108 protein-coding genes and 1 pseudogene (2 of these 109 running past the window's edge) are annotated in these 115343 nt (G+C 33.0%); 57 read left to right on the top strand and 52 right to left on the bottom strand.

Features of this window, described 5'->3' with window-relative positions:
* The 6 genes from B0I10_RS05345 to B0I10_RS05370 all read left to right on the top strand — a co-directional run.
* Window positions 1-270, top strand: the 3' end of a protein-coding gene (locus tag B0I10_RS05345; RefSeq protein ID WP_112085462.1) for a Gfo/Idh/MocA family protein. Its footprint begins 708 nt before the window's first position; 270 of the gene's 978 nt are visible here — the last part of the coding sequence; the start codon falls outside the window, past its left edge; its stop codon occupies window positions 268-270.
* A 282-nt stretch (window positions 271-552) separates the two neighbouring features.
* Window positions 553-1530 carry a c-type heme family protein gene (locus B0I10_RS05350; protein ID WP_112085463.1) on the top strand — a complete coding sequence of 326 codons (978 nt, stop codon included), beginning with the start codon at window positions 553-555 and terminating at the stop codon, window positions 1528-1530.
* A 15-nt stretch (window positions 1531-1545) separates the two neighbouring features.
* Window positions 1546-1806 carry a heavy-metal-associated domain-containing protein gene (locus B0I10_RS05355; protein WP_112085464.1) on the top strand — a complete coding sequence of 87 codons (261 nt, stop codon included), beginning with the start codon at window positions 1546-1548 and terminating at the stop codon, window positions 1804-1806.
* Entirely contained in the window at window positions 1799-1999 is a 201-nt protein-coding gene (locus tag B0I10_RS05360) for a DUF6132 family protein (RefSeq protein WP_112085465.1), read from the top strand. Before B0I10_RS05355 ends, B0I10_RS05360 begins: the two co-directional genes overlap by 8 nt.
* The gene (locus B0I10_RS05365; RefSeq protein ID WP_220086189.1) at window positions 1996-2607 is read left to right on the top strand and encodes a class I SAM-dependent methyltransferase; all 612 of its coding nucleotides are present in this window, start codon (window positions 1996-1998) and stop codon (window positions 2605-2607) included. Before B0I10_RS05360 ends, B0I10_RS05365 begins: the two co-directional genes overlap by 4 nt.
* A complete protein-coding gene (locus B0I10_RS05370) occupies window positions 2591-3043 on the top strand; it encodes a methyltransferase family protein (protein ID WP_112085466.1) in 453 nt (150 codons plus the stop codon). The genes B0I10_RS05365 and B0I10_RS05370 overlap by 17 nt, the downstream gene beginning before the upstream one ends.
* Window positions 3044-3077: 34 nt before the next feature.
* On the opposite strand, the gene B0I10_RS05375 is transcribed toward B0I10_RS05370, so the two are convergent.
* Both B0I10_RS05375 and B0I10_RS05380 read right to left on the bottom strand, forming a co-directional pair.
* A complete protein-coding gene (locus tag B0I10_RS05375) occupies window positions 3078-5192 on the bottom strand; it encodes a TonB-dependent receptor domain-containing protein (protein ID WP_112085467.1) in 2115 nt (704 codons plus the stop codon).
* Window positions 5193-5214: 22 nt separating this feature from the next.
* Complete coding sequence (locus B0I10_RS05380; protein ID WP_112085468.1) at window positions 5215-5616, bottom strand: hypothetical protein; 402 nt, start codon at window positions 5614-5616, stop codon at window positions 5215-5217.
* Window positions 5617-5752: 136 nt separating this feature from the next.
* Here B0I10_RS05380 and B0I10_RS05385 point away from each other — a divergent pair, with 136 nt between their 5' ends.
* The 7 genes from B0I10_RS05385 (at window position 5753) to B0I10_RS05415 (ending at window position 14236) form a co-directional block, all read left to right on the top strand.
* Window positions 5753-5941: a hypothetical protein gene (locus tag B0I10_RS05385; protein ID WP_112085469.1), complete on the top strand. Its 189-nt coding sequence runs from the start codon at window positions 5753-5755 to the stop codon at window positions 5939-5941.
* Between the two features lie 123 nt (window positions 5942-6064).
* The gene (locus B0I10_RS05390; RefSeq protein ID WP_112085470.1) at window positions 6065-7525 is read left to right on the top strand and encodes an NAD(P)/FAD-dependent oxidoreductase; all 1461 of its coding nucleotides are present in this window, start codon (window positions 6065-6067) and stop codon (window positions 7523-7525) included.
* 311 nt (window positions 7526-7836) lie between these two features.
* A complete protein-coding gene (locus B0I10_RS05395) occupies window positions 7837-9150 on the top strand; it encodes a TolC family protein (RefSeq protein WP_112085471.1) in 1314 nt (437 codons plus the stop codon).
* A gap of 97 nt (window positions 9151-9247) precedes the next feature.
* Window positions 9248-10327 carry an efflux RND transporter periplasmic adaptor subunit gene (locus B0I10_RS05400; RefSeq protein ID WP_112085472.1) on the top strand — a complete coding sequence of 360 codons (1080 nt, stop codon included), beginning with the start codon at window positions 9248-9250 and terminating at the stop codon, window positions 10325-10327.
* Window positions 10328-10407: 80 nt separating this feature from the next.
* Entirely contained in the window at window positions 10408-13608 is a 3201-nt protein-coding gene (locus B0I10_RS05405; RefSeq protein WP_112085579.1) for an efflux RND transporter permease subunit, read from the top strand.
* Between the two features lie 38 nt (window positions 13609-13646).
* Window positions 13647-13952 (top strand): hypothetical protein, encoded by a 306-nt coding sequence (locus B0I10_RS05410; RefSeq protein WP_112085473.1) that lies wholly within the window; start codon window positions 13647-13649, stop codon window positions 13950-13952.
* Between the two features lie 95 nt (window positions 13953-14047).
* Window positions 14048-14236, top strand: a complete 189-nt coding sequence (locus B0I10_RS05415) for a YgaP family membrane protein (RefSeq protein WP_112085474.1) — start codon at window positions 14048-14050, stop codon at window positions 14234-14236.
* Window positions 14237-14417: 181 nt separating this feature from the next.
* Here B0I10_RS05415 and B0I10_RS05420 read toward each other — a convergent pair whose 3' ends face one another.
* From B0I10_RS05420 to B0I10_RS05430, 3 genes are all read right to left on the bottom strand, one after another.
* Window positions 14418-16082, bottom strand: a complete 1665-nt coding sequence (locus B0I10_RS05420) for a GLPGLI family protein (protein WP_112085475.1) — start codon at window positions 16080-16082, stop codon at window positions 14418-14420.
* Window positions 16083-16160: 78 nt separating this feature from the next.
* Window positions 16161-16547 (bottom strand): response regulator, encoded by a 387-nt coding sequence (locus B0I10_RS05425; RefSeq protein WP_112085476.1) that lies wholly within the window; start codon window positions 16545-16547, stop codon window positions 16161-16163.
* The gene (locus tag B0I10_RS05430) at window positions 16544-19381 is read right to left on the bottom strand and encodes a PAS domain S-box protein (protein ID WP_112085477.1); all 2838 of its coding nucleotides are present in this window, start codon (window positions 19379-19381) and stop codon (window positions 16544-16546) included. Before B0I10_RS05430 ends, B0I10_RS05425 begins: the two co-directional genes overlap by 4 nt.
* Before the next feature lie 923 nt (window positions 19382-20304).
* Here B0I10_RS05430 and B0I10_RS05440 point away from each other — a divergent pair.
* Genes B0I10_RS05440 through B0I10_RS05455 form a run of 4 tightly spaced genes read left to right on the top strand, consistent with a single transcriptional unit; the run spans window position 20305 to window position 25507 of the window.
* The gene (locus B0I10_RS05440) at window positions 20305-20844 is read left to right on the top strand and encodes an NADPH-dependent FMN reductase (protein WP_112085479.1); all 540 of its coding nucleotides are present in this window, start codon (window positions 20305-20307) and stop codon (window positions 20842-20844) included.
* A gap of 11 nt (window positions 20845-20855) precedes the next feature.
* A complete protein-coding gene (locus tag B0I10_RS05445) occupies window positions 20856-22151 on the top strand; it encodes an anthranilate synthase component I family protein (RefSeq protein WP_112085480.1) in 1296 nt (431 codons plus the stop codon).
* A 48-nt stretch (window positions 22152-22199) separates the two neighbouring features.
* Complete coding sequence (gene tilS / locus B0I10_RS05450; RefSeq protein ID WP_112085481.1) at window positions 22200-23504, top strand: tRNA lysidine(34) synthetase TilS; 1305 nt, start codon at window positions 22200-22202, stop codon at window positions 23502-23504.
* Window positions 23504-25507 carry a protein-disulfide reductase DsbD family protein gene (locus B0I10_RS05455; RefSeq protein WP_112085482.1) on the top strand — a complete coding sequence of 668 codons (2004 nt, stop codon included), beginning with the start codon at window positions 23504-23506 and terminating at the stop codon, window positions 25505-25507. Before tilS ends, B0I10_RS05455 begins: the two co-directional genes overlap by 1 nt.
* Window positions 25508-25535: 28 nt before the next feature.
* Here the strand turns inward: B0I10_RS05455 and B0I10_RS05460 are convergent, their stop codons facing one another.
* The 6 genes from B0I10_RS05460 to B0I10_RS05490 form a co-directional block, all read right to left on the bottom strand.
* Window positions 25536-26609 carry an alanine/ornithine racemase family PLP-dependent enzyme gene (locus B0I10_RS05460; protein WP_112085483.1) on the bottom strand — a complete coding sequence of 358 codons (1074 nt, stop codon included), beginning with the start codon at window positions 26607-26609 and terminating at the stop codon, window positions 25536-25538.
* Window positions 26609-27760, bottom strand: coding sequence for an alanine racemase (gene alr, locus B0I10_RS05465; protein WP_112085484.1), 1152 nt, complete (start codon window positions 27758-27760; stop codon window positions 26609-26611). The genes B0I10_RS05460 and alr overlap by 1 nt, the downstream gene beginning before the upstream one ends.
* A complete protein-coding gene (locus B0I10_RS05470) occupies window positions 27750-28904 on the bottom strand; it encodes an amidohydrolase (protein WP_112085485.1) in 1155 nt (384 codons plus the stop codon). The genes alr and B0I10_RS05470 overlap by 11 nt, the downstream gene beginning before the upstream one ends.
* A gap of 5 nt (window positions 28905-28909) precedes the next feature.
* On the bottom strand, window positions 28910-29344 hold the full coding sequence (locus tag B0I10_RS05475; protein WP_112085486.1) for a GNAT family N-acetyltransferase: 435 nt from the start codon (window positions 29342-29344) through the stop codon (window positions 28910-28912).
* A 295-nt stretch (window positions 29345-29639) separates the two neighbouring features.
* Window positions 29640-30845 carry a sensor histidine kinase gene (locus B0I10_RS05485; RefSeq protein ID WP_112085488.1) on the bottom strand — a complete coding sequence of 402 codons (1206 nt, stop codon included), beginning with the start codon at window positions 30843-30845 and terminating at the stop codon, window positions 29640-29642.
* 67 nt (window positions 30846-30912) lie between these two features.
* On the bottom strand, window positions 30913-31644 hold the full coding sequence (locus B0I10_RS05490; protein ID WP_112085489.1) for a DUF2490 domain-containing protein: 732 nt from the start codon (window positions 31642-31644) through the stop codon (window positions 30913-30915).
* An 80-nt stretch (window positions 31645-31724) separates the two neighbouring features.
* Between B0I10_RS05490 and B0I10_RS05495 the strand changes: the two genes are divergently transcribed.
* Window positions 31725-33260: a YifB family Mg chelatase-like AAA ATPase gene (locus tag B0I10_RS05495; protein WP_112085490.1), complete on the top strand. Its 1536-nt coding sequence runs from the start codon at window positions 31725-31727 to the stop codon at window positions 33258-33260.
* 136 nt (window positions 33261-33396) lie between these two features.
* Window positions 33397-33837 (top strand): annotated as a pseudogene (gene tnpA, locus B0I10_RS15920) (IS200/IS605 family transposase).
* 37 nt (window positions 33838-33874) lie between these two features.
* Here the strand turns inward: tnpA and B0I10_RS05505 are convergent.
* From B0I10_RS05505 to B0I10_RS05515, 3 genes are all read right to left on the bottom strand, one after another.
* Entirely contained in the window at window positions 33875-35230 is a 1356-nt protein-coding gene (locus tag B0I10_RS05505) for a hydroxymethylglutaryl-CoA synthase family protein (protein ID WP_112085491.1), read from the bottom strand.
* A gap of 154 nt (window positions 35231-35384) precedes the next feature.
* Entirely contained in the window at window positions 35385-36236 is an 852-nt protein-coding gene (gene ypfJ, locus B0I10_RS05510) for a KPN_02809 family neutral zinc metallopeptidase (RefSeq protein WP_112085492.1), read from the bottom strand.
* A gap of 45 nt (window positions 36237-36281) precedes the next feature.
* Window positions 36282-40340 carry a PAS domain S-box protein gene (locus B0I10_RS05515; protein WP_112085493.1) on the bottom strand — a complete coding sequence of 1353 codons (4059 nt, stop codon included), beginning with the start codon at window positions 40338-40340 and terminating at the stop codon, window positions 36282-36284.
* A 144-nt stretch (window positions 40341-40484) separates the two neighbouring features.
* Here B0I10_RS05515 and B0I10_RS05520 point away from each other — a divergent pair, with 144 nt between their 5' ends.
* From B0I10_RS05520 to B0I10_RS05555, 8 genes are all read left to right on the top strand, one after another.
* Entirely contained in the window at window positions 40485-41732 is a 1248-nt protein-coding gene (locus B0I10_RS05520; RefSeq protein ID WP_112085494.1) for a voltage-gated chloride channel family protein, read from the top strand.
* Window positions 41733-41782: 50 nt separating this feature from the next.
* Complete coding sequence (locus tag B0I10_RS05525) at window positions 41783-42796, top strand: DHH family phosphoesterase (protein ID WP_112085495.1); 1014 nt, start codon at window positions 41783-41785, stop codon at window positions 42794-42796.
* Window positions 42796-43374, top strand: a complete 579-nt coding sequence (gene gldI / locus B0I10_RS05530) for a gliding motility-associated peptidyl-prolyl isomerase GldI (RefSeq protein WP_112085496.1) — start codon at window positions 42796-42798, stop codon at window positions 43372-43374. The genes B0I10_RS05525 and gldI overlap by 1 nt, the downstream gene beginning before the upstream one ends.
* 17 nt (window positions 43375-43391) lie before the next feature.
* The gene (locus B0I10_RS05535; protein ID WP_112085497.1) at window positions 43392-44522 is read left to right on the top strand and encodes a peptidylprolyl isomerase; all 1131 of its coding nucleotides are present in this window, start codon (window positions 43392-43394) and stop codon (window positions 44520-44522) included.
* Window positions 44523-44531: 9 nt separating this feature from the next.
* On the top strand, window positions 44532-45542 hold the full coding sequence (locus B0I10_RS05540) for a peptidylprolyl isomerase (RefSeq protein WP_112085498.1): 1011 nt from the start codon (window positions 44532-44534) through the stop codon (window positions 45540-45542).
* A 134-nt stretch (window positions 45543-45676) separates the two neighbouring features.
* Window positions 45677-46339 carry a lysoplasmalogenase family protein gene (locus tag B0I10_RS05545; RefSeq protein ID WP_112085499.1) on the top strand — a complete coding sequence of 221 codons (663 nt, stop codon included), beginning with the start codon at window positions 45677-45679 and terminating at the stop codon, window positions 46337-46339.
* Between the two features lie 30 nt (window positions 46340-46369).
* On the top strand, window positions 46370-47053 hold the full coding sequence (locus tag B0I10_RS05550) for a hypothetical protein (protein WP_112085500.1): 684 nt from the start codon (window positions 46370-46372) through the stop codon (window positions 47051-47053).
* An 11-nt stretch (window positions 47054-47064) separates the two neighbouring features.
* Window positions 47065-47781 carry a hypothetical protein gene (locus tag B0I10_RS05555; RefSeq protein WP_112085501.1) on the top strand — a complete coding sequence of 239 codons (717 nt, stop codon included), beginning with the start codon at window positions 47065-47067 and terminating at the stop codon, window positions 47779-47781.
* Here B0I10_RS05555 and B0I10_RS05560 read toward each other — a convergent pair.
* Both B0I10_RS05560 and B0I10_RS05565 read right to left on the bottom strand, forming a co-directional pair.
* Window positions 47727-48641 carry a bifunctional metallophosphatase/5'-nucleotidase gene (locus tag B0I10_RS05560; RefSeq protein WP_112085580.1) on the bottom strand — a complete coding sequence of 305 codons (915 nt, stop codon included), beginning with the start codon at window positions 48639-48641 and terminating at the stop codon, window positions 47727-47729. The two genes, B0I10_RS05555 and B0I10_RS05560, sit on opposite strands and share 55 nt — an antisense overlap.
* 4 nt (window positions 48642-48645) lie before the next feature.
* Window positions 48646-49431 (bottom strand): 5'-nucleotidase C-terminal domain-containing protein, encoded by a 786-nt coding sequence (locus tag B0I10_RS05565; protein WP_112085502.1) that lies wholly within the window; start codon window positions 49429-49431, stop codon window positions 48646-48648.
* Window positions 49432-49479: 48 nt separating this feature from the next.
* On the opposite strand from B0I10_RS05565, the gene B0I10_RS05570 reads away from it, so the two are divergent.
* From B0I10_RS05570 to B0I10_RS05635, 14 genes are all read left to right on the top strand, one after another.
* A complete protein-coding gene (locus B0I10_RS05570) occupies window positions 49480-49998 on the top strand; it encodes a DUF6913 domain-containing protein (RefSeq protein ID WP_112085503.1) in 519 nt (172 codons plus the stop codon).
* A 2-nt stretch (window positions 49999-50000) separates the two neighbouring features.
* Window positions 50001-50882: a 4-hydroxy-tetrahydrodipicolinate synthase gene (gene dapA, locus B0I10_RS05575; protein WP_112085504.1), complete on the top strand. Its 882-nt coding sequence runs from the start codon at window positions 50001-50003 to the stop codon at window positions 50880-50882.
* 36 nt (window positions 50883-50918) lie between these two features.
* Window positions 50919-51428 carry a ferritin gene (locus B0I10_RS05580; protein ID WP_112085505.1) on the top strand — a complete coding sequence of 170 codons (510 nt, stop codon included), beginning with the start codon at window positions 50919-50921 and terminating at the stop codon, window positions 51426-51428.
* A 171-nt stretch (window positions 51429-51599) separates the two neighbouring features.
* The gene (locus B0I10_RS05585; RefSeq protein WP_112085506.1) at window positions 51600-52406 is read left to right on the top strand and encodes an outer membrane protein assembly factor BamD; all 807 of its coding nucleotides are present in this window, start codon (window positions 51600-51602) and stop codon (window positions 52404-52406) included.
* A gap of 9 nt (window positions 52407-52415) precedes the next feature.
* A complete protein-coding gene (locus tag B0I10_RS05590) occupies window positions 52416-52733 on the top strand; it encodes a DNA-directed RNA polymerase subunit omega (protein ID WP_112085507.1) in 318 nt (105 codons plus the stop codon).
* Between the two features lie 7 nt (window positions 52734-52740).
* On the top strand, window positions 52741-53952 hold the full coding sequence (coaBC, locus tag B0I10_RS05595; protein WP_112085508.1) for a bifunctional phosphopantothenoylcysteine decarboxylase/phosphopantothenate--cysteine ligase CoaBC: 1212 nt from the start codon (window positions 52741-52743) through the stop codon (window positions 53950-53952).
* Window positions 53945-54829 carry a type IX secretion system protein PorD gene (gene porD, locus B0I10_RS05600; RefSeq protein WP_112085509.1) on the top strand — a complete coding sequence of 295 codons (885 nt, stop codon included), beginning with the start codon at window positions 53945-53947 and terminating at the stop codon, window positions 54827-54829. Before coaBC ends, porD begins: the two co-directional genes overlap by 8 nt.
* Window positions 54830-54918: 89 nt before the next feature.
* Window positions 54919-56571 carry a DNA repair protein RecN gene (gene recN / locus B0I10_RS05605; RefSeq protein WP_112085510.1) on the top strand — a complete coding sequence of 551 codons (1653 nt, stop codon included), beginning with the start codon at window positions 54919-54921 and terminating at the stop codon, window positions 56569-56571.
* A 47-nt stretch (window positions 56572-56618) separates the two neighbouring features.
* The gene (locus B0I10_RS05610; RefSeq protein ID WP_112085511.1) at window positions 56619-57431 is read left to right on the top strand and encodes an enoyl-ACP reductase FabI; all 813 of its coding nucleotides are present in this window, start codon (window positions 56619-56621) and stop codon (window positions 57429-57431) included.
* Between the two features lie 89 nt (window positions 57432-57520).
* Window positions 57521-59776 (top strand): T9SS-dependent choice-of-anchor J family protein, encoded by a 2256-nt coding sequence (locus B0I10_RS05615; protein WP_181456900.1) that lies wholly within the window; start codon window positions 57521-57523, stop codon window positions 59774-59776.
* Between the two features lie 82 nt (window positions 59777-59858).
* Entirely contained in the window at window positions 59859-60872 is a 1014-nt protein-coding gene (locus B0I10_RS05620; RefSeq protein ID WP_112085513.1) for a glycosyltransferase, read from the top strand.
* The gene (gene coaE, locus B0I10_RS05625) at window positions 60865-61449 is read left to right on the top strand and encodes a dephospho-CoA kinase (RefSeq protein ID WP_112085514.1); all 585 of its coding nucleotides are present in this window, start codon (window positions 60865-60867) and stop codon (window positions 61447-61449) included. The genes B0I10_RS05620 and coaE overlap by 8 nt, the downstream gene beginning before the upstream one ends.
* Window positions 61450-61520: 71 nt before the next feature.
* A complete protein-coding gene (locus B0I10_RS05630) occupies window positions 61521-63101 on the top strand; it encodes a sensor histidine kinase (RefSeq protein WP_112085515.1) in 1581 nt (526 codons plus the stop codon).
* A gap of 25 nt (window positions 63102-63126) precedes the next feature.
* Window positions 63127-63843: a response regulator transcription factor gene (locus B0I10_RS05635; protein WP_112085516.1), complete on the top strand. Its 717-nt coding sequence runs from the start codon at window positions 63127-63129 to the stop codon at window positions 63841-63843.
* A 180-nt stretch (window positions 63844-64023) separates the two neighbouring features.
* Here the strand turns inward: B0I10_RS05635 and B0I10_RS05640 are convergent, their stop codons facing one another.
* The 14 genes from B0I10_RS05640 to B0I10_RS05705 all read right to left on the bottom strand — a co-directional run bounded on the left by B0I10_RS05640 (window position 64024) and on the right by B0I10_RS05705 (window position 76150).
* The gene (locus B0I10_RS05640) at window positions 64024-64767 is read right to left on the bottom strand and encodes an acyl-[acyl-carrier-protein] thioesterase (protein ID WP_112085517.1); all 744 of its coding nucleotides are present in this window, start codon (window positions 64765-64767) and stop codon (window positions 64024-64026) included.
* A 21-nt stretch (window positions 64768-64788) separates the two neighbouring features.
* The gene (locus tag B0I10_RS05645; RefSeq protein WP_112085518.1) at window positions 64789-65334 is read right to left on the bottom strand and encodes a hypothetical protein; all 546 of its coding nucleotides are present in this window, start codon (window positions 65332-65334) and stop codon (window positions 64789-64791) included.
* 6 nt (window positions 65335-65340) lie between these two features.
* Complete coding sequence (locus tag B0I10_RS05650; RefSeq protein ID WP_112085519.1) at window positions 65341-65937, bottom strand: hypothetical protein; 597 nt, start codon at window positions 65935-65937, stop codon at window positions 65341-65343.
* A 1-nt stretch (window position 65938) separates the two neighbouring features.
* The gene (locus tag B0I10_RS05655; RefSeq protein ID WP_112085520.1) at window positions 65939-66619 is read right to left on the bottom strand and encodes a hypothetical protein; all 681 of its coding nucleotides are present in this window, start codon (window positions 66617-66619) and stop codon (window positions 65939-65941) included.
* A 28-nt stretch (window positions 66620-66647) separates the two neighbouring features.
* Complete coding sequence (miaA, locus tag B0I10_RS05660) at window positions 66648-67586, bottom strand: tRNA (adenosine(37)-N6)-dimethylallyltransferase MiaA (protein ID WP_112085521.1); 939 nt, start codon at window positions 67584-67586, stop codon at window positions 66648-66650.
* A 10-nt stretch (window positions 67587-67596) separates the two neighbouring features.
* On the bottom strand, window positions 67597-68439 hold the full coding sequence (locus tag B0I10_RS05665; RefSeq protein WP_112085522.1) for an ion transporter: 843 nt from the start codon (window positions 68437-68439) through the stop codon (window positions 67597-67599).
* A gap of 31 nt (window positions 68440-68470) precedes the next feature.
* Complete coding sequence (locus tag B0I10_RS05670) at window positions 68471-69832, bottom strand: exonuclease domain-containing protein (protein ID WP_112085523.1); 1362 nt, start codon at window positions 69830-69832, stop codon at window positions 68471-68473.
* Between the two features lie 36 nt (window positions 69833-69868).
* Window positions 69869-70528, bottom strand: coding sequence for a YggS family pyridoxal phosphate-dependent enzyme (locus B0I10_RS05675; protein ID WP_112085524.1), 660 nt, complete (start codon window positions 70526-70528; stop codon window positions 69869-69871).
* An 88-nt stretch (window positions 70529-70616) separates the two neighbouring features.
* Window positions 70617-71834 (bottom strand): DUF1015 domain-containing protein, encoded by a 1218-nt coding sequence (locus tag B0I10_RS05680; RefSeq protein ID WP_112085525.1) that lies wholly within the window; start codon window positions 71832-71834, stop codon window positions 70617-70619.
* A gap of 102 nt (window positions 71835-71936) precedes the next feature.
* Window positions 71937-72557 (bottom strand): outer membrane beta-barrel protein, encoded by a 621-nt coding sequence (locus B0I10_RS05685; RefSeq protein WP_112085526.1) that lies wholly within the window; start codon window positions 72555-72557, stop codon window positions 71937-71939.
* A 45-nt stretch (window positions 72558-72602) separates the two neighbouring features.
* Window positions 72603-73127, bottom strand: a complete 525-nt coding sequence (locus B0I10_RS05690; RefSeq protein ID WP_112085527.1) for a GRAM domain-containing protein — start codon at window positions 73125-73127, stop codon at window positions 72603-72605.
* A gap of 75 nt (window positions 73128-73202) precedes the next feature.
* The gene (locus B0I10_RS05695; RefSeq protein WP_181456901.1) at window positions 73203-74063 is read right to left on the bottom strand and encodes a helix-turn-helix domain-containing protein; all 861 of its coding nucleotides are present in this window, start codon (window positions 74061-74063) and stop codon (window positions 73203-73205) included.
* Between the two features lie 129 nt (window positions 74064-74192).
* Window positions 74193-75080, bottom strand: coding sequence for a 3-hydroxyacyl-CoA dehydrogenase family protein (locus tag B0I10_RS05700; protein WP_112085529.1), 888 nt, complete (start codon window positions 75078-75080; stop codon window positions 74193-74195).
* Window positions 75081-75181: 101 nt separating this feature from the next.
* Window positions 75182-76150 (bottom strand): Gfo/Idh/MocA family protein, encoded by a 969-nt coding sequence (locus tag B0I10_RS05705; protein ID WP_112085530.1) that lies wholly within the window; start codon window positions 76148-76150, stop codon window positions 75182-75184.
* Window positions 76151-76381: 231 nt separating this feature from the next.
* On the opposite strand from B0I10_RS05705, the gene B0I10_RS05710 reads away from it, so the two are divergent.
* Window positions 76382-77224 (top strand): universal stress protein, encoded by an 843-nt coding sequence (locus tag B0I10_RS05710; protein ID WP_112085531.1) that lies wholly within the window; start codon window positions 76382-76384, stop codon window positions 77222-77224.
* A gap of 433 nt (window positions 77225-77657) precedes the next feature.
* Entirely contained in the window at window positions 77658-79205 is a 1548-nt protein-coding gene (locus B0I10_RS05720; protein WP_112085533.1) for an AbgT family transporter, read from the top strand.
* A 247-nt stretch (window positions 79206-79452) separates the two neighbouring features.
* On the opposite strand, the gene dnaN is transcribed toward B0I10_RS05720, so the two are convergent.
* The 5 genes from dnaN to B0I10_RS05745 form a co-directional block, all read right to left on the bottom strand.
* Window positions 79453-80571, bottom strand: coding sequence for a DNA polymerase III subunit beta (gene dnaN / locus B0I10_RS05725; RefSeq protein WP_112085534.1), 1119 nt, complete (start codon window positions 80569-80571; stop codon window positions 79453-79455).
* 72 nt (window positions 80572-80643) lie between these two features.
* Window positions 80644-82308 carry a gliding motility-associated ABC transporter substrate-binding protein GldG gene (gldG, locus tag B0I10_RS05730; protein ID WP_112085535.1) on the bottom strand — a complete coding sequence of 555 codons (1665 nt, stop codon included), beginning with the start codon at window positions 82306-82308 and terminating at the stop codon, window positions 80644-80646.
* Window positions 82308-83033, bottom strand: coding sequence for a gliding motility-associated ABC transporter permease subunit GldF (gene gldF / locus B0I10_RS05735; protein WP_112085536.1), 726 nt, complete (start codon window positions 83031-83033; stop codon window positions 82308-82310). Before gldF ends, gldG begins: the two co-directional genes overlap by 1 nt.
* 80 nt (window positions 83034-83113) lie before the next feature.
* Window positions 83114-83410: a putative quinol monooxygenase gene (locus tag B0I10_RS05740; RefSeq protein ID WP_112085537.1), complete on the bottom strand. Its 297-nt coding sequence runs from the start codon at window positions 83408-83410 to the stop codon at window positions 83114-83116.
* A gap of 10 nt (window positions 83411-83420) precedes the next feature.
* Entirely contained in the window at window positions 83421-84248 is an 828-nt protein-coding gene (locus B0I10_RS05745; protein WP_112085538.1) for an SAM hydrolase/SAM-dependent halogenase family protein, read from the bottom strand.
* A gap of 106 nt (window positions 84249-84354) precedes the next feature.
* Here B0I10_RS05745 and B0I10_RS05750 point away from each other — a divergent pair, with 106 nt between their 5' ends.
* The 4 genes from B0I10_RS05750 (at window position 84355) to B0I10_RS05765 (ending at window position 87686) form a co-directional block, all read left to right on the top strand.
* Entirely contained in the window at window positions 84355-85305 is a 951-nt protein-coding gene (locus B0I10_RS05750) for a PhoH family protein (RefSeq protein WP_112085581.1), read from the top strand.
* 178 nt (window positions 85306-85483) lie between these two features.
* Window positions 85484-85993, top strand: a complete 510-nt coding sequence (locus B0I10_RS05755; RefSeq protein ID WP_112085582.1) for a hypothetical protein — start codon at window positions 85484-85486, stop codon at window positions 85991-85993.
* A 128-nt stretch (window positions 85994-86121) separates the two neighbouring features.
* Window positions 86122-87066 (top strand): phosphoribosylaminoimidazolesuccinocarboxamide synthase, encoded by a 945-nt coding sequence (locus B0I10_RS05760; RefSeq protein ID WP_112085539.1) that lies wholly within the window; start codon window positions 86122-86124, stop codon window positions 87064-87066.
* 230 nt (window positions 87067-87296) lie between these two features.
* Window positions 87297-87686: an ankyrin repeat domain-containing protein gene (locus tag B0I10_RS05765; protein ID WP_112085540.1), complete on the top strand. Its 390-nt coding sequence runs from the start codon at window positions 87297-87299 to the stop codon at window positions 87684-87686.
* A gap of 63 nt (window positions 87687-87749) precedes the next feature.
* On the opposite strand, the gene B0I10_RS05770 is transcribed toward B0I10_RS05765, so the two are convergent.
* The 11 genes from B0I10_RS05770 to B0I10_RS05820 all read right to left on the bottom strand — a co-directional run bounded on the left by B0I10_RS05770 (window position 87750) and on the right by B0I10_RS05820 (window position 99961).
* Entirely contained in the window at window positions 87750-89021 is a 1272-nt protein-coding gene (locus B0I10_RS05770; protein ID WP_112085541.1) for an adenylosuccinate synthase, read from the bottom strand.
* 56 nt (window positions 89022-89077) lie between these two features.
* Window positions 89078-89548 carry a Fur family transcriptional regulator gene (locus B0I10_RS05775; protein ID WP_112085583.1) on the bottom strand — a complete coding sequence of 157 codons (471 nt, stop codon included), beginning with the start codon at window positions 89546-89548 and terminating at the stop codon, window positions 89078-89080.
* Window positions 89549-89644: 96 nt separating this feature from the next.
* On the bottom strand, window positions 89645-91870 hold the full coding sequence (locus tag B0I10_RS05780) for a RelA/SpoT family protein (protein ID WP_112085542.1): 2226 nt from the start codon (window positions 91868-91870) through the stop codon (window positions 89645-89647).
* A gap of 119 nt (window positions 91871-91989) precedes the next feature.
* Window positions 91990-92772 carry a TrmH family RNA methyltransferase gene (locus B0I10_RS05785; protein ID WP_112085584.1) on the bottom strand — a complete coding sequence of 261 codons (783 nt, stop codon included), beginning with the start codon at window positions 92770-92772 and terminating at the stop codon, window positions 91990-91992.
* Between the two features lie 320 nt (window positions 92773-93092).
* On the bottom strand, window positions 93093-94427 hold the full coding sequence (locus B0I10_RS05790) for a DUF58 domain-containing protein (protein WP_220086190.1): 1335 nt from the start codon (window positions 94425-94427) through the stop codon (window positions 93093-93095).
* Window positions 94428-94438: 11 nt separating this feature from the next.
* Window positions 94439-95446, bottom strand: coding sequence for an AAA family ATPase (locus tag B0I10_RS05795; protein WP_112085544.1), 1008 nt, complete (start codon window positions 95444-95446; stop codon window positions 94439-94441).
* A 115-nt stretch (window positions 95447-95561) separates the two neighbouring features.
* The gene (locus B0I10_RS05800; protein WP_112085545.1) at window positions 95562-95954 is read right to left on the bottom strand and encodes a GxxExxY protein; all 393 of its coding nucleotides are present in this window, start codon (window positions 95952-95954) and stop codon (window positions 95562-95564) included.
* 130 nt (window positions 95955-96084) lie between these two features.
* Window positions 96085-97287: a DUF4350 domain-containing protein gene (locus B0I10_RS05805; protein WP_112085546.1), complete on the bottom strand. Its 1203-nt coding sequence runs from the start codon at window positions 97285-97287 to the stop codon at window positions 96085-96087.
* Window positions 97287-98045: a DUF4129 domain-containing protein gene (locus B0I10_RS05810; RefSeq protein WP_112085547.1), complete on the bottom strand. Its 759-nt coding sequence runs from the start codon at window positions 98043-98045 to the stop codon at window positions 97287-97289. The genes B0I10_RS05805 and B0I10_RS05810 overlap by 1 nt, the downstream gene beginning before the upstream one ends.
* Window positions 98038-98979, bottom strand: a complete 942-nt coding sequence (locus tag B0I10_RS05815) for a hypothetical protein (protein ID WP_112085548.1) — start codon at window positions 98977-98979, stop codon at window positions 98038-98040. Before B0I10_RS05815 ends, B0I10_RS05810 begins: the two co-directional genes overlap by 8 nt.
* A gap of 4 nt (window positions 98980-98983) precedes the next feature.
* Window positions 98984-99961: a stage II sporulation protein M gene (locus B0I10_RS05820; protein ID WP_112085549.1), complete on the bottom strand. Its 978-nt coding sequence runs from the start codon at window positions 99959-99961 to the stop codon at window positions 98984-98986.
* A gap of 20 nt (window positions 99962-99981) precedes the next feature.
* On the opposite strand from B0I10_RS05820, the gene B0I10_RS05825 reads away from it, so the two are divergent.
* Window positions 99982-100725 carry an RDD family protein gene (locus B0I10_RS05825; RefSeq protein ID WP_112085550.1) on the top strand — a complete coding sequence of 248 codons (744 nt, stop codon included), beginning with the start codon at window positions 99982-99984 and terminating at the stop codon, window positions 100723-100725.
* A 2-nt stretch (window positions 100726-100727) separates the two neighbouring features.
* Here B0I10_RS05825 and B0I10_RS05830 read toward each other — a convergent pair whose 3' ends face one another.
* Window positions 100728-101303 (bottom strand): hypothetical protein, encoded by a 576-nt coding sequence (locus B0I10_RS05830; RefSeq protein WP_112085551.1) that lies wholly within the window; start codon window positions 101301-101303, stop codon window positions 100728-100730.
* A gap of 93 nt (window positions 101304-101396) precedes the next feature.
* Between B0I10_RS05830 and B0I10_RS05835 the strand changes: the two genes are divergently transcribed.
* Entirely contained in the window at window positions 101397-101999 is a 603-nt protein-coding gene (locus B0I10_RS05835; RefSeq protein WP_112085552.1) for a trimeric intracellular cation channel family protein, read from the top strand.
* Here the strand turns inward: B0I10_RS05835 and B0I10_RS05840 are convergent.
* Complete coding sequence (locus B0I10_RS05840) at window positions 101996-103804, bottom strand: gliding motility-associated C-terminal domain-containing protein (protein WP_245942952.1); 1809 nt, start codon at window positions 103802-103804, stop codon at window positions 101996-101998. The genes B0I10_RS05835 and B0I10_RS05840 overlap by 4 nt on opposite strands.
* 73 nt (window positions 103805-103877) lie before the next feature.
* Between B0I10_RS05840 and B0I10_RS05845 the strand changes: the two genes are divergently transcribed.
* The 4 genes from B0I10_RS05845 to B0I10_RS05860 are packed head-to-tail and all read left to right on the top strand — an operon-like array spanning window position 103878 to window position 108234.
* Window positions 103878-104855, top strand: coding sequence for a GNAT family N-acetyltransferase (locus B0I10_RS05845; RefSeq protein ID WP_112085553.1), 978 nt, complete (start codon window positions 103878-103880; stop codon window positions 104853-104855).
* Window positions 104852-105940, top strand: coding sequence for a DegT/DnrJ/EryC1/StrS family aminotransferase (locus tag B0I10_RS05850; protein WP_112085554.1), 1089 nt, complete (start codon window positions 104852-104854; stop codon window positions 105938-105940). Before B0I10_RS05845 ends, B0I10_RS05850 begins: the two co-directional genes overlap by 4 nt.
* On the top strand, window positions 105941-107212 hold the full coding sequence (locus B0I10_RS05855) for an O-antigen translocase (protein WP_245942953.1): 1272 nt from the start codon (window positions 105941-105943) through the stop codon (window positions 107210-107212).
* A complete protein-coding gene (locus B0I10_RS05860) occupies window positions 107212-108234 on the top strand; it encodes an acyltransferase family protein (protein WP_112085555.1) in 1023 nt (340 codons plus the stop codon). The genes B0I10_RS05855 and B0I10_RS05860 overlap by 1 nt, the downstream gene beginning before the upstream one ends.
* Before the next feature lie 6 nt (window positions 108235-108240).
* On the opposite strand, the gene B0I10_RS05865 is transcribed toward B0I10_RS05860, so the two are convergent.
* Window positions 108241-109374, bottom strand: coding sequence for a glycosyltransferase (locus B0I10_RS05865; RefSeq protein WP_112085556.1), 1134 nt, complete (start codon window positions 109372-109374; stop codon window positions 108241-108243).
* A 17-nt stretch (window positions 109375-109391) separates the two neighbouring features.
* On the opposite strand from B0I10_RS05865, the gene B0I10_RS05870 reads away from it, so the two are divergent.
* The gene (locus tag B0I10_RS05870) at window positions 109392-110501 is read left to right on the top strand and encodes a glycosyltransferase (RefSeq protein ID WP_112085557.1); all 1110 of its coding nucleotides are present in this window, start codon (window positions 109392-109394) and stop codon (window positions 110499-110501) included.
* A 3-nt stretch (window positions 110502-110504) separates the two neighbouring features.
* Window positions 110505-110897 carry a sugar 3,4-ketoisomerase gene (locus B0I10_RS05875; protein ID WP_112085558.1) on the top strand — a complete coding sequence of 131 codons (393 nt, stop codon included), beginning with the start codon at window positions 110505-110507 and terminating at the stop codon, window positions 110895-110897.
* Here the strand turns inward: B0I10_RS05875 and B0I10_RS05880 are convergent.
* Window positions 110894-111841, bottom strand: a complete 948-nt coding sequence (locus B0I10_RS05880) for a glycosyltransferase family 2 protein (protein ID WP_112085559.1) — start codon at window positions 111839-111841, stop codon at window positions 110894-110896. The genes B0I10_RS05875 and B0I10_RS05880 overlap by 4 nt on opposite strands.
* Complete coding sequence (locus B0I10_RS05885; RefSeq protein ID WP_112085560.1) at window positions 111841-112704, bottom strand: hypothetical protein; 864 nt, start codon at window positions 112702-112704, stop codon at window positions 111841-111843. The genes B0I10_RS05880 and B0I10_RS05885 overlap by 1 nt, the downstream gene beginning before the upstream one ends.
* 204 nt (window positions 112705-112908) lie before the next feature.
* Here B0I10_RS05885 and B0I10_RS05890 point away from each other — a divergent pair, with 204 nt between their 5' ends.
* Window positions 112909-113901, top strand: a complete 993-nt coding sequence (locus B0I10_RS05890) for a hypothetical protein (protein ID WP_146740313.1) — start codon at window positions 112909-112911, stop codon at window positions 113899-113901.
* Here the strand turns inward: B0I10_RS05890 and B0I10_RS05895 are convergent.
* Window positions 113896-114630, bottom strand: coding sequence for a glycosyltransferase family 2 protein (locus B0I10_RS05895; RefSeq protein ID WP_112085562.1), 735 nt, complete (start codon window positions 114628-114630; stop codon window positions 113896-113898). The two genes, B0I10_RS05890 and B0I10_RS05895, sit on opposite strands and share 6 nt — an antisense overlap.
* Window positions 114631-114722: 92 nt before the next feature.
* Between B0I10_RS05895 and B0I10_RS05900 the strand changes: the two genes are divergently transcribed.
* Window positions 114723-115343, top strand: partial view of a glycosyltransferase family 39 protein gene (locus tag B0I10_RS05900; RefSeq protein ID WP_146740314.1) — the 5' portion only. It continues 627 nt past the right edge of the window; the window shows 621 of its 1248 coding nt (coding positions 1-621); its start codon is at window positions 114723-114725; its stop codon lies off the right edge, out of view.

Genomic DNA, 115343 nt, shown 5'->3' on the forward strand with positions numbered 1-115343 from the left:
ACTTGGAATTTTGGCAGTTTTGAACGAAAAGATAAAGTAGAAATTATCGGTAGTAAAGGTAAAATTGAATTTGCAGTTTTTGATGAGGTTCCACTTTTACTTACTAATCAAAATGGCACAAAAGAAGTTTTTATCAATCATCCTGAAAATATCCAGTTGTATCACGTTCAAAATATGCGTGATCATCTTTTGGGAATTTCTGTTCATCCTTCTCTCGGAAAATCTGCCGCTCATACCAATTGGGTGATGGATAAAATTTTAGGGCTATAATAATTTTTAGACGTTATTAAATTTCAAATACAACGTAAATAACACTTAAAAACGGTTTTTCCACATTTTTACTACTAATAATTTATTGTATCAAGCACTAACTTTTTTGTAAAAATTGCAGAAGTTTTAGTTGATTGATTTATAATAAATATTGCTTTGAGTTCTTAAATAAAATATTTTTTAGTAGTTTATTATAGTTGAAACAGTCTATTTCACTTTTATGTAACATACGTTACAACTTTTATTATGTGGATGACCTACTTTTGAAAAAACTATTACTTTATGAAAGTTCTTAAGTTCATATTATTCGTATTATTTTTGACTAGTTGCCAAAATGGTAAAAAGGAATATCAAACAGTAGAAGAACAAAATGCTATTGCTCCTCCTTTTGATCCACTTGAAGCGAAAAAACTCATGGAAACCCATTGTTATCTATGCCATAGTCCCTCAGCTAATGAAAATCAAGGTAGAATTGCTCCGCCAATGGTGGCCATCAAAGCCAGGTATATTGATCGAGAAGGGTATAATAAAGCCGAATTTATTGAAAATGTGAAAGCGTTTGTAGCCAATCCAACAGAAGACAAAGCCTTAATGTATGGTGCGGTAAAAAAACACGGACTAATGCCCAAACAATCTTTTCCTGAAGGTAGTATTGAAAAAATTGCTGCTTTTATGTATGACTATCATATTGAAGAACCTGGATGGTTTGAAGCCCATTGGGAAGGTCACGGTAATAAAAATTGGATACAATCCGGTAAAAAATATGAAGAAGGTGAAATTGAAAAAACTTATGCTGATATCGGATTGGAATATGCTTTGAGCACCAAAAAAATATTGGGTAAAAATTTAATGGAAGCGATTCAACAAAAGGGAACAATGGAAGCCTTGACCTTTTGTAACATTCAAGCGATCCCTTTAACGGATAGTATGTCTACACAGTTTAATGCTACCATAAAAAGGGTTTCTGACAAGAATCGAAACCCTAATAACAAAGCTAATGCAGAAGAATTACACTATATTGCTCAATTTAAAAAAGATTTGGTTGACAAAAAAGACATCAAACCTATTGTTCTTGAAAAAGGAGATAATATTCAATTTTATTATCCGATTGAAACCAACACATTGTGTTTGCAATGCCATGGAAAACAAATCAAACCGGAAGTGCGACGTCAAATTTTGAAATTATATCCCAGGGATTTAGCGGTTGGATATGATGAAAATGAAGTGCGTGGGATTTGGAGTATTTCTTTTAAAAAATAATTTAAAAAGTTAAAAATGAACGTATTTATTGAGGTCGAAAATATTAAATGTGGTGGTTGTGTGAATAGCATAAAATCAAATTTATTAAAGATTGATCAAGTGGATGATGTAGAAATTAGTATTGAAGAAAACACCATTTTTGTAACGGGTTTAGTTCAAAAATCTGCTATATTGTCTAAATTAAATGAATTAGGTTACCCTGAAAAAGGAACTAATTCTGTCTTAAAAAAAGCTAAATCATATGTAAATTGCGCTATTGGTAAACTAAATGAATAAAAAAGGAATAATTATCACGGGAATTGGGGTTGTAATCGGACTGATTTTGGGTTATGCCTATTATCATTATATTGGTTGTTTGAGTGGAACTTGTGCCATCACCTCCAAACCATTAAACAGCACTTTATATGGAGGTTTAATGGGTGGTTTATTGTTTAATTTGTTTGTAACTTCCCCCAAGAAAAAAGAATGATGAAACAATTTTGGGACGAACGTTATGCTGAAAAGGAGTTTGCTTACGGTAAAGAACCAAACCAATTTCTAAAAGAAAATCTTCACAAATTACCCAAAGGTAAAATTTTATTTGTGGACGAAGGAGAGGGGAGAAATGCTGTTTTTGCAGCTCAAAATGGATACGAAGTTGTTGCCTTTGATTATAGTGAATCGGCTAAAAATAAGGCCTTAACTCTTGCAAAAGAGCAAAATGTTCGGCTCGATTATTTGGTTTCTGATGTGATGGATGTACCTTTTGAAACTGAAAGTTTTGATGCGATGGTATTCATTTTTGCCCATTTTCCGACAATTATTCGCAAACAAGCTCATCAAAAGTTAGTCTCTTTTCTCAAACCCAATGGCAAAATTTTGTTTGAAGCTTTTGAAAAAAGTCAACTGCAATTTACTTCCGGAGGACCAAAAGAACTAGCCATGCTATTCTCCGAAGAAGAAGTAAAAGAGGAATTTTCGTTCGTTGGTTTCGATTTTCTAAAAACAGCAATTATTGATTTAACCGAAGGTCCGTATCACCAAGGAAAAGGTGTGGTCATTCGGTTTATTGGAACAAAACATGAAAAAAACGAGTAAAGATTACATTTTTGTTTTTATCCAATTTCTTCTTTTTGGAGCTTATACGTTTGATTTTTTTCAACCATTAGTAATTCCAAAACAGTTAGCAACATTAGGAATGGTGATTGCTTTTATCGGTTTTATGATTGCACTGTTGACTGTTTTTGAATTGAAAACCAACTTAACTGTTTTTCCAACTCCAACCCAAAAAGCGGTTTTACTAACGCATGGCTTTTTTCGATACAGTCGTCATCCCATTTACTCCGGAATTTTAATGGTAGCGTTTGGTTATGCACTTTATAAGTATTCAATTTATAAACTTTTAATTGCTGGTTTGTTATTCATTTGGTTTTATTTGAAATCAAGTTATGAAGAAAAACAACTTGCTGAAAAATTCAATACGTATAAGGAATATCAGGAGAACGTAGGACGGTTTTTTCCTAAGATAAAATAACCTCAAGTTTTTATGCTTGAGGTTATTTTTTTGACTAAAACTTATAATTCACAAATAATGTGAAATTTCTTCCGGGTTCAGTAATTGGACTTCTGCCAAAACCACTCAAGTTATTAAATGCAAATGTCAAGTGGTTGTTATAAAATTGGTCAAAAGCATTTAAAACTCCGACTCCAATATTCAATTTTTTAAATACTTTAAATCCTGCTTTTACATCCAAAATTTCGTAACCTCTCGTTTCGATTTCGTCAAAACTTTGTGATGTTTTTGGCTGTCTAGCGGTTAAGTTATAATGAATGCTAAACCAATATTTTTCTCTTTCATAGCCAATTTTAAATCGTGTAACCAATGGAGGTGTCAACGGTAAACTTTCGTTAAAATCTTTATTCTCGGTATATACATAAGCAACTTCCGTCAACAAATTAAAATAGTTGTGAAATTTTACATCTAGATATGCTTCAAATCCGGTTTTCATTGCATGGTCAATATTTCTAAAGACTTTTGGATGTATGGGAGGTGAAGTAGGATTGTACTTTCTAACAAGACTTTCATCAACAACGCCTAAAATATAATTTTCATAAATTGAATAATAAACCGAAGTTCCATAGTTGATTTGATTTAAAGTTTTGTTTTCAAATTCTTTTTTACCATTATAACTAATTTCCATTTGGTTGTTTACTTCTGCTTTTAAATTCGGATTTCCAATGTATTCATAAGGGTCTCGTCCAATGTTAAAAAAAGCAATAAAACGTTCTTCTATTGAAGCAGAACGAGTTCCTCTTCCTAATGAAACTTCAACTGATTTTGAATTGGATAGGTTGTGTTTATATGAAATATTTCCACTGTAATTGGTTTCATTACGTTTGTCAACTAACGGATATAATTCGGCAAAATCATCATCTAAATCTCTAGCTTCAGAGTTGACAAAGTCTAACCGAGAACCCAACGTTAAAGTAGATTTATCTGATATATAATATTTACTTTCAGCAAATAGACCAAATGTATTGGTGTAACTATCTTGCCAAATTTTGTCATAAAATGAGAGTGGACTTGGAAGAGGATTTCCCATCATGTTTGTTTTTACTAAACGATTTCTTCCACCATCTCGGCTCAAATTCACTACATCAAGTCCACTAAATAATTTCCATTTTGTGCCTAGATCCCACTCGGTTTCCACTTTTCCGCCAATAGTTGTGGCTTCAACCAAGGCTATTGCTTCACTATTTGCAAACGAAGGTCTTCGGTAATTACTCATGATATGATCAACAAATGAGTAGTAGACCTTGGTGTCAATTGCTTTAAAATACTTGTTTGATGCATTTAATTTATAATCTAAACTTACGATAGAACTATTATCTTCATCAGTATCCATTGGTAATCCGGCATGTAAAACATCACGACCGAAGTTTTGTCTTACGCTAATTTGTACAACTTGATTTTCTGCGATATCATAACCAATTTTAAACCCGTAACCTAAACTTTTAAATGAAGATGGTATTTCATTTTGATTTCCGTCTTCATAATTGCCATAATCACGATAGCTCACATTTCCTAAAAAATGAAATTTATTTACTTTACTCATTAAAGAGAGCATGTTGACAACAGAGTTTCCGTTACTTTCATAACCGGATGAGAGGTTTCCCGCTAATTTTGATTCACATTTGTTTGCCGAATTGGTAACCATATTGATAACGCCTCCAAAGTTTGTCCCATATCTTACCGAAAAAGGACCTTTTATAATTTCAATTCGTGATACTTCTTCAGGATTTATGAGTGTGGTAATGGGGTCCATTCGGTTCGGACAGGCATGGTAGGCTTTTATACCGCCATCATATTGAATATTCAATTGCTCATATTGTGTGGCTCTAAAAGAAGGGTCAACAGCATAGTTCCCGCGTTTTATTAATGAAAATCCATTTATATCTTGAAACAATTCCCCTGTGTTTTTAGGTTGAACTACTTTTTCTTGATAATCTGATTTTACTACCACTTGAGAGGGATCTTTTTTGCCATCTCCGGTTACAATTACTTCTTTCAAAGGAATCGTTTTTTTACTAACAGTATCGATTGTTTGGGTTGTAGCGTTTTCATTTTGTTGTGCAATGCACAGTGTGGTGCTAAAAAAAATAGCACCAATTATATTTCGCATGATAATTTGGTTTAAAAGTTACTTAAAAATCTTTTTTTTTTTTAAACAAATAACTTTTGGGTGGGGGGTAATCTGTTAGTTGAAAACTAGAATTAAAGTTTTTTTCTAAACTAAATATCAATTTTTGTTTTTCTGAAAAAGAAAAAAAACAAATTTCTTGCTCATTTATTTGATTGAAAATTATTTCTCTATCCAATAAATTAGTGATGGGAATCTTGTTTTTGGAATCTTCTTTAACTATTTTAGATAAGTGACATTTACCGTTACATTCTAGTAAAGGCTTGTCTTTGTTAGTACAATATTTTTCTGTAAATGACTTGTTATCTATGCTATATTCAATAACATAAAATGAAAGGCGAAATTGATAAATCAACACCGAAATAACAATCAAGGGTAAAAGGATATTTTGAAAATAATTTTTCACTAAAATATTTTGGTAAAGGTATTCCTCCTCATTTTGGAAATCAATGACAAATATCAGGGAGATTTTTAAAGAACTTGGTAACAAAGGTTACCTAAAGATAAGATGAACACCAGTACTTTTACCAAAAAGTTTTACTATGAAAAAATTACTTTTCACTAACTGGCATCTAATGCGGTGGATTCGATTGATTATCGCTATCGGAATTGCTTACCATGCCATAACCACACAACAGTATTTTTTCTTATTCTTTGCGGCTTTTTTTCTTTTTCAAGCCTTGTTTAATACGTGTAGTAGTGGAAATTGTCAACTACCTAAGTCTAAATAAAGAAGAATCATTAAATCAACAATAAGTTATGATAAGCTTATTGTATTAAAATTAGACTAATGTAACATTTGTTGCTTTTTATCTTCTTGATTCAGTTTACTTTAGTAAAATATTTCAGAAAAAATGACAAAAATTGTAGTTTTAGGAGCAGGAATTGCCGGACATACGGCAGCGGCTCATTTACGTAGAAAATTATCTAAAGAACACGAAGTTTTAGTGGTTTCTCCCAATCGAAATTACCAATGGGTTCCTTCTAATATTTGGGTGGGAATTGGACGAATGAAGTCAAAAGAAGTAATCTTTCCTTTGGAACCTTTATATAAGCGAAAAGGAATTGGTTACAAACAAGCCAAAGCAGTTTCTTTTCATCCTGAAGGCGATGCAACAGAAAATAAATCGTTTATTTTAGTTGAAGGAGTGTATGGAGAAAGTCTCGGTAAACAAGAAAAAGTGACGTATGATTATCTAATTAATGCAACCGGCCCAAAATTAGCATTTGATTTAACAGAAGGTTTACTTCCGGCAACCAATAAAGTATATTCGGTTTGTACTTATGATCATGCGGAACATGCTTCTGACGCTCTTCATAAATTAATAAATCAATTAAAAAAATCCGATAAAAAATCAAAAATTCTTATCGGAACCGGACATGGAAAAGCAACCTGTCAAGGTGCTGCCTTTGAATATATTTTGAATGTAGAAAAAGAACTGCAAAAATTTGGTGTTCGCGATAAAGCAGAAATTACGTGGATTTCCAACGAATATGAATTGGGCGATTTTGGAATGGATGGAATGTTGATGGAATACAACGGATTCAACATGAAATCGAAAGACATGATCGAAATGATTTTTGAAGACCGTGGAATAAAATGGATTTTAGGGGCAGCTGTTCAAAAAGTGGAAGACGGAAATGTACATTACGAAAATTTAGAGGGAGAATTTAAAACAGAAACCTTTGATTTTGCGATGCTGATTCCTGCATTTTCCGGTCATGGATTTCAAGCGTATGACAAAACCGGACAAAACATTACCGAAAAATTATTCAAAGGATTTATGGTTGTTGATGCTGATTATACTTCAAAACCTTATGAAGAATGGTCGGTTCAAGATTGGCCGGAAACCTATCAAAACCCGAGCTACAAAAATATTTTTGCACCCGGAATTGCTTTTGCACCGCCACATTCCATTTCAAAACCCAGAAAAAGCAAAAACGGCACTGAAATTTTTCCTTCTCCACCCAGAACCGGAATGCCTTCCGGAATTACAGCCAAACTAGTAGCCGATAATATTATTGATTCTATTAAACTCGGAAAAGAATCGTTACACCACAAAGGGTCATTAGGAAATATGGGAGCAGCTTGTATTGCTTCTGCCGGTTATGGACTAACACAAGGAAGTGGCGTAAGTATAACTACTTATCCCATTGTACCCGATTATAAAAAATATGGCGAAACAGGCGGTCGCGATATAAAGAAAACATTTGGTGATATTGGTTTGGCCGGACATTGGGTAAAACTATCACTGCACTACGCTTTTCTCTATAAAGCAAAAATGAAACCTTTTTGGTGGTTGATTCCTGAATAAATTAATACCGTAATAAAAAATATTAATATGCAAAGAATATCTATTTCCCAAAAAAGAAAAATGCAAAATCCATTTTTACAGTTTTTTAAGTTTTTCTATTTAAATATCAGAATATTAAAAATTGTCGCCGGAGGTCATGGTGGCACACGAACGTAAATTGTTTCGAGAGGTTGAAATAATGTTTATTAGTTGACTAAGCAAGTGTTTTTTTTTAGACACTTGCTTTTTATATTTATCGTATCACTGTAACAAATGTTACTGCGCATCTTTTCTCGTTGATTTAATTTTGCTTCGTTAATAAGAAATAATAAATGAAACAATTAATAAATAGTCTACCATTCGGTATAATGATAGTTGTTGTGTCTGCTTTTGGTCAAGATACCTTAAAACTATCCAGAACCGATTTATCAACCAAACTGGCAGAGCAAAATCTTCAACTCAAAATCTCAAATCAAACTTTTGAATCGGCTCGTTCGGATTATCGCCAATCCAATGCTCTTTTTTTACCGAGTATTTCTGCTTCGCATACGGCAATCACAACTACAAATCCATTGATGGCATTTGGTTCAAAATTGAATCAGGAAATTTTAACGCAAGCTGATTTTAATCCTGCTTTGTTGAATGATCCTTCTCAAGTGCAAAATTATGCTACCCGAATTGAAGTGCTTCAACCGATTTTTAATGCCGATGGTTTATACGAAAGAAGAGCTGCCAAATCAAAAATGGAAGCCTATCAATTGCAAACCGAACGTACTAAAGAATACTTGGAATTGGAGGTAAACAAAGCGTTTATGCAATTGCAATTGGCCTACAAAGCCGTTGGTGTTGTAGAAAAAGCGAATTCTACTGCACAAGCTAACTTGAATTTGGTCAACAATTATTTCAAACAAGGCATGCTTCAAAAAACAGATTTATTGGATGTGCAAGTACGTGTGAATGAAATCACCAATCAATTATCGTATGCCAAAAGTAATGTGCGAAATGCATCAGATTATTTAGCTTTCTTATTAAACGAAGATACCAAAGGCGGCATTTATAAACCGGTTGAAAATTTAGAAAACGAAATTAATCCTTCTTTGGAAATGGCTCAATTGTCCGCATCAAGAAAAGATTTTTTAGCCATGGAAAAATCAACTGAAGCGTATAGAAATATGATGACTTCCGGAAGAATGAGTTTTTTACCTCGTTTGAATGCTTTTGGAACGTATGAATTATACGATACCGAAATCTTTCAATTTGGAGCAAATGGTTATACAGTAGGAGCTCAATTGTCTTGGAATTTATTTGACGGTTACAAATCCATCGGAAAATTTGAAAAATCGAAAGTTGAATTTCAAAAGGCCGAAACTGAAGCGGAACAATACAAAAAACAAAGTCAACTAGAACTCAACAAAACGAATCGCCAATTGGCTGATGCTCAAAATAAAGTAGCACTTTCTAAATTGGCCTTTGAACAAACGCAAGAAAGTTTCAGAATTCGCCAAAATAGATTTACACAAGGGTTGGAAAAAACAACTGATTTATTGATGACTGAAACGCAAACAGCTCAAAAAGAATTGGAATATTTACAAGCGGTTTTTGAATACAATTTCACCAAAATGTATATAGAATTTTTAACAAAATAATCATAGAAGGAACACGGATAAAATAAATTTTAAAAATTTTAAAAATTTCTTAGATCTGTGTTCAAGAAAAAAAATATTAAAAAATAAATTCAACCTTATGAAAATCAAAATAGCAATCTTATCCTTTGTGTCAGCAGCATTCCTTTTTTCCTGCGGAAGCGATCAAAAAGAAGTCAAAACATTACCTGCTATTGCAGTAAAAGTAAATGGTTCAATAGAAAATTCATCCAGTCCATTTGTGACGGCAAGTGGTAAAATTGAAGCCGAAAACAGTGCCAACGTGAGTACCCGAATGATGGGCTACGTAACCAAAGTACATGTGAAAGTGGGACAAAAAGTTGGAGCCGGACAATTGTTAGTAAGCATTAACAATACCGATTTACAAGCCAAAAAAGCACAAGTGGATGCTTCTATTTTACAAGCAACTGCCGGGTATAACAATGCCAAAAAAGATTACGATCGTTTTGTAAACTTGTTTGCTCAGCAAAGTGCTTCTCAAAAAGAATTAGATGACATGACCGCTCGTTTTGAAATGGCAAAAGCCGGTTTAGAAGGTGCCAAACAAATGCGTAATGAGGTCATGGCTCAATTTAATTATGCTAATATCACTGCTCCTTTTGGCGGAATAATTACCAATACATTCATCAAAGAAGGCGACATGGCTAATCCGGGAATGCCGTTAGTGAGTGTGGAAGGTTCCGGGAAATTACAAGTGACCACTATGGTTTCTGAAAGTGATATTTCAAAAATTAAACAAGGAATGCCGGTTTCCATCATTATCAAATCAATGAATAAAAAAGTTTCGGGAAAAGTTTCGGAAGTGAGTCTATCAGCCAAAAACACAGGCGGACAATATTTAGTGAAAGTGAATTTAGATGAAATGGATAAAACCATTCTTTCCGGAATGTTTGTCAACGTGCAATTTCCAATTGAAAAAATAGCAGATGCAAATGAAGGTTCAGAACAAGTATTAGTTCCCGAATCGGCATTAGTAAAACAAGGTCAGCTCACCGGAATTTATACCGTTGCTAACAATACAGCTATTTTGCGATGGTTGCGAATTGGAAAAACCTACGGCGACAAAGTAGAGGTCCTTTCCGGATTATCCTCCAAAGAACCGTATATCGTTTCGGCAGAAGGGAAATTGTTTAACGGGGCGAAAGTGAGTGTTCAGTAAATAGTAAACAGTTTTCAGTCGCAGTTTTCAGTTTACAATAACTTGAAACCTGAAACTTGAAACTTCAAACAAATAAAAACATGCAAGAAGGTATCTCAGGCAAAATTGCCAATTTCTTTATCAATTCCAAACTAACCATTTTGTTAATGGTGGCTTTGATGGTGATTGGCGTATATAGTTCGTTCTTAATTCCAAGAGAAGAAGAACCACAAATTAATGTTCCCATGGCCGATGTACTGATTGGTTATCCCGGAGCAACACCGGCAGAAGTAGAAAGTCGTGTCATCAAACCGTTAGAAAAAGTTTTATCAAACATCAAAGGTGTTGAACATTTGCACAGCATGGCGATGAATGGACAAGCGATGATTATTGTTCAATTTTATGTAGGCGAAGACATTGAACGTTCCTACGTTAAATTGTATGATGAATTAGCCAAACACGAACATATTTTTCCGCAAGGCGTTTATAAACCCATGGTGAAAACGCGTTCAATCGATGATGTTCCGATGTTAGGATTAACATTATGGAGTGAAAAATACGATGATTTTGAAATTCGACAATTGGCAGAAGAAGTCACTTCGGAAATTGAAAAAGTAAAAGATGTTGCGATTACCAAAGAAATTGGCGGACGAACCCGCGAGTTGAAAGTGGTTTTGGACAAAGATAAAATGGCCGAAAACAAAGTCGATGCGTTGGGAATTATGCAAATGATTCAAGCCAATAACGGTTCTTCGCAGTCGGGAAGCTTTGTGCAAAACGACACGGAATATTTAATCACTACCGGACGATTTTTAGAATCTGCCGAGGATGTAGAAAATTTGGTAATTGGTGTTAACCAAAACATGCCGGTGTATTTGAAACAAGTAGCAACGGTAAAAGACGGACCGGGAACTGCCAAAAGTTATGTGTCGTTTGGCTATGGAAAAGCAAATGAAAAATTTACTTCTAATCCTTCCGAATATTCAGCCGTTACTATTTCTGTTGGAAAAGTAAAAGGGGCCGATGCAATGAAAATTTCGGATAAGATTTTAGAAAAAGTAGAACAACTCAAAACCAATTTGATTCCCGATGATGTGCATGTGGAAGTTACCCGAAATTATGGGGAAACGGCTTCGCACAAAGTAGGAGAGTTGTTGTTGCATTTAGGAGTTGCCATCTTGGCCGTAACAATTTTAGTGATGTTAGCCATGGGCTGGAGAGGCGGATTAGTGGTTTTCTTTTCTGTTCCGTTGACGTTTGCGTTGACTTTATTCAGTTATTATTTATTAGGTTATACGCTGAATAGAATTACGCTTTTTGCCCTAGTTTTTGTGGTGGGAATTGTGGTTGACGACAGTATCATCATCGCCGAAAACATGCACCGGCATTTCAAAATGAAGCGATTGCCGTTTAAGCAAGCGGCTATTTATGCGATAAATGAAGTAGGAAACCCAACCATTTTAGCCACATTCACCGTCATTGCGGCGATTCTTCCGATGGCTTTCGTATCCGGAATGATGGGCCCTTACATGAGTCCGATGCCAATTGGAGCTTCCATTGCCATGATTTTATCGTTGTTTGTTGCGTTAACCGTGACGCCTTATTTGGGTTATCATTTATTAAGAGAAAAAGACGAACAAGAACACAAAGAAGAACAAGGTTTAGAAACTTCTCGTATTTATAGAATTTACAACAAATTAGAACGACCGTTTTTAGAAAGCTCTAAGAAAAGAATGGTCATGTTGGGAATTACCACGGTATTGCTTATTGGTTCGGTTTTGATGTTCTTTACCAAATCGGTCGCAGTAAAAATGCTTCCTTTTGATAATAAAAATGAATTTCAGGTAGTGATTGATATGCCGGAAGGTACAACGTTAGAACGAACGGCAGCCGTTACCAAAGAAATTGCACAATATCTTTCAACAGTTCCCGAAGTAGTAGATTATCAAAATTATATTGGAGCTTCTGCACCGATAACCTTTAACGGCTTAGTGCGTCATTACGATTTGCGTGGTGGTAGCAATATGGCAGACATTCAAGTGAATTTATTACACAAAGAAGACCGTGATTTACAAAGTCATGACATTGCCAAAATCGTTCGTCCGGAAGTACAAAAAATTGCCAAAAAATATGGTGCGAATGTAAAAATCATTGAAGTTCCACCCGGACCTCCTGTGCTTTCTACTTTGGTTGCAGAAATTTACGGCCCCAATTATGAGGAGCAAATTAAAGTGGCTAAACAAGTGAAAACAATTTTGGAAACTACTCCGGACATTGTGGATATCGATTGGATGGTGGAAGATGCTCAAACAGAATACCGTTTGGAAGTAGACAAAGAAAAAGCCATGTTGAACGGCATTGCTCCGCAGCAAGTGGTGGGTAATTTGACGTATTTGTTGCGAGAGATGCCCGTTTCCAATTTGTATGACGAACGTTCTAATAACCCGGTGGGTATTGTGTTATCGCTTGACGATCAAGATAAAACGTCTTTGCAAGATATTCAAAACTTGAAAATTAAAGGGGCACAAGGCAATGTGGTTCCGGTGAGTGATTTGGTGAAAGTAGAGGAGAGTACCTTACAAAACACTATCTATCGCAAAGATCAAAAACGGGTTGTTTATGTCACCGCAGACATGGCCGGTGATTTAGAAAGTCCCGTGTATGCCATTTTGGGAATGGAAGAAAAACTTCAAAAAATGAATCTACCAAAAGGCTATTCCATCAATGAATTATATATGGAGCAACCTTCCGATGAAAGCAATTTCACTGTAAAATGGGATGGAGAATGGCAAATTACCTTAGAAGTTTTCCGTGATTTAGGCGTGGCTTTCTTAGTTGTAATTTTGGTGATTTATATGTTGATTGTAGGTTGGTTCCAAAACTTTAAAACGCCTATTGTGATGATGTTAGCCATTCCGCTTTCGTTGGTAGGAATTGTGTTAGGTCACTGGTTGTTGGGAGCTTTCTTCACGGCAACTTCATTCATCGGAATGATTGCTTTAGCTGGAGTAATGGTTCGAAACTCTGTTTTATTAATCGACTTTATCGAAATCAGATTAAACGACGGAATCGAATTAAAACAAGCCATCATCGAAGCCGGAGCCGTGCGAACTACGCCCATTTTATTAACCACCGGAGCCGTTGTAATTGGAGCATCTATAATTTTATTTGACCCTATTTTCCAAGGTTTAGCCATCTCGTTAGTAGCCGGAGCGATTGTATCGACGTTGTTGACTTTAATTGTAGTTCCGTTGATTTATTACATGACAGAACGCAAAAAATGGGAGAAGAATAGTGATTAGTCCTTAGTGAAACCTCAGAACCTTAGCACCTTAAAAAAATGAAACTAGTCTTATTAACCGCTGTCCATTCTTTCAAACGAGAGATACAGCATTTGCTCAAACAATCCGGTGTAAAAACCTATTCGTATCGTGAGGTAACCGGATTTAAAGATGTGTCAGAAGAAGCCTTGGCATCCAATTGGTTTGGAAGTGAAATCAACGAAAACGAATCCATTGCTTTTTATGCTTTTGTGCCGGTTGAAAATTTGGAAAAATTATATGAATTAATCCTAATATTCAATCAAGAATTAGAAACCAAATCAAAAGTGCATTTGGCAACATTTAGTATAGAAAAATTTATATAAAAGGTAGTAAGGTGCTGAGGAATTGAGGGTCTAAGTTAAAAATAGTCCTCAACCTCAGAACCTTAGAGCCTCAGAACCTTAGAACCTTAAAAAAAATGAAAAACAGAATCGTACGCGGCATCGCAGGAACATTTATTATCATTAGTTTATTATTAGCAATTTATGTCAACCAAAATTGGTTGTGGTTTACCGCTTTTGTGGGAGCCAATTTATTGCAATCTTCCTTAACCAAATGGTGTTTAATGGATGACATTTTAACTAAAATATTCAAGGTAAAAGATTAAGTACCTGTTGTCTTTTATCGAATAGAACCCTATGCAATGTATAGGGTTTTTTTAGGTCAATTTTTTTTGTAATGACTTCAATTTGGGGCTAAATACTCAAAAATAAACTATTAAATAATTTCAATTTTTGAAAAAGCTAGAGTTTACGTAAATTAAGAAATAAAATTAATATACAAAATGTTTATTTTGTCAATTCTCCCAACAATATCCCCGAAACATTCCAAGCACTAAAACTACTGCCTTCCGGCAATCCTTGCGGAATTTGAACGCGAATCGTATGTATACCGGCAGATAAATTGCCCAATTCAATCAACATTGGATTTGTAACTGTGCCCGGACACCAATTAGAGCGGCTATAATCGGAGGATGATAAACCATTGCCAAAATTTCCAGAAGCAGGATTAAACAATCGATACGAACCGCAATCTTGTCGCCAAGGGATAAACGAAAAAGCAAGTTGTTCGTCTAAGTAAATACTATTTTTCTTAGGTACAAATTCGTCGCCGTTTTCCCAGCCGCCATGTCCGGTGGTAATGTATCGCAATTGTGCATTTTTAATCGGTTTTTCTAAATTGAAAATAACCTCTAAACCTTTCTCAACCGAAAACATGGTGGCATATTCTTGTCCGCCCATTTCCATTACATTAGTTGTATTAAAAAGTGGCAAAGCGAATGTTGTTTTTTTAGTTTCGTTTTCTTGCGGATGAATTGTAATTTCTACTGAAACCCGATGTCCGCCTTGATCATAATTACCAATAAAAGCTCCGACCCACATTTCTTGATTACTTAAAATTGGTTGTAATTCTGAAATATCCTGACGATAAGGAACTTCATTGAACCATGTTTTATCTTTTAATGAAATATGATTGTATTGCTTAATTCCAAAAGGCGTAAAAAACCGCATTAACTCTGTTAAGGGTTGATAATCATCTTGTAACACAACACCTTGATAGGTTTTTCCGTTTCCGTTTTGATAAATGGGTAAAGTATTCATACCGTTTTTTAAACCATTAAAAAAAGTATTTTCATCTTTTACAGGAATTACAAAAAGCGACCCAGTTCTGTCATAAGCATCACCGGTAGAATTTGTTTTTAGTTCCGCAAAAATAGGAGTTCCGTTTGTTATAATAGGAAATTTCACTTTACGTAAGATGATCGTTCCATTAGCGAATCGTAAAATGCTGTCGTTTGATTTTGATTGATTTGAAAAATTGATGGTTTCGTTTTCAAAGACAGAGAGCGTTACAAAACGGCTTTTCCAAAGTAAATCACGGTAGGTTAATCCGTCGGAAAAATTTGTTTTAGGTAAATCAATTTCAGCTGGTAATTTTTTTAGTTTTTCAATTTTGGTTGCAGTAATAACGAAGTTATTATTCCGGTTCATTTCTAAAACCAATCCTAAATTCTGACCTAAAACAGTTGGAGCACCTTGCACCTTGAGGTCTTTGGTGTACCACAATTCAATGGTATTAGAATTAATAATAGTTTTGGCTTTTTGACATTTATAGCCTAAAATGGTTTTTGTTTCGTTCAACAATTCAAACGATTGTTTTGCTAAAGCTAATGAATCTTGTGTTGCAATGAATTTATTCTCCGCCAAATAGGCCAATTGAATTAAGCTTTGCTTATTTCTATCAATAAACGTTTGCTCAAAAGGAAATTCATTTTTACCCGAAAAAGTTCCAACCGAACTCACCATCGTTACGGTTGAATTGGTGAAAACTAGAATAGGATCTTGGTTGTCATTTTTGGTGCCGTTGCTCCATTTTTCATACGTTATTTTATAGGATTGGCCACTTGCCGGAAGAAAATTTAAAAGAAGTAAACAAAACAATAATTTTTTCATGTAGCAGTTTTCGATTTGAATTATACGATATCAAAAGTAGCATTATAAATTAATTTATGCAGAAAATTACATGAACAATTATCCCAAAATAGTTTTTAAATTTTCAATTGTTAACGGCTTAGAAATAAAATCTTTAATTTCAGAATAGCTTTTTGCTTTGTCTTTATCTACCTGAGAAATAGATGAACTCACAATATAAATTTCAATACCCGTGAGCAATGTGTTTTCAATTTTGCAGTATTCGTCCATAAATTCCCAGCCATTCATCACGGGCATTTCGATATCTAAAAAAATAATTTCCGGAAGCTTACTTTTAGTTGCAAGAACGTTGATTATAAAATCGATGGCAGTATAACCGTTTTTTTCTACAAAAATTGTTTCGGCTAAATCAAGTTTTTCAATAATTTTTTGAGAAATTGTTCGGTATATCGGATCGTTATCAATAATTAAAACTGATTTTTTCATTTGAAATAAATTTTAAAAGTAGTTTCATTTTTTGAATTTTCCACTTGAACTTTTCCATTCAACGCTTCAATTTGTGATTTAGCAATAAACAAACCAAAACCATGATTAATATCGGTGTCGTTTTCGGGAGTTTGAAAAAGACTGAAAATTTTATCGCTAGTTTTTTCAATATTTAGTCCATCTCCTATATCTTTAATTTCCAAAACAACATAATTATTTTCTAAATAGGAAGTGACTTCAATAGTTGGAATTGTTTTTAAATCTTTGTTTTTCAAGATATAATAAAAGAAATTCATAATTATATTATCTAAATACAATTTGTTGTGATGGATAATAAGGTTGTTGGACAATAAGTTTTTAACTTTTGCTTTTCGCAAAGTAATGATGTTGTTTAGGTTAAATAGAACACTTTCTACAGCCAATTTAAGTTGAATTTTTTGTTTTTCAATACTACTATTGGTGTAGATATTGGTGATTTCATTTAAATGATGAACCGAATCGTCTAAATCGCTCGAAACCAGTTTAAGCATGTCTAAAAGTTCTTCTCTTTCTTTTGGTTTTTCAGTTATTTCTAATAAGTTAATAATCGATTGAATATTACTGGTATGTGTTCGCAAATTATGTGAAACTATATGCGAAAAATTAAAAATTCTTCGGTTTTGTTCTGTTACAATATCTAACGATTGATAAAGATTGGTTTCAATTTGTTTGGCTTGATTGATGTTGATAATAACACCTCGAATTAATTTATTTTTTGTTCTTTTATTTTTAAAATAGTTAATGATTCCTCGTACCCAAATAATTTTTCCTTTTGAAGAAATCATGCGGTATTCAAGATCTAAATAGTTATTCTTACTATTTAATGCTTTCATTTTAGTGATAACAGCCGCTTGGTCATCTGGGTAAATATGTTCTTCCCAAAATGAATTATTGCTCATGATTTCATTTTTAGAATAGCCTAAAAGATGATCAACTTTATCGCTAATAAAACTAAACTTTCCGTTTTCCTGATTAAATTCCCATACGATTCCATCAATAGAATTAATCAGTTCATTCAATTTTTTTTCAGACTCTTCCAATTTACTCAGAGTAATAACGCGTTCCGTGATATCGTCTGTTGTTATAATAATTCGTTCTAAAGATTCTTCATAACCAGAAATTGCATTCCATTGCAAATGAATGTATTTTTCTGTTCCTTTCAAGGTTTTAATTTGAGTTGTAGTTTTAAAGGAAGATTTATTTTTACAAATCATAATAATTTGTTTTTTAACGGTTTGCAACGATTCGTTAGTGAGCATTGATTGAAAGTTTTCTATCAATTCCAGTGGTGTTTTGGCTTCGTGAAGAATAAGCGATTGCTGATTCATGGTGATAATTCGGATTCTATTCACGCAGTCGGTAACAACTTCCGGATTTTCGTTGATATAGTCTTCTACTTCTTTTTTAGATTTACCAATCAAATTAAGTGAAGTTAAGTAGTTTTTTACTTCCGAATAATCTTCTTCCCAAAGCGGAATTGGCGAATCTTCAAATAAACTTTTTAAACGTTTATTTGTTTCAATAATTAAATGTTCTGCTTCCTTTTTTTCTGTAATATCTTCAATAATTGCCATGTTTATCGAAGATGAAACAGTGGAAACAATCAAATTGACCCAAATTTCACGCTTGTCTTTGGCTTGTAACCTTATTTCAATAGTATAATCTTCAATTTTACCCGATTTAAGTAATTGTTCTTTTTCCTGAACCAAAATATAATCACATTTTTGTGTTATTTCAGTCAATGTTTTAGATTTCAGCTCATTTGTCGTATATCCTAACATGTTGGCAAAATGCTGATTAACTGTGACAAATTCTTGATGTTGCCCGCAAATTTGAACTATTCCAACTGCGGCTTTATCAAAGATTGTTTTAAAAAGACTTTCGGTTTTTATAATCTCTTTAGCTTGTAAATTAACCAGTCGAATCAGTTCTGCCGGACGTTTAAAAATAAAATAAGCAAATAAACCGGATACAATAGACAATAAAAAAGCAAGTAGGAGTGAAGGAAGTAATTCGGCCAATAGCTGATTTTTTTGCTTTTCAATAATGTACAACTTCCAATCTTCATCATTAATTTTTACAACTTTATAATTAGAAGCACTAATTTCGGCTTTATTGTCAAAAAAGAATTCCTCTTTTTTCGTAATAGGATTAATTTTAGATAATTGAAAATAAAATTGTTTCGACTTTATATTTTTAATTCCAGACGATTTTATTAAACTTTCTATTCTAATAATCACCGCCGAAAAACCCCAAAATTTATTGTTATTGTATACGGGAAGACGACCAATAATTCCAATTCCTCCTTGTTTCAACTCAATTGGTCCAGCAAAAAACATCTTGCGGCTACCAATCATTTTTAAGGCTTCGTTTCGAACAATAGGGTTTGTGGAAGAATCCAAAATATTATAGCCAATAACACTTTCATTTCCTTCCAGCGGATAAACATATCTTATCACACCATCCGGTACCAATTGAACCAAATCGATCGCTGGGTTTTGTCGGATAATTTCCTGAGAGACTTTTTCAAAGTTTTGTGGCTTCCCTTCACTATCTAGTGTTAAGGCTAAGGTTAGATTAGCAGTATAAGAATTATTTAACGATTGTTGAATGTTTTTTTGAGCAATTGAAAGTAAACTACTCATTTCATTTTGTCTGTTTTTCGCAATAATTTCAGACCGAAGGTAAACGATAAACAATCCAAAACATAAGACAAGAAAATAAATCAGTAAACCTCCGAGTTTTGGCTTTATTTTAACCCTCGAAACAAGTTTATTTGAAGTGTAGGTATTCATTTAATTTATTTTTATACGTTTTTAGGAAAGCTTTGGGGGCTTTTTTAAATTTGACAAAATTAAGTCAATTAAACAGTTTTATTGTTGTAATTCAATTAGTTGTGATAATTTTAGTATTAGTTAAAACAACTTTTTTCTTGTAGAAGGAGAAGTTTTTTTGTACTATAATTAATTCAGGTATCATCATGAAAAGCAATTTTTGAATGTTATAGAAAAGGGGTTAAAATCAATAGATAACGTTTTTGCATTCGTTTTTTTTGTACAACATCAACACCAAAATCTTCTTTAAAACCAATGAGGCTAAAAGATAGAGAACGAAATATCTTTATTAGATTGAGATTTAACCTAAAAAAAGAAATCTTTAGGTTAGTGAAAAGAAATATAAAAGCATAGTTATGCTCTTTTTTAGTAATTGAGGTCAAGTTTCAGTTGTTTTGGGTTGTGCAAACCTAACCATTTTTAACAGAATTTTAAACAAAAAAGCATAATAAAATGTTAAATAAAATGTCGTTGTGTGTCGTTCTTCGATAATGTAGGTGTATTCATCGGCATTTGTTGTGTTTTGAATGGCTAATATTAAAATCAAATAAAATTATAACAACCAGCGATTCTGAAACTTTTTTTGTTTCATCTATTTTTTTTAAATGATGTATGATTTTTTATATTTTTAAAAATATAAATTGAGAAGCCGACACAACAATGAGTAATCGAGACAAATTATATGCCTTACCTATTTATCAAAAAGCGTACGATATTTTGAAAATGATAAACAGTTTATGAGAAAATATGCTAGAGGACCGTGATTTTTTTTAAACATGATTGCGATCAAAAGGAGCAGATTTATTTCTAAAAATGAACTAATCATTCAACATTTTAATTTGAATTGAATTTATTTCTTCCTTACCTTTACCAAAAGATTTTTTATGTCAACTATTTTAGCTTTTGCAGGAAGTAATTCTTCCACTTCAATCAATCATGCACTTGTAGCTTATTTAACAACACAATTAAAAAGCACTTCATTTGAATTATTCAAATTAGCCGATATGGACTTGATTGTTTATAGCGAAGATGAACAACGCGATAATGGATTTCCATCGTCAATCAACCAAATTTACAAACATATTCAGGCTTCTAAAGGAATTATCATTTCGGTAAATGAACACAATAGCAATCCATCCGCTTTCTTTAAAAATGTTTTGGATTGGTTATCGCGATTAGATAGAAAGTTTTTAGAAGATAAGAAAGTATTTTTATTGAGTGCTTCAACAGGTGCCCGTGGTGGAATAGGTGCATTGGAAATAGTAGAAAAAATGATTCCTCGCTTTGGTGGAGAGGTTTTTGGCACTTATGCATTTCCTTCATTTAAAGAAAACTTTTCTATTGAAGAAACGAAAATTATTAATGATGAAATTAAAAATGAAATTTTAGAGAAACTACATCAATTGGAAGTATCTTTAAAGTAATTTTATCTAAAATGCTGAGAACAGTAAAAGTTTTTGCTTTAGAAAATCCTGAAGTCTTCAAACAAAAGTTGTTGGTTTGGTCTAATCAATTTCGAGAAGTAGTTTTTTTAGATAGCAACAATTATCAACAGAACTATTCCAATTATGATGTTGTTTTGGCAGTTGAAGCTTTTACATCTATTAAAACCGATTCTTTTAACGCTTTTGAAGATCTACATCAATACCAAACGCATACCAAAGACTGGTTGTTTGGCTATTTGTCGTATGATTTAAAAAACGATACCGAAGCGTTAAATTCTAACAATTTTGACGGTTTAGCATTCCCTGATTTATATTTCTTTCAACCTAAAAAGCTATTTTTTTTAAAAGATAACGAAGTTGAGCTGCAGTACTTGAGACTTTGTGATGATGAAATGGATAATGATTTTATGGAAATAAATTATATTCAAAACTTACAACCTATAACTTACAACCTACAACCTATTCCTATCCAGCAACGTATTTCAAAAGAAGATTATCTTCAAAAAGTATCAAAAATGCTCGAACACATTCATCATGGCGACATTTATGAAGCGAATTTTTGTATGGAATTTTTTGCCAAAGATGCCACAATTAATCCGATAGAAATTTACCAAAAGCTCAACGCCATTTCGCAACCTCCTTTTGCTGTTTTTTTTAAAAATAATTATCAGTTTTTACTTTCTGCTTCTCCGGAACGCTATTTAAAAAAAGAAGGAACAAAAGTTATTTCGCAACCCATCAAAGGAACAGCTCGACGTGTTTTTGATAGTGAATTAGACGAACAATCCAAAGCCGACTTAGCTGTAAATCCGAAAGAGCGTGCCGAAAATATTATGATTGTTGATTTGGTGCGTAATGATTTGTCCAAAACAGCTGCAAAAGGTGCTGTTGCGGTGGAAGAGTTGTGTCAAGTTTATACGTTCAAACAAGTGCATCAACTGATTTCTACGGTAGTTTCGCAAGTAGAAAATACGACTGCTCCAGTTGAAATTATCAAAACTACTTTTCCGATGGGTAGCATGACCGGTGCTCCCAAAATTTCTGCCATGAAAATTATCGAAGAATTGGAAGAAACCAAACGAGGATTATACAGTGGAGCTATCGGCTATATTTCTCCGGAAGGCGATTTCGATTTCAATGTTGTGATTCGCAGTATTTTGTACAATTCAAAAAATCAATATTTGTCTTTTTCTGTGGGAAGTGCCATCACTTCCGAAGCCACTCCCGAAGGCGAATATGAAGAATGTTTATTGAAAGCGAAGGCAATGTTTGAAGTGTTGAATTAGTTTTTGTGTTCATTATTCCATTCTCACAAAATTCCTTACTTTTGAAAAATGCTTTTGAAATTCAAAAACCACATTTTATTTCATTTTCCTTTTCTTCAAAAGGCGAAAATTCTCATCGCGGTTAGTGGTGGTTTGGATAGTATGGTTTTACTCCACTTAATTGCCCAATTAAATTTAGAGTTTGCTGTAGCTCATTGCAATTTTCAACTTCGCAAAGATGAAAGTGATGAGGACGAAGATTTTGTAAAATCCTATTGTAAAGAAAATTCTATTCAAGGTTTTTTTCAAAAATTTAATACGAATCAATTTTCCGAAGATGAAAAAGTATCGATTCAAGTCGCTGCCAGAAAGTTGCGTTACGAATGGTTTTATGAATTGTTAGCTACTGAAAATTATGATTTTGTGCTAACAGCTCACCATTTAGACGATCAATTAGAAACATTTTTAATCAATTTTTCTCGTGGAACAGGTTTGGATGGGTTATGCGGAATTCCATCACAAAACGATAAAATTATCCGACCATTATTAATTTTTTCTAGAGACGAAATTACAACGTTTGCTAACGAGAATAAGCTGAAATGGCGAGATGATTCGAGTAATGCCTCCGATACATATCTGCGAAATAAAATTCGTCATCACGTTGTTCCAATTTTGAAAGAATTAAATCCGAGTTTTTTAAATTCTTTTGAAAACACCATTCAACATCTCAATCAAGCTCAAAGTTTAGTGGATGATGCTTCGCGAATTGTGTATCGGAAAGTAGTGCAAGATGTTGATAATCAAAAGATAATCGATTTAAACGAATTACTTCAATTACCCAATTATCAAGCGTATTTATTTCAATGGTTATCGCCTTTCGGATTTTTGGCTTGGCAAGATATTTATGATTTGGTGGAAGCCCAATCCGGAAAACAAATTTTTTCGGAGCATTTCAGATTAGTTAAAGATAGAGAAACACTGATTATTGAAACAAGATCTGATAAAATTTCCGACGAATATTTTATTCATAAAAACCAATCGGAACTTAATTTTCCCTTAAAGTTGACGTTTTGTAACGTAAGTGACATTACTATATCTAATTCAAAAACTATCTTTGTTGATGTATATGCGTTAAAGTTTCCTTTAAAACTTCGAAAATGGCAAGAAGGTGATTATTTTTACCCTTTTGGAATGAGCGGAAAAAAGAAGTTAAGTAAATTTTTTAAAGACGAAAAATTTTCCATCATTGATAAAGAAAATGCTTGGCTATTATGCTCTGAAAATCAAATTATTTGGCTCGTTGGGAAACGCTTAGACGACCGATTTAAAGTAACCGAAAACACACAAACTATCATAAAAATTCAATTAGTATAATGAAGAATTTATTTTTTACACTACTTTCCTTTTTTGTAATTTCCATTGCGCAAGCACAAATTTTAGATCCGGTTAAATGGAAAACATCCATTGAACAAAAATCCGACACCGAATTTCTATTAAAATTTGATGCAACTATTCAAAAAGATTGGCATATTTTTTCACAATTTACGCCGGATGGTGGTTCATTGCCATCGGTTTTCATTTATGAAGATTCTAAAAATAATTACCAACTAATTGGCAAAACAACAGAAAGTAAATACAAAAAAGTTTACAGTGATGTTTTTGAAGTAGATGAGTATATGTTTGAAAATTCAGCTCAATTTCAGCAATTGGTAAAAGTGACAAATCCAGCCTTAAAATCAATAAAAGTTGAGGTGGAATACCAAGCTTGTTTGGAACAATGTATTCAGCAATTTAAGAATTTTGAATTTCTATTGCCGTTAAAAGAAGGTGCTGCTGTGGAAGGAAATATTCTAGAGATGAATGATTCTTTAAATGCCGACTCTCGCTTAATTGTGAAAGATGAAGGGGCTCCAATGTCTGAATTGATTAATCCAAAACAGCAAAAACAAGAGGAAAAGAAAGGACTTTGGACGATTTTTATCATCGCTTTCTTCTCTGGATTTGCAGCATTGTTGACGCCTTGCGTGTTTCCGATGATTCCAATGACCGTAAGTTATTTTACCAAACAAAGTAAAGACAGAGCTAAAGGAATTAAAAATGCCATTATTTATGGTCTTTCCATCATTATAATTTATGTAACATTAGGTTCAGCAATTACAGCAATTTTTGGGGCAGATTCTCTGAACGAATTGTCAACCAGTGTTGCTTTTAATGTCATTTTCTTTGCATTATTAATTTTCTTCGCAGCTTCATTTTTAGGAGCTTTTGAAATTGTTTTGCCTAATTCTTGGGCTAATAAAGTAGACCGTCAAGCGGATAGAGGAGGAATTATCGGTATCTTTTTTATGGCATTGGCTTTAGCCATTGTTTCCTTTTCATGTACGGGTCCAATTGTGGGAACATTGATTGTTGAAGCTGCCTCCAAAGGTGGAATTGCTCCGATTGTTGGTATGTTAGGGTTTTCATCAGCTATCGCTTTACCTTTTATGTTGTTCGCTTTATTTCCGGGATGGATGAATTCCTTGCCAAAATCAGGCGGATGGTTAAATACAGTAAAAGTTTCACTTGGATTTTTAGAATTGGCTTTTGCGTTCAAATTTTTATCCAATGCCGATTTAGTTTTACAATTACACTGGTTTGAAAGAGAAACCTTTTTAGCGATTTGGATAGCCGTTTTTGGCGTATGGGCGTTGTACTTATTTGGAAAGATTTCGTTGCCACACGACAGTCCGTCGCCGCATATTTCCGTTGGGCGATTGTTCGTGGGATTGTTTGTGTTGAGTTTTACAATTTATATGATTCCCGGACTTTGGGGAGCACCGTTGAAAATAATTTCCGGTTTTCCGCCGCCGTTGAATTACAGCGAGAGTCCAAATGGAGTTGGTGGGAACGGATCCACATCAGAATTAGGAGCTTTGCCAAAAGGAGCTCATTTCGGACCGCACGGAATTGTTGCTTTTCACGAATATGAAGACGGTTTAGCTTATGCCAAACAAATAGACAAACCCATTTTACTTGACTTTACAGGATATGCTTGTGTGAATTGCCGTAAAATGGAAGATTATGTTTGGTCTGATACAAAAATTCTTTCTATACTAAAAAATGACGTGGTTTTAATTTCATTATATGTAGATGACAAAAAGGAATTAGCCGAAGATGAGAAGTATGTTTCTAAAGAAACCGGCAAAAAAATAAAAACAATTGGTAATAAATGGAGTGATTTTCAAATCACGAAATACAAATCTAATGCTCAGCCGTATTATTTGATTTTGGATACGGATGGAAATACCATTTCAGATGAACCGGCAAGTTATGACCCTGACATCAATTTATATGAAAAATGGTTACGAAACGGAATTGACAAGTTTGTAAAATAACAGAAAGGAGCCTAAAAAGCTCCTTTTTTTATACCACAAATTTTTCAATATAATCGGAGCTTAATAAATGCAATGCGCCCATGTATTTCAGTTTAAATGAAATTAAATCGCCAACGTTATAGTTGTTTTCAGAATTGGTAATATCAACCACCAACATATCTGAACTAGCATCTACAATCGTGATGTTTTCATCTTCAACTTCCAAATATTGTGGTTGCATGTCCAACAAACCAATGTCTAAAATCGCTCGAAGTGATGTTCCACTTAAATCATCAATATTTGCAATTGAAAAGGAATTTCCGGCTACATTTTCGCCTAATTCACCATCGGGAACATTTGGTTTTTGAGTAATTTCGATGATTTCGGCATACAATTTAAAAACATCATTATGCATATTTTCAATGGTTTCACCGGTAAATAAATCTTTCCCAAAAAACAATGCTTCGCCTATTCTAAAATGATTTACTGCCATCGGTCTGGCATTCTTTAAAATCAATGGAATTGCTACCGAAGTTCCACCCGAAACCCAAGGAATCTGAACATTGAATTTGGCTTCAATCAATTGTTTATACAAACTCAACTGAATCAATTTGTCCTGCGTCGGCATGACACCACTTAAACAATTTAGATTGGTTCCAATACCGCGGACTTCAATGTTTGGTTGCTCTAAAACTTCGCCGTAAAATTGGATTAGTTCTTCGCCCATCACACCTTCACGCAAATCACCCATTTCGATCATGATGATGATTTTATGGATTTTATTTTGTTTGGAAGCTTCTTCCGAAAGCAATTTGATGGTATAGATTTCGGTATTAAAACTTACATCGGCAAATTCAACAATTCGTTTAATACTTAATTTTGCCGGCGGTTTGATGTAAACGGTTTGGATTGAAGGATTTAGTTTTTTAATTTTCTTTAAATTACTAATTCTCGAATCGTGAATTTCGGTTGTTCCCAAAGCAATTAATTCTTTCAAATAAATTATATTTCCACATAATAATTTGGAAACAACACCCCATTCGATATTTCTGGTTTTGAATAAATCATCTAAAAAATGATAGTTTTCTTGCAGTTTTGTTCGATATAATTTGATAAATGCCATTATTTTAAAGTTTTTCTAGGAATTGATTTTGAAATTCGTGTGAGTAATTCATAATTTAATTGATTACTGTTTTCGCTAAACGAAGCCACAGAAACATCCATTTTTTCTTGGCTTCCAATCAGGATTACTTCATCACCAATTTGTATTGTTGGTATATCTGAAACATCCACTAGCATCATATTCATGTTCACCGTACCAACCACCATACATCGATGTTGATTGATGATAACTCGACCTTTATTGCTAAGCGAACGACTGTAACCGTGAGCATAACCAATGGGAATCGTGGCAATTTTCATTTTTTCTTTCGCCATAAAACTCGTTCCGTAACCAATGAATTCGCAAGCATCAATTTTTTTGATACTCATCACCTGACTTTTCCAAGATATTACTCTTTTTAACGGATCAATTTTTTTCTTTTTGGAAGAAATATAACTGGCAAAAACTTCCGGACTTGGCCATAATCCATATTGCATAATTCCGATGCGAACCATATCCATTCTCGTTTCAGGAAACATAATTGAAGCGGCTGAACAAGCAGAATGTTTTATTTTCGGGATTAAATTACTTACACAGAAATAAGCATATATTTTTTCAAATCGTTCAATTTGTTGTTTTACTCTAAAGTAGTTTGACATACTTTCAGCTCCCGCAAAATGCGTACATAATCCTTTAAATTCGATATGATTTTCTTCTTTTTTTAGTAAAGAAATTAAGCTGTTTAATTCATTTTGAACAAAACCGGTTCGATTCATTCCGGTCTCCACTTCAATGTGAATAATCGCTTTTTTTTCTAGTTTTTTACTGATTTTAAGAGCCAGTTCTAATCGTTTTTTTTCAAAAATAAAGAATTCTATATCATTTTGAATGACCCATTCCATCAGTTCATCTGTAACAAATCCCATAATTAAAATGGTGACTTTTCTGGGAAGTTGTTTTTTGACCAATTGAGCTTCGGCGACATCAAACACAGAAAAATGAGCAACGCCGCTTTTGTTTGCCATTGTTACAAATTCTTCGATGCCATGACCGTATGCATTTCCTTTTACGACTGAAGATAAAATTACGTTTTTACCGTACATTTTCTTTAGAAAAAGTAAGTTATTCCGATAGGAATCTGAATTAAGTTCGATGATGGAATTAGTATGCATGATTGATTTCCTTACTAATTTGATGGAATAATTTTATGCCGGTTAAGATAATTTCATCCGGAAAATCGTAATCGGAATGATGCAAAGCAGGTGTTTCTTGTCCTGCTCCTAGTCCAAACATGGCTCCGGGATAATGTTGTGTGAACAATCCAAAATCTTCGCCCCAACTAAACGGAGTATCTTTTTCAACTACATCTAAAACTAAAATTTTTGAAGCATTTTTAATATAGTGATTGGCTTCTGAATTATTTTCATTGGCATGAAACGAGTCTGTCCATTTTATTTTAAATTCCAATTGGTTGATTTTTGCAATTTCTTCCGTCAAATTTTCCAATTCTTTCGAAAGCCTTTCCATTTCATCATTGGTTTGACAACGAATAGTAAAATGTACTTCGCCTTTTCCGGCAGAAACGCCGTAGGCTTTTTGACCAAAAGAACTGTAAACAGGCGTAATTACCGCGAAGTCTTTTTTTGATTTATTATACTGATTTTTTAAATCAAATTGCTGAATCATTGTGGCGATTGCCATCGCTGGATTGATTCCGTTTTCAGGTTCGGCAGCGTGTGCAACTTTTCCTTTCAACCGAATAATTATACTTTTTACGGCACATGAAAATGTACCATCTTTCACTACAATTTGATTTTTTGCAAATTCGGGTAAATTGTGCAAGGCAAAAACATAATCGAGTTTTAGTACTTTGAATTTTTCATCGTAAGCCACTTTTTTGGCACCGGAACCATTTTCTTCAGCAGGTTGAAACAATATGACTACGTTTCCTTTTTCCGGTTGCTGATGATATAATTCACTTGCCAATCCGCACAAAATAGCCATATGGCCATCGTGTCCGCATTTATGTGAAATAGTATTTTTTATCGATTTATGTTCAAATGAATTGGTTTCTTTAATGGGCAATGCATCCAGTTCGCATCGAAATAAAATTGATTTTCCTTCTTCAGCTCCTTTGTAGATGGCAATAATTCCTGTTCCACCAACATTTGTTTGCATTTCATCCGGTGGATATTGTTCTAAAAAGGAAATAATTCGTTTGGCTGTTTCAGTTTCTTTGCCTGATAATTCAGGGTTTTTATGTAATTCTTTTCGAAGACGAATGAGTGATTCCAGTCGATTGTTTAAATTTTCCATACCGATTATTTAGTCAACCTCATTTCTAAATATTTGTTGGTAAAACCTAACTTTTTGTACAAATGAAAAGCTGGATTATCGGGTTCAACATGAAGAGCGATAGAACCTGTAGTAGAATCAATTGCTTTTTGCATGAGTTTTTTGCCATAGCCTTTTCCGCGTTGTGAATTATCCACTGCGATGTAAACCAAAATATTTTCTGGGATGTAATCTTTCATGCCGGTATTGTTGAGAATCACCACACCAACGATTTTATCTTCATCGGTTCCAACGATAATTGTTCCACCTTTGGAGGGAGTCATCACATAATCGATGCATTTTAAAATAGCTGCGGTTTTATCGCCATATTGTTCTAAATGAGTGAACAAAAATTCAGCAATAACAGTTGGTGAATAAGTTGAATGCGTTCCGGTTTGAGTGGTAATTAAATTAAATTCCATAATTCATTTTTATAAAAATAGCAAAGCCATTACGCTTTTTCTCTTTTTGCTAAATTTGATTATTTATGCCGTATTTGGGATTTTCCCTTGGCAAATGAACAGTAAACTGTTTCTTGATTTTAAGAAGATTTCGCTAAATGGAAATCAAAAATTTGGATTAGTAGAATGAAAAAAAATTCAAGAAGGTAAACCAAACAAATCAATTTGATGAGTGCAAAGGTACAAAATAAAAAATTAAAGCCTTTTGCGGCAGATTGCAAGAGGCTTTTATACTAGCTAAAACGGATTAACTTGTTTATTTTTTAAAATATAATTTAAAGGAAGAACCAAGGCCAATTTCTGATTCTAATTCTATTCTTCCATCTAATTTCTGAACCATATTCTGAACAGTTGAAAGCCCGATTCCGGTTCCGTTATTATTAAAACGATCTCTTTTTCCTAATGTAGTAAAGAATGAAAAAACTTTTTCATAATCAGTTTTTGCAATTCCGATTCCGTTATCTTTTATTGAAAGTAAAATTTCTGTTGGTAAATCAATCAATTCAATTTCAACTTTCACCTTTTCTTTATCGTTATATTTGATGCTGTTGCTAATTAAATTTGATAGAATTTGTTCTATTGCCATTTTATTAGAATGAAAAGAAAGAGAACTGTTTTTGGGAAAAATAATATCATATTCATTTTTAGAATCGAGTATAGAAATTATTTTGTTAAACAAACTATTCCAGTCAATTGCTTCTTTTTCGGTTGTATTAATTGTATCACTTTTATAATAGACCAAAATGGCATCCACAAAATTTTTCAATTCCAACGATGCTTTTGAAATGTATTCTAAATATTCGTTTCCGGCATCATCTATCTGTTTTCCATATTCATCTTGAAACAAATGTGTTAACGATATAATATTGTTTAAAGGTGATTTAATATCATGCGAAACCACTCTGGCAAATTGCTCTAATTCATTATATTTTGACAATAAACCGGCATTATTTTTTTCTAAAAGTTCATTCTTTTTTCGAAGTTCTAATAATTGAATAACTTGGTTTGCTAATTTTTCTAACGCACTTAGCTGAAAATGGGTTAGTTTTTTTGGTTCAGTATCATATACACAGAGGCTTCCCAGTGTATGTCCGTTTGGATCAATAAGTAGAACACCGGCATAAAATGAAATTTTCGGATTACCAACAACATATCGATTATTTGCAAAATAATAATGTTCATTCATATTTTGAATTTCAATGGATTTCAAACCATTATCCATCATGTATGTACAAAAAGCATCTTGTCGAGGGACATCAATATTGTCGAAACCTATTTTTGACTTAAACCATTGTCTGTCAATGTCCATTAAGGTTACGGCAGAAATAGGAACTTGACAAATTTGTGAAGCTAATTCAGCCAAGTCATCAAAATCTTTCTCGGGTTGTGTCTCTAAGATGGAATAGCTTTTCAAGGCCGCTACCCGCAGATTTTCATCTGCTTGTAAAGTTTGTTCATTCATATAGTGTGTTTTTTAAGTCTAATTGGTAGTACCATTTACGTAAAAACACAAGGTATGGTTTTAAAAATTAATCAGAGGATGATTTTTTTCTTAAATCAAAATTATGGAAAACTAGAATTTGTAGGTTATGATTCATTCTGAATGTGAAGTTAGTATTTGATTCAACCAGTTGATTCATATAAGCTATTTGAAAAGTCATTTTTTTTATTTGATAACCAATACCTAGCGAAATTCTATTTTGATCCAGTCGGAAATTGTCTTTTATTTCTTGTCCGGCATTAAACAAAATCTCGTCGGATGCCATAAGATAGAATTTTCCTTTTTCTTGATTTTTAAAATAATATCTCGCTTGCAGTAAATAACGAAAGCGATAATTGAAGTTAAATTCGTTTTGAAGATAATCGTCTACAATCAAACCTCTAAATCTGGCTTCGTAGCGAAGTCGGTGAAAAAAACGTATTGAATTAAATTGATGACTTAGCGTTGTTTGGCCCCAAGGCCGGTGTTCCGGTCTAAAAGTAGAACTTCCTTCAGGTGGATAAATCCAAGTATGACCATACCCTAGGGTTGATGTCATTTTATATTTTTCACCAAAATGATACGTTAATCCCGTACGAACAATCAAAAAGCTTTCGGGCACCCAATGCGTATCATTCCACCAAGAGAATGATTCTGAAAATTTTGATTCTGTGATATATCCAAGCCAAAGTTGTTGATTCTCAGTAATTTTATTTTGAGAAAATGATGCTGTGATTGCCAAAAAAAGAGGTAAATAGATTGAAATTCTGAGAAATTTCATAACTGTTAAATAATTTTCCTCAAAATTACTTCATTTTTGAGAATGAATTTGTGATATTTGTCATAATAAATTTATACGCCATGTTAGTTAAAGTATTTGGAAGTGCCGTTTTCGGTGTTGAAGCCACCACTATTACCGTAGAAGTAAACATCGATAAAGGAGTGGGTTACCACTTGGTCGGACTGCCCGACAATGCCATCAAGGAAAGTAGCTACCGCATTGCTGCCGCCTTAAAGAATAATGGGTATTCTTTACCGGTTAAAAAAATCACCATCAACATGGCTCCGGCCGATTTGCGAAAAGAAGGTTCTGCCTATGATTTAACATTGGCGGTAGGTATTTTGGTAGCTACTGGTCAAATAAAAGCAGAAGAGCTAAGTCAGTATGTGATTATGGGAGAACTTTCACTGGATGGAGGTCTGCAACCGATTAAAGGAGCTTTGTCTATTGCTATCAAAGCAAAAGAAGAAGGTTTTAAAGGATTTATCCTTCCCATTCATAATGTAAAAGAAGCGGCCATTGTGGAAGGTTTAGATGTGTATGGAGTTGAAAATGTGCTACAAGTCATCGATTTTTTTGAAGGAAGAGGCGATTTACAACCAACACTCATTGATACACAAACTGAATTTTCTCGTACATTAGAATTTCCTGAATTTGATTTTTCTGATGTAAAAGGGCAGGAGGGAATCAAACGCTGCATGGAAATTGCCGCCTCTGGAGGTCATAATATCATTTTAATTGGTCCGCCCGGTTCAGGAAAAACGATGCTTGCTAAACGATTGCCAAGTATTTTACCACCGATGACCATGAAAGAGGCCTTAGAAACTACTAAAATTCATTCCGTTGCCGGTAAAACAAAAGAAGCCGGATTGATGAGTCAGCGACCGTTTCGGAGTCCGCATCACACAGCTTCAAGTGTTTCCTTAGTTGGCGGGGGAAGTTATCCGCAGCCGGGTGAAATTTCGTTAGCTCATAACGGAGTTTTATTTCTGGATGAATTACCTGAATTTAAACGAGAAGTTTTGGAAGTGATGCGTCAACCCTTGGAAGATCGTGAAGTGACGATTTCACGGGCAAAGTTTACAATTACTTACCCTTCTTCATTTATGTTGGTGGCAAGTATGAACCCCAGTCCTGGTGGCTATTTTAATGACCCAAATGCTCCTGTCAGTTCTTCGCCGGCCGAAATGCAACGGTATTTGAGTAAAATTTCGGGTCCGCTTTTGGATAGAATTGATATTCATATTGAAGTAAATCCCGTTCCGTTTGAAAAACTAACCGAAACCCGAAAAGCAGAAAGTAGTGTGGAAATCAGAAAGCGAGTGACACAAGCGAGAGAAATTCAGTCGAAACGTTTTGAAAATTTTGACAATCTCCATTACAATGCCCAGATGGGAAGCAAACATATTCGTGAATATTGTGCGTTAGATGAGGCTTCGTTGAGTTTGCTTAAAACAGCAATGGAACGGTTGAATCTATCGGCTAGAGCTTATGACCGAATTTTGAAAGTAGCCAGAACCATTGCTGATTTGGAAGCTTTAGAAAACATCAAACCCAATCATATTGCCGAGGCGATTCAATATAGGAGTTTGGATCGAGAGGGTTGGCTGGGGTAAGCAAAAATCAATATCAATGTCAAAAATCAATTGCAATAGCATAATCAATATTCTCTGTGCTTCAGCACTAACTTGTCTCCGACTTCAGTCGGAGGATTAAAAAATCAAAATCATAATTATATTCCCTATTTAAAAAATATACATCCATTTTGTCTGGTGCACAAAAAACAGATATCCATTTTTAAGCACAATTGAATCGAGACAGTTGGTTTGGAATCATATTAAAGAAAATGCAAAACAAAAAGGAATTCATGTTGATTTTGTCAATGGTTATGAAGATCATTGCCATTGTTTAATTTCATTAGGAATAAATCAAAATGTTGAAAAAATTATGCAATTAATTAAAGGGGAATCTTCGTAATGGATTAATCAAAACCCTGATTTATTTCCGAATTTAAAAGGGAAAAAATTTGAATGGCAAAGTGAGTTTTTTGCATTATCAGTTTCTGAATCTATTCTGAAGCGAGTGCGAAATAATATCAAAAACCAAGAAAATCATCATCGGAAAAAATCATTTAATGAGGAGTTTGATAAGATAAAAGAGGTTTTTGAGAAAGGAGAAGTATCATCCGACTGAAGTCGGACGAAATTTAGTGCTGCCGCACAGAGATGATTTATTCAACAAACTCATAATACCTCGCTCCAACCAAAACCGGATTTTCTTTTTCAATCGAAGCCAAGACAAATTCATTTTTTGGTTCTAAAACTGAATGTTGTAATTCTTTTTTATGTAATTTTTCATAGGTTTCAAAATCGATTGGATGATTATGTGCTAAGTCATCAAAAAGATTGATTTGATTGATAACTGTTTTCCAATTTTCACAAACGGTAGCTTCAAACACTTTTGATTTCGATCCGCTTCCGTAAGCAATAAAGCCAACTTTTTTATTTTCTAAAGCAGTGTTTTGTTGAGCGTGGTAACATAACGACGAGAGCAATCCGAGGAAGATGGAACCCGTATAAATATTTCCAATTTGGCCTGATGCAATTTCGGATGGATAAATTTTTTGGTTGATGAGTTCTACATATTCTCCACTTTTGGTCAAAGCTTTTAATTTATCTTTTTCACTTTCGCCTATTTGATTGGCTAACAATTCCGGATTTTCATCGGCAAAGATTTCAATAAATGTTCTTCTCCCTTGAAAACAGTAGGGGAGATGCATCAAAATGGAAGTCCAATTTTCATAGACTTTTCCGGTTTGCTGACTTTCTTTTTTAAAGTGATTATAGGCTTCGGTGATTCGGTTGATGTAGCATTGGTTGGAATAATGTCCGTCAAAAACAGGTTGTTCTTTATAAACAGAAATTTCATTTTCTAACACACCAAACCATTCTTTATTTTCGGATGAATTTGTTATATCTGATTTGGAAAAAGTTCTTCTCGGTTTAAAAAAGTCAAAAACACCTTCTGTTGAAACGCCAACTTCACTAGAAAAACGCAATATTCTTGGATTAGAAGTAATTAACATCGCAATAGCACCGGCACCTTGTGTATATTCACCACCGGATTCCAAATCATATTTGGCATTATCAGAAGCAATAACAATTGCTTTTTTGGTTGGGTTTAATCGAATATAATCTAAGCAATTTTGTAAGGCATCCACACCGCCAATGCATGCAAAAGTTAAATCTACTACATCACAATTTCTTAAAGAACTTTCGCCTAATTTGCTTTCTAGTAGAGATAAAACATAGGAGGCAATTGGTTTTGAACTATCTACACCACTTTCTGAACCAATGTATATTCGAGCAATTTCGGCAGGATTAATGTTTTCTTGTTTAATCAATTTCAATCCCGCATTAGCAGCAAAAGTCACTACATCCTGATGTTTGTCAGGAAAACTCATTTTGTGCAAACCCAACCCTTTAATCAGTTTGTCCGGTTCAATATTTCGCTTGAGTGCGAGGGTTGAAATGGGTAAATGTATCTTAGGAATATCAAAGGAAATACTATCGATGCCAACGTTCATTTTTTGTGCTTTTTGCAAGCAAATTTATAAAAGTGCTATTCATATTTGAGGAGAACATTTCATAAAAAATCCCTAATTTAAAACGATTTACGAATGTTTTAAAAAAGGGAGCTTATATTTTGCAAAAAGAAGATTATTTGTTCAATTATTGAATTTAATTCAACGCAGCAAATGTATCACCTTGTTTGATGTCGCCGGTTTTAAAACCTTTACCAAACCATTTAGCTCTTTGTTCAGAAGTTCCGTGCGTAAAAGAATCGGGAACCACATGACCTTGCATTTTCTTTTGAATCGCATCGTCACCCACTGCTTGTGCGGCACTCAACGCTTCTTCGATATCACCTTCATCTAGGTATTTACTGTTATAGTGCGTCCAAAGGCCGGCATAAAAATCAGCTTGTAATTCCAACGAAACCGATAATTTATTAGCATCAGTTTTATTCATGTTTTGCTGCAATTGTCTCACTTTTCTTGAAGTTCCTAACAAAGTTTGCACATGATGCCCCACTTCGTGAGCAATCACATACGCAATGGCATAATCGCCGCCTTTTGCTCCAAATCGGGTTTGAAGCTCATCAAAAAAGTCTAAATCCATATAAATTTTTTGGTCTGCGGGGCAATAAAATGGACCCGATGCAGAAGTTGCTCCACCACAAGCTGATTGCACAGAACTGCGAAATAGAACCATGCCGGGTTCCTTATAAGTCATTCCATTTTCTCGAAATATTTTGTGCCAAACATCTTCGGTGTCAGCTAGTACAGTTGATACAAACCGTCCCATTTTTTCATCCTCCGGACTAAGTGGTTCTGCAGGAGCTTCGGTTGCTTGTTGCTGTTGTAATTGTTCCAATATTGGAGTTAAATTTTGAGCACCTTCACCGCCAAAAAGATTTATAAGTAACAGTATAATTCCTATTAGACCACCACCGGCCACTACTTTTCCGCCGGTTCCCATTCCTCTTCGGTCTTCCACATTTTTACTTTGTCTTCTACCTTCCCATTTCATATCAATTTTTTATTGGTTTATAGTAGTATAAAAATATAAAATAAATTACTTCTTTAACCACTTAGAAACAATTTCTTCTAAACTACCTTTTATAATTGGTTTAGAGATGTAATCATTCATTCCGATTTCGAGACATTTCTCTTTTTCACCGATAACAGTTCCAGCAGTTAGAGCAATAATCGGCATTTTTTTGCCATTCTCTAATTTACGGATTTCAGCAGTAGCTTCGTAACCGTTCATCACCGGCATTTGGATGTCCATAAAAATAATATCGATGTCAGTTTCTTGAACTTTTTCCAGTGCTTCTAAACCATTTGAAACTGTTAAGATCTTTGCGTTTGGAAGAATTTTTTTCAACAATGTTTTGGCTAAGAGCGAATTGATGTTGTTATCTTCTACCACTAAAACGGTTGCTTCGGCTAAATTTTCATACACAAATTCACCATTTACAGCTATGTTTTTTGGGAATTCGATAGATTCTTTGCTGGAAGTTTGCAAATCGATATCAAAATAGAATGTACTCCCTTTTTCAGGAATACTCTCCAATTCTAACTTACTGTTCATTAACTCTAAAAGTTTGTTAGAAATACTCAATCCTAATCCGGTACCTCCATATTGTCTGGTGGTGGAACTGTCTTCTTGCGAAAAAGCTTCAAAAATTTTAGATTGATTTTCACGTCTAATTCCAATTCCGGTATCAACCACTGCAAAGCGAAGTCGGGTTTGATGGGTATCAATTTTATCGACAACAGCAATTTTTAGCTTCACTTTTCCTTTGGACGTAAACTTAACGGCATTACCCAATAAATTGATCAAAATTTGTTTCAGTCTGATTGGATCTAACCAAACGGTAACAGGAACATCTGAATTAATGTGTAAATCAACATCTAATTGTTTCTGAATAGCATCAAATTTAACTGTATCAATTACTTCGGAAGCAATGTCGGCTATTTTTGTTTCTTCAATTACTAGTTCTAAATTACCGGATTCAATCTTCGAGAAATCAAGAATATCATTGATGACTCCCATCAGTGATTTTGCCGATTGATTAACCGTTTTCATGTATTTAGCCTGAGCTTTTTCTAAGTTGGAATTCATCAATAAATCTGTAAAACCGATAATTCCATTCAAAGGTGTCCGGATTTCGTGACTCATGTTGGCTAAAAACTCTGATTTAGCTTTATTGGCTGCAACAGCCATTTCTTTTTCTTTGATTGCTGCTTCTTGTAGTTTTCTCTCAGTTATGTCGATAAAAATACCTTCAATGTATTTAATTTGATTGTCTTTAATAATCACATCGCCAAATTCTTCCACCCAAACGATAGAACCATTTTTATGAATTACCCTATAAATAAAATGAATTTTCTGACGATTTTCTAAAGCATATTTCTGATCCTTTACAACTCTGGCTCTGTCCTCTGGGTGAACGATGTCTATGTAATTAATTGTTTCATTCAGAAATTCTTCTTTAGCGTAGCCTGTTAAATTTTCAATTTCATTATTGAGGTAGATTTTAGTAAACTTGGTATCGTATTTAGACAAATAAATAGTTCCCGGTATGTTATCTGCTAAAAGTCGGAATCGTTCTTCGCTGTTATAAATAATACTTTCGTTCAAGTTTCTATCGATAGCAGATGAAATAGTATTCATTAGCGATTGTAGTATATTTATTTCGTCATCTGTCCAAATTCTCTCACTAGTGCAGGCATCAAATCCAATTGCTCCGACCAATATATTTTTTACATGAATTGGAAAAATTAATACAGATAGGATATCCTGTGATTTCATAATTTCCTTGAAATCACTTTCAAACATATCTCGGACTAATTTATGATAAACCTTGCTTGATTTTAATGGGATAACAATGTCCAAAAATACTTCATATGGAACATTTTGCAGTTCAGGGTTTTCAATTTGAGGTTCAATTTGTCCTATTACCCATTCATATTTTTGCGATATTGTTCTGTTTTCTTCAATGGCTTCAAAATAGTATGTTCTATCTGCCTTTGTTACATTTCCTAACGTTGCAAGAATATCGTCAAAATTATTAAAAGTGTCCTTAGAAAGTAATATTTTTTCTGAAATTTTTGTAACGGCTGTTAACAATTCACTTTTATAAATTAAGTTGTTTTCTATAAGTTTTCGTTTATTTGTTTCAATAGCCAAGGTGATAATTTCTGAAACGGATCTTGTGAAATTGATATCTTCATTATCCCAATACAGGTTGCTATCTGTTACCTCAAAACAGATAATTCCATATAATTTTCCGTCTATAAAAACCGGATAATCTACTAATGATTTTATATTATTTTCTTTAAAATAATTATCAATAAATTCGGAAGTTTCCTTTTGTCGTTTTACATCAGAAGCAATAATTATTTGTTCTTTTTCGATAGATTCAAAATAAATTGGGAATTTATCTTTGTAAATTATAAAGTCTTTAGCGTGTTTGTTTTCTTTCAATTCATACAAATTCTGACATTCAATTCTGTCAGAAAAGTAATTCCAAAAACTAATTCTTTGTATTCCAGAAACATGAGCTACCTTTTCAAAAATTATTTTTAATATTGGCGTGATGTTTTCATAATTGGCAAAATTTGTTGTGGATAATGTTGTCAAGACATGATTGTGTTTTTTTATTTTTTCTTGGCGTTGATTTCTTTCAATTTCCAGATTTCTAATCAAGGTAATATCACGAGCAATGCCAGAATATCCGATAGTATCGCCCGATGCATTTTTTTTGATAGTGATTTTTTGAGAAATCCATACTTCTTCTCCAGATTTTTTCATAATTGGAAATTCTAATAGTCTTGGAATTCCCGATCGTCTTAGTTCTTCGGTATAATATTTTGTTAGTTGTTCGCGATAATCGTAGCTAATTAATTGCGTAAAATACAGTTTCATTAATTCATTTAAATCATATTCAAGTAACTCGCACGAAAATGAATTGATGTAGGTAAACTTACCATTTTCATCCGTTTCAAAAATAAGATCAGTAGCTGATTCAACTAGATTTTTATATTGATTTTCAATATTTATCTGTTCGGTTACATCAATTCCGATACCTACGAATAGATCTTCACCAAATTCTTTATCAACCCATTGAATGTATTTATAATTTCCTTCTTTACATTTTAATTTTCGTTTATAAACCCGATCTTTTTGATAGTCTTGATGGTAATCTTCACCCACAAATTCAATGTCTTCTGTCAATTTCCAGAAACCCATTCCCAACACATCATCAACCGTGTATCCTAAAATTTCATTTACATTTTCGCTACAGTAAGTTAATTCACCATTTTTTTTAGTAGCGATGACTAATGAGTTTCCTTTGTTAACGATTTCATTAGCAAATAAAAATTTGTCTTTTGTATTTAAGATTGAGTTGTGTCGAACATAGTTTAAAATTACAATTAATAAAAAACTGATGATACAAATTACACCAACCCCAAATGCCAATTTTTCTGTGATTATTAACGTAAGAAAAATCAGAAACAATAAACCTACAAAAATCCAATAATTCTTAATTTTTTTAAAAACGTTGTAAGAAAAAAAGATTAAAATTAGTAGAGCTGAAAAAGTTATCAATTCCATTGGTTCATAAACAACTAAATTTCTTAGTACAATGGATAAATAAGTAAGATAGAAAAAAATGAAAAGCTCCGGTAGAAAGTTAAATAAAAGACTACTTTTTTTACTTAGAAAATAAATTCCTAAAAAAATTGCTCCAAAAATTAAATTTGATTTCACCATCGGTTGATTTCGCAAATCAAACACAGAAAGTACAATTTCGATGAGAGGAATAATGATAGAAAGAGCCAGAAAATATTTTTGATATTCTACTTTTGAAAATTCAATTTCTGAGAAATCTTTAACAAAAGAGTTGTTATAAACTGCATTTCTTCTGAATAATTGATAGGTTATTGTTAACAAAAGCAGCACAAAAATAATGACAAACAACCAATCTCTGGTCGAATTAGAAAAAAATGAGAGATTTTGAAAATAGGTCGGTTGAATTGAAAAATGAGAGGGTATCAAATCATTCAAACAATAACATTTATTAAAAAAAAAGGTTTGGAACCATGCTTCTGTTCTTTGGGGCATTTTGTGGTATTTGGATGATATTTATTTAATAATCGCATAAAAATAACAATATTATTTAATTCTCAAAATACTTTACTTTTAAATCGTGCAATTTGACTCTTTTGTTGAATCAAAATGTTTATTTTTGAGAAGTAAAAAATTCAAATGTATTCAGATATAGCATCAAAATTTCTTATTAAATGGTTAGTTTTAGCTTTTTTTATTGGAGCTTTATCCGGATTAGCTTCTGGTTTTTTTTTATATTCTTTAGAATTTGTTACTAATTTTAGGGAAGGTAACAACTGGATTATTTGGCTATTACCTTTTGGTGGACTCATAATTGGTTATGGTTATCACGTTTACGGAAAAGAGGTTGTAAAAGGAAATAACCTGATTTTTGAAGAATACGCTGAACCTAAAAAGTGCATTCCCTTTAAAATGATGCCTTTGGTTTTATTCGGAACGTTGATTACACATCTTTTTGGAGGGTCGGCCGGACGTGAAGGTACGGCGGTTCAAATGGGAGCAACCATCGCCGATCAGTTTACCAAATGGTTTCCGTTGTCTAATGAAGACCGAAAAATTATTTTAATCTGCGGAATTAGTGCCGGTTTTGCCTCTGTGTTTGGAACTCCGTTAGCGGGAGCTATTTTTGCTATTGAAGTACTTTTTTTTAGCAAAATCAATTACAAAAGCATCTATCCATCTTTTTTAGTTGCCTATATTGCTTATTTTACGGTTGAATTTTTGCCTGTTCATCATACATATTACACTATTTCTTTCGTGCCAAACATATCTTTACAAAATTTATTTTGGGCTTTTTTGGTTGGAATTCCTTTTGGATTAACAGCGATGCTATTTTCAAGAACTACGCATTGGTGGGGGGAAATATTTTCAAAATATATTGTTTTCCCACCGCTTCGTCCTTTTTTGGGTGGAATTATAATAGCAGTGGCTGTTTTTTTTATGGGAACTACAAAATTCATTGGTTTGGGTATTCCAACCATTTTAGATTCATTTGAAACGAAACAATTGGTTTATGTTTTTTTGCTTAAGATTTTATTCACAGGTTTTACTTTAGGTGCCGGTTTTAAAGGCGGCGAAGTTACCCCACTTTTTTTTGTCGGAGCAACGTTAGGCAGTTTTCTTTCACTCTATATTCCATTACCAACAGCACTTTTAGCTGGAATGGGATTTGTAGCTGTTTTTTCAGGAGCTACACATACGCCCATTGCTTGCACAGTAATGGGAATGGAATTATTTGGATTAGAATGTGGATTGTTTATAGGTATTGCTTGCTTGGTTTCCTATCTGTTTTCGGGTACAATTGGCATTTATTCTACTCAAATTATCGGAGGTGTAAAAGGAGATATTTATAAAAAATTCAAAAAAACTACATTTGAAAACTTATAATTTCCACCTATTTTTTCGTTATTAACAGAAAAAAAGTAACTTCGCATCCTATGGAAGAAAATCAAATTATCGAAGCCAAAAAACTGCTTCAAGGATCCAAAAAAATTGCCATTATTCCGCATCGAAATCCTGATGGTGACGCCATGGGTTCAACATTGGCTTTGTTTCACTTTTTAAAAAAAATGAACCATCACCCCGTTGTCATTGCACCCAATGAATTTCCAGATTTTCTAGCTTGGTTACCGGGTTCTGCTGATGTCTTAATTTATGAAAAAGATCGAAATGGTGTAAAAAATATCCTCGAACAAGCTGAATTAATTTTTACTTTAGATTTTAATGCGTTGCATCGAACCGGTGAAATGGAAAATGTTTTAAAAACACTCCAGGCACCTTTTATAATGATTGACCATCACCAAGCACCGGATTTGTATGCCAAAGCAACTTTTTCAGATACCAGTTATGGTTCAACCTGTGAAATGATTTATGATTTTATTGATGCAGTAAGTGACGTGAAAATGATAGATAAAACAATTGCAACTTGCATTTATACGGGGATTGTTACAGATTCAGGGTCGTTTAAATTTCCTAAAACAACCGGAAAAACACATCGAATTGTTGCTGCTTTAATCGATTTGGGTGTAGAAAATACTGAAATTCACAATTTTCTTTTCAGCAATACTACTTATGAGAGTTTGCAATTGTTAGGAAAAGCTCTTCAGAACATGAAAATTATTAAAGACCGTAAAACGTCCTATATCACTTTAACACAAGAAGAGTTAGATCGTTTTCATTATAAAAAAGGCGATACGGAAGGAATTGTAAATTACGGATTATCCGTCAAAGATGTTATCTTTACAGCCATTTTTATTGAAAATAAAGAAGAAGGAATTATTAAAATATCACTGCGTTCTATTGGTGATTTTGATGTAAATCAATTAGCAAGAGAACATTTTGAAGGTGGCGGACACAACAATGCTGCCGGAGGAAAATCAATGCTGTCAATGCAGGAAACAATTAGAAAATTTGAAAATATTGTAAACGTTCATCCCAAATTAAAATTTTAATGAAAGCAAGAATTTTTATAATTTTATTTGGCATATTATTCGCTATCGGTTGTCAGGATCCGGAGGCTAGAAGACCAATTCAAAAATCTTCCGGAAGTTTTATGAAAGAATCGGTAACACGCAATAAAAAATTAATTGCCAGCGAAGAAAAATTGATAGATTCTATCATGAAAAGTAATCCTGATAAAGAATATTTAGCTTCAAAAAAAGGCTATTGGTACACGTATGAAATTAAAAATCAAGCTGATACGCTCCGACCTAAAACAGGCGATGTTGCTTTTTTTGATTATGAAATTAATGATTTGAAAGGAAATATAATTTATACGGCTCTTGAACTTCGTCCGCAAGATTATTTAGTGGATAAACAAGAAATTATGATGGGGTTGAGAGACGGAATAAAACTAATGCGAAAAAACGAAAAAGTTACGTTCTTATTTCCGTCGCATATTGCTTATGGGTATTTAGGCGACAAAAATAGAATTGGTCCAAATATTCCAATCATGTGCACCGTGACCTTAACCGATTTTGGAAAAGAAAGTGAGTTAAAAAAAGTTAAAAATAGTTCAAACAATCAATAAACCAGTAAAATAAGAAAATGAAAAATTTAAGATTTCTGTTTTTAAGTATAACATCTTCGATACTTTTGGTATCCTGCGGAGGCGATTACGATCATTTAGGCGATGGAATTTTTGCCGTAATTAAAACCTCAAAAGGGGAGATTATTACACAATTAGAATACGATAAAACGCCAATTACGGTTGCCAATTTTATTTCGTTGGCCGAAGGAACAAATGAACATGTAACAGATGAAGCAAAAAAAGACAAACCATTTTATGATGGCTTAACGTTTCATCGAGTGGAAGCTAACTTTATGATTCAAGGTGGCGATCCTGCTGGAAACGGAAGTGGTGGTCCAGGTTATAATTTTATGGATGAAATTACCGATTTATCTCATGATGGTCCCGGAATTTTATCGATGGCAAATGCCGGTCCGGGAACAAATGGTTCACAATTTTTTATCACACACGTAGAAACTAAATTTTTAGATGGAAGACATACCGTGTTTGGAAAAGTGAAAGAAGGTCAAGAAGTTGTGAATGCTATTGCAGCTTCCGATGTAATTGAGTCTGTAAAAATTGTGAGAAATGGTGAAGCGGCCAAAAAGTTTGATGCTGTAAAAGTTTTTAACGACAGATTGAAAGTGGAAGCCGAAAATAGAAAAATAGCAGAAGAAAAAGCAGCAGCTGAAAAAGCAGAATTTTTAGCTCAGTTTAAAGATGTGATTGATACCAAATTAGCCTTTTTTGAAATTCAGAAAAAAGCTACACAAAAAACTTCTACAGGTTTAGCATATACCATTTATCAAAAAGGAACGGGAAAGAAACCGGCAGCTGGCTCAACGGTTTATGTTCACTATGCCGGTTTTTTTGAAAGTGGCGAATTATTTGATTCAAGCTACGAAGATGTTTCAAAAGCATTTGGCAAATTTAATCAACAAAAAGCAGATGCTCAGGCCTATGTTCCTTTTCCTTTTCAATACGGCAATAAAACCGGTTTAATTCCTGGGTTTTTAGAAGGTTTGGAAAAAATGAATATTGGCGACAAAGCAGTCATTTTTATTCCTTCTCATTTAGGCTATGGAGAGGCCGGTGCCGGTGGTGTAATTCCACCAAATACCAACTTAATTTTTGAATTAGAACTTTTAGAAAATTCACCAAATCAATAATTATAGAACATGAAAAAGATAGTTTCCATTTTACTACTTACCATTTCAATGACCACCTTTGCTCAAAAGGAAAACGGACTTTATGCTGAAATTCAAACCTTGAAAGGGAAAATTCTATTAAAGTTAGAATTTGAAAAAACACCAATCACAGTTGCCAATTTTGTTTCGTTAGCCGAAGGCAAGAACAACGAGGTTTCTGCCGATTTAAAAGGAAAACCTTATTTTGACGGATTAAAATTTCATCGAGTAATTCCTAATTTTATGATTCAAGGTGGTGATCCAACCGGCACAGGTTCAAGTGGTCCTGGTTATAAATTTGCCGATGAAATTACTGATTTAAAACATGATAAACCCGGAGTTCTATCAATGGCAAATGCTGGAAAAGGAACAAATGGTTCGCAGTTTTTTATTACGCATGTTCCAACACCACATTTAGATGGAAAACATACCGTTTTTGGCAATGTAATTGAGGGACAAGATGTTGTGAATGCCATTGCACAAAATGATGTAATGGATAGAGTAACCATTATTAGAGTAGGTGACGCAGCCAAGAAATTTGATGCTCCAAAAGTTTTTGCCGGCAGACTTGCTGCTGAAGAAGCTATGAATAAAAAGAAAGAAGAAGCTTTGAAATTGGAGAAAGTTAAATTTAATGATTATGTAAAAAAGACTTTCCCTAAAGCAATAATTCTTCCTTCCGGATTGGCTTATGTGATGGAAAGTGAAGGAGTTGGAGCTAAGGCTACTGCCGGAAATAATGTTTCTGTGCATTATATTGGCGAATTATCAGACGGAAAGAAATTTGATAGCTCTTATGATCGTAACCAACCCATCGATTTTAAATTAGGACAAAAAATGGTTATTCCGGGGTGGGAAGAAGGTATTGCCCTTCTAAACAAAGGCGGAAAAGCCAAGTTAATTATTCCTTATTGGTTAGCGTATGGTGAAGATGGAAGACCTCCTGTGATTCCTGCGAAAGCCACATTAATTTTTATAACTGAATTGGTTGATATTAAATAGATGATCAAATAAAGTATAGTTGAATCCCAAAGGTTAAGCAAATCTTTGGGATTTTTGCATAATAAATTTTAATATTTTTATATTCTGTTAAATTTTTAGTAACTTTATTCGGAATTTGATAATTATTTATCGGTATGAATAAAGTGAAAGTACTAACTGTTGTTTTGTTCATCATTGCTTTCATAGAAGTAATAGCCGAATATTTTAGAATTATACCTCTAATTTATGTATTTAAACCGCTCATTTCAATTGTATTGATGCTTTTGTATTGGCTTAGTTCAACCAAAAAGGAAACTCTTTTTTTTCTAACAATCACAACGTCATTAATCACTAATGTTTTATTTATACCCAATGATCTTAAATTTATTTTTGTAGGATTAATCATTTTTGTTTTTCACCGATTAATCAATATTTATTACATTCTTAAAGTCATGAAAACAAAAGATTTTATTCCGGTTGTTCTTGCCTCGGTTCCTTTTTTAATTGTCTTTTTCTATATCTTTTTTGACACCGATTTGCTTACAAAAGAAGTATATTACATCATGATTATTCACAACAGTTTAATTTCATTACTGGGAGGAATTGCCTTATCACACTATATTATGAATGACAGTAGCAGAAGTTCTTGGTTATTAATATGTGTTTTGTCCTTTGTAACGTTGCATTTTATCATTTTTATTGAAAAATTTTATATTGAATTACAAATTTTTAGACCTATTGCAATGAGCCTGAACGCTTTTGCCTATTATGCCTTTTACAGATTTATTTTGATCATTGAAAGATCAAATTCTAATTAGTTTCTTTGTCTTTTTTTAATAATATACTTTATGAAGGAATATTTAAATAATTGGAGTTTTAAAGTTGTATCGTCTATTTATTTAGTTGTGGTGCTGCTATTGGTATTCGTTGTCTTCTTTGATTTTAAAACAATCGAATTTATTTTAAAATCGATTAGTATTCCGGTTTTACTATTACTTTATGTAATTACATCTGTGAGAAAAAATAAATTATATTTATTTGCCCTTTTTAGTGCAGCAGTATCCAATATTTTATTTATTTCAACAGATTCTGATTGGTTAAATTATGGCTTATTTGCGTTTTTAATTTATAGAATTATTACGATAATTCTAGTGATAAAGGCTTCAACAAAACTCTCCTTTTTTACTGTTGGAATTGGGAGTGTCTTTTTTCTATTTCCGCTGCTTTATTTTATTGTACTCACTCAAGATTCGTTAGGACAAAGTTTTCTGGTTGCTATTATAAATGTAGTTTTAGTTTCAATTTTAGGCGGATTGTCATTGTCCAATTATTTAATGGAAGAAGGTTTCAAGCATACTTGGCTTTTAATTAGCACTTTTCTTTATACTATTATTGTTTTTTTATTTGTTATTCAAAAGTATTACGTGTTTATTCCTATTTTTCAACCAATTCGTGTTTTGGTTTTGATGTCGGCTCACTATTTTTTTTATCTTTATATTTTAATGACTGAGCAACAACTAGATAAACCATAAAACAAATTTTTTTGAAAACAGCTAGCAAACTAATTTCATCTTTAACGGGCTTATTTTTTTTAGTTGTAGGTGTTTTGGCCTATGGTGTTTATTTTGACATGGAAAGTGTTATTCTTTATGCCAGAGTAATGGCTATTTTACTAGTTTTTTTTATTTATTTTTTAAGTTCATTCAGAAAAAATAAACGTTATTTAATTTCACTATTGTTTTCATTGCTTTCTATTTTATTTTTATTTTTAAAATCAGACATAGGTGTTTTAGCAGCAACTCTTTTCTTTTTAATATTTATAGTGTTAATCACTCAAATCGTCATTAAAAACACAAATAAAATTAGTTTTATTCCTGTAATACTTGGGTTTCTGCCGTTTTTATCCATTTTGTTCTATTTGATATTTTTAACCTATTCATCCTTAGGATTAAATTATGTTCCATCTATTATTAACGCTCTGATCATTTCTTTTCTTGGAGGATTAGCGGTTTCGAATTTTGTTTTAGAAGAAGATAACATGAAGAACATTTGGCTATTGATAAGTACTTTATTATTCATCTTACTGATTTTTGTTTTTATGATCGAAAAATATTACTTATCCGTTCAAGTGTTTAAACCAATTAGAACCATTAGCTTTTTTGGAGGACACTATCTTTTTATGCGGTATTTATTGCTTTGCGAATATCAAACAATAATCGCTTTACCTTTCGAAACAACTGAAGAATCGGTATCAAAATAAAAATCTATCCGTCCTAAATTAATACCATAACATCCAACCTGATTCACCAAAACATCCTTATTTTCTGAGTTTTTAAGAATTGTAGGTTTGTCCAAAAATGTGTGTGTATGACCACCAATAATCAAATCGATATCTTTTGTTAGCGTAGCTAATTTTGCATCGCTAATTTTATCCGGATCATTTTTATAAGCATATCCCAAATGCGAAAGACAGATAATTAGGTCGCATTTCTCTTCTAATTTTAATTTTTTTACACTATCTGCCGCAATTTCTACCGGATCGTTATAAATTGTTTCTTTATACATTTTTTTATCAACCAAACCGGCTAGTTCAACTCCCAATCCGAAAACACCAACTTTAATGCCATTTTTGTGAAATACTTTGTATGGTTTTACAAATGGTAGCATCACAGTATTTTTAAAATCATAATTTGCCGAAAGTACTTCAAATTGTGCATGCTGCATTTGAGCGGCCAAACCGTCAATGCCATTATCAAATTCATGGTTGCCAATTGTGGTGGCATCATAACCCAGTTTCGACATCAATTTGAATTCTAATTCGCCGCCGTAATAATTAAAATAAGGCGTTCCTTGAAAGCTATCACCGGCATCCAACAGCAAAACATTCGGATTTTCTTGTCTAATTTTTTCAATGAGAACAGCGCGTTTCACAATTCCGCCCATATTCGGGTTTTTAGGATGATCCGCCGGAAATGGGTCAATATGACTGTGCACGTCGTTCGTGTGCAAAATAGTTAACTGTTTTGTTTTTGGCTGACTAAAACCAGTTAACGGCAATCCTCCTAAACCAACTAACGTTGAGCCAGCGACTGTGTTTTTTATAAAATCTCTTCTTTTCATACCCTTAGTTTTGATCAACAATAATTCGTTGAGTTGGCGAAGCTTCCACCACATCAACCGCTTTAAAATAATCAATAAGCAAGTTTCTGATTTTATAATCTAAATCAAAAAGGCGCGTATTTTTTTGAAAGAAATTCATATTATCGCCACCATTAACCAAATAATCGGAGGTGGCAACATAATAATTTTTATCTAGATCTAAAGCCTCACCATTAATTGTTGCCGATTTAAACGAATTATTATTATTCAATAAAATTTGAATTCCGCTCAAAGGGTGCGGTTTTTTTTCAATAATTAAATACGTAATCATTTCTAGAACCTGACTTCCTTTTAAAGCCGCCACAACCATGTTGTTTTCAAACGGCATTATTTCAAAAGCAGTTCGTGTTGTTACATTCCCTTTTGGAATGATTGAACGAATTCCGCCGTGATTCAACAAACAAATATCGATGGTTTTACCATATCGTTTATTGAAAATTTTGTTGCTTTCGCTCAAGCAAACATCAGCCATAAAATTACCAATATTCGTTTGCCATTCGCCTTTGCTTTTATCCAACGTTTCCGGACAAAAAGCCAAAATACTGTCTAAGTCTTTATTGATATAATCGCGATAAGGTTTGATAAAGTTTTCAATTTCAGGGTTTTCGGAAGATGTATCAGAAATAGGAATTTGTTTTCCTTCAATTTTAACAACATCATAATTGGATTTACATCCGGAAAGCAGTAATAAAAATGTTATAAATAACACAAAATGTGTTATTGTAATAGGATAGTTTTTTAGTTTTAGCATCAAAAAACAACTTTAATTCTATAATTTTGTAAACCAAGTAAAGGTACAATGTTTTTAAAATATTTTAGAACTTTTTCTGCTAAAAGAGTATTAAAAAAAAGTTCACTTCATATAAATTCTCCTGTTTCAAACAAGCCAATTCAAACTGTTGGTGTCTTGGTTGATGAAACTGTTTTTGATAAAAAAGAAGCTTTACTTCAACTTTTGGTTGAAAAAGGATTCAAACCCGAAAATATTTCGGTATTGGCCTATAAAACAAAGTACAAAAAAAAAGAAAAAATAGGTTATCCGCATTACAGCAAAAAAGACGTAACTTGGTTGGGGACCATTGAAAATAAACAGGCAAAAGATTTCAAGTCGAATCAGTTTGATTTATTAATCAGTTATTACGATGAAAAGAAAACACCATTGCAAATTGTGACACATAAATCAATGGCCGATTTTAAAGTTGGATTTGCTTCTTCAGACAAGCGATTAAATCATTTTATGATTGATACACAAGTTGAAAAGCACACTGTTTTTGTGGAAGAATTATTCAAATACCTAAGAATACTAAACAAACTATAACTATGCAATCACTTATTGGAACCGGCGTTGCTTTAATTACACCGTTCAAAAAAGATTTATCTGTAGACACGGAGGCTTTATCAAAAATCGTTCATTATCAAATTGATAATGGAATTGATTATTTAGTGGTTTTGGGAACAACAGCAGAAACCGCTACATTAACGCAAGAAGAAAAGGAATTGGTAATCAACACGGTTATCCAAGCGAATAATAAAAAATTACCACTTGTTTTAGGCGTTGGTGGAAACAACACGCAGCAAGTAGTTGAAGAACTTCAAACAAGAGATTTGTCTGATTTTACAGCTGTTCTTTCAGTTTCACCTTATTACAATAAACCCACACAAGAAGGAATATATCAACATTTTAAAGCTATTGCAGAAGCTTCTCCAGTTCCAATCATTTTATATAATGTTCCGGGTAGAACGGCCAGCAACATGCTTCCATCAACGGTTTTACGTTTGGCAAATGACTTTAAAAATATTGTTGCCATCAAAGAAGCAGCGGGAGATATTGTTCAGGCTATGAAATTAATTCAGCAAAAACCGAACGAATTTTTAGTAATTTCAGGTGACGATATGGTCACTTTGCCAATGGTTTTAGCTGGTGGAGCAGGAGTGATTTCGGTTATTGGTGAAGGTTTCCCAAAACAATTTTCAACCATGGTGCGATTAGGATTAGAAAGAAAAGTGGATGAAGCCTATCAAATTCATTATCAAGTAGCTGATGCAATTGATATGATTTTTGAGCAAGGAAATCCAGCCGGAATTAAAGAAGTCTTTAAAATTTTAGGGTTGTGTGAAAACACATTAAGACTTCCTTTGGTTAATGTTAACGAAGACTTAGCAAACAGAATTCAGCAAATTGTCAAAAAAATTGTAAATTAGCAGTAAATTAATTAAATTAAGAAAAACTAGAAAATTATGTTATCAGCAAACGTATTAGCAGCATTAAATAGTCAGATTAAAATGGAAGGTGATTCTTCTCAAGTATATTTAGCCATGGCTTCATGGGCAGAAGTGCAAGGTTTTGAAGGAATTTCAACCTTCATGTATAGTCAATCAGACGAAGAAAGAATGCATATGCTCAAATTAATAAAATATGTAAACCAACGTGGTGGAGAAGCCAACGTTGGAGCAACTTTAGAACCAAACCTTGATTTGTCAAATTATAAAGCTCTTTTTAAACAATTATTACAACATGAAATTAAAGTTTCAGAAAGTATTAATAATTTGGTAGGCATAACATTAGACGAAAGAGATTTTGCAACACACAACTTCTTACAATGGTATGTGGCAGAGCAAATTGAAGAAGAAGCAACTGCTCGTTATATCTTAGATAAAATCAATTTAATTGGCGATGACAAGGGAGGTTTGTATCTTTTTGATAATGAAATGAAAAATTTTGTGAGCCCAATGGCCCCGGCAAAATAATAACTATGTTAATCAAACTATAAAAGATGCGATTTGTAACGCATCTTTTTGTTTTTTTACACGTTTTTAAGACTATAAAAAAAATGTTTTGTAGTCTGCAATTATTAACTAAATTTGCAGTTCGGTTTTCGTGATTTAATTTAACGAAAATTTGCATATAAAATACGCCTAATGAATAAATTATATTTTGTTTTTCTTATTGCTGTTGTGTTAAGTTCTTGCACTCCCTATCAAAAAGCATTGAAAAGTGAAGATATTGCCGTTAAGTACGCTGCCGCAGAAGAAAAATATAATGCTGGAAAATACCAAAAAGCGATTCGATTGTTTGAACAGATAGCTGCATCATACAGAGGAAAGCCTCAAGCTGAAAAAATGTTTTATATGTATGCACAAAGTTTATACAAAACAAAACAGTTTTATACAGCAGGTTATCAGTTTGAAAGTTTTGCTTCGGGTTATCCTAAAAGTGAAAAAGTAGAAGAAGCAGCTTTTTTAGGAGCGTTATGTTATTCTCAATTATCGCCAAAATACTCATTAGATCAGATTGATACAGATAAATCGATTGAAAAAATGCAAGCTTTCATTGATTTATACCCTGATTCACAGTATCTCCCAGAGGCAAATAAAATTGCAAAGGAGTTGAGAGAAAAACTGGAATTTAAAGCATTTGAAATTGCAAAGCAATACCATACAATATCAGAAGCCATTAGAGACTTTAGAGCTCCAATTGTAGCATTAGATAATTTTATTGCAGATTACCCGGGAACTCCCTATCGAGAAGATGCTTTTTACTATAAAATAGAAGCAAGTTATAAATATGCCGTTAATAGTGTGGAATCAAAGGTTAAAATTAGACTAGATGAAACATTAGAAAATTATGATAAATTTTTAAAGCAATTTCCTGAATCAAAATACAGAGAAAAAGCAGATAAAATTAAAGAAAACGTTAATAAACTTTTACCACAATATTCAAAATAAATACTAGTCATGGATTTAAAAAAGACGAATGCTCCGGTTAACACGATTACTTATGATAAGAGAGCGATTGAGCAAACTACAGGAAACGTGTACGAAGCGATAACGATTATCGCTAAAAGAGCAAATCAAATTAATTCTGAAATTAAAAAAGAATTGATTGAAAAATTGGAAGAGTTTGCTACCTACAACGATAGTTTAGAAGAGATTTTTGAAAACAAAGAGCAAATCGAAGTGTCAAAATTCTATGAAAAATTACCTAAGCCACACGCTCTAGCTGTGCAAGAGTGGTTAGAAGGAAAAATTTACCACAGAGATACTACTAAATAAGAACCACATGTCAGTTTTAAACGGGAAAAAAATACTACTGGGCGTTACCGGTGGAATTGCTGCCTATAAAACTGCTTCATTGGTTAGACTTTTTATAAAAGCAGGTGCTCAAGTGCAAGTTGTTATGACACCTGCTTCTAAAGATTTTGTTACTCCTTTAACATTATCTACACTTTCTAAGAATCCCGTTTTTTCCGAATTTTATAATGATGAAGATGAAAATGCGTTGTGGAATAATCATGTTGAATTAGGCCTTTGGGCAGATTTAATGATTATTGCTCCGGCAACAGCGAATACACTTGCTAAAATGGCAAATGGTAATTGCGATAACTTGCTCATGGCAACCTATTTATCTGCAAAATGTCCAGTCTATTTTGCTCCGGCAATGGATTTAGATATGTATAAGCACCCAACTTCTATCGATAATTTTCACAAACTTCATTTGTTTGGAAATATTATGATTCCGGCAGAATCCGGTGAATTAGCCAGCGGCCTTTCAGGAGAAGGTAGAATGGCTGAACCTGAGAATATTATCTCCTTTTTAGAAAATGATATTTTACAAAAATTACCACTCAAAGGAAAAAAAATACTGATTACTGCCGGTCCAACATACGAAGCAATAGACCCTGTGCGTTTTATAGGAAATCATTCTTCCGGGAAAATGGGTTTTGATCTTGCTAACGAAGCAGTTCAATTGGGTGCAGAAGTAATTTTAATTTCCGGACCAACGCATTTGAATGTAGATAATTCAAGAATTAAGTTAATTCGCGTGCAATCGGCAGAAGAGATGTATCAGCAATGCCATTTGTGTTTTAATGAAGTTGATGTTGCTATTGCAGCAGCAGCTGTAGCCGATTACAAACCAAAAGTGGTTGCCAATCATAAGATTAAAAAGTCGGATAGTGATTTTTCAATTGAATTGGAAAAGACAAAGGATATTTTAGCCTCATTAGGAGAAATAAAAAAAGAACAGTTTTTAATTGGTTTTGCATTGGAAACAGAAAATGAAATTGAGCATGCAAAGTTGAAAATTCAGAAAAAAAACTTAAATTTGATTGTCCTAAATTCGCTCAATGATGAAGGAGCCGGTTTTGGAAAAGCAACAAACAAGGTAACATTTATCGATAAATCATTTCATATTGAACCGATGCCACTCAAATCAAAAGAAGAAGTTGCAAAAGATATTTTGAATAAAATAATACAATTCTATCATGCGTAAAATAGTCGTTTTTGTTTTTCTAATTACCTTGAGTTTGACCCAAGCACAAGAATTAAATTGTAGCGTAAAAGTTAATTCTGAACGAATTACTTCTGCCAATCAACAAATTTTTAAAACGCTTGAAACATCATTAAATGAGTTTGTAAATAAGAGCAAATGGAGCACACGCGATTTTAAAAACAACGAGCGAATCGATTGCTCTATGTTTATCAATGTATCGGAGTTTAATAACAATGTTTTCACGGCAACCATTCAAGTACAAGCAGCAAGACCGGTATATAATTCAACCTACAGCACACCAATTTTAAATATAAACGACAAAGACTTTACATTTCGATATGTTGAATTTGAAAATTTGTTTTTCAATCCAAATAGCTTTGATTCCAATTTAGTATCGGTTGTGGCTTTTTATGCCTATATGATTTTGGCAATGGATGCTGATTCATTTGAATACCAAGGCGGAAATGAGTATTTAGAAATCGCTCAAAATATTGTAGCTGTTTCACAATCAGGAGGAAAAGGTTGGTCGCAATCGGATGGACTACAAAATAGATTTTTTTTAGTTAATGATATGTTATCCAATACATTTGATCCAATTCGTTTAGGTTTTTACGATTACCACAAACTAGGATTAGATGTTATGGCAGATGATTTGCCAGCAGGAAAAGAAGGTGTAAAAAACGCTGTTTTGGCTCTTTCTAAGATTAATTCTGTTAGACCAAATGCTTATTTGACCCGAGTTTTTTTTGATACAAAAGCAGACGAAATACTATCAATATTTACTGGAGGACCAAAAGTTGATATCACCGATTTAGTTGATAATTTAAACCGTGTTTCACCTTTAAACGCATCAAATTGGTCTAAGATAAAGTTTTAATAACTTTGTCGATATTATCTAAAACTTCAGTAAAAAAAGTTCTGATAAATTGAGTACATTGCCATAGTATTTTAGTTTATAATCCGGAAATGCTAACATCATTATCTATAAAGAATTACGCCTTGATCGAAAAATTATCCATTGATTTTTCGAATGGTTTTTCTATAATCACAGGTGAAACGGGCGCCGGTAAATCCATACTTCTGGGAGCATTGGGTTTAGTTTTAGGAAAAAGAGCCGACTTATCTTCGTTAAAAAATAAAGAAGAAAAGTGTGTAATCGAAGCTCATTTTTCTATTTCAAATTATAATTTAAAAGCCTTTTTTGAAGTAAACGACTTGGATTATGAAGAGCAAACCATCATAAGAAGAGAAATTCTCCCATCCGGAAAATCAAGAGCTTTTATAAACGATAGTCCGGTTAATTTAAACGAGTTGATGGAATTAGGTGAGTTTTTATTAGATATTCATTCGCAACATCAAACTAGAGAATTAACGGAAGAGTTGTATCAATTTCAAATTATTGACGCCGTTTCGTCTAATTTATCACTTCTTGACGATTATGCAAATAGATTAAAGAGGTATAAAAATTTAAAGGTTCAATTAGACGAGAAAAAGCAACTTTATGCCAGTGCGTTGAAAGAACAGGACTATAATTCTTTTTTATACACTGAATTAGCAGAAGCAAAATTAATTCAAAATGAACAAAGTGAGTTAGAATCTCAACTAGAAAAATTGAGCAACGTAGAATTAATTAAAGAACAACTTGAAAAAAGTTTAGCATTAGCTGATAGTGAGCAGTTTGGTTTGTTGGTTAATTTGAAAGAATTTAAAAGTACCATCCAAAGAATAAGCACATTTTCTGCGGATTATGCTCAGCTTTTTGAACGTATTGAAAGTCTTTCCATCGAATTAAAAGATGTTGTAAACGAATTAAATCTTCTTTCGGAATCGGTTATCAACGACCCTGAACAACTACTTTTGGTGAATCAAAAATTGCAAACAATTTATAATTTACAAAAGAAACATCAAGTAAATTCAGTTGAAGAGTTATTACAGATTCAATCTGAGCTGGAAGGAAAAGTAATTTCTGTAACATCGTTAGAAAACGAAATTGCTGAAATTCAACAGCAATTAGATAAAAACGAAGCAGAATTAAATCATTTTGCTCAAAAAATTCATACCAACCGTGAAAAAAGTATTCCAAAATTAAGCGAAATGTTGGTTTCTATTTTAAATCAACTCGGCATGCCTAATGTGCAATTTAATATAGAAGTAAGTCTTTCAGAATCATTTTATTCCAATGGAAAAGATACGATACAATTTTTAATTTCAACTAACAAAGGTTCCGATTTTGGGCTGTTGAAAAAAGTGGCCTCTGGAGGAGAAATGTCTAGAATAATGTTAGCAGTAAAAGCGATTTTAGCTAATTATTCCAATTTACCAACCCTCATTTTTGATGAAATTGACACGGGAGTTTCAGGTGAAATTGCAAATAAAATGGGCGATATTATGAAAGAAATGAGTTCAAAAATGCAAATTTTTGCCATCACACATTTACCACAAATTGCGGCCAAAGGAAAATCGCATTATAAAGTTTATAAAACCGATTTCGGTACACAAACCAGTTCAGAAATAAAGCTATTAAACAGAGAAGATAGAGTTGTGGAAATTGCCCAAATGCTATCCGGTTCAACTGTCTCAGATTCTGCTTTAAATCACGCAAAAGCTTTATTGAACTAAAATTTTAATTATATTTGAAATATCATACAAACTAAAAGAAGACCACTATGTATAATTTATTAAAAGGAAAAAGAGGAATAATTTTTGGAGCTTTAGACGAAAATTCTATTGCATGGAAAACAGCAGAACGTGTTCATGAAGAAGGTGGAACTTTTGTGTTGACAAACGCTCCAATTGCTATGCGAATGGGGACAATTAGCCAATTAGCAGAAAAAACCGGTTCGCAAATTATTCCGGCAGATGCTACTTCAATTGCTGATTTAGAAAATTTAGTAGAAAAAGCAATAGAAATCCTTGGTGGAAAATTAGATTTTGTTTTACATTCAATCGGTATGTCGGTGAATGTTAGAAAAGGAAATCATTACACGAATCAGAATTATGATTTTACACACAAAGGTTGGGATGTCTCAGCTGTTTCTTTTCATAAAGTAATGCAGGTCCTCTATCAAAAAGATGCCATGAATGAGTGGGGTAGTGTGGTTGCTTTGACTTACATGGCTGCTCAAAGAGTATTTCCTGACTATAATGATATGGCGGATAATAAAGCGTATTTAGAATCAATTGCCAGGAGCTTTGGTTATTTCTTTGGAAAGGATAAAAAAGTACGTGTAAATACTATTTCACAATCACCAACGCCAACCACAGCAGGACAAGGAGTGAAGGGTTTTGATGGGTTTATAACGTATGCCGATAAAATGTCGCCTCTAGGAAATGCTACTGCTTTAGATTGTGCAAACTATACCGTAGCAATGTTTTCAGATTTGACAAAACGAGTTACTTTACAAAATTTATACAATGACGGAGGTTTTTCAAATATGGGGGTAAGCCAAGATGTAATGGAATATTTTACCAAAGAGTAATTGTTAAAAAGCAAAAATATCTCCTATTAACAGAAGTTAATAGGAGATTTTTTTTTACTTTTATAACTTAAATGTTAAATAAACAAAATATGAAAAAAATTACTTTATTCTTTTTATTGTTTTTTGGTTTTGTAGCTTCGGCACAATTTTCAGAAAATTTTGATGCTGCTACAACAGCTCCACCGGGATGGACTGTTATTAATGGCGGTGGAGCAAATGGTTTTATATTTGGTGTTGGGGCTCCTGGGTCTGCATTTTCTGCACCAAATGCAGCACAAATTAACTTTAACGCAACAGCTCATGATGATTATTTGGTTACACCAGCTATTACAGTGACTGCTGGTCTAAATGATAGATTAACGTATTATGTTAAAAATCAGGACCCGCTTTTTGTTGAAAGTTATGAAGTGAAATTATCTTCTACAACTCCAACGGCCGATGCGTTTACTGTGACAGTAACGCCAGTTGCTGAGGCACCTAATGTTTGGACTCAATTCACCATTGATTTGACACCCTATTTAGGTCAAACCATTTATATTGGATTTCACGCAGTTTCTGCCGATCAGTTCAGGTTGCTGTTTGATGATGTGGTAAATGACACGCCTCCAGCATTAGCTCCAAACTGTGCTACACTAACAACTCCGGCAAACGGTGCTGTTGATGCTCCATATTTATCTTTAAATTTAGCATGGTCTGCACCTGCAGCAGGTGCACCTGCTGCAAGCTATGATGTGTATTTAGATACAAACATAGATCCTACAACTTTATTGGGTAACCAAACTGCTTTGACAAGAACTGTTACAGACTTATTGCCTGAAACAACATATTACTGGAAAGTAGTTGCTAAAAATAGTGCGGGTGATGCTGTTGGATGTTCTGTTTTTAGTTTTACAACAATGACTATTCCTGGCTATTGCCTTAATGCACCTTTTGGACAATGGCCAACGGCGACATTCACGACAGCTAATTGTGATGGTGTTACAGTGAATACGGTTACAACTGCTGGTTACGCTGGTGAATATTCTTCTGTTCAAGTGGTTTCTGGAACTACTTATTTTTTTAGTAGCGGAACAACAGATTTAATTACGATTAGCACTGATGGAGGTGTAACAGCAGCAGCATTTGGTACAACTCCGTTGACATGGGTATCTAACTATACTGGGGCTATTAGATTTTATTCTCATTTAAGTGAGTTATGTGAAGGGGAAGATGTTAATAGAACCAGAAGTTTTGTTTGTGGAATTCTATCAGAAGAAACTCCAGATTACGCTAACCTTCAATTTCCATCATCAGCAACAGTTTCTCAAGGCGAGTCAACTATAGTTTATGCTCAAATATACCATGCAGGTTTAACCGATGTTGAGCCAGGATTATCAGGTCAAGCTGCTGGTATTCAGGCGTGGATTGGAATTAGCCCTGTAGGAGCAAATACAAATCCGAATACTTGGTCAAATTGGGTTTTAGCAACTCATAATGCAGGGCAGGTTTCTAATAATGACGAGTATCAAGCTTCGATTGGAGATAATTTAACACCAGGAACATACTATTATGCTTCTAGATTTAGATTAAACGATGGACAATTTGTATATGGGGGTATTAATTCAAATGATGAAGGAAACTTCTGGGATGGCACAACTTATCTAAGCGGTGTTTTAACGGTAACTCCTCCACCAGTTCCTAATAACGACGAGTGTGCTACTCCTACAACATTAACGGCGGGAGCTGTTTTTACTTCAAATCCTTTAGAAACAACAAATTTTGGAGCAACACTGAGTTCGCAAGCTACTCCTTCTTGTGGGGCATTCAACTTTGATACTGTTGGAAAAGATGTTTGGTATAGCGTAACTGTGCCAGCTTCTGGTAATATTACAATTGAAACGAAAAGCAATGGTGGTCTAACCGACACTGTTATGGAAGTATATTCAGGAGATTGTGGATCATTAGTAATGGTTGAATGTGATGACGATGATGGAGATGTTAATTTTTCTTTAATTCCATTAACAGGAAGAACAGCAGGTGAAGTTTTAATAATTAGAGTTTGGGGATATAATGGGACATCAGGAAATTTTGCAATTGCTGCTTATGATGCCTCTTTAGGAACAAATGATTTTGATTCTTTGAACTTTTCATCGTATCCAAATCCGGTTAAAGATGTATTAAACGTTTCTTATATTCAAAATATAACTTCAGTTGAGGTGTTTAATTTGTTGGGACAAAAAGTTATCACTAAAACATTAAATTCAAATGAAGGTCAAATTGATATGAATTCACTTTCAAATGGAACTTATTTAGTTAAAGTTGCTACAGAAAATGCAACTAAAACAATTAAAGTGATTAAACAATAAAAAAGTAATCATAGATTTTTCAAAAGCCATGCACCTCGCATGGCTTTTGTTTTTTATGCTGTATATTTGTTAAAATTTTGATATGCATTTTTCAATCATTATTCCAGTATATAATCGTCCGGATGAAATTGACGAACTTCTCGAAAGTCTCGTTATTCAGGATTATAATACTGCTTTTGAAATTGTAATTGTAGAAGACGGTTCAACAATTGATTGTAAAAATATTGTCGAAAAATATGCCGAAAAATTAATCATTAGCTATTTTTTTAAACCAAATTCAGGTCCCGGAGATTCACGGAATTATGGAATGAAAAAAGCAAAAGGCGATTATTTTATCATTTTTGATTCCGATTGCATTATCCCTAAAAATTATCTTTCCGAAGTAGATTTGGCTTTAAAAGAGAATTTCACAGATTGTTTTGGAGGTCCTGATAAGGCCTTGGATTCGTTTTCAAATATTCAAAAAGCAATCAATTTCAGTATGACTTCCTTTTTAACAACTGGTGGAATTCGCGGTGGTTCTGAAAAAATTGATAAGTTTCAGCCCAGAAGCTTCAACATGGGAATTTCTAAAAAAGCCTTTGAATCTTCAAACGGATTCGGAAATATTCATCCCGGTGAAGATCCCGATTTATCTATCCGATTGTGGAAGATGAATTTTGAAACGCGATTAATTCCTTCTGCTTATGTTTACCATAAAAGAAGAATAGATTGGACAAAATTTCACAATCAAGTCTCAAAATTTGGAAAGGCCAGACCAATTCTCAACAGTTGGTATCCGGAATTCAGCAAGCCAACTTTTTTCTTTCCCACCTTATTTATGATTGGTTTTTTTACAGCAGTTACAGTAGCTGTACTATTCGGGTTTTATTTTCCGTTAGTCATGTATGGATTTTATTATCTACTCTTATTTTTCATAGCATCTTACTGTAACAAAAGTGTTAAAATTGGGTCTTTGTCAGTAGTTGCCAGCTTTATTCAGTTTTACGGATATGGTTTTGGATTTTTGAAATCTTTTTTTTTAATACAATTGATGAGTAAAAATCCTCAAGAAGAATTTCCTGAATTATTTTTTAAATCGATTAAGCATGACTAAAATTATTGGTTTAACGGGCGGAATTGGTAGCGGAAAAACCACCGTTGCAAGAATGTTTATGGCACATGGTATTCCTGTTTATATTGCTGATGAGGAAGCAAAAAAATTAATGGAGTCTGATGTAATTATAAAAAAAGTTGAAAAGGCCTTTGGAAAAGAAATTTTGACAAACCAAAAAATAGATCGTGCTAAATTGGCTAGTATTGTTTTTAATAAGGCTGAAAAATTAGAAGAACTCAATAAAATAATACACCCAGCTGTGCAAAAACATTTTAAAAACTGGCTAAAAAACCATAACACCGTTCCATTCGTAATTAAAGAAGCGGCTATTTTGTTTGAAACCGGAGGTCATAAACAATGTGATAAAGTTATAACAGTGGTCGCTCCACAATTGTTAAGAATAGAAAGGGTTATTTTAAGAGATAAATCTGATAAAAATAGTGTTTTAGACCGAATTAACAATCAATGGACTGATGAAAAGAAGGTTTTGTTGAGTGATTTTGTCATTGAAAACATTGATTTAGAGAAAACTACTACTCAAGTTAGTGATATTCTTAAAGTATTAAATAAAATTTAAAAAACATACATGATGTTAATGTTTGGTTAATCTATTAACAATGCAAATGTTAAAATCTTAAATTTGTCGTGATGAATAAAGTTTTGTTTAGACTACTTGTATTTTTGATGAGTTTATCACTCATTGGAATAATTTTTGTACAAGTATATTGGTTTAATTCTTCGTTAGAAAACAATCAAGAACAGTTTAAGTTTCATGTTAAACAAGTTCTAGGTAATGTTTCTGATAAATTAAAACAGCAGGAAATACTCGCTTTTGTTGAGAAAATCAATCAATTTAAAGACAGCACAGGTTCTGATAAAGTTGTTTCAGATTTTTTAGAGTTTGGTTATTACGAAAGAAATTCACAAACTAACGAAACTATAATTTATTCCAATAGTATAAACTCCCAGGATTTTACACTATCCCCTTCGTTCTTTGATAAAAAAAATGACAGTTTGAAAATTAAGAGTTTTTCATCCAAACGGAAAACAGAAATTTATCATAACGGCATCGATAAATCAAATTTGCAAAATTCACCAACACCGGACTACAAGATGGAAAAATCAGGCAGTTTGGAAATTTTAGACAAATTGCTTTATGATATGTCTTTTAATGATATTGCGTTGACTTATCCAATTCAAAGAAGAATTTCTAAAGAAAAATTACAAGAACTTTTGCAAAGAGAACTCAAAGAATACGGTGTAAATACACCTTTTGAATTTGGAATCTATAGCAATGGTTTAGCCACCAAAGTTAGGTCGGATAATTTCAAGTTTAACAAAATCGATACGTACAGCATTCCTATATTTACCGATAACGAAGGAATGAGTAAATATCAACTACTTGTGAGTTTTCCCGAAAAAAAGAAATTTATTTTTTCAGATTTAATAGGAATTGCAATGCTTTCGTTGGTTTTTACGTTAATTATCATAATCGCCTATTCCAATGCATTAAATCAATTATTCAAACAACGTCAGATATCTGAAATAAAAACAGATTTCATCAATAACATGACGCATGAATTCAAAACGCCAATTGCTACGATTAATTTGGCATTGGACGCGATTAAAAATCCAAAAGTTATTGAAGATAAAGAAAAAGTACATCGCTACCTTCAAATGATTCGAGACGAAAATAAGCGAATGCATGCACAAGTAGAAAACGTTTTGCGTATTTCAAAACTGGAAAAGAAAGAACTTGAAATAAATAAAGAACCGCTCGATATTAACGATATTATTAATGATGCAATTGATCACGTAAGCTTAATAGTTGAAGATAGAGAAGGAACGATTACTAAACATTTTAAAGCAAATAGGACAACAGTTTTGCTTAACGATGTTCATTTTACCAACGTGTTTGTAAACATATTAGATAATGCAGTAAAATATTCGCCTGAAAAACCAATTATTGAAGTTTACACCGAAAACATTAAAGATTTTCTAATTATAAAAATAAAAGATTACGGAGCAGGGATGAGTAAAGTTGCCCAAAAAAGAATTTTTGAAAAATTTTATCGTGAGCACACCGGTGACATTCATAACGTTAAGGGACACGGATTAGGCTTAGCCTATGTTAAAAGAATTGTAGAAGAACACAACGGACAAATTTCCGTGGAAAGCGAAAAAGGAAAAGGAAGTACATTTAGCATTAAATTGCCACTAATAAATTAAATACCACTAAATTTAAAATTAACCTATGGAAGCAGAAAACAAAAAAATTCTTTTAGTAGAAGATGACCCAAATTTTGGAGCTATATTGAAAGATTACTTAATGCTAAACGATTTCGAAGTTGTTTTAGCTAAAAACGGAATGGAAGGATTTGAAAAATTCAAAAAAGACACCTACGATTTGTGTATTTTGGATGTAATGATGCCTTATAAAGACGGCTATACGTTAGCGAAAGAAATTCGTGAAAAAAACAAAGAAGTACCTTTGATTTTCTTGACCGCTAAGTCAATGAAAGAAGATGTCTTAAAAGGATATAAAGTTGGTGCGGATGATTACCTAAATAAACCTTTTGATTCAGAAGTGTTATTGATGAAAATAAAAGCCATCATGCAACGCAAACAGTCTGAAAGTAAAACAGATAACCTTAAATTTGAATTCCAAATTGGAAAATTTCATTTGAATTCCAAGTTGCGTTTTCTGACCTTTAATAATGATGAGCCTATTAAATTGTCGCCAAAGGAAAACGAATTATTGAAAATGTTAGCCCTTTACGAAAACGACTTAATGCCGCGTGAGTTAGCGTTAACCAAAATTTGGAGAGACGATAACTATTTCACATCCAGAAGTATGGATGTGTATATCGCCAAATTAAGAAAATACTTAAAATTAGACGAAGACGTAGAAATCCTTAACATTCATGGCGAAGGTTTCCGATTAGTCATCAAAAATAAAGTAACACAATAAAATAAAAGCTCTCAATTTTGGGAGCTTTTATTTTTGAACCTTTTTCCAGCTTTTCACTACAAGATTTTGGGCAAAAAAAAGAATTCTACAAACCAAAAAGAGCTTCCGTTGGTCGCTTTTTTGCTTTAAGAATTCTATATTTTTTTTCCAAAATGCTTTGCGTTTCAATCTGGGGTAGGGTTAGCTGCTATATTCCAATTTCAAAGCAAAGCAGGTTTTACTATTTTTGGTAACTGTCAATAATGTAGGATGTTCCTCTTTTGATGCCTTAATTTCAACTTCGTCATTCAAATGCAATTCCCTCAAAAAATTCATGTCAAACGCTTGAATTTTATTTTTCAAAATTAGTTTCGGATTGATGCAATCCAAACACCATTCTAAATATTTTACATTATTGGCATGATTCACAATATCCAAATCAGAAAGTAAAATCAATTTACTTTTCATAAATCGAAAATCAACATTGAAATTTATTTTTTCAAACGATTGTTTTGTTGGTAGTTTTTCAGGAAAAAATTCAAAATGTTTAAACGGTAAAGCTAACGCTTGCGGTTTTCGCAATTCCGTATTCAAAACCACCCAAAAAGTGAGAGCACCCACTAATTTTTTATCACCAACATACAATTCCAATGCCCTAACCGAACGTGAATCTTTCATTTCTACAATCCAAGTTCTCATCGTTACTACTTCTCGCCATTTGGGTAAATCGGTGACTTCAACCCGCATTCTGCTCAACACCCACGCTTGATGAAATTCTTGCATGTCGCTAAAACTTAATCCACCCAACTCAGCATGAAACCCTGCTGTAAGCTGTAAAAGATTACATAATTCGGTATGTTTAAGCTGTCCATTCGGATAACACTGAACAAAATTAATTTCCCAGTCTTTCGAAAATTCAGAAGTAAAATTGGATGATACTGGCATTGATATAAATTTTTAAACTATTTATTCTACTTCAAAAGTAAACGAATTATTTTCCAAACCAGCAAAATTTGTAAGCATCGAAATAACTTTGAAATTACAGCCTTGACGTTCAGGATTATACGAGGCTACATTATATATATTCACCGTATAAGAACCAGATTCTAACAATTTTATTCCAGCTCTACTTACAAAGTGGTCAGCTTCTTTCAATAAAATAAATGTATTATAAAAAGCTCCTCCGGTATCAATTACTATCGAATTTTCATTTAAATTAATATAATTAAATCCATTAAATGCAGAGGCTTTTTTTAATTCGATGTAATACGATAGACTTTCGTCCAATTGAAATAAATCTATAACAGTATTCGAATTAGTATTTGTTTGAAGCCGGTTTACACTAGAAGCAAGCCACAGTGTGTCACCTAACTGATAGATTGCCTGTGGATTTTCAATCGTAATTAAATTTGGATTTTCAAATTCCACAAAATTACCACAAGCCACATCGTCTTCACATTGAAATGCAAACAAAAAAGGGATGAAACTAAAAAGAAGAATAATTTTTTTCATTTTTTTTTAATTAATTTTTAATCCAATAGTAATATTTAGTGAACTCGCATGATTGAAATAATCTACAAATTCATTGGTTGTATTTACTCTAAAAAAATAATAATTGTAACCGATATTCGAAAATAAAATATAAGTTTTGTTTAATTTGTAAAAAATATCTGTGCCAAAACCAAGTGTATTACCTTGTTGATTTCCATAAAATTTAGAACCATTTTTTTGTCTGAGGTCCACGCTACCAAATTTCAAGTGAGGATCAAATACTATTTTATTACTTTCCGAAATTCTATAAGAAAGAATCCCTCGAAACGTATTTATGTTGGTTTTATCGATGTTACCTCCGATTTCAAAATCATCCACTTGTAAAGTAGTTTTTTCATATTCAAAAGCGAGTAAAAATTGTTGATATCTCAATATATTCAATTTTAATAATGCACCGATAGCTAGTTGCTTATGTCCTTTTGATAAATAATTATCTCCTAAATAAATATGACTTACAAAAGCTATACTCAACTCAGGTTTTAATTGAACTTTTTTATCGGCCTTATCTTGTGACCAAGCTGTAAATGATGAAAATAGAATTAGTAAGAAAATATATTTTTTCATCTTAATAATTTATGGTAAACTGAATTGATTCCTGTTCGTCAATAATGAGTAACTCTTCAAAAGTAGATACGATATTTGTACTGTTATTTCTTACTTCCCATTGAATTACTAGTTCTTGATTTTTCTTTACTAATTTTGAAAGGTTATCAAAATAATCAATGTATTCATCTGACAATGGTTTGAAATATTTAATTTCATCGGTATAATCGCCTATGTAATTGATGTTAAGAAATTGAAAATTCGCATTTACTTGGTTCAAATTGATATAAAGATTAGCCAAATTTTCACGTTGAAAGAGTTTTTCAGTTCCGATATTTAATTCAAAATTTGAAAAATCATCGCTATCGATGTTTCTTATTTGTCTTTTATGGTAAGGAGAATTTGAATTTATTTCGATAATAATTTCATTATAATTCGATTTTGGTTTTGGTATAACCATCGTGTAATCACCGTTTTCGTTAGTTGTAGCTTTGCCCACAAAATTGGTTTCAGAAGGCACATAAAAAATAAATGGAATACTAGACGATTCTCGTCTAACAAAAAGTTTTACTTCGTGATTAGAAAGTGGAAGGTTATTTTCCAAGAGCACTTTCCCTTTAACAACTAATTTTGTTTCTCCATCATATTCAATTTCACATGATAAAAAAAATAGTGCAACTAAAAGTAAAAGTGTTTTTTTCATGGCGTTTTAATTGTAGGATGCGTAAAAATTAAATTGGTTGCTTTATTTTTTTTTCGATATAAGCAATAATATCTTTTTTATCTGTTTCAAAATCAAACCTTATCACATTTTCGGTTCTTTTAAACCAAGTCAATTGCCGTTTAGCAAAACGACGTGTATTTTTTTTAATTTCTTCAACAGCAAATTCTAAAGTAGTTTTCTCATCAAAATAATCAAATAATTCCCGGTAACCAACGGTTTGCAAAGCATTCAATTTTTTATTTGGATATAGATTTTTGGCTTCTTCTACTAAACCTTCTAGTATCATCAAATCGACTCTCCGATTAATTCGTTCATACATCATTTCTCTATCCGCCTCTAAACCGATGATGATTGATGTGAAATTTCGTTTGTTTTTTTTCTGATTTAAAAAGGAAGAATAAGGTTTTTCGGTTCCTAAACAAACTTCTACAAAACGCATCATCCGTTGCGGATTTTGTAGGGTTTGCGGATTTTCAGCACTTATTTTTTCAAAATAAATTGGATCTAATTCTTTTAATTTGTTTTGTAAATAATGTAAACCATTTATTTCAAATTCAGCTTTAATTTCCTCTCTAATTGCTGGTGCAATATCCGGAAAATCATCAAAACCTCTCAAAACGGCATCTACATATAATCCCGAACCACCGACCATGATTTGGATGTTGTTTTTCTGAAATAATTCATCCAATTTTAAAAGAGCTTCACGTTCAAAATCACCTACCGAATAGTTTTCAAAAATCGATTTGTTTTGGATAAAATGATGTGTTGCAGCATTCAATTCATCCCCCGATGGAACAGCCGTTCCGATTTTCATTTCTTTGTAAAATTGACGACTATCGCACGAAATAATTTCGCAATTAAAATGTTTCGCCAAAGCAATACTCAGAGCTGTTTTACCAATAGCAGTTGGACCAACAATGGTGATTAGAAAATTTAAATTTTTCAAAGGAGTTTACTTATGAATTTTTATCTAATTCGTCGCCACAATTATAGCAAAATTTAGCATCGTCACCATGATTGTCTTTACCACAGTTCATGCAATGCTTCTGTTTGGAATCTTGACCTCTTTTAAATTCTGATTTTGCAATTTCAGCTGTTACAATTCCTGTTGGAACAGCAATGATTCCGTAACCCATAATCATAACTAATGATGCGATAAATTGACCCAGTGGCGTAACAGGCGTGATATCGCCAAAACCAACAGTAGTTAGCGTCACAATACACCAATAGATACTAATGGGAATGCTAGTAAATCCAGATTCTTTTCCTTCCACCACATACATTAAAGAACCAATAAGAATACAACTAATTAAAATAAAATACATAAACGCTACAATTTTTCCACGACTTGCAATAAGCGAATTTCGTAATTGGAGCGATTGACCTGAAAAATGAGGATGGTTTAGAATTTTGAATAAACGCAATAGGCGTAAAGCCCGGATTATGACAAATAAATTTGAACCTGCCAAAAAATAGGACAGATACATCGGTAGGATTGCAAGTAAATCAATGATTCCATAAAAACTAAAAATATACCGTTTCGGTTTATCAATACAGATAATTCGGAGGACGTATTCTATACTAAAAAATATAGTAATAATCCACTCCAACAGAATTAATTGATTATGGTATTTAATGTCAAAACCTTTCACGGTTTCAAGCATTACCAGCAAAACACTCAGTAGAATTAAACCTAAAAGAATAAGGTCAAAAAGTCTCCCGGCTACTGTGTTGGTGCCATAAATAATGATGTGTGTTTTCTGCCTAAAAATTTCATAACCTGATTTAGTCTCTCTCATAGCGACAACTTATTATTCAAAGATAAATAAATTATAACGTAACAATCTTCATCACTTTATTTTTTCTTAAGTATCCTTGAATGATATTTTTTGTATCGCGGTTGTTTTGCATCGGAATGATGATGTTTCGAAGTACCTCAATATTTGTTATTTGATAATTCAAATCATAAAAACAATAACCTTTGTAGATTCCGTTTTCAATCAGAATAGCAGAACGTTCTTCAAGGCTTCTTCCTTTATCGATAACCACCATATTGTCATTTTGAAATTGACTGGCTTCAATAAACTCTTCAACGCGTGAATTATATTCATCAGTTGTTATTTCTCCCAGACAAGCCCCGTCACATTCTTTTATTTTATATTGAAAGCAGGCATTTTTTGTTTCGTATAAACCATTTAATTTCTGACACAAATTGTATTTTTCTGTAATCTTGAATAAGGCACTTTTTCCTTCTTGAATAGAAGTAAATGAGGTGATTTCCTTTTTTCTCAAATCCGTTTTTTGCAGGGAAAGTTTTAAATAACCGTTTTCATCTTTAACAGTATACAAAGCCCATTGGAAAATGGTTTTTCGTTGAGCTCGATTGTATATTGGTTTATTGATTTTTATCTCTTCGCTTTCCTTTAAAAGAGCAATTAATTCGCTACCGGTTTCTTCATAAGTAACGGTATAAACTTCCGTTTGAATTTTTTTGCATTTGCGACTCGTTCCAGTAAAATGTTGATTGACACGTTTTTTGATATTTTTACTTTTGCCAATATAAATTAGGTCACCTTTTTCATTGTGGATATAATAAATGCCGGTTTTGGATGGCAAACTTTCCACTATATCCAATAATTTTGGTGACATACCGGACTTGATCTCGGTTTTCACCAAGCTTTTCATAATTTCTTTTTCTACATCTTGGGCTAAAAGCATTTTGAATAACTTTACCGTAGCCATTGCATCACCCGTTGCACGATGTCTGTCAGCCATAGGAATTCCGAGTGCTCGAACCAATTTTCCTAAACTGTAGGAAGCATGTCCTGGCAATAGTTTTTTGGACAATTCAACAGTACAAAGTGTTTGTTTTTGGAATTTGAAACCCAATCGCCTGAACTCGGTTTGTAAAATTCTATAATCAAAAGAAGCGTTATGTGCTACCACAATGCACCCTTCGGTAATTTCTATAATGCGTTTGGCTACCTCATAAAACTTTGGTGCCGAACGAAGCATGGCATTATTAATACCAGTTAATTTCACCACAAACGGCTGAATCGGAATTTCCGGATTGACCAAACTGATAAACTGATCAACAACCGTATGACCATCAAATTTATAGATGGCGATTTCGGTTATTCCTTCTTCGTTAAATTGACCTCCGGTGGTTTCTATGTCGAGTATTGCGTACAAAAAGTGCTTAGTAATTAGTGCTTAGTAATTAGTCTATCATCTGCTTCCAAAGATACTACTTCCAATCCGAATCATGGTACTTCCGCATTCGATGGCGAGTTGATAGTCGCCGCTCATGCCCATGGATAAAGTGGTCAGTTGGCAGTTGTCAGTTGTCAGTTGTTGATGTTGATTAAAAATAGATTTCAAATGTAAAAATTCACGTTTAATTTGCTCTTGATTTTCGGTAAAAGTAGCCATTCCCATCAAACCGACAATGCGAATATTTTCAAAGCTTTTAAATTCTTCCGAACGCAAAATTTCACTTAATTCCTGTTCATCCAAACCAAATTTGGTGTCTTCTTCGGCAATGTGAATTTGCAACAAGCAATCTACCGTTCTTTTCCATTTAGCTGCTAATCGGTTGATTTCTTTCAACAACTTCAAACTATCCACACCGTGAATCAAACTCACATACTGAATCATGTATTTCACCTTATTCGACTGAACATGGCCAATCATATGCCATTGAATGTCTTTGGGCATTTGTTCCCATTTATCCGTCATTTCTTGGATTTTATTTTCGCCAAAAATACGTTGACCAGCGATGTATGCTTCCATTAAATCAGCAACCGGTTTGGTTTTTGAAACGGCAACTAATATCACGTGAGGCGGAAGAGAGGATTTAATTTCAGTAAGGTTTTCTGTTATTGACATTCTTTAATTTTTTATTTGAACACAGATTTAAGAAATTTTTAAAATTTTTAAAATTTCTTAAATCTGTGTTCCTGAACGTTTATCTAAATTATAATTCATATACCATCAACCCACTTCTGAACTTCGGTTCGATGTACGTACTTTTTGGTGGCATAATCAAATTGTTGTCTGCCAAGGCTTTAATTTCTGAAATATCCGAAGGAAAAAGCATAAAACCCACTTCAAATTCGCCTTCGTCTATCAATTCTTTGATGGTTAAAATAGATTGCTTTCCAGGAATGTATTCAATGCGTTCATCGTTACGCAAATCTTCAATTCCAAGTAATGGTTGAAGTACATTATCGTATAAAATTTGAGCATCTAAATTTTCTAAAATCGTTGGATTTTTGTTTTCCAATTTATAAAATAAAGCATAAAAATTTCCATCTAAATACATCCCAAATTCAAACTTACTTTGTGGTTTCCATAATTCTTGTTCTTTGTTTTTGATGATAAAATGCTCACCTAATTGAGCTAAAAACGCATTCACATCATGTCCATTTAAATCACGAATAATCCGATTGAATTCGTAAATTTTCACTTCACTTTCTGCAATTAGAAAACTCATAAAATAGTTTAAATTTTCATTTCCGGCCGTTTTAAATTCATCATATAACAACTCTGCCGAAGCTGAACGATGATGACCATCAGCAATATATAGTTCCGGAATTTGGTCAAACTGCTGTTGCAACCACTGAATTTCTGCATCATTATCAATTTTCCACAATTGATGTTTCTCTTTGTTTGTGGTAGTATAATTGTAAATCGGAATACTTTTTTTCTTTTCAGAAATCCATTGATTTATGGAAATATTATCTGGATAAGTTATCAAAACTGGCTCCGTATTAAACCCCGTTTGATGTAAATAATCCTTGAACAATTCCACTCGATATTGCAACGTGTCTTCGTGTTTTTTGATGACATTGTTTTTGTAATCGTCAATGGAAGTTCCGGCTACAATTCCGGTGAACGAATTGGTTTTTGTCTGAATTTCATACACAAAAAAAACGGGTTTTGTTTCCTCCACAAAAACACCATCATTTTTAAAATCTTGGTATTTATGAGCTACTCCTTTAAAACGTTTATCCAACGTAATTTTTTGCGAATGAACATAGGCCGGATGAATCACATGCAAAAACGAGTAAGGATTAAAACTTAACCAAGCCGCCAGCTCCGCTGAACTGTAATCATCATAATTTCTGCAGGTTACTAAGCCAACTTTATCCGGTGTTGGTCGAACAGCTTTAAAAGGAACTATTTTTGACATTAAAATAAAAAAATAACCGTAAAGTTACAAATTTACAAATGCAACGCTACGGTTATTTTCAATTTTATGCTTTGTCTAAGCTTTGTTTTCTTTAATCTTTAATTAGAATTTGAATTCGAAAGAAAAATTAATGGTATTAATTTCTTCTAGTTTTCTTTCAACACCATTTTTTTTCATTTTAGTAAAATCAGATTGCGATTCAAAACCTATTCCAAAGTTTAAATTTTTTGCTACACCAAATCGCAATCCAACATTAAAACCTAAACCAGCATTCCAACCTTGATTTCTATTTTTAAAAGTTTCATCAATTGTTTGAACTTCTTCTTTTAAAAGTGCATTTGCATAAACTCCAATTCCTCCATAAGCCGAAAGTTTACTGTCTAGCTGGTCTTCAAGAATATATAAAGAATAATTTAGGTTGATAGGAATTCTTAAGTAAGATTGTTTTAAAGCATAACTTTCACCAGCAGAAACGCCATTGGCATTAAAATCCATCAGTCCAATTCCAGTGCTAAACGTTGTTCCAGAAGGAAGTCTGTAAAAGAAAAGTACATCTCCGGCATTTATACTTCCATTCAATAGTACCATTCCGGATTGATTTTGTTTCGCAAAACCTAGTTTTCCTGTTACATTAAAACCTAATTCTTTTTGTTTTGATTCTTCTTGTGCTTTCACATTCAATGTGATTAATACGAGCAATAATGTAAAAATTGACTTTTTCATATGTAAATAATTTAAAGGTTAAAAAAAATGTGATTATTAAGTGATTTAGTGTTTAATGGAATCATTAATTTTAGTGGTCCAAACATCTCGTTCATTTTCAGAAACATAAAATTTTAATTCTTCGTCTGCTTTTTGAATAATTAAACTATTGTAAATAAATCCTAAAGTATTATGTTGCTTCACTTTGGTGATTTCTTTTAGAGGAATTTCAACGAAAGTCTTTTTGGAATTTAGTTTGTGAGGTTTAAACGCTAGTCTTTTTGTAGTAAGGATAAGTTTTCCTCCCGCTGAAAGCGATTTGCTTTTTAACGTCGAAGCCCCTTCAAAAATCAATTGTTCATCGTTATTTAGCTCAATAATTGTTTTTTTTAGCACTCTATCGGTTGCAATTTTTGTCATCACCGGAAAAAGAATCCCCATAAATAGTCCAAAAAAAGTAGCATTAAATATAAATTGCCAAATATTGAACTTTTCTCCCCAAATAAATCCAAACAGAGCCATTATACTGGCATATGTAAATCCCAAAATAATTGTTTGCACAATCATTAATTTTAAACTTAATTTTACCATGTTTTTAGATTTATTACAATGCAATACTACAATGCAATAAAATCTTAAAATTGTAAAATTGAGACAATGCAAAAATTAATTTTCAAAATACCAGTAAGTGTCTTCGAGACCGAGATGTGAAACTTTAGAAAGTAAGGTGTTCGGCGTTTCTTTAGTAATTGATTTAAAGTGTTTTATAAAATGTGCTTGATCATAATACATACTAAATAAAGCAACGTCAGTTAGATTTGTTTTGTCTTTATTTTGATGAAAATAATTAAAAGCTTGTCGGAACATCACCATTTTTCTATATTCCTCAACCGACATAAAGGTATGTTTGTTAAATAAACGGAGAAGAGTTTTTCTATTAACTTTTAGTTTTTCTGATAATTCGGCCACTTTAATACCGCCATTGGAAATTATAATTTCGCCAAGAGCTTTCTTAAGAATTGGTTCGTCAAAAGACTTGAGTTTTTTTTCAAAAAAGTGATCTAAGAGTATGACTTTTTTTTCTACTTCTTTTTCAGAATAAACTTGACTTAAAATAAGGTTGAATTCATCTCCAAAATGTGTAAAATTTCCAAAATAAAATGTAATTATTTCATGTAGAGGCTTTTCTATGAAATGATTTATACCTAAAGGATTAAAAACAACGCCAATTTTATCAAAAGCACCGCATATACTTACTTTTATACTTTTTTCTTTATTAATGGAATAGAGTGGTTGAAGACCACTATTTTTTGACGGTTTTATGCTAGACTCATCATTTGATATAAGAACTTCTGAATCTTTATAAACCGTTAATGCATGCTTATAATTAGGGTAGAAAATAAAGTTTTTTTGATAATTTTGATCTTCAGATTTGTGAAAATAGTAATAAGAAATGTACTTGCTTATCTTGTTCGATGCAGGTTTTTGTGTAATAAAAATATCATTGTCCTTTTTTGAATCTTCCAAGATGATTTAAGTTAAAATCTTAAAATTGAATAAATGAAAAGTTTTTATTTAGTGAAGTTGTTTATTCAAGATTCAATGCAAGTTATAAGTGTTCAGTAACTGCCAACTGATTACTGAACACTGAATACTTTACTTAAACTGCTTCGAAACGTTCTCCGCCTTTTTACTCTCCGAATAATCATAAAAACCTTCTCCGGATTTTACACCTAATTTTCCAGCCATAACCATATTCACTAAAAGTGGGCAAGGAGCATATTTTGGGTTTTTGAATCCGTCATACATTACGTTTAGAATAGAAAGACAAACATCCAAACCAATAAAATCGGCGAGTTGTAACGGTCCCATTGGGTGAGCCATTCCTAATTTCATTACGGTATCTATTTCTTGAACACCAGCAACGCCGTTGTACAATGTTTCGATTGATTCGTTAATCATTGGCATCAAAATGCGGTTGGCTACAAATCCCGGATAGTCGTTTACTTCCGTTGGCGTTTTGCCTAATTTTACCGATAAATCCATAATGATTTTAGTTACTTCATCCGAAGTGTTGTAACCACGAATGATTTCAACTAATTTCATAATCGGCACCGGATTCATAAAATGCATTCCAATTACTCGCTCAGGGTGAACCACCTGTGCCGCAATTTGCGTAATAGAAATGGATGAAGTATTCGTGGCCAAAATCACATTATGATCACAGATTTCACTCAATTGTTTAAAGATGTTCATTTTTAGACCCACATTTTCGGTAGCAGCTTCTACCACTAAATCCGTTCCAATAACACCATCTTTGATGTCAGTGTAAGTAATAATATTTGAAATGGTTTTGTGTTTATCCTCTTCCGAAATGGTTCCTTTTGTCACCATTCTATCCAAGTTGGAGGCAATCGTTGCCATTCCTTTTTCCAACGATTTTTCGGAAACATCAATTAATTTTACGGTAAATCCGCTTTGAGCAAAGGTGTGGGCAATTCCGTTACCCATAGTTCCTGCTCCGATTACTGCGATTGTTTTCATTCTATTTTAGTTTGTTTTGAACCATTAAGAAATTAAGTTTCATTAAGTCTTAATGTAACTTAATTTCTTAATGGTTCATAATTTAAAAGTTTATTATGGTTTTATTTTTTTTCCATCGAATCAATAATCATATACGCCACTCTTAACGCCTCTGTTCCATCTTCCAACGTCACCACTGGAGTTGTGTTATTGTTGATAGCGTCCGCAAAAGTTTCCAATTCATCCAAAATGGCGTTGTTTAACGAAACTTCCGGATTGTCAAAATAGATTTGTTTTTTAATTCCCTCTGCATTTTGCAAAATCATATCAAAATCACCGGGAACTTCTGGTGCATCTTTCATTTTAACGACTTCGCACACTTTATCCAAATAATCGACAGAGATGTACGCATCCTTTTGAAAAAAGCGAGATTTACGCATGTTTTTCATCGAGATACGGCTCGAAGTGATGTTTGCCACACAACCGTTTTCAAACTCAATTCGAGCATTGGCAATGTCTGGTGACTGACTCAAAACAGAGACGCCACTCGCGTGAACGGCTTTTACTTTCGATTTAACCACACTCAAAATCGCATCAATATCATGAATCATTAAATCCAAAACAACTGGAACATCCGTTCCTCTCGGATTAAATTCGGCCAAACGATGCGTTTCAATAAACATCGGATTATCAATCTGATTTTTCACCGCAATGAAAGCAGGGTTAAATCGTTCAACGTGACCAACCTGACCTTTAACATGATATTCTTTTGCTAAAGCGATAATTTCTTCCGCCTCTTCAACGGTAGTTGAAATCGGTTTTTCAATAAAAACATGTTTACCTGATTTGATCGAAACTTTGGCACATTTATAATGAGAAAGAGTAGGAGTTACAATGTCAATTACATCAACAGCATGAATCAATTTGGCAATCGTATCAAATTGTTTATAACCAAATTCGGCGGCTATTTTTGCTCCATTTTCATGATTTTCATCATAAAAGCCAACTAATTCGTATTTTGAGGATTGATTGAGTAATCGCAAGTGTATTTTTCCAAGGTGACCGGCACCTAAAACGCCAACTTTAAGCATAAAAGTAAATTTTATCAAAAATAGTAATAATAGAAGAATTGACAAGGAAGAATGATTTAAATTATTAATAGAATTACGAGCCATTCATCTTAATAAAATGTTATAACTGACAATTATCAGTTCAAATTTGATTGATAATGATTAACTTTACTTTAGATAAGTGTTGACTAATGAAAACATAAAAAAAACCACTAAAAGCGAACTATAAACAACTGATTAAAACGAACTATCATGAAACGAATACTATTCCCAACCGATTTTTCAGAAGCATCAAACAATGCTTTTGTCTATGCCTTGAAATTGGCGGATGCTATCAAAGGTGAGTTGATTACCCTCCACGCTTATGAACTTCCTCAATTACACATGGGTGGGTTGCCAACCACACTAAAAGATGTTTACGACAGCATCGAGTTAGAAAATTTTGAAAATTTTAAAGATCAAATTCCAGTACTTCGCGATATAGCCGAAAAACACAATTTAGGTCACGTTAAAATAAGTAACATCTTAAAACATGGCGACTTGATTTGGACAATCAAAAAAGTAACTAAAGAGGAAAATATTGACTATGTAGTAATGGGAACCAAAGGTGCTTCTGGACTTAAAGAAACTTTCTTGGGTTCTAATACCGGTACGGTAATTACTGAATTGGATACTTATGTCATTGGTGTTCCTGAAGAATCTGAGTTTTCAGGTATTCAAAATATTGTATTTACAACTAGATTTCGTGAAAAAGATCTAAAGGCTCTAAAGAAAGTACTCAAATTAGCCAAACTTTTTGACGCGAAGGTGCATTGTCTTTACATAAAAACAAAAAAAGACGACGTAAACCCTGTAATAATTGAGGACTGGAAATTTCTTTTTAAAAACGAAAAAGTTGTCTTTCACATTTTTGAAGATGAAAATGTGAAACAAACAATTCTTAATTTTATTGATTCTTATAATGTTGATATGTTAGCCATGCTCAACTATAAACGTGGCTTTTTTGAAGAATTATTCAAACAAAGTTTAACACAGAAGCTTTCGTATCATGTTAAAGTGCCTTTATTGGCTATTCATGAAAGTCGTTTAGATTAGGGCGTTCGGGCGGGCTTCCCGTTGCAACTCCTCACAACTAGTCCTATTTTTTATCGGGTTTTGTTGGGCTTCCGTTGGTCGCCCACAAAACCCGTAAAAAATTAGGCCTATTTGTTGCGGGGTTTCCACTGCAATCCCTAACGCAAATTCAGTTATCGGTTGGTAGTTTTCAGTTGCATTCATAGTTCTCAGATACAGTTTTCTACAATCTTTTCATCCTAACGGAGGAAGGATTTCAAAATAGATAGTGCATTAAATTCTACTTGATTATTTTTGGTTCCAAGCCCGCAACCCTAAACTTCGTGCCTTCCTTTCTTTGTGGCAAAACCTTAGTAGTTCTTTTTCAATATCGGCGGTCATAAAATAGAATACCCATAACCAACAACAGATAACAAAAAAATTATTACATTAGTGCCATAAACAAACTAACCTTATGGAAGAAAACCAACCTGTAAAAAAGGGTTTTATAAACAAAGCCCTCGATTTTATTGAAAAAAAAGGAAACAAACTGCCCGATCCGGCTATTTTGTTTTTTAGCCTTATGATTGGAATTTGGATTATCTCAGCCTTATTATCCAATGTCGCTTTTGATGTAATAGATCCACGTTCACAAGCTCCAATTCAAGTAATTAATTTATTAAGTGGTACATCTTTAGCCGCCTTTTTATCTAACATGGTTACCACCTTTACCGGGTTTGCACCGTTAGGAATCGTATTAGTAGCGATGCTTGGAGTGGGAGTGGCAGAACATGCCGGTTTCATTAATGCCGGACTAAAATCAATGCTAAGCGTTACTCCAAAAGCACTATTAACACCGATGCTTATTTTGGTAGCTATTGTGTCGCATACGGCTACAGATGCAGGTTATGTGTTGGTAATTCCACTTGGAGGAGTGATTTTCTATGCGGCTGGGCGGCACCCGCTATCGGGAATTGCTGCTGCTTTTGCCGGCGTTTCCGGTGGGTTTAGTGCTAACTTTGTTCCTTCCGGAATCGATCCGTTGTTACAAGGGTTTACGCAATCGGCTGCACAAATTATTAATCCTGCGATTGAATTAAATCCATTGAATAACTGGTTTTTTACATCCGCTTCTACCTTATTAATAGTGGCGATTGGCTGGTACATTACAGACAAAATTGTTGAACCTCGATTAAAATCGGTTGCTGTAGAAGTAAATGCAGACGAGCAACCAACAATGGATAGATTGTTACCCAAAGAGAAAAAAGCTTTTTGGGCAGCATGTTTAGTTATGGTCATTTGTTTGTTAGCTTTATTTTTATGGGCAGCTCCTGCCGATTCGGCATTACGAGCAGAATCCGGAGATTTAGCAGCCTTATCAGCCCCATTAATGCGTTCGATTGTGCCATTAATCTTTATTATTTTTTTAATTCCCGGTGTGGTTTATGGATTAATGTCTGGGACTTTCAAAAAATCTAAAGACATTATTGACAGCATGACCAAATCGATGAGCGGAATGAGTTATTATATAGTGATGGCTTTTTTCTGTGCTCTTTTTATCGATGCGTTTACCAAATCTAATTTAGGAGCTTTGTTAGCGATTAAAGGAGCTTCTGGTTTAAAAGCATTGGCTCTTGCACCGGAAATTACAATCGTTGGAATTATTTTGCTAACCGCTTTTGTCAATTTGTTTATTGGTTCTGCTTCGGCAAAATGGGCTCTTTTGGCTCCTATTATGGTACCGATGTTGATGCAGTTAGGTATTTCTCCGGATTTAACACAAGCTTCGTATAGAGTAGGGGATTCAGTTTCTAATATTGTAACGCCGTTAATGCCTTATTTCCCGTTGGTGGTTGTGTATTGTCAAAAATATGTCAAGAGCACGGGAATTGGAACGTTGGTTTCGATGATGATTCCGTATTCAATAGCTTTTATGGTTTTATGGACGATATTCCTTTTGATTTATTGGGCTTTAGGCATTCCGTTAGGGTTGCAATCTTCATATGAATATATTGCTCCTTAATGAGCGATGATAAATAAATTTAACCCGTATTTTTATTGAAATACGGGTTTTTTTATTTTAGTTGGTAGTGACATTGACAATAAAATTTTGAATTGTAATGCTATGATTGCACTCATTTTGCCCCCGACAGAGGCGGAAAGCATTTTGAAAATGCCAAGCCAACAAAAAATCTTGGAGAGAATGGCGGGATAAGGCACAAAAAAACCGCAATTAAAAAATTACGGTTTGAGTTGTTGTTTTTTTATGATTAGTTATTCAACATAACCGGCATAACCAACATCGTGATTACTTCACCTTCGTCTAAACCGTCAACTGGAGTCAGAATTCCGGCACGGTTTGGCAACGACATTTCCAATTGAATTTCATCCGATTGAAGGTTGGTCAACATCTCTGTTAAAAAACGAGAATTGAATCCGATTTGTAAATCATCACCTTGGTAATCACACGTTAATCTTTCTTCTGCTTTGTTAGAGTAGTCGATATCTTCTGCAGAAATATTTAATTCGGTTCCGGCAATTTTTAAACGAATTTGGTGTGTTGTTTTGTTCGAGAAAATCGCCACACGACGCACAGAACTCAAAAATTGTGTTCTGTCGATATGCAATTTATTTGGGTTTTCTTTCGGAATTACTGCTTCGTAGTTTGGATATTTCCCATCAATTAAACGACAAACTAACATGTAATTGTCAAATGAAAATACTGCATTACTGTCGTTGTATTCAATTTTTACTTCACTATCGGAAGTTCCTAAAATACCTTTTAAGATATTTAAAGGTTTCTTAGGCATAATAAAATCGGCCACTTCAGATGCTTTTACATCTGTGCGAGAATATTTTACTAATTTATGAGCATCGGTTGCTACAAAAATTAATCCTTCCGGAGAAAATTGGAAGAAAACACCAGACATTACCGGACGTAAATCATCGTTTCCGGCAGCAAAAATGGTTTTGCTGATGGCCGTTGCTAACACTTCTGCAGGCACTAAGGTGGAAGAAGGGTCATCTAATACAACTGCCTTTGGAAATTCATCACCCGAAGCATAAGCCAAGGCATATTTTCCTGAATTTGAACTAATTTCGATGGTATTATTTTCTTCAACAGTAAATGTTAAAGGCTGTTCCGGGAATGTTTTTAGAATTTCTAATAATAATTTCGCCGGTACTGCTACACTTCCTTCGCTTTTGCTGTCTATTTCAAGTGTGGCAGACATGGTTGTTTCTAAATCAGAAGCAGAAACAATCAATTGATTATTGTCTAATTCGAATAAGAAATTATCTAAAATTGGTAGCGTATTGCTGCTGTTAATCACACTACCTAAAACTTGTAGTTGCTTTAATAAATACGAACTCGATACTATAAATTTCATTTCGGTTTTTATTTTTTATATCCCACAAATATAAAGTTAAGTATTGAAAGAAAAAAAGTATTTTATCAACATCTATCGAGCATATTTTCTTTTTCGTAAATAGGCGAATAAAATTGCAAAAAGAAACAAGAATAGTATTGGCAATCCAACAGTTAACAGTTGAATGTAGGTGTAATTTTTTTCAACTTTTTCTTTGTCTAAAAAGGCTAATTTTACTTCTTTGTTTCTAATGTTAATAAGTCCGCTATCATCCAGTAGATAGTTCATGGCATTCAATAAAAATTCTTTATTGCCATAGATTTGCTGCGTCCATTGATCGATACCTCCATTTAATGGTTTTTTGTTAACGTAGTTATAGTTTACAATATCACCATCGGCAATTACAATCATTTTGTTTTCCTTGCCTTCGTCTAAATTGGTTATTACTGAAAAAGGTTTAACTCTGTTTTTAAATCCGGATGTAAATTTTCCTTCTAAAAGAACACCTAAATTTTGGTTTCCTTTATTATACGATTGCTCATCTAATTCTTCCATAAATTCATATAAATTCACTTCAAGAGGAGCACCAACTGCTTTAGATTGAGGAGAACTTTTAAGCAAAACGGTCTTTTTAATATCATTTTTCAATGTGTCAAGTGTATTGACAAATTCAAGCTTTATTAAATTGATGTTTTTATTAATCGTATGATTGTTATCTGATTTAATAATTGGTGAATACAACCAGTCTATTGGAACATCACCTTGAGCTGACTGAGCGGTGATGGGGGTTGAAAGCAAATCTTGGACTAATTGATAATTGATTCTGAATCCGTATTTAAAAAACAAATCGTCTAAATTCAATTCTCTTGGATAGGCCAACGTAGCATTATTTTCATTTTGAAGAGAATCAATGTCAGCCACCACTTTATCAATCAGCCACATTGTTTTTCCACCGTTCATCACAAATTGATCTAGGATGTATTTTTCGTTATCAGAAAAGGCTTCGGTTGGTTTAACAATTAAAGCGGCATCAAAACGATTCAGGTTTTCCAGAATTTTTTGTGGATTATCTTGGAGTGAATCCAGATTAAATTCACCTAATTGATAATATTCTTTTAAATTCAATAAATAATCGGCTTGGTATTTGTCGGCCAATTGTCCATTTCCTTTTAAAACGGCGATTCGTTTCTTTTTTTCGGTGGTGATTTTGGTAATCGCATCAGCAAATGCAAATTCTAATAATTGTACAGAACTATTGATGTTTTCCGAAGGAGAATTCCCAAAATTATTAACCAAAAGCGGAACTCTAACCGATTTTTCATTCTGATTGGCAATTGCCCAAGGAAATATTTGAATCAATTCTTTTTTACCTTTTTTGTTGCTGTTGATGTTAGTAGGCATGAAACCTAACTTCATCAACTCTTCTACGTACTGTTGAGCCTGGCTTTCATCTTCTAACGGATTGGTAAACTGAAAAATCAGATTGGAATTATGACTGCGAAATTCTTCTAAAATTTGTCTGGTTTCGTTTTGAAGACGTTTGAATTCAGGAGGAAAATTACCTTCTAAAAAAACATCAATAAAAACAGGTTCTTCAATGTTTTCGATTAGTTTGATAGTGCTTTCTGATAAGGTATAGCGTTTATCTTGGGTTAAATCAAATCGTTTGAAATAGAAATTCCCAACTATATTTATGACAACAATTACAGCAAAAAGCAGTAAAAACGGAAGTATATTTTTTTTAGTTTGAGCGTTCATTAGTTTTTCAGGGATTTAAGTTGATAAACTGTTGCGGCCAAAAACATAACCGTCACACTCATAAAATAGAGAACATCGCGAGTATCGATTACGCCACGACTAATGCTTTTGTAATGAAAATCCATTCCCAATGAAGCGACAAAATTTGAAAAAGAGGCAGTTAATGTTGAAATTCCTTCAAATCCAAAATAAAATAGAAAACACAAGAAGACAGCAACAATAAATGCAACAATTTGATTTTCGGATAGGGTAGAAGTAAACAATCCAATAGAAGTATAAGATGCAACCAAAAATAGTAATCCAAAATACGAACCAATTGTGCTTCCTAAATCGAAACTTCCGGCAGGAGAGCCATAATTGGAAATTACAAAAACATAGACTAAGGTTGGAATTAACGCAATTATTATCAAAACAAATGCTCCAATAAATTTTCCGTTTACAATTTGCCAACTGGTTAATGGTTTTGTAAGTAATAATTCAATGGTTCCTTGTTTCTTTTCATCTGAAAAACTCCGCATGGTTACTGCTGGAATTAGGAAAATTAAAATCCAAGGAGCTAAGGTGAAAAACGGATTTAAATCGGCGAAACCGCTGTTTAAAATATTGAAATCACCTTCAAAAACCCAAAGGAAAAGTCCGTTAAGGATTAAAAAAATCGCCACCACCAGGTAACCGATAGGTGAACCGAAGAATGATTTTATTTCTCGTAGAAGAATTGCTTTCATTTATTTTTTTTGGTTTAAAAGTTTAAAAGTTTAAAGGTTTAAGAGTTTAAAAGAACAATATTAAACCAATTTGAACTAGCTTAAACTAAAGAAACTAACTTATTCACACTCCACGCTTCCGGTTTATCATTGAATAATTTTTTTGTAAACTGCCAAACATCATAAAATAATTCGGAATTTCGGTAGTTTTCTAAATCGGTTTCGGTTTCCCAATAACTATACGTAAAAAAGATTTCAGGATTTTGTTTGTCTTGGTATAACTCTAACAAACGGTTTCCTGGAGCATTTCGTATTTTTTCTTTCATTAATTCAAAATTTTCCAAAAATTTCGGAATATTTTCTTCGTGAAAACTCATTTTTACGATTCTAACGAACATACTTATTTATTTATCTAAAATTAATGGTAATAGTGTCACGATAACCAATTCCTAATAAACTTGTTGCCGTGCCAACGGTTGCCGCATTGCTTCTAAATATCGCAATTTCCAAATAACCGGCTTCGTTAAAAATAGCTAATTTTTCACCTTCATAATTTTTAATTGGAAATTTATCCGAAATAGCAACAGAAGAATAATTGGGTAAAATTGTTTTTAACGGTCTTGGTTTAATGTCAATTTCATAAGGTCTTCCTCTTCCTAAATCGATAAATTGCTTTTTAGAAATATTAACGACAATATTTCCAAAATGATCAATATAAATTACGTTTCCACGGATAGAATTTCCGTCTTTGGAAACAATGGGTTGCAAATCGGTAATTTGTTTTAACACTGCAATTTCTTTACCAATCACATTCAATGAACCTCCTTTTGCCAAATGACAAGCAACAGTTTTAAACACATCCATATCGGTTGCATCCTGCGATAAACGATCATGAATGTTAATGGCTACAATTTTTTCGGGTACTATATGTTGGGTGAGCATACTGAGAATTCCGTTATCGGCACACACAAAAAAATGGTCATTCCATTTCATGGCAATGTGTTCGTTTTCGGCATTGCGTTCAGCGTCAACACCAATTAAATGAACAGTTCCTTTCGGAAAACTGTTAAAAGCTGCCTGAATAATATAGCTCGCTTCGGAAGCATTAAACGGATCAATGTTATGCGAAATGTCTATAATTTTTGCATCTGGAAATTCAGATATAATTTTACCTTTCAAAGCACCAACAAAATGGTCTTTGATTCCGTAGTCCGTTGTAAGCGTAATTATTGACATTTTTTTGTTTATAACTATTCGTAGAACCTACGAAGTTTTTTGTTTAAATTTGAGTGATGCAAATCTACTAATTAAAAACTATTTTTTAATTTTAAAACTGTTGCTTTTGAACGAAAGAATTATTGAACTACACGACATTGCCCCAAAAGAGTTTTGGGGAGCTCAAGATACCCATCTTGAAACCATCAAAAAGTATTATCCAAAGCTAAAAATTGTAGCCCGAGGAACCACCTTGAAGGCTTACGGCGAGAAGGAAGTGCTGGATGAATTTGAAAATCGTTTTAACCGATTGATGCTTCATTTTACTCGTTACAATAATATTGATGCTAATGTTATTGACCGTGTGATTCAAAGTAACTCACAAGAAGAACAACGAATGCCTGATCATGACAAGATTTTAGTTCATGGCATTGGCGGTAAACTTATTAAAGCTATGACACCTAATCAACAAAAGTTAGTTGATTTGGTTCAAAAAAATGATATGGTCTTTGCCGTTGGACCGGCTGGAACCGGAAAAACATATACGGGAGTAGCTTTGGCGGTAAAAGCCTTAAAAGAAAAACAAGTCAAACGTATTATTTTAACACGTCCTGCCGTTGAAGCAGGAGAAAATTTAGGATTTCTTCCCGGAGATATGAAGGAAAAACTAGATCCATACATGCAACCTTTATATGATGCTTTACGAGACATGTTACCTCCACAAACCTTAGAAGACTATATTTTAAAAGGAATTATTCAAATTGCACCCTTGGCTTTCATGCGTGGAAGAACGTTAGACAACGCTTTTGTTATTTTGGATGAGGCACAAAACACTACCCATTCGCAAATGAAAATGTTTTTAACTAGGATGGGAAAAAATGCCAAGTTTATCATTACTGGTGATCCAGGACAAGTTGATTTACCCCGTAGAACTATTTCAGGTTTAAAAGAAGCGATTCTAATTTTAAAAGACGTAGAAGGGATAGGTATAATTTACTTAGACGACAAAGATATTGTACGTCACCGATTGGTTAAAAAAGTCATTGATGCTTATAAGAGTATCGAGAATTTGGATTAATACTGAAAGATTTACCAACTTAAAATAGAATAAAGGCCTTTCCTAATAAAATTGGAAAGGTTTTTTTGTGTTCGATAAGATTTTTCAAACACTTAAATACAGAAAAATAAGAATTTATTTGCTTTTCGGCATGATAATTGAATTATCATGGTTAATTAATTTAATTAAATTTTTAAAAATGAAAAAAATCTTTTTAGTATTCAGTTTGTTTACAGCAAGTTTTGCTTTTTCACAATCACAAGAAGTGAAAATTACACCTGACAATTCATGGTTTAAAGCGGGATTAAATGTTGGTCTACCAATCGGTGATACAGCAGACGTAGCCTCCTTTACTGTAGGGGCGGATGTCAGAGGGCAGTATTTGGTAAATCCTAGCTTTGGGATTGGTATAGCTTCTGGTTACAATCATTTTTTTGGAAAAGATGGAGCTGAAGATTTTGGTTTAATTCCCTTAGCCGGTTTCGCAAGATATTATGCTCAGCCAGCAGGTATCTTTTTTGGAGCAGATTTCGGCTACGGATTTTTAACCAATGCCAATGACAACAGTGGTGGTTTATATTTAAGTCCACAAATTGGTTACCACAATGAAAAATGGAATTTCTATGGTTACTACCAACACACGTTTGCCGAAAATGACATCGACATTCAAGTGGTAGGTCTAGGAGTTACGTACAATATTATGTTCTAAAATTAGAATAGAATAAATTCAAAAAGGATAGCGTTCGCTATCCTTTTTTTATGTAAATTTTTACAGCTTCTCATGGATAAAAAGTGAGTTATAATTTCTATTTTTGTACTTCACAACAACACACAAAAATGAACACAATTACAACTACTAATTTCAATTTTCCCAATCAAAAATCGGTTTACCGAGGCAAAGTCAGAGAGGTTTATAATATTAATGATGAAATCCTTGTCATGATTGCCACGGACAGACTTTCTGCCTTTGATGTTGTCATGCCAAAAGGAATTCCGTATAAAGGACAAATTCTCAATCAAATTGCCACAAAGTTTATGCAATTAACACAGGATATTGTACCAAATTGGCTTATTGCAACTCCTGATCCAAATGTTGCTATCGGACATTTATGCGATCCTTTTAAAGTTGAAATGGTGATTAGAGGTTATTTGTCCGGTCATGCTGTCAGAGAATATATAGCAGGAAGACGATTACTTTGTGGTGTCGAAATGCCTGAAGGATTAAAAGAAAATGATAAATTCCCCACACCAATCATAACACCTACAACCAAAGCAGATAATGGTTCGCACGACGAAGACATTTCTCGAGAAGCCATTTTAGAAAAAGGAATTGTTTCTGAAGAAGATTATATTACCTTAGAAAAATATACAAGAGCTTTATACCAACGTGGGACTGAAATTGCCGCTTCAAGAGGTTTGATTTTAGTGGATACGAAATATGAATTTGGTAAAACAAAAGACGGGAAAATTGTGTTGATTGATGAAATTCACACACCTGATTCTTCTCGTTATTTTTACGCTGACGGTTATCAAGAAAGACAAGATAACAATGAAGAGCAAAAACAACTTTCTAAGGAATTTGTTCGCCGTTGGTTGATTGAACATGGATTTCAAGGAAAAGAAGGTCAACAAATTCCGGATATGACAGAGTCTTATATTGAAACGGTTTCAGAAAGATACATCGAATTATATGAAAATATCCTAGGAGAAAAATTTGTTAAAGCAGACATTTCAAATATTCATGAACGAATTGAAAAAAACGTATTGAATTACCTCAAATAAGAATAATTTTCTGTCGTTTCGACACAGAAACTTCTTCTTAGTTTAGCCACGAATGACATGAATTTACACGAATTAATTGATGTAAATAATGTAATTCGTGGCTTTTTCACGTTGAATTGTTAAAAATTTGTTATTTAAAAATAGCGATGTAACAATTTGAACGATACTACGTCTATTACTATATCAATCATCAAAAAAATTAATCAATCATTAATCAAAAAACGAACATCATGAAAAAATCAATTGTTTACTTAGGAATTGCCCTTTTGGGTTTTGGTACATTAGCCAATGCAGCTACTGAGTTAAAAACGACTTCAACAGAAGTAAATGTTTATGCAAAATATTACGCCACTCCACTTTGCGTGGCAATCAGCAAAGGTGAAGTTGATGTGGTTAGAAAATTCATCGAGTACGGTGCAGATATTAACGAAACGACCAATGGTTTAACTCCGTTAATGTATGCTGCTCGTTATAATCAAGTTGAAATAATTAAATTACTTCTGGCGAAAGGAGCAAATTTAAAAGCAAAAGATGAAAGAGGTTTTACTGCATTGAATCACGCTGAAAATTCAAAAGCAACAGAAGCGATTGAATTTTTAAAAAATCATTCGAAAAAATAAAAAATTGGTTTAGGTTAGTTATTAATTTAAAAATCCCATCTATTGAGCAGATGGGATTTTTTTTTATTTTAAGATGGTTTGTTTTCTATCCGGTCCTACCGAAACCACTTTGATTGGAACCTCAACTTCTTTTTCTATAAACTCAATATATGTTTTTAGTTCCTGAGGAAGTTCTTCATACGAAGTCATCGTTGTTAAATCGGCTTGCCAACCTTTCATTTCTGTATAAATTGGTTCCACATTTTCCGGTTCAATATTGTATGGAAAATGGCTAATTTCTTTTCCTTTGTATTTGTAAGCAGTACATACATTTAGTTTTTTGAAACCCGAAAGTACATCGCCTTTCATCATATATAAAGCAGTTACGCCATTTACTTGAACGGCATATTTCAAGGCAACTAAGTCTAACCAACCACAACGTCTGGCTCTTCCGGTAACCGAACCAAATTCGTTACCCACTTTAGCCATAGTCTGACCGTCTTCGTCAAACAACTCGGTTGGGAAAGGTCCGCTACCCACTCTTGTTGTATATGCTTTAAAAATTCCAAAAACATCTTTCACTTTGTTTGGAGCAATTCCTAATCCGGTGCAAGCCCCCGCAGCTGTTGTGTTTGATGACGTTACAAAGGGATAAGTTCCAAAATCGATATCTAATAAAGAACCTTGAGCACCTTCACACAGAATTGATTTTCCGGATTTAATGGCTTGGTTCAAATATTCTTCACTATCAATAAAAGTCAATGATTTTAAAACTTCAATCGAAGCAAAAAACTCATCTTCCATTTCTTTTAAATCGTATTGTAAATCAACATCGTAAAAGGCAATCATAGCTTGGTGCTTGTCTGCCAATGAACGGTAGCGTTCTTTGAAATCGGCTAATTCAATATCGCCAATACGAATTCCGTTTCTTCCGGTTTTATCCATATAAGTAGGACCAATTCCTTTTAAAGTAGAACCAATCTTTGCTTTTCCTTTGGAAGCCTCCGAAGCAGCATCCAACAAGCGATGAGTTGGTAAAATTAAATGTGCTTTTCTGGAAATCAATAGTTTGGATTTAACATCCATATTGAATTTTTCCAAACCTTCTAATTCTTTTTGAAAAACTACAGGATCCATTACTACTCCGTTTCCAATAATATTAATGGCATTTTTATGAAAAATTCCGGAAGGAATGGTTCTTAAAACGTGTTTAATTCCATCAAATTCTAATGTATGTCCAGCATTAGGACCACCTTGAAAGCGGGCAATGATATCGTATTTTGAAGTTAAAACATCTACAATCTTCCCTTTTCCTTCGTCTCCCCATTGTAGGCCGAGCAATAAATCTACAGTCATTTTTTAGTTGGTTGTTTTTATGGGAAATTTTTCCCAGATTTAGTTGTGTGTTATGATTATTCTGAGGGAACTACAGGACTTTCTGCAGGAGCCACTTTTTTATTTCCATATAAATAGAGCGAGTGATTGTGAATTTCGATTCCAAAAATTTCTTCAATCGTTTTCTTAATTTGTTGTATTCTCGGATCACAAAATTCAATTACTTCACCTGTATCGGTCATAATAATGTGATCATGTTGTTTATCAAAGTACGATTTTTCGTAATGAGCTTGGTTTTGTCCAAATTGATGTCTTCTCACCAAACCACAATCTAAAAGTAGTTCGATGGTGTTGTATAACGTGGCACGACTAACGCGATAGTTTTTATTTTTCATTTTGATATACAACGATTCGATGTCAAAATGTTCCAAATTATTATATATTTCCTGAAGAATAGCATACCGTTCGGGGGTTTTCCGATGTCCTTTCTCTTCCAGAAACTTGGTAAAAACGTTTTTTACTATATCCTGATTTTTGTTATTTTCCATAGCATTTTCCATAGTTACAAAGATACACTATTTTTATATTTTGACGATTGTCTGATTTATATTTCAATAGAGATTATCAACAAAAAATGTCAATAATTAACCTAGTTTTGCATTATTTACACGGCTAACTTTATCAATGCCATCAATTTTTTTAATGTTCTCGATTAAACGTTTTAAAATAGTATTATTCTGAACAACAACCGTTACTTGTCCGTTAAAAATGCCGGCATCTCCGCTTAACGAAATACTTTGAATATTTACATGCATTTGATTGGAAATCACCTTAGTAAGCTCATTAGTCAATCCTAACGTATCCATTCCGGTAATTTTTAAAACCGCTTTAAAATCTTCTTGGGAAGAGTCAATCCATTTGGCTTGAATGATTCGATAAGCATAATTGGACTGTAAACTAATCGCATTCGGACAATCTTTTTTATGCACTTTAATACCATCATTGATGGTTAAAAATCCAAACACATCATCACCCGGAATCGGATTACAACAGCTTGATAATTTATAATCCAATTTGTCTTGTTCTGCCCCAAAAACAAGCATGTCAAAGTTTTTGCTTAGCTCATATTTTTGGATTTGTTCCGGTGCAACGCTCGGTGAACGCTTCATTTTTTTGAAGAAATTCATCAACGTACTACTTTTTTGAGCGGCAAAATCTTTTAATTGCTGATTGTCGATTGTTCCAACTCCCACGCGGTAAAATAAATCTAAACTTGTTTTGAGTTTAAAATAAATAACGAGTTCATTAACCGTAGTTTCATTTAAGGTAACTTTTAGATGACGAAGTTTTCGAGTTAATATTTCCTTGCCATCTTCTGCAATTTTTTTGGTGTCTTCGTTAAGAACATTTTTAATTTTATTTTTTGCTCTCGAAGTAGTGACATAATCTAACCAATGTGAATTCGGTTTTTGATTTGCCGAAGTAATTACTTCAATCTGATCTCCACTGCTCAGTACGTGATTGAGCGGAACTAATTTTCCGTTTACTCTCGTTCCGCGGGTTCTCACACCAATTTCGGAGTGAATACTAAATGCAAAATCAAGTGAAGTTGCTCCTTTGGGAAGCGATTTTATTTCTCCTTTAGGTGTAAAAACATAAATTTCTTTCGAATACAAATTCAACTTAAAATCCTCCACAAAATCAACCGCGTTGGAAGTTGAATTTTCAAGAGCTTCTTTTAATAAATTAAGCCAAGTATCCAAGGTGTTTTCTTCCGAAATTCCTTGTTTATATTTGTAATGAGCTGCATAACCTTTTTCAGCAATTTCATCCATTCGTTCGCTGCGGACTTGAATTTCTACCCAACGACCTTTTGGACCCATGACGGTAATGTGAAGGGCTTCGTAGCCGGTAGATTTTGGCGAAGAAATCCAATCGCGAAGTCGGCTCGGACTCGGACGGTAATGATCGGTTACGATGGAATAAATTTTCCAAGCAACGAATTTTTCATCGTGTTGATTGGAATTATAAACAATGCGCAAGGCAAATTTGTCATATACTTCGTCGAAGGTAACTCCTTGAGCCAACATTTTTCTTCGAATAGAATAGATTGATTTCGGACGACCTTTAATCGTGTATTCAATGCCTTCTTCGTCTAACGATTTTTTTAAAATATCAGAAATAGAGCGTATGTAGTCTTCTTGTTCTTCCTTACTTTCCTTCATTTTGCCAACAATATCAGCATAAACATCTGGTTCTGTATATTTTAACCCTAAATCTTCTAATTTGGTTTTGATGTTGTATAAACCCAATCGGTGTGCCAGTGGAGCATATATATACAATGTTTCCGAAGCAATTTTGGCTTGTTTATAATCCACCATCGATTCCATGGTCTGCATATTGTGCAAACGATCGGCGAGTTTTATGAGTATTACCCGTACATCATCGTTTAATGTCAGAAGCATTTTACGGAAATTTTCGGCTTGCATCGAAATTTCCTGATCGGTTTTTACTTTGGATATTTTGGTTAATCCATCAACTAATTGAGCAATTTTTGGATTAAACATTTTTTCAATTTCGGCAACGGTAATTGGCGAATCCTCTACGACATCATGCATCAAGGCAGCGGCAATGGCTGTGGCTCCCAAACCAATTTCGGAAGCTACAATTTTTGCTACAGCAATAGGGTGGAAGATGTAGGCTTCTCCCGATTTACGTCGTTGGTCTTTATGAGCATCAACAGCTACGTCAAATGCTTTTCGGATAATTTTTTTGTCTTCTGCAGTTAGTGTTTGATAACTAATGCGGAGCAATTCTTTATATTCCTTAGCAATAGCTTTATTTTCTTGTTCTATATCAATTTCTGTCATGGCATATTCTTCATCTACTAAAAGTAGAAAATTGATTTGAACTGTGCAAGTGGAAAAGTTGATAAATATAAGATAGAAAAAACAAATTCCAAAAAGAAGGCATGTGAGTTGTTAAAAGTTTAAAACCCTCTCTGTCTTTTTGCCTCAAATAACAAAATAGCCGCGGCTACTGACACATTCATCGAATCGATTTCACCTTGCATGGGGATGATGATGTTTTGTGTGCTTTCGGTTCGCCATAACTCAGATAAACCGGTTGCTTCTGTACCAACGACCAAAGCGGTTGGAGTAGTGTAATTTTCTATGTGATAGGAATTCGAGTTTTGAAGCGTGGCCGAATAAATAGCAATGTTATTCTTTTTTAAGTAAGCCATCACTGCTTCGGTCGTTCCAATGGCTATTTGATTAGTAAACAAACAGCCAACACTTGAGCGAACAACATTTGGGTTATATAAATCACTTTTTGGGTTGGCGATAATCACGGCATCGATGTTTGCCGCGTCGGCAGTTCGTAATAAAGCTCCAATATTTCCTGGTTTTTCAATTCCTTCGGCGACTAAAATGAGTGGGTTTTCGGAAAGTTTTAAGTCGGATAGTTGATGCGATTTTGATTTGGTGATGGCTAAAATTCCTTCTGTAGTATCCCGATAAGCTAATTTTTGATAGACTTCTTTTGAAATTTCAATGCAATCTAATACGTTGAATTTTTTCAAGTCTTTTTCTGAAATTAATTCGGGTAAAAATAAAAGGGTTTCTAACTGATAACCACCTTTTACGGCTAATTCAATTTCGCGTTTGCCTTCCATTAAAAATGTGCCGGTTTGCTTGCGGGTTTTGGCTTTTTCCTGCAATTGAACCAGTGATTTGATGAATGGATTTTGTGCGGAAGTGATTGTTTTCAAGGTGATGAATTTTGGTTGGCTAAGATAGGAATTTTTATGTTTCGCGTGGCGAGTTTCGGGTTTCGGGTTGTTCTGTAAATTTTGTACTTTCTGTGAGAAATTTTTTTTTACGGTTTTTGTTTCCAAGTAGGCGATTTGTTTACTTTTTAGCCCCGATTCCAGTGGAAATCTTTTTGTTTGCGAGCTTTGCTCGTGAACAAAAAATTGGAACGAAAAGCGGGAAAATGGATGGCTGGAAATGCCCGAGCCATTCGCTTCTGAAGGTTATCAGTTGTCTGTTGTCTGTTTACAGTTGACGGATAACAGACAACCGCCAACAGTTACAAAATCCCTCTCGCTTTGATCTCTAAATATTTATTAATTGTATCTAAAGTCAAGTTTTCCGGTTGGGTGAGGACGGAATAAATACCGTATTTTTTTAGTTCGTTGACGATTAGGCGTTTTTCGAACATGAATTTTTCGGCAATTACTTTATCATACACTTCCTGAACCGTTTCGGCTTTTTTGTGGATGAGATCGTTCAATTCTGTATTTTGAAAAAAGACAACCACGAGCAAATGATTTTTGGCAATACCTTTTAGATAGGGAAGTTGGCGATGCAAACCATCCAACGTTTCAAAATTGGTGTAAAGTAAAAGTAGGCTTCGCTGGTTGATGTTTTTCTTCACATCGGTGTATAATCGACTGAAATCGCTCTCAAAAAAGTCGGTTTTGATGTTGTATAAACATTCCATTATCAATTGCATTTGTGAGGAACGTTTTTCGGCAACCACTCTGTTCTCAACCTTTTTGGAGAAAGTAAACATACCCGCTTTGTCGTGTTTTTTCAGAATTACGTTTGACAAAACCAAGGTAGCGTTGATAGCGTAATCCAACAAACTCAAACCGTTAAAAGGCATTTTCATCACACGGCCTTTATCAATAATCATGTAAACCGATTGAGATTTTTCGTCTTGAAATTGGTTCACCATCAAACTATTTTTCTTAGCCGTAGCTTTCCAATTTAATGTTCGGATGTCATCGCCTTGAATGTATTCTTTGATTTGTTCAAACTCCATGGTATGACCAATTCGGCGGATTTTTTTCACACCATATTGAAACAAATTATTGGAAAAGGCCATCAAATCATATTTTCGCAACTGAATGTAGGATGGATAAGTAGGCACCATTTGGTCTTTATTGAAAGTAAACCGTCGTGAAATTATCCGCAAAGGCGAAGAAATATAGACATTCAAATTTCCAAAAACATATTCACCTCTTTCAACCGGACGCAGGAAATATTGAATATCATCTTGCGAAGAAGCTTTGATTTTTCGGTTAATATCAAAATTTCTCACTTGAAATTGAAACGGAATTTCGTCAATTATCTTTGAAAAAACAGCAAATGTATAATAATTTCGAATAGAAATGCTAATGGGGTTTTCATCGCCGTTTGACAATTTTTCGGGAGCAATTCGAGTAGCTTGAATTCCGATTTTAGCGGCAAAAAGAATAATTACATCTAATACAAAAAAGGATAATGTGATCAGCAAAAAATACCAAGCTACATTATAAAAAACCGGAAAAAAGAAACTCACAATAAATACCGCCACGATTCCACCGAGCAAGTAGAAAAAGAAATTGTTGATATAGAGTTGTTTAAAACCTTTTTTCAAAATCTATGATTTTATCTCGGAATCTCGATGGATTCGATGATTTGTTGAATGATTTCTTTGCTGGTAATGCCTTCCATTTCACGTTCCGGTGTAACAATTACGCGGTGCTGCAAAACGGGAATGGCTGCCTCTTTGATGTCTTCCGGAGTTACAAAATCACGACCGCGAAGAGCTGCAAATCCTTTAGAAGCATTCAAAATGGCAATCGATGCACGAGGAGAAGCTCCTAAATATAAAAAGCCGTTTTCTCTGGTGTTGACAACCAATTTGGCAATGTATTCCAATAAATTTGGTTCTACAATAATCTGTTTGACCAAAACTTGAAATTGTTGAATATCGGCAGCTGATAATAAGGTTTTGATATTACCCAATTTATTTTCACTTAACAACGCGTGCTCTTTTTGAAGAATATGGATTTCTTCCTCTAGTTTTGGATAATCGATGTTGATTTTAAACAAAAAACGGTCGAGTTGAGCTTCCGGTAAACGATACGTTCCTTCTTGCTCGATTGGATTTTGAGTGGCGATAACTAAAAACGGAGCGGTCATTGGATAAGTCGTTCCGTCGATGGTGATTTGACGTTCTTCCATGACTTCAAACAAAGCGGCTTGGGTTTTGGCAGGAGCACGGTTGATTTCGTCAATCAAAATTAAATTGGAAAAAATAGGTCCTTTTTTGAATTCAAATTCCGATTTTTTTAAGTCAAATACCGATGTTCCTAAAATGTCGGAAGGCATCAAATCGGGCGTAAACTGAATTCGGCTAAAGCCAATGCTTAATGTTTTGGCTAACAGTTTTGCTGTAATTGTTTTTGCCACACCGGGAACACCTTCCAAGAGCACATGTCCATTTGAAAGGATTGCAACCAACAATTGATCAATCATTTTGTGTTGACCAACAATCACTGTATTTAATTGTTCTTTAATGGCTTGAATGCTTTCCTGCAAGGGTTTGAGGTCGATGCGGGATTCAAAGTTGACGGTTCCTTCCGGTTGTGATGGGATTAGATTTTCTTCCATATTTTATACTTTTAATGGCACACGGATTTTTAAATGATTAAATAGATTTACGCTGATTATTTTTTTAAATTGCTAAAGCAAAAAAAGATTTCAGCGGATTTCATTTGGTTTAAAATTAGTGGTTTTTATTAATTTTTTTAAATTCGTTTGAATATATTTTTCTTTTTATTTCTGGTGTTTTTCCGAAATTAAGTAATAATGCTACTTCAATTTTAGTTGCTTTTAAATAGTTTATGACTTGAATTTCATGCTCTTTTATTAAGGTTTCACATGCTTTTAATTCAATAATTATTTCATCGTTTACAATTAAATCAGCAAAATATTCTCCAACAATTTCATCTTCATAAAAAACTGTAATCGGGTTTTGTCTTTTACAATTAAATCCTTTTGTCTTTAGTTCAATTGACAATGCATTTTCATATACTTTTTCTAAAAATCCAAATCCCAACGTATTGTAAACTTTATAAAATGAATTAATAATTTCTGCTGTTGTTTCTTTGTGTTGCATGGCGTTTATTTTTTATTGAAAACTTATTTTATTCTTATCGTAATCTGTTCAAATCCATTTCGACTAAGTCGACTTATTTATCAGTGAAAACCCACTTAATCTACTAAAACCCGTGTGCTATTAAAACGAATTATTTTACATCCAAAATCTTCTCCAAAACACCATTCAACTCAATCAATTCAGCTTCGGTGCTTTTAAATGTTTTTCGTTGTCGTTTGATGAGCAAAACTGCTTTTTCAATGAGTGTACTATCTTTTCCGGTTTTTTGATGTACTTTTTTTATAAAATCTTCGTCTAAATTTTGTGTATCAATTAGATAGTCTTGTCTCAATTTTTCAAGGAAATAGATAATTTTCTTTTCCATGATGGTGTCGTGATTTCCTTCTTGAAAATATAAATTCCCGATGGTTTTGGTAAAATCTACCGTTGTGTTTTCTAATGGTTTTATGATTGGAATAATCCGTTGTTTTCGTTTGGCATTGAAAATCATAAAGATAATCATTCCGATTAAAAACACATACCACGCCCATTTTAGTCCTTCATGACTCAAAATAAAACGCATGGGCGAGCTGGAAACAGCACTATTATAGGTTTTATTCGGGTACCAAAAAATAGTTCCTTTTGGCACATAAGACAATATTTTTTCGGCATATTGATGATTTCTGTCTTTTAATAAGTAATAATTAGTAAAAGCAAAAGGCTGCGTATGCAGATAAAAATGACCATTACCGTGTGGAATTTTGATAAAATTTACATACGTGGAATCGTTTGTCTTTTGATAACCCAGTACAGTAGTTTTTAAAGTGTCAAAAGAGGAAAAATGATAACCTGAAACGCCCATTTTCATTTGATATTCTTTGTCATCCAGTTTTTTGTTGGCTAAAGTGTTTACGATTCGATCTTTGAAATAGTGATTTAATGTTTCAAATTTTAATGAATCTTGGAGCTTTTTCGAAAAAGCACTCATACTCAAAAACGCATCATTTCCATGCGACACGAAGTATAGAATTTCATCGGTAGATGGTTCATCTATTTCATAATAATTATCAATCGCCAAAAATGTTCCTTTGATGGTGTAGGTGTTTACTAAGGTGTCAAAATCATAATGAGCATCAAAAAACTCATACGGCGTTACGCGAATTTCGGACACTGAATCGCCTTTAAAATACTTGTCTTTTTCCTCTTGAAAAATTTTTAAACCAAACGGAATTTTTGATTTTATATCAAAACTTGGTGACCAGTTGATGGGTCGCGGACGATTAGCATCTACATAAATTATCAATGCCATTACAACAACTAAAAAAATAATGTATATTTTAATGGTTCTACTCATCAGGTGGATTTGATAATTTTTTCAAAAGCGGCTTTTGCTTTTTCAAAGGTTTGTTCGTCTAATTCAAATTCGCCATACCAAATGTAGTTGTAGAGATAAGAAACATATTCAAAATTAGGTTTGAATGTTTGGTCTTTTATTTCGTATAAATAATCGGAATTGGTTTTTTCAATATCCCATTCAATGATGTTTTTATCCGCCATTTTTTTCAAAAGCCACAAGTAGTAATAGCGAATACTTAAACGTTGTTCGCCGGATTTAAGTGTTTCTTTGATGAGTTTTTCAAAATCAACCAAGTGAATGTTTTTCTCAATGTCTTCATAATGAATGACCTTTTTGTCGGATGATTTTCCGAAAATCCATTGTCCTTCGCCATTCATAATTGATTTTACAATCAAGTAAATTACAAAAACAATCAATATAACGGCAAGCGATTTGATCAAAATATCAACCACTTTACCAGAAACGGTGTCACTACTTAAATTAAATAGGTTTTTAAAGAAATCGGCCAGCCACTGTTTAAATCGTTCCCACCAATTGGATTCTTTGACGGCTTGTTCATAAATATAATCACTGTCTTGGTAGTTGTCTTTAAAATCACCTTCAAACGTTCTGGTTTCGATAGTTGACGAATCAATTTCGATGTCTTTCTCAGTGAAAATTATTTTTTCTTCAAAAACTTCATTATAGGGTAATGTATCTTGCGAAAAAGAGTTTAGCCAAGTTAGTAAAAAGAATATGTAAAAGATTTTATTCACTATCAGTTCCAATCAAATCGATATCGTTAATCGTATTTCTATTTTCATTTTGTTCACGTAAACTGTAGTAGATGATGCCGTTGTTTACCACCAATAAATTATTTAAAATGTAGCTAAAAAGTAGCGTTAAACACATAAAAAGAACCATCATAATCGAAACAAACGATAAAGTTTCCTCTTGAGAGTTTCCGTTATCAAGCGATGTAAACATACTTGCAATTCCGATTATATAAGGAACCAATGAAAAAATACTCACTACAATTTGTATGATAAAATACATTACAACGGTGGAACCAACGATGGGCCAAAAATTCTGTTTTAATTTTTCAAAACCTTTTCCTAAAGCATCAAAAACACCAATTTCGGAGTTCATATATTCATAAAAACTCAATTGAACGAGGGCTAAAATTGCCGGAATAAAAATGATAGCCAAAACAAATCCGATTAAAACAAACATCAATGCAATAATTAATCCCATGATAATTAATCCGGCGGTTATACTTAATAGAAAAATAACTAAAAAGAACACGACAATTTTACCAAATTTAGACTTTAATTCGGCTATAATTTCTTTGGTTTCAAAATCACTTCCTTTTTTTCTATCATATAAATTCATGTAGATTACAGGAAAGGCATAATTGATTAATGAAATAAACATAATCAATAGAAAAAATACTAAAAAAACACCTATAATTAATCCAATGTTATTGTTAAAATAATCTTCCAAAAAATTAGGAGCAGATGAACCAATGTTGGCAAAAATCATTTCAAAATATACTTTAAATACAAAATACGAAAGCACCATTAGCATGATTAAAAGTGTGCCATTGATAATGAAATAATTCTTAAAAAAATGTTTTCCGGTTACTTTAAAAAAGGTAAACGTGTCGCTTATATAATCGCTGAAATTTCTTTTCTTGAAAAGTTGAAACATAGTTTTATGGTTTTAATTGGATAGTTTTCATTTTTCGGTGAACGATAAAAGGGAAAATTAAAAAATAAAAGGAGATCATACTTAATGTACTCAAAATGATTACCACATTAAGCCAATTGGGCATTTCTAATGAATAACGTGTTATAAACCCTTCCAAAAATCCAGCAGCAATGGTAAAAGGCATTGTGCTCAAAAATATTTTTAATCCGTTTTTAAAACCAATTTTAAAAGAATTCAATCGTGAGTAGGTTTTTGGAAATAGGATGGAAGCACCCAAAATAAATCCGGCTGCCGTTTCAATAACAATGGCAAAAATTTCCATTGAACCATGAATCCAAATACCACGAACACTCTCCCAAAAAACACCTTCTTGGTAAAAAAAGTATTGAAAAGAACCCAACATAATGCAATTTTGAAGCATGATATAAAAAGTGCCGACACCACAAAAAATTCCCCAAATGAAACATTGAGCTCCCACATAAAGGTTATTCATGGTTATGGCGATAAATCCGCCCCAATTGCTTCCGCTCTTGTAAACAGCGACCGGATTTCCGTTTTTGATGTTTTCCAAAGTCATGTTTACATAATTGTCGCCAAGAATAAGTCGAACAAAATCAACATCATATCTAGCCGAAATCACACCGATTCCTGTACACAAGAAGAACAAAACAAATGCATAAACCAAGTATCTTCGGTATTCATACACAATCAAAGGCACTTCAGTTGAGAAAAAATAAACAATTCTATTTTGCTCTGTTCGCTTGGTTTTGTAAATCTTTTGATAAATTTGCGAAGCAAGGTGATTGAGATAGACAACCGTCTTACTTTTAGGGTAATAGGTTTGTGCATATGATAAATCGTTGACCAAATGGATATATAAACTAGCCATTTCATCTGGATTTTTCTTAGCTTTACCAAAAATAGCTTGCTCAAATTCGAGCCATTTTGCTTTATTTTGCTTTATGAATGCAACTTCTCTCATGGTTTGCTAAAATATAAAATATGTCAGAATTATCTATTACGACAACACAAAATGTTACTATAAATTTTTCAGCGGCTTCTGTTGGCCACAGAATGTTGGGCTACTTGCTTGATTTAATGGTTAAAGCAGCTTATTCTGTTCTGATATGGGGTATCTTTTTTTACTACCTTGGAATAAATCAACGGATGCTTGGTTTAGACAATTGGTCTTATTATGCCATTATTATTGTGGTATATTCTCCGGTTATATTTTATTCACTGATTTTTGAAAGCATTTTGGAAGGACAAACCATTGGCAAACGACTGTTGCAAATGAAAGTGGTTAAAATTGATGGTTATCAAGCGTCATTTGGTGATTATTTAATTCGATGGCTGTTTAGAATCATTGATGTGAATATGAGTAGCGGTGTAATCGGATTAATTGCCATGATAACCAGCGCAAAAACGCAACGATTGGGTGATATGACTGCCGGAACTGCGGTGATTAGTTTGAAAAACGACATCAATATTAATCACACGATTTTAGAAGAAATTGATATGGCTTTTGTGCCTACTTATCCTTTGGTTATAAAGCTCAGCGATAACGATGCTAGGATTATTAAGGAAACTTTTAATGTTGCGGTTGTCAAAAGAGATTATGCTACGCTAATTAAACTTCGCAACAAAATAGAGGAAGTGACCGGCGTTAAAAATATTTCCGGCAACGACACCGATTTTATTAGAACTGTTTTGAAAGACTATAGTTTTTATACACAGAATATGTAATTTTATTTTATTGTCCAAAAATTCAAAATCGTTTTTCTGATGGAATAAAATATTCCTGCAAACAATAAAAAAAGAATGATTTTTAAAATTAGATTTATCCAAAAATAATCAGGTAAAAAATCTAAATCCGAATACATTGTCCATGAACTTGGCAAATAATCTCTGTGTAATGAGGTTGTAATGATCACTATTTTTTCAAATGAAAATATAAAAAAGAAGCTGAAAAGTATTCGGGAAAACCATTTTTTTTGAATTTTTTCGAGTCTTAAAAGTTGAGTCATTCCAATCCAAAATAAGGGTTGTAACCAAAATCCGATCCAATACTTTCCGAACATTCTGTTAAGTAAATAAGTTCTACTTTCTTCATTTACTAAAGAAATAAAAACAGCTATTGTCCAAACTACAAAATAGATAATTCCTAAAAAGATAATCAGTTTACAAACTTCATTGTCAGTTTTGTACAGAATTTTCTTTTTTATAAAAATGGATAATATCAAGTATAAAATTGAATAAATTCCGAACGAGATAAAAAAATAATTTGAAATGATAAAAAGTAAATCATTTAAATTTTGAATCATCTTTAGATTGCTGAAATTATTTAATAAGCTTCAACAAACATATAAAAATAAAAAGAACTTCTAACTTTGCAGCCAATCTAATGAATTATTAAAATGTTTCATCTTCTCGACGTTATCGGTACCATGGCTTTTGCAATTTCCGGAGTTTTGACTGCTTTGAATAAAAAACTTGATCCCTTTGGGGTCTTTATCATTGCGTTTGTCACAGCAGTTGGCGGCGGAACATTGCGTGACGTACTTATCGGAAGAACTCCCGTGGGCTGGATGCAAGATTTGACCTATGTGTACATGATTTCACTCGGATTTTTCACCGCTCTTATTTTTAGAAAAAAATTGGACCGCCTTCGAAAATCACTTTTTTTATTTGATACAATTGGATTAGGTGTTTTTACATTAATCGGTTTAGAAAAAGGAATTGAAATTGGCTTACACCCAATCATTTGTATCGCTTTGGGAACCATGACAGCTTGTTTTGGCGGTGTTATTCGCGATATTTTGTGTAATGAAATTCCAATTATTTTTAGAAGAGAAATTTATGCTACAATTTGTATTATTGGTGGAATAGTGTTCTTCGCTTTAAAATATTTTAATTTGAATAACGATGTACTGTATTTAGTCACTTCGTCAGTTATTATCACCATTCGTTTAATGGCAGTAAAATTCAAATGGTATTTGCCAACAGTTGGGAAAGTTTAACGGGTAATGTAGAGAAAGCCTTGCAATGGTTTCGGATAATCGGGATCGTTTAAAAACAATAAATAAAAGTAGGTTCCATCTGCCGAAATATCGCCGTTCCATTTTACATCTTCCGTCACTTCGCCACGCCAATCTTCCGTATTTTGGTTGCCTTTCCAAATTAGATATCCCCAACGGTTGTAAATTTCAATTTGAAAGTTGAGGAAAATGTCGCGTAACCCATCAATAAAGAAATAATCGTTAAAACCGTCTTCATTTGCTGAAATGAAATTATAAACAGTGGGCGGGCAGTTGTTCGTGAGTAATTCTAATGATGTTATACTAAAACAAAATTCATTTTCAATCCTGATAAAAACATTCGTTCCATTAGTAGTTTGATAATTATTTACATCGATAATCTCATTAAGATTCATTTCTGCATCTGAAAGCGTTGGGTGAAAACTGATGGTATGTGAAAAATCAATTAAAACAACATTTTCAATAATTGTTAGATCGAAAGTTCCTATGCCAAAACCTTCATTGCATACAGAAATTGGTTCTAAGACATTAAACTCAGGCGAAAAAATAAGAGAAATCTCCACACTATTGGAATTATTATTCTCAATGATTTCATTCACAATTCCGGTTCCATTTCCAATATCGTCCACAGAAATGGTTAATTCAAAAAGCGACGGGATTTCACTCGGAATTTGAAGTGTGATTGAATTAGATTCACTCTCATTTACTTCAATCACACCAACAGTTGCGGTTGTTCCGATTAAAATACCGTTTGCATAAATCGCAATTGGCGTGTTGGCAGGAAGTGGATTGGTAGATTCCAAATTGAAAACGGTGTAATCAACTGTAATTTCTCTTGAATCACACGTTAGTAAATAATCATCAATCACAATAGTTGCATCGGGAACTTGACTGTTTAATTTGGTTACCACGGCATTAATCATCACAAAATCTTGACCGGATGTCAAAGCAATCTCAGCTGTTTGATTTCCGGGCTGTATGAAATTTTGGATTTCATAAATATCCAAATCCATATTATACAAATCGTTACTTCCAGTGATGGAATTTGTTCCGTTAAACGCATTATTGGCAGGATTTAACGGCGGATTACTCAGTATATTTCCATTGATTCGCAACGTTTCATTCACAGCCAAATTAGAATCACCTTCCCAAGCAATAAAACCAATATTGGCCCCCACATTATCAATTACGTTTAAACTGCTCAAAGAAAAGTTTAAAAATAAATTTCCACCGCCAATATAATCTAATCCATCATAAATATTTAATTGATTAATGGGTAAGTTATCATTTTGGTAGACTATAATTATTGCCCATCCGGCAAAGTTAGTGGCATTGGGGCAATAGGTTGGAATGATGGCTGAAAGATCCAATTCGGAAAGTGTGTAAGTTCCATTTCCGGTATTTAAAACTTGTTCGGTTATATCTTTAAATGCACTAAAAAAAACCAAACCGGAGGATAACTGAGTGATATTAAATGTGCGATCCGGAACAATATCAATGTCGTTCAGTTTGACATTAAAATCGCCTGGTCCTGAGCCAGCCCAATATAGGTAAGCTTTTTCTAAAGTATCGTCGGGTTGCAGAGCTAAAGTTGCAGAGGAAGTGGTGTTAATAATACAGGGAGAATTGCCAAGTCCTCTGTTCTCCTCCGTGTTCATCGTGTTTCCTATAAACGTATAATCAAATCGACCATTGAACTGCTGATGCAAAGTTACTTGTTGCCCAAAAACGGGGAATAAAAAAAAATGTAGCGACCATAACAGAAAATAGTTGTATTTTCGTTTCATATTGAATTTCAACTTGATTTGGGATTTAAAGATACTATTTTTATTGTTTAGGTTAAAAAATTAATAAAAGTTCGTGCAAAATTATACCATAAGAAAATATATTTCAGCCGATTACCTCGCATGGAATGATTTTATCAATCAAGCCAAAAACGCCACTTTTTTGTTTCATCGTGATTTTATGGAATACCATCAAAATCGATTTGAAGATTATTCATTGATTGTTGAAGACCACAAAGGCTGGGTTGCCGTTTTACCCGCCAATAGGGCAGGTGATGAGGTTTTTTCGCATCAGGGCTTAACTTATGGTGGATTGATTTATAAAGAAGGATTGAAATTAGAAAAAGTTATTTTTATTTTTAAATCACTTATAAACGAACTTTATAAAACGAACGTTAGCAGGCTAATTTTGAAAGAAATACCAATGATTTACTGTGATTTTTTATCAGATGAAGTGAAATATATTTTATTCTTAACAGAGGCAAAATTAATCAGAAGAGACACACTTGCTGTGATAGATCTATCTACTGAAATATTTTTTGCAAAAGATAGAAAAGAAGGTGTAAAAAGAGGAAAGAAAAACAAATTGATTGTTAAAGAAGAAAATGATTTTTCAGCTTTTTGGAATGCTATTTTAATTCCTAACTTAAAGAATAAATACAATGCTTCACCGGTTCATACAGTTGAAGAAATAGCGTTTTTGAAGAGTAAATTTCCTTCAAATATTAGACAATTTAACATTTATAAAGAAAATGAATTAATTGGAGGAACAACTATTTTTGAAAGTAAAAATGTAGCTCATTCTCAATACATTTCGGCCAATTCTTCAAAAAATGATCTTGGTACATTGGATTTTCTTCATCATTTTTTGATTACAGATGTTTTTAAGGATAAAAGATATTTCGATTTTGGTATTTCAAATGAAGAACAAGGGAAAAAATTAAACGGTGGACTTTCCTATTGGAAAGAAAGTTTTGGTGCTCATATTTTGACGCAAGATTTTTATGAAGTTCAAACAAAAAATTATACCAAATTGGAGCAAGTAATTCTATGATAAAATTTTTCGATTTAAAAAAAGTTAATCAACGTTATGAAGCTGCTTTTCAAGAAAAGTTGGAGCAGTTCATGCAACGCGGTTGGTATATTTTGGGAGATGAAGTAAAATTGTTTGAAGAAAATTTTGCAAACTATTGTCAGTCAAAACATTGTATTGGAGTAGGGAACGGTTTAGATGCGTTGATTTTAATTTTTAAGGCTTATATCGAATTAGGAAAACTGCAAAAGGGAGACGAAGTGATTGTTCCTGCAAATACCTACATTGCCAGTATTTTATCCATTTTACATGCTGATTTAGTTCCGGTTTTAGTTGAACCAAAATTGGAAACCTACAATCTAAATCCGGATTTAATTACTGAAAAAATCACCCCAAAAACCAAAGCCATTTTAGTGGTTCATTTATACGGACAGTTGGCGGAAATGGATAAAATTGAGGCGATTGCTAAGCAACATAATTTTTTAATCATCGAAGATGCTGCTCAGTCGCACGGAACCCATCGCCCATCACCAATTACCCATCACCCCGCGGCCTACAGCTTTTATCCCTCTAAAAATTTAGGTTGTCTAGGCGACGGCGGAGGAATTGTTACCAATGATGGTGATTTAAATAGAATCATCCGAGCCATGCGAAATTATGGTTCAGAAAAAAAATATGTCAATGATTTTATCGGAATTAATTCGCGTTTGGATGAATTGCAAGCTGCTTTTTTAAACGTAAAATTGGCCGATTTAGATAAGGATAATCAAAAGCGAAGACAAATAGCGAATCGATATTTAGCTGAAATTAAAAATAATAAAATTGTTTTACCACATTATGACGGTTCAACAAATCATGTTTTTCATTTATTTGTCATTCGGACAGAAAATAGAAATGAATTGCAGGAATATTTAAAAGAAAACGGTATCGAAACCATGATTCATTACCCAATTCCGCCGCATCAGCAAAATGCGTTGGCAGCATTTAATTCGTTATCTTTTCCAATGACAGAAAAAATGCATCGGGAAGTATTGAGTTTACCGATGAGTCCGGTATTGCCGGAGGAGGAAGTAAGTTATGTTATTCAAGTAATAAATCGATATTAATTGAAATTTTTTAAAGATATAGTCGGTGCTGCTTGGTTCAAAATATCTTCATTGAACAGTTTTGCTATTCTTTTACGAATCGGGTTCGGACTAGTCATTTCAAAAATTTTAGCAATCTATGTTGGTCCGGCGGGAATGGCTTTAGTTGGGAATTTGCGTAATTTTCAAACTTCTTTAGAAAGCTTTGCGACACTTGGTTTTCAAAACGGAATAATTAAATATACTGCACAATTTAAAGAAGATAACGAGCAATTTAAGAAGTTAATTTCTACAGTTACCATTACCATTTTGACATTTATGGTGCTTTTTGGAATTGGATTGTTTGTTTTTAAAGAGGCAATTACTTCCTATTTATTCAGTTCTGAAAACGAATTTGAAATAATCATCAAAGCCACTATTTTTAGTTTACCATTTTATGGATTTTCACTTTTTTTCACTTCGTTAATCAACGGATTAGAAAAATATAAAAAAGTAGTTTACATCTCTATCATTGGAAACATAATCGGTTTTGTGTTCTCTTTGTTTTTAGTACTCAATTATAACATTTTAGGAGCATTACTAGCGATGGTTTTGGCCCCAACAGCCAACTTTTTTGTCGCGTTTTTTTTTGTATGTAAGGAAATTAAGTTGTTTCAATTTATAACACTAAAATCTTTTGATAAGTCGATTTTAAAGAATTTAAGTTCTTATTCGGCAATGGCACTTTTTTCGGCTTTAACAGGACCGTTCATTTATATTTTTTTAAGAAATCATCTCATTGACACGGCAGGAATTGACACGGCAGGATATTGGGAATCCATGAGTAGAATTTCAAGTTATTATATGCTTTTTGTTTCTTCGTTAATGAGTATGTATTTTTTACCGCAATTAGCAATTTCAAACGGAGAAGAAACGAAGTCTGTATTTCATAACTATTTCAAAACTATAGTTCCTGTTTTTTTAATTGGAATTATTGCTATCTATTTTTTTAGAAATATCATAATTTCAATTTTATTTACAGCCGAGTTTCAACCGGTTTCAAAATTGTTTTTTTGGCAATTGATGGGTGATTTTTTTAAAGTATGCTCGTGGATTTTAGCCTTACACTTTTTAGCAAAAAAACAAACTTTAGCTTATTTTGTCACAGAAATTTTTTCCTATTTCACCTTAATTTCAGTAGGTTATTTTGCGATAAATTATTTTGATGCTGAAGGAGCAGTTATGGCTCATGCTATAACATATTTTTGTTATTTTTTGGTACTTTTAACTTACTTTAGAAAACAATTGTTTTAATGAAGAATTCATTGTCGTCTTTACGTTTTTTCTTTTCCTTTTTTGTATTTATTGGACATTTGGGGCTAACAAAAGTTTCCGTAGGTCATGCTTTTTTTATTATTTTGAGTGGGTTTATTTTAACGTATGTTTACGAAAACAGATTACTTTCAAATACAATTTCTGAAAAAGAGTTTTTTCTAAAACGTTTAATTAGAATCTATCCGCTACACTTAATTACACTGTTTGTTTCATTTTTTTTTGTCATAAGCGAAATCCATGACAAGTTTTGGTTTTTTATATCAAAATTATTTTTCAATGTCTTTTTATTACAAGCATTTATTCCCATAAAAGAAGTTTATTTTAGTTTTAATGGTGTTTCATGGAATGTTTCCGTGTTGCTGTTTTGTTATTTATTATTCCCTTTTTTTATCCCTTTTTTTTCTAAAATTAGCTTAAAAAAATTTACTTTTTTAATCATCTCTGCACTAATTTTGATTTTTTTAATCATGTTATTTGTTCCAGAGAAATGGCATCATGCAGTGTTTTATATTTCACCGATTTTTAGAATAGTTGATTTTATTTTCGGAATATTTTTATTCAAATTAAGTCAAGCAATCCGAAGCAGAGAGTATAATTATAATTTATTTGAGATTGCATCGCTACTGCTATTTTTTACTTTTTTTGTTACAGCTAATTTATTTTCGGAAAGTCTTTTACCATTTGCCTATTCCATCTATTTTTGGATTCCATTAGGCGTTTTGATACTCATATTTAATGACGAAAAAGGAATTATTTCAAATAAAATGTTCAAAAGACCACTATTTATTTTTCTTGGAACGTTGAGTTATCCTTTTTATATGTGGCACCAATTGTTCATTCGTTTTTTTGAACGTTTTGATTTTGGTCTGAGTAATGTAGGTAGATTAATTTTTTTATTTACAATTTGTATGGTTTTAACTATAACCACAAGTTATTTATATAATTTATTTGAAAAAAAATATTTAGATAAATTCTTAAAAAAAGTGTTGTTAAATCGTTAGAAAAAATCATTCCCAAACCGATACATACTTTTTAGCAATTCTGACATAATCATGCTCCTTTTCAATAAAAGCTCTCGCATTTTTTCCAATGTTGACAATTTCGTGTGGATTTTCAATTAAAAAAGACATCTCTTTTACCAATTCATCCACATTTGGCAAAGCATTGATAGCAACACGTTCAGTTAATTGATAAAAATCTGTAAACTCTTGCTCGGCTCCTGTAAAAACCACTTTTCCTTTTGCCATGGCTTCTAGAGCATTGTAACCTTGGTCGTAGGCATAAACCTGATCTAAAAGAATGTGTGCCTTACTGTATGATGAAATATAGTCTTGGTAAGGAATGTTTTCTGTGATGATAATTTCTACTTTCTCATCATATTTTTCTTTAATTATCTGTAATGCTTCTTCAAAAAAATAGATTCCTTTTTTAAAATAATTGTGTCGGTTTATACCAAGGAAAATAATAATTCTATGTTTTATTTCTGTCGAAATATAATCGATTTTGACCGTATTAATTGGGTTTGGAATTAATCCTAAAAATTTTTCATTTCCTTGTAAAGGAATTGCATAATCAAAGTCAGAAGCAATCACACCTTTTATACGCTGAAAAAGAAAATGATGTAATTTTAGATGGCTTTTTGAAATATATCTCAAAATATAAGGATATTCTTTACTCACAGTTGGGTTTTCCAAAAAGGGTGTCAAAATAGAATAGTTGAATTTCTTATCCAACATGTATTGTACACAAATCGCATCTGCCCCAGAGGATAATAAAAAGAGTTTTTTGTTTTGAGCTATAATTTTTTTAAGTAGAAAAATTTCAAAAGAAACAATTGTGTTGACGGAAGCTTCATTAATTAATTGAACGATATCAAAATGTTTTAGTTTGGGCAACAAAAAGTAAAACCGAATTCCCCGTTCAAAAGCAGCAATGTCAAATTTTAAAAATTTGTGAAAAGCTCTTCTAGGATAGTGTAAAAGTTTTGATTTACTCCATTTTGCATCAAACGATAAATCGTTCGGATAATTTTTAAAATCATCACCATCGCTTACTAAAGTCACCTCATGACCTAATTCCAAAAGTCCTTCTTTTAAAGAATTATGCAAACGACTGTATTCGCCTATCAATAAGATTCGCATGAAACAAGTATATTTGTATGAATTTAAATCAAAAACGATTGCAAGATAAGAAAATAAAAATTGGATTGATCGGAACCTGTTTGGCTCATGGAGGAGCAAACAAAATGCAAGCTCTTTATTCCATTGCTTTTGAAAAAGCTGGTTATGAAGTACATCATATTTTAGTGAATTCGGAAATTGATTTTGATTATCGCGGAAAAGTTTTTGATTTAAGTAAGCATAAAAAAGGCATTTTTAACCGTCTTAAAAGGTTTTATTTACTTCGAAAATTTATTAAATTCGAAAACTTCGATTTTTTAATTGACTTTAGAAGCAGAACTAAGCCAATGATGGAATTGCTTTTAGTAAAATTAGTTTTCAAATGCCACTATATTCCAACCGTTCATAGTTTTGAATTGGATTATTATTTTCCAAAAAATAAATTGATTAGCCAATTCATTTATCAAAACGTGTTTAAAATTGTTTCGGTTTCCAAAGCTATTGAAGAGAAAATAGCTGCTAAATATGGTTTTACGAATTTGAAAACGGTCTATAATCCCATCGACAGTGCGACTATTTTAGAAAAAGCAAAAGAGCCAATTTCTATTGATTACCCTTATTTTTTAGCAGTGGGTCGGATGGATGAAGACAATATTAAACAATTTGATCAATTGATTAAAACCTATTCGCAATCGAATTTATCCTCATCGGAATTTCATTTGGTTTTATTAGGCGATGGTGTGTTGAAAAATGATTTTGAAATGTTAGCGGCTCAATATCATTTGCAACACAAAATTCACTTTTATGGTTTTCAACAAAATCCTTATCCGTTTATGAAAAAAGCTCATTTTTTGGTATTATCCAGCAAAAATGAAGGTTTTCCAACCGTTTTAAACGAAGCTTTAGCTTGTGGAACACCAGTTGTTTCATTTGATTGCGAATCAGGTCCAAACGAGATTATTGACCATGAAGTGAATGGATTGTTGGTCGAAAATCAAAATTTTGAAGCCCTGAAAAATGCGATGGAGCGAATGATTTCAGATAAAGAATTGTATTCAAACTGTAAAAAAAATGCTCAAAATAAAAAAGATTTGCATTCCTTTGAAAAAACAATAGAACATTGGAAAACGTTTTTAAAAGTAGAATAAATAATGAATAGTAAATTAATTAAAATTCCTAAAATTGAAGATACGCGTGGTAATCTTTCGGTTATTGAAAACGATTTAATTCCTTTTGAAATCAAACGCGTTTACTATTTATATGATGTACCGGCAGGAGCAGAGCGAGGTGGACATGCACATAAAGAACAAAAAGAATTTCTTGTTGCCCTCAGCGGAAGTTTTGATGTGATTTTAAATGACGGTCAATCAGAAAAGGTAATTGCCTTAAACAAACCCTATGAAGGGTTATTAATCAATGAAGGCATTTGGCGAGAACTTAAAAACTTTTCATCCGGTTCTGTTTGTCTAGTTTTGGCTTCTGAGGTTTTTGAAGAAGACGATTATATCAGAGATTTTGAAGAATTTTTAACTTCAAAAAATTAGCGATAAGCATTGGTTTGAACATTAAAATGTTCCAATTTCTTTTTAAAATAGTATAAAATTTGTAAAAGAAAAGTAGGCAAATTAAACAATAATTTCGTTTTCCAATGTAAATTTTCCTTTGAGATCGCTTTTTTATAAAAGTGAAATGATTGTAAATTCCCAGCCAATTTGTGTTTCAAAGCAAATTCTGAACGATATAAATCCAAGTATTTTTTTAGGGAAGAATTTGTTTTTTCTTCATTTGAAAACTTATCTAATTTAGAAAATCGTCGTTCAAGCGTTTTGCTCAACGAAATTCGATTTTCTGTCGCCATGTGATAATTGGCAGAAACTTCATTTTCAAAAGCAACAGGATAGTTCAACGCTATTCGAATCCACATATCAGTATCCTCGCCTGCTCCTAAGGTGATGTTTTCATCAAAATAACCAAGTGATTGAAAAACATCTTTTCTTACCGCCACGGCACTCGTCCATGCCAAACGGAACTGCATACTTGCTTTAAAAAAATCGGGAACAATTCCACTCCATTTTTCAGTTGGAAAGGCATCAAAAACTGGCTGAATTATTTTTTTATCTGAATAATAAAATTGATAATTGGTGGCTAATAATCCGGCTTCAGGAAAATTTTTATGTAATTGATGCAATGATGCCAGATGAGTTGGAAACCAATAATCATCCGCATCCAAAAAAGCAATTAGCTTTCCTTTTGATTCGCTTATTCCTAAATTTCTTGCTTGTGAAACACCTTTGTTTTCGGTCGAAATCAATCGTAAACGTGCATCTGAAAAAGCATTTACTTTTTCTTCACTTTTATCAGTAGAACCATCATTAATCACAATCACTTCATAATTGGTAAACGACTGATTAAAAACACTTTTTAAGGTGTTTTCAATCGCATTTTCTTTGTTGTAAAGCGGTATAATTATGGAAAAAAATGGAAGCATCAATACGAAATAAAGGATAAATGTTTAATTTTTTCAAATTCATGAAACTTTGAGGTTGCAAACGGATGTTGTAACGTTTGTAAAGCATCAATTTCCGGAAATTCATCTTCGCCAATTCCATTTTTCATAAAAAACAAATTATGACCATATTGATTCGAACCGATTAAACGATAGCCTTTTTCATGAGCCAATTTTTGCAAAGCAACATTGGAAGCTCCGCTGTAAAAGTTTGATTTTATATTGTTGTTGTAGTCATTCAAATAAGGAACAACTAGATTTTTATCTCCAAAGGCAACCTGGCTTTCAATGATAACTACTTTGGGTTGAATGACTTCAATGGATTTCCAAATCCAAAAATCATTGCCATCAATATCGATAGAAAGTAGCTCGATTTCGCCTTCAATTCCATTATTTTTAATTATTGTATTGATATTTTCTTCCGTAATAAACGAACACAAAAATTGCTGCGGATGATTCCATGGATTGGGGTATTTTGAGTAGAATTTTTTTCCGATTTCTATCATTGTTTCATCACCATCGACAAATAAGCCTAGCCAGCCAAAATGAATTGCTAAATTGGCACAGTTGCTATTTACACAATCATTTGAACCTAAATCGACAAAGGTTTTAGAGCCCATTCCGATTATCGAAAAAATGTAAAGCAACAATCCATCTTCTTCAAATTGGGAGAAATTTTTAAAACCGGTTTCGTTGAATTTTGGTAATTTATTTTGCTCTTTTTTAGTTTGATAGTGATGGTACAATTGCACTTGCCCGAGTTGAACAGCTGGAGCAAGTTTATTCCCAACTTTTAGAATATAAAAATGCTTTTTGATAAAATTCTTTATTGCCGAGGCGAACATGATGTATTATTTCTTCAAAAATACTTTATTTTCTCATAAAACAGTCAAAAAGTGCTATTTTTGAATTTGAAAATGACAAATCGTTCGTTACATATTATTAGTTTTGATAATCCATATCCGCCCAAATACGGTGGTGTCATTGATGTTTTTTATAAGATAAAAGCACTACATTCAATTGGAGTTTCAATTCATTTGCATTGTTTTGTGGATGAAATCCCTGCTGATTTTTCTGTTTTAAAAAAAATCACAGAAGAAGTTTATTTTTATAAACGAAAAAAAAAATTTTGGAGTTATATTCAATCGAAGCCATTTTCTGTACATTCTCGTTTTTCAAAAGAAATGATTCATCGTCTCTATCAAGATGATTTTCCCATACTTTTTGAAGGATTACAAACAACAGCCATATTAAGCCATTTTGAAAGCAAATCAAGAAAACTTTTTTTACGTTTGCACAATAATGAAGAAAAGTATTATGAAGGTGTTTCAAAAAGCGAGAAAAACAATTTAAAGAAAGGGATATATTGGTTAGAATCCATCAAATACAAACACTATCAAAAATCAGTTTTTAACCAATTTGAAACTATTTTTACGCTTTCCGAAACAGAAAATAATGAGGTTAATCTAATTTCAAATAATAGTACTTATGTTCCAGTTTTTCATGGAAATGAAACGGTTGCTCAGCTGAATGAATTTGGACATTTTGCACTTTATCATGGCGATTTACGCATTTCTGACAACCAACGTGCTGTTGAATTTTTAATTAATATTTTTAAAGAATTACCAGAACATAAATTGGTGATTGCATCAAAATCAGGCGAAAGTAGCGTACTAAAACAAATCAAAAATGCTCCAAATATTTCATTTGTTCCAGCCGATGACCAAAAAACATTAGATAAATTATTTGAGGAAAGTCATCTCCACGTACTTTATTCTTTCCAACAATCTGGAACAAAGCTAAAAGTAATAAATTCTTTATTCAATGGTCGTTTTTGCTTGATAAGTTCCAATATGGTTGATGATAAAAATGTTTTGGAATTATGCTCCATTGCAAATGAAAAAGCAACATATAAAGAAAAGATACACTATTTAATGAAGCAGCCTTACAGTCTTGATGATAAGCGATCAATTGTTTTAAATAGCGTTTTAAATACTATTGAAAATGCTAAGCAACTTGAAAAATATATATTTACATTATAACTTCAATAACCCATATTTAAATATACACCAAATCGCTCTAAAACCATCTTTCCAACTGATTTTTTTTCCTTCTTCATACGTTCTGCCGTAATAAGAGATGCCTACTTCGTAAATCCGAATTCGTTTTATTCGAGCAATTTTTTGAGTAACTTCAGGTTCAAAACCAAATCTTTTTTCTTTTAATTGAATTGATTTTAAAATCCGAGCATCAAACAATTTATAACAGGTTTCCATATCTGTCAAATTCAAATTGCTAAACATGTTTGATAGAAAAGTCAAAAACCGATTGCCAATCGTGTGCCAAAAAAACAGAATTCGATGCGGTTTTCCACCCATAAATCGAGAACCGTAAACCACATCAGCATGACCTTCTAAAATAGGTTTTAATAAAATGTTATATTCATTCGGGTCATATTCTAAATCGGCATCTTGAATGATTATATAATCTCCGGTAGCTTTGGCTATTCCCGTGTGAATGGCAGCACCTTTTCCTTTATTAAAATCATGTTGGTAATAGAGAATGATAGTGTCAGGATTCACAGATTGATAACTAAGTAAAGCATTTTCAGTACCATCAGTGGAGGCATCATTTACAACGATAATTTCTTTTAACATGTTTTCAGCTAATTCAACATGCCGAACTTTATTCAAAATTAAGTGAATGGTTCGAGCTTCATTGTAGGCCGGAATGATAATGGATAATTTTTTTGAACCGCTTTTGTTTTCCATAGAATTGAAAATAATATCCTATTTTTGACTATTATTTTTGATTGAGCAATTTAGCTTTTTTCAACAAATTGAAAACTTATTTATTAAAATTTATGACACTTTTTTTTAAAAAGTACCTTTATCAATTGGTTTTACTATTTATTGGTATAATTTGGTTGCTCATTTTATGTGGATTATTGGATATTCATTTGCAAACAATCATTTTTCCTGATGCAGGAAATTATAATGAATCGGCCACTAATTTATATTGGTTTCAGCGAGGCCATACTTATCGACCCATTCTGATGGCGGCCATTTATGGTTTTCCTTTACTGTTGGGAGCTACCGACCACTTTTTATATACTTTTGCTATTTACGTTAATATACTTTTATGGTTGAGTTCAATTGTGTTGTTGTTTGAAATTATACAACAGTATGTGTCAAAAAAAGTAGCTTTTAGTCTTTCGTTGTTATTTGTTTTTTCTATTGGAATTACACTTTTTAATTTTCATTTACTAGCAGAAATTCCGTTTCTTTTTTTTCTGCTATTGAGTTTTTATTTTCTTCAAAAATATAGTCAAACAAAAGTGGTGAAATGGTTAGTTATCGCTTTGTCAATCTTGGTTTTGAGTATGTTGATTAAGCCCGGAAGCAAGTTTTTCGCTATCTTATTACTAGTTTATTTCAGCAAAACACTCTTCATGCAGTACAAACAAAAAGTAATGCTTTTGCTT

The organism is Flavobacterium lacus, assembly GCF_003268815.1.
GTDB lineage: Bacteria > Bacteroidota > Bacteroidia > Flavobacteriales > Flavobacteriaceae > Flavobacterium > Flavobacterium lacus.

What these genes read in the sequence shown, in the direction of transcription:
- coaE (WP_112085514.1), top strand. Translation starts at nt 60,865, where the DNA reads ATGACTAAAATTATTGGTTTAACGGGCGGAATTGGTAGCGGAAAAACC.
- B0I10_RS05720 (WP_112085533.1), top strand. Translation starts at nt 77,658, where the DNA reads ATGGAAGAAAACCAACCTGTAAAAAAGGGTTTTATAAACAAAGCCCTC.
- B0I10_RS05865 (WP_112085556.1), bottom strand. Translation starts at nt 109,374, where the DNA reads ATGCGAATCTTATTGATAGGCGAATACAGTCGTTTGCATAATTCTTTA.
- B0I10_RS05525 (WP_112085495.1), top strand. Translation starts at nt 41,783, where the DNA reads ATGGAAGAAAATCAAATTATCGAAGCCAAAAAACTGCTTCAAGGATCC.
- alr (WP_112085484.1), bottom strand. Translation starts at nt 27,760, where the DNA reads ATGCATACTAATTCCATCATCGAACTTAATTCAGATTCCTATCGGAAT.
- B0I10_RS05375 (WP_112085467.1), bottom strand. Translation starts at nt 5,192, where the DNA reads ATGCGAAATATAATTGGTGCTATTTTTTTTAGCACCACACTGTGCATT.
- B0I10_RS05410 (WP_112085473.1), top strand. Translation starts at nt 13,647, where the DNA reads ATGAAACTAGTCTTATTAACCGCTGTCCATTCTTTCAAACGAGAGATA.
- B0I10_RS05560 (WP_112085580.1), bottom strand. Translation starts at nt 48,641, where the DNA reads ATGAAAAGAAGAGATTTTATAAAAAACACAGTCGCTGGCTCAACGTTA.
- B0I10_RS05515 (WP_112085493.1), bottom strand. Translation starts at nt 40,340, where the DNA reads ATGCCCCAAAGAACAGAAGCATGGTTCCAAACCTTTTTTTTTAATAAA.
- B0I10_RS05485 (WP_112085488.1), bottom strand. Translation starts at nt 30,845, where the DNA reads ATGAATGAACAAACTTTACAAGCAGATGAAAATCTGCGGGTAGCGGCC.
- B0I10_RS05535 (WP_112085497.1), top strand. Translation starts at nt 43,392, where the DNA reads ATGAAAAATTTAAGATTTCTGTTTTTAAGTATAACATCTTCGATACTT.
- B0I10_RS05360 (WP_112085465.1), top strand. Translation starts at nt 1,799, where the DNA reads ATGAATAAAAAAGGAATAATTATCACGGGAATTGGGGTTGTAATCGGA.
- B0I10_RS05835 (WP_112085552.1), top strand. Translation starts at nt 101,397, where the DNA reads ATGTTTCATCTTCTCGACGTTATCGGTACCATGGCTTTTGCAATTTCC.
- B0I10_RS05545 (WP_112085499.1), top strand. Translation starts at nt 45,677, where the DNA reads ATGAATAAAGTGAAAGTACTAACTGTTGTTTTGTTCATCATTGCTTTC.
- B0I10_RS05860 (WP_112085555.1), top strand. Translation starts at nt 107,212, where the DNA reads ATGAAGAATTCATTGTCGTCTTTACGTTTTTTCTTTTCCTTTTTTGTA.
- B0I10_RS05665 (WP_112085522.1), bottom strand. Translation starts at nt 68,439, where the DNA reads ATGAGAGAGACTAAATCAGGTTATGAAATTTTTAGGCAGAAAACACAC.
- B0I10_RS05370 (WP_112085466.1), top strand. Translation starts at nt 2,591, where the DNA reads ATGAAAAAAACGAGTAAAGATTACATTTTTGTTTTTATCCAATTTCTT.
- dnaN (WP_112085534.1), bottom strand. Translation starts at nt 80,571, where the DNA reads ATGAAATTTATAGTATCGAGTTCGTATTTATTAAAGCAACTACAAGTT.
- B0I10_RS05585 (WP_112085506.1), top strand. Translation starts at nt 51,600, where the DNA reads ATGAATAAATTATATTTTGTTTTTCTTATTGCTGTTGTGTTAAGTTCT.
- B0I10_RS05880 (WP_112085559.1), bottom strand. Translation starts at nt 111,841, where the DNA reads ATGCTTCCATTTTTTTCCATAATTATACCGCTTTACAACAAAGAAAAT.
- gldF (WP_112085536.1), bottom strand. Translation starts at nt 83,033, where the DNA reads ATGAAAGCAATTCTTCTACGAGAAATAAAATCATTCTTCGGTTCACCT.
- B0I10_RS05415 (WP_112085474.1), top strand. Translation starts at nt 14,048, where the DNA reads ATGAAAAACAGAATCGTACGCGGCATCGCAGGAACATTTATTATCATT.
- B0I10_RS05875 (WP_112085558.1), top strand. Translation starts at nt 110,505, where the DNA reads ATGAATAGTAAATTAATTAAAATTCCTAAAATTGAAGATACGCGTGGT.
- B0I10_RS05570 (WP_112085503.1), top strand. Translation starts at nt 49,480, where the DNA reads ATGTTTTTAAAATATTTTAGAACTTTTTCTGCTAAAAGAGTATTAAAA.
- B0I10_RS05400 (WP_112085472.1), top strand. Translation starts at nt 9,248, where the DNA reads ATGAAAATCAAAATAGCAATCTTATCCTTTGTGTCAGCAGCATTCCTT.
- B0I10_RS05850 (WP_112085554.1), top strand. Translation starts at nt 104,852, where the DNA reads ATGATAAAATTTTTCGATTTAAAAAAAGTTAATCAACGTTATGAAGCT.
- B0I10_RS05425 (WP_112085476.1), bottom strand. Translation starts at nt 16,547, where the DNA reads ATGAAAAAATCAGTTTTAATTATTGATAACGATCCGATATACCGAACA.
- B0I10_RS05540 (WP_112085498.1), top strand. Translation starts at nt 44,532, where the DNA reads ATGAAAAAGATAGTTTCCATTTTACTACTTACCATTTCAATGACCACC.
- B0I10_RS05680 (WP_112085525.1), bottom strand. Translation starts at nt 71,834, where the DNA reads ATGTCAAAAATAGTTCCTTTTAAAGCTGTTCGACCAACACCGGATAAA.
- B0I10_RS05885 (WP_112085560.1), bottom strand. Translation starts at nt 112,704, where the DNA reads ATGTTCGCCTCGGCAATAAAGAATTTTATCAAAAAGCATTTTTATATT.
- B0I10_RS05505 (WP_112085491.1), bottom strand. Translation starts at nt 35,230, where the DNA reads ATGAACGTTGGCATCGATAGTATTTCCTTTGATATTCCTAAGATACAT.
- B0I10_RS05390 (WP_112085470.1), top strand. Translation starts at nt 6,065, where the DNA reads ATGACAAAAATTGTAGTTTTAGGAGCAGGAATTGCCGGACATACGGCA.
- B0I10_RS05610 (WP_112085511.1), top strand. Translation starts at nt 56,619, where the DNA reads ATGTATAATTTATTAAAAGGAAAAAGAGGAATAATTTTTGGAGCTTTA.
- B0I10_RS05795 (WP_112085544.1), bottom strand. Translation starts at nt 95,446, where the DNA reads ATGGAAGAAAATCTAATCCCATCACAACCGGAAGGAACCGTCAACTTT.
- B0I10_RS05825 (WP_112085550.1), top strand. Translation starts at nt 99,982, where the DNA reads ATGTCAGAATTATCTATTACGACAACACAAAATGTTACTATAAATTTT.
- B0I10_RS05765 (WP_112085540.1), top strand. Translation starts at nt 87,297, where the DNA reads ATGAAAAAATCAATTGTTTACTTAGGAATTGCCCTTTTGGGTTTTGGT.
- B0I10_RS05655 (WP_112085520.1), bottom strand. Translation starts at nt 66,619, where the DNA reads ATGAAAAAAACACTTTTACTTTTAGTTGCACTATTTTTTTTATCATGT.
- B0I10_RS05420 (WP_112085475.1), bottom strand. Translation starts at nt 16,082, where the DNA reads ATGAAAAAATTATTGTTTTGTTTACTTCTTTTAAATTTTCTTCCGGCA.
- B0I10_RS05740 (WP_112085537.1), bottom strand. Translation starts at nt 83,410, where the DNA reads ATGTTCGTTAGAATCGTAAAAATGAGTTTTCACGAAGAAAATATTCCG.
- B0I10_RS05355 (WP_112085464.1), top strand. Translation starts at nt 1,546, where the DNA reads ATGAACGTATTTATTGAGGTCGAAAATATTAAATGTGGTGGTTGTGTG.
- B0I10_RS05590 (WP_112085507.1), top strand. Translation starts at nt 52,416, where the DNA reads ATGGATTTAAAAAAGACGAATGCTCCGGTTAACACGATTACTTATGAT.
- B0I10_RS05840 (WP_245942952.1), bottom strand. Translation starts at nt 103,804, where the DNA reads ATGAAACGAAAATACAACTATTTTCTGTTATGGTCGCTACATTTTTTT.
- B0I10_RS05615 (WP_181456900.1), top strand. Translation starts at nt 57,521, where the DNA reads ATGAAAAAAATTACTTTATTCTTTTTATTGTTTTTTGGTTTTGTAGCT.
- B0I10_RS05815 (WP_112085548.1), bottom strand. Translation starts at nt 98,979, where the DNA reads ATGTTTCAACTTTTCAAGAAAAGAAATTTCAGCGATTATATAAGCGAC.
- B0I10_RS05760 (WP_112085539.1), top strand. Translation starts at nt 86,122, where the DNA reads ATGAACACAATTACAACTACTAATTTCAATTTTCCCAATCAAAAATCG.
- B0I10_RS05395 (WP_112085471.1), top strand. Translation starts at nt 7,837, where the DNA reads ATGAAACAATTAATAAATAGTCTACCATTCGGTATAATGATAGTTGTT.
- B0I10_RS05755 (WP_112085582.1), top strand. Translation starts at nt 85,484, where the DNA reads ATGAAAAAAATCTTTTTAGTATTCAGTTTGTTTACAGCAAGTTTTGCT.
- B0I10_RS05820 (WP_112085549.1), bottom strand. Translation starts at nt 99,961, where the DNA reads ATGAGAGAAGTTGCATTCATAAAGCAAAATAAAGCAAAATGGCTCGAA.
- B0I10_RS05365 (WP_220086189.1), top strand. Translation starts at nt 1,996, where the DNA reads ATGATGAAACAATTTTGGGACGAACGTTATGCTGAAAAGGAGTTTGCT.
- B0I10_RS05870 (WP_112085557.1), top strand. Translation starts at nt 109,392, where the DNA reads ATGAATTTAAATCAAAAACGATTGCAAGATAAGAAAATAAAAATTGGA.
- B0I10_RS05830 (WP_112085551.1), bottom strand. Translation starts at nt 101,303, where the DNA reads ATGATTCAAAATTTAAATGATTTACTTTTTATCATTTCAAATTATTTT.
- B0I10_RS05770 (WP_112085541.1), bottom strand. Translation starts at nt 89,021, where the DNA reads ATGACTGTAGATTTATTGCTCGGCCTACAATGGGGAGACGAAGGAAAA.
- B0I10_RS05895 (WP_112085562.1), bottom strand. Translation starts at nt 114,630, where the DNA reads ATGGAAAACAAAAGCGGTTCAAAAAAATTATCCATTATCATTCCGGCC.
- B0I10_RS05445 (WP_112085480.1), top strand. Translation starts at nt 20,856, where the DNA reads ATGCTGAGAACAGTAAAAGTTTTTGCTTTAGAAAATCCTGAAGTCTTC.
- B0I10_RS05430 (WP_112085477.1), bottom strand. Translation starts at nt 19,381, where the DNA reads ATGAATACCTACACTTCAAATAAACTTGTTTCGAGGGTTAAAATAAAG.
- porD (WP_112085509.1), top strand. Translation starts at nt 53,945, where the DNA reads ATGCGTAAAATAGTCGTTTTTGTTTTTCTAATTACCTTGAGTTTGACC.
- ypfJ (WP_112085492.1), bottom strand. Translation starts at nt 36,236, where the DNA reads ATGAAATGGGAAGGTAGAAGACAAAGTAAAAATGTGGAAGACCGAAGA.
- B0I10_RS05685 (WP_112085526.1), bottom strand. Translation starts at nt 72,557, where the DNA reads ATGAAAAAGTCAATTTTTACATTATTGCTCGTATTAATCACATTGAAT.
- B0I10_RS05640 (WP_112085517.1), bottom strand. Translation starts at nt 64,767, where the DNA reads ATGCCAGTATCATCCAATTTTACTTCTGAATTTTCGAAAGACTGGGAA.
- B0I10_RS05520 (WP_112085494.1), top strand. Translation starts at nt 40,485, where the DNA reads ATGTATTCAGATATAGCATCAAAATTTCTTATTAAATGGTTAGTTTTA.
- tilS (WP_112085481.1), top strand. Translation starts at nt 22,200, where the DNA reads ATGCTTTTGAAATTCAAAAACCACATTTTATTTCATTTTCCTTTTCTT.
- B0I10_RS05405 (WP_112085579.1), top strand. Translation starts at nt 10,408, where the DNA reads ATGCAAGAAGGTATCTCAGGCAAAATTGCCAATTTCTTTATCAATTCC.
- B0I10_RS05475 (WP_112085486.1), bottom strand. Translation starts at nt 29,344, where the DNA reads ATGGAATTTAATTTAATTACCACTCAAACCGGAACGCATTCAACTTAT.
- B0I10_RS05495 (WP_112085490.1), top strand. Translation starts at nt 31,725, where the DNA reads ATGTTAGTTAAAGTATTTGGAAGTGCCGTTTTCGGTGTTGAAGCCACC.
- B0I10_RS05675 (WP_112085524.1), bottom strand. Translation starts at nt 70,528, where the DNA reads ATGTCAATAACAGAAAACCTTACTGAAATTAAATCCTCTCTTCCGCCT.
- B0I10_RS05690 (WP_112085527.1), bottom strand. Translation starts at nt 73,127, where the DNA reads ATGGTAAAATTAAGTTTAAAATTAATGATTGTGCAAACAATTATTTTG.
- recN (WP_112085510.1), top strand. Translation starts at nt 54,919, where the DNA reads ATGCTAACATCATTATCTATAAAGAATTACGCCTTGATCGAAAAATTA.
- B0I10_RS05490 (WP_112085489.1), bottom strand. Translation starts at nt 31,644, where the DNA reads ATGAAATTTCTCAGAATTTCAATCTATTTACCTCTTTTTTTGGCAATC.
- B0I10_RS05635 (WP_112085516.1), top strand. Translation starts at nt 63,127, where the DNA reads ATGGAAGCAGAAAACAAAAAAATTCTTTTAGTAGAAGATGACCCAAAT.
- B0I10_RS05805 (WP_112085546.1), bottom strand. Translation starts at nt 97,287, where the DNA reads ATGAGTAGAACCATTAAAATATACATTATTTTTTTAGTTGTTGTAATG.
- B0I10_RS05550 (WP_112085500.1), top strand. Translation starts at nt 46,370, where the DNA reads ATGAAGGAATATTTAAATAATTGGAGTTTTAAAGTTGTATCGTCTATT.
- B0I10_RS05470 (WP_112085485.1), bottom strand. Translation starts at nt 28,904, where the DNA reads ATGGAAAATTTAAACAATCGACTGGAATCACTCATTCGTCTTCGAAAA.
- B0I10_RS05580 (WP_112085505.1), top strand. Translation starts at nt 50,919, where the DNA reads ATGTTATCAGCAAACGTATTAGCAGCATTAAATAGTCAGATTAAAATG.
- gldG (WP_112085535.1), bottom strand. Translation starts at nt 82,308, where the DNA reads ATGAACGCTCAAACTAAAAAAAATATACTTCCGTTTTTACTGCTTTTT.
- B0I10_RS05350 (WP_112085463.1), top strand. Translation starts at nt 553, where the DNA reads ATGAAAGTTCTTAAGTTCATATTATTCGTATTATTTTTGACTAGTTGC.
- B0I10_RS05780 (WP_112085542.1), bottom strand. Translation starts at nt 91,870, where the DNA reads ATGACAGAAATTGATATAGAACAAGAAAATAAAGCTATTGCTAAGGAA.
- dapA (WP_112085504.1), top strand. Translation starts at nt 50,001, where the DNA reads ATGCAATCACTTATTGGAACCGGCGTTGCTTTAATTACACCGTTCAAA.
- B0I10_RS05460 (WP_112085483.1), bottom strand. Translation starts at nt 26,609, where the DNA reads ATGGCATTTATCAAATTATATCGAACAAAACTGCAAGAAAACTATCAT.
- B0I10_RS05700 (WP_112085529.1), bottom strand. Translation starts at nt 75,080, where the DNA reads ATGAAAACAATCGCAGTAATCGGAGCAGGAACTATGGGTAACGGAATT.
- coaBC (WP_112085508.1), top strand. Translation starts at nt 52,741, where the DNA reads ATGTCAGTTTTAAACGGGAAAAAAATACTACTGGGCGTTACCGGTGGA.
- gldI (WP_112085496.1), top strand. Translation starts at nt 42,796, where the DNA reads ATGAAAGCAAGAATTTTTATAATTTTATTTGGCATATTATTCGCTATC.
- B0I10_RS05630 (WP_112085515.1), top strand. Translation starts at nt 61,521, where the DNA reads ATGAATAAAGTTTTGTTTAGACTACTTGTATTTTTGATGAGTTTATCA.
- B0I10_RS05455 (WP_112085482.1), top strand. Translation starts at nt 23,504, where the DNA reads ATGAAGAATTTATTTTTTACACTACTTTCCTTTTTTGTAATTTCCATT.
- B0I10_RS05650 (WP_112085519.1), bottom strand. Translation starts at nt 65,937, where the DNA reads ATGAAAAAATATATTTTCTTACTAATTCTATTTTCATCATTTACAGCT.
- B0I10_RS05385 (WP_112085469.1), top strand. Translation starts at nt 5,753, where the DNA reads ATGAAAAAATTACTTTTCACTAACTGGCATCTAATGCGGTGGATTCGA.
- B0I10_RS05645 (WP_112085518.1), bottom strand. Translation starts at nt 65,334, where the DNA reads ATGAAAAAAATTATTCTTCTTTTTAGTTTCATCCCTTTTTTGTTTGCA.
- B0I10_RS05565 (WP_112085502.1), bottom strand. Translation starts at nt 49,431, where the DNA reads ATGCTAAAACTAAAAAACTATCCTATTACAATAACACATTTTGTGTTA.
- B0I10_RS05745 (WP_112085538.1), bottom strand. Translation starts at nt 84,248, where the DNA reads ATGTCAATAATTACGCTTACAACGGACTACGGAATCAAAGACCATTTT.
- B0I10_RS05440 (WP_112085479.1), top strand. Translation starts at nt 20,305, where the DNA reads ATGTCAACTATTTTAGCTTTTGCAGGAAGTAATTCTTCCACTTCAATC.
- B0I10_RS05775 (WP_112085583.1), bottom strand. Translation starts at nt 89,548, where the DNA reads ATGGAAAATAACAAAAATCAGGATATAGTAAAAAACGTTTTTACCAAG.
- B0I10_RS05710 (WP_112085531.1), top strand. Translation starts at nt 76,382, where the DNA reads ATGAAACGAATACTATTCCCAACCGATTTTTCAGAAGCATCAAACAAT.
- B0I10_RS05620 (WP_112085513.1), top strand. Translation starts at nt 59,859, where the DNA reads ATGCATTTTTCAATCATTATTCCAGTATATAATCGTCCGGATGAAATT.
- B0I10_RS05800 (WP_112085545.1), bottom strand. Translation starts at nt 95,954, where the DNA reads ATGCAACACAAAGAAACAACAGCAGAAATTATTAATTCATTTTATAAA.
- B0I10_RS05705 (WP_112085530.1), bottom strand. Translation starts at nt 76,150, where the DNA reads ATGCTTAAAGTTGGCGTTTTAGGTGCCGGTCACCTTGGAAAAATACAC.